The sequence below is a fragment of the Streptomyces sp. NPDC020489 genome (genome assembly GCF_044386545.1).
In the GTDB taxonomy this organism is placed as follows: domain Bacteria; phylum Actinomycetota; class Actinomycetes; order Streptomycetales; family Streptomycetaceae; genus Streptomyces.
Genome location: NZ_JBIRUZ010000003.1, coordinates 377,715 through 491,328, shown reverse-complemented (window position 1 = coordinate 491,328; position 113,614 = coordinate 377,715). Strand labels below are relative to the sequence as shown.

Here is a 113,614-nt window from a genome sequence, read left to right as displayed (position 1 = left end):
ATGCCGGCGGCCGAGGCGGCGGACTACCGCTTCAACCCCTTCGACCTCACCAAGGTGTGGCCGCACGCCGACTACCCGCTGCGGCGTGTGGGCCGGTTGGTCCTCGACCGCAACCCGGACAACGTGTTCGCCGAGGTCGAGCAGGCCGCGTTCTCCCCGAACAACTTCGTGCCGGGCATCGGTCCGTCGCCGGACAAGATGCTCCAGGGCCGCCTCTTCGCCTACGCGGACGCGCACCGCTACCGCCTGGGCGTCAACCACACCCAGCTCGCGGTGAACGCCCCGAGGGCGACGGTCGCGCACAACTACGGCCGGGACGGCCTGATGGCGTCCAACTCCCAGGGCCGGGCGGCGAAGAACTACGAGCCGAACTCCTACGACGGCCCGGTCGAGACCGGCCGCCCGCTGTCGGCGCCGCTCGCGATCCACGGCTGGACCGGCACGCACGTGGCACCGCTGCACACCAAGGACGACGACTTCTTCCAGGCCGGTGAGCTGTACCGGCTGATGTCCGAGGACGAGAAGTCCCGTCTGGTCGCGAACATCGCCGGCGGCCTCTCGCAGGTCACCCTCGACGACGTGATCGAGAAGAACCTGGCCCACTTCCACGCCGCCGACCCCGAGTACGGCAAGCGTGTCGAGGAGGCGGTCCGCGCCCTGCGCGAGGACTGAGCCTCCCCGGCGAAAGACTCCCTGCTCGCGCCCGCAACGCCGAGCGACCCGGATGAGGGGTGGTCCCCGGTACGGGGCACGGGCAGGGTGATGGACCGCGGCGGTGTGCGAGCCAGTGCGGTGGTGAAGGACCGGACCCCCTTCTCGACCTGAGGGAAGGGCGTCACGGCTCCGTCGTCGCCGCCGCGGTCCCGGTACGGACGAAGAGCGCCTGACACGGACGGTCCCGTGTCGGGCGCTCTTCGCCGTCTTCGGGGTGCGCACCCGGCGTCCGCGCAGGACGCTGGAGGCATGGCACATCCCGCGCACCCTCCGCACGTCGTGGTGCATTCGCCGGCGCTGGACGGCTCCCGGCGGGTCACCGCGGACGACCACGACCTCGGCGTCGCCTCCCATCTCGGCGACGTCGTGGAGCTGCTGCGCCTCGCCGATCTCGACGTGGTCGAGGTCGAGGTGAGCGACATCGTCGAATGGCAGGGCGGCGGCCCGGACGACTGGCCGGGCCTGTCCGAACACCCCCAGCGCTGAGCCCGCGTACGCACGGTGGCGTACACGGGCTACGGAACCCTCAAATCAAGCTCTGAACACACGTCCAGGGGCTTCAACTGCCCCCCGGTGGGGGCACATCCTGCTCTGCACGGGGCCCGCCGGCACGGGGGCGGCGGGCCCCGACGGGGGACGGGGACGCGGGCCCCGACGGGGGACGGGACGCGCGCGGTGGGCTCCGAGGGGGACGGGGCATGCCGAAGGGGCGGCCCGTCCCCCTCGGTCGGACCACCCCTTCGGTGGAGCGGTGTGGCGGTGCGGCCGGTCAGGCCGTGATCGGGATGATCGCGGTGGGCGCGTGGCCCGGCTCGGTCGCGATCTCCTCGAACTCCTTGACCGCGCTGATGTCGGCGGTCGGGCTCATCGAGATGTTGGTCACCCGCTCCAGGATCGCCTCGACGACGACCGGGACCCGGTACTGCGCGGCCAGCTTCTTGGCCTCCTCGAAGGCCGGCAGGAGCTGGTCGGGCTCGGTGACGCGGATGGCCTTGCAGCCCAGCCCCTCGGCGACCTTGACGTGGTCGACGCCGTACACGCCCAGCTCGGGCGAGTTCTGGTTCTCGAACTCCAGGTTCACCTGGAAGTTGATGTCCAGTCCGATCTGCGCCTGCCGGATCAGGCCCAGGTAGGCGTTGTTGACCAGGACGTGCACGTACGGGATGCGGTGCTGCGCGCCGACCGCCAGCTCCTCGATCATGAACTGGAAGTCGTAGTCGCCGGAGAGCGCGACGACCGGGGTCTCCGGGTCGGCGGTGGCGACGCCGAGGGCCGCGGGGATGGTCCAGCCGAGCGGGCCGGCCTGGCCGCAGTTGATCCAGTGGCGCGGCTTGTAGACGTGCAGCATCTGCGCGCCGGCGATCTGGGAGAGGCCGATGGTGGTGACGTAGCGGGTGTCGGGCCCGAACGCCTTGTTCATCTCCTCGTAGACGCGCTGCGGTTTCATCGGCACGTTGTCGAAGTGCGTACGGCGGTGCATGGAGCCCTTGCGTTCCAGGTGCGAGGCGACCCAGGCGGAGCGGTCGGGCAGCCTGCCGGCCGCCTTGAGCTCGCGCGCGACCTCGACGAACAGCTCCAGGGCGGCCTTGGCGTCGGAGGCGATACCGTAGTCCGGGGCGAAGATCTTGCCGATCTGGGTCGGCTCGATGTCGACGTGGACGAACGTGCGGCCCTCGCGGTACACGTCCAGCTTGTAGCCGGTGTGACGGTTGGCCCAGCGGTTGCCGATGCCGAGGACGAAGTCCGACTCCAGGAACGTGGCGTTGCCGTAGCGGTGACCGGTCTGCTGGCCGACCATGCCGGCGTTCAGCTCGTGGTCGTCCGGGATGGTGCCCCAGCCCATCAGGGTGGGCACGACCGGGGTGTTGGTGATCTCCGCGAACTCGACCAGCAGGTCGGAGGCGTCGGCGTTGATGATGCCGCCGCCGGCGACGATCAGCGGACGCTCGGACTCCAGGAGGAAGGACAGCGCCTTCTCGATCTGGGCGCGGGTCGCGGCCGGCTTGTAGACGGGGAGCGGCTCGTACGTCTCCGGGTCGAAGTCGATCTCGGTCTGCTGGACGTCGATCGGCAGGTCGATCAGGACCGGCCCGGGACGGCCGGAGCGCATGAGGTGGAAGGCCTGCTGGAAGACCCCGGGCACCTGCGCGGCCTCCAGTACGGTGACGGCCATCTTCGTGACCGGCCGCGCGATGGAGGCGATGTCGACGGCCTGGAAGTCCTCTTTGTGGAGCAGGGCGGTCGGGGCCTGGCCCGTGATGCACAGGATCGGGATGGAGTCGCCGATCGCGGAGTACAGGCCGGTGATCATGTCGGTGCCGGCCGGACCGGAGGTGCCGATGCAGACACCGATGTTGCCCGGGTGCGTACGGGTGTAGCCCTCGGCCATGTGCGAGGCGCCCTCGACGTGGCGGGCCAGGGTGTGGTGGATGCCGCCGGAGGCCTTGAGCGCCGCGTAGAAGGGGTTGATCGCCGCGCCGGGGACACCGAACGCGTTGCTGACGCCCTCGCGCTTGAGGATCTCGACTGCCGCGCGGGCAGCGGTCATACGAGCCATGGAGTACTCCTGCTTCGGCTGTCGGACGTGTGCTCCCGTCGCGCCCCGCGGTGTGAACACTTCCGTATTGCGGAAAGTCTTTTCTACTATCTGGAAGCAATGTAAGTGGGGAGCCGGAGGTCGTCAAGAGACGGACAGGCGGGGGCTCGCTGGAGGACGATGGGGTCCATGTCCGAGTGCGTGGCGGTGCGCTGCCCGGTCTGCCGGCGCGAACACCTCTATACGGCGCCGGAGTACCCGTGCGTCTGCGGAGCGCCCGTCCTCCCGCGGCTGGACCCGGGGGCGCCGGCCACGGCGGTCTCGCACCGCTCCTGGGAGGACGACTGGGTCACCGTGCGGTGCGCCTCCTGCGGGCGCGAGGGCGAGTGGCCGCGTCCGGAGCTGGGCTGCCCGTGCGGCACGGTGCTGCGCGTCCCGGTCGCGGCGGACACCCCGTCCCGGTGCGTCGAACCGACCCCGCGGCGCGCCTTCCAGCCGGTGACGATCCGCACGGCACGCGACGCGGTGACGGCCGCCGCGCTGTACCTGCGCTGGCTCGGCTACCGCGACATCCGCCGCGCGGACCAGCGCCCGCCGAACGGCGTCGGCATCGCCGCCCGGGGCCTGCTCGCCCAGGTCGACCCCACCGTCCGCCCGGCCTCCGCACGCGACGTGGAGTGCCTGTGGCTCACCGCCATGACCGAATCCGCGACCTGCGTCTACTTCTCCCTCGCCGGCTACGCCACGGAGGCCCGAGCGGTGGCCGACTCGCTACGGGTCCCCCTGTTCGTCCTCGACCTGACGGGAACCCCGCAGCCGGTGAACACCTTGGCGGACGAACTGGACGCGACGGAGCCGTAGGCCTCCGGCAGCGGGGCGAGGGTGGACGGGCGAGCGGGCGGGCGCCTCCACAGCAACCCGGGGCTCCATGGCCCCAGGGCTCCATGGCCCCGCGAGGAGTCCCGCCCCCTCCGCCATACTCGCGGCATGCGTATCCGCCCCGCGGCCGCCGACGAGCTGCCCGCCCTCCAGGACATCGAGCGTGCCGCCGGAACCCCGTTCCGTGCCCTCGGCATGGAGGCGATCGCCGATGACGATCCGCCGACCCTCGCCGATCTGGAGCGGTACCGGCGGGCGGGCCGGGCCTGGGTCGCCGCCGGTGAGGGGGCTCGGCCGGTGGGCTATCTGATCGCCGAGCCCGTCGACGGCGCCCTGCACGTCGAGCAGGTCTCCGTCCACCCCGACCTCGCGCGCCGCGGCATCGGCCGGACCCTCCTCTCGTACGCCGACGAGCGCGCCCGCGAGGACGGGCTGAGCGGTCTCACGCTGACCACCTTCACCGGGGTCCCGTGGAACGCCCCGTACTACGAGCGCCTCGGCTTCCGCGTCCTGGGCGAGGCCGAACTCACCCCCGGGCTGCGGAGGATCCGCGCCCGCGAGGCTGAACTCGGCCTCGACCGGTGGCCCAGGGTGTGCATGCGTCGCGGCTAGTCGGCCGCGTACGTCTCGCGCAGCTCGATCTTGCGCACCTTCCCGGACACCGTCATCGGGAACGACTCCAGCACCCGCAACCGGCTCGGCACCTTGTAGTGCGCCAGCCGTCCCTCGCAGAACGCCCGGACCTCCTCCAGGGTCGGGGGGTCGGCCGGGTCGCGCGGGATGACGCAGGCGAGCACCTCCTCGCCGTAGCGCTCGTGCGGGACCCCGACCACCTGGACGTCCGCGATCTTCGGATGGGCGTAGAGGAACTCCTCGATCTCGCGGGGGTAGATGTTCTCGCCACCCCGGATGATCATGTCCTTGATGCGGCCGACGATCTCGACGTACCCGTCCTCCCGCATCACCGCGAGGTCCCCGGTGTGCATCCAGCGGCCGGCGTCGACGGCCTCGGCGGTCTTCTCGGGCTCGTTCCAGTAGCCGAGCATCACGCTGTAGCCGCGGGTGCACAACTCCCCCGCCACGCCCCGGGGTTGGGTCACCCCGGCGGGGTCGACGACCTTCACCTCCACATGCGGCAGGACGCGGCCGACCGTGCCGGTGCGGTGCTCCAGGTCGTCCTCGCGCCGGGTCTGCGTGGAGACGGGCGAGGTCTCGGTCATGCCGTAGCAGATCGACACCTCGGCCATGTTCATCTCGCCGACCACCCGCTTCATCACCTCCACCGGGCAGGGCGAGCCCGCCATGATCCCGGTGCGCAGTGAGGAGAGGTCGTAGGTCGCGAAGTCGGGCAGGTTCAACTCCGCGATGAACATGGTCGGTACGCCGTACAGGGAGGTGCAGCGCTCTCGTTGGACCGCCTCCAGCGTGGCCCCGGGGTCGAAGGACGGGGCCGGGATCACGATGCAGGCGCCGTGCGAGGTGGCCGCGAGATTGCCCATGACCATGCCGAAGCAGTGGTAGAAGGGCACCGGCACGCAGATCCGGTCCCGCTCGCTGTAGGAGATCATCTCCCCGACGAAGTAACCGTTGTTGAGGATGTTGTGGTGGGAGAGGGTCGCCCCCTTGGGGAACCCGGTCGTGCCCGAGGTGTACTGGATGTTGATGGGGTCGTCGCAGGACAGCTCGGGGAACTCCGCGGGCACCCCGCGGGCGAGCAACGCGTCCCAGCTCGGGTCCCCGATGAACACGGTCTCCCGCAACTGCGGGCAACGGCCGCGCACTTCCTCCACCATCGCGCGGTAGTCGCTGCTCTTGTGGCTCAGGGACGCGAACAGCAGGGAGATCCCGGCCTGGTTGAGGACGTACTCGACCTCGTGGGTGCGGTAGGCCGGGTTGATGTTGACCATGATCGCGCCGATGCGGGCGGTGGCGTACTGGACCAGCACCCACTCGGGGCAGTTGATCGCCCAGATGCCCACCCGGTCGCCCTTGAGGACCCCGCTCGCGAGCAGCGCGTACGCCAACTCGTCCACGTCGGAGGCGAATTGGGCGTAGGTCCAGCGCCGACCGGACGGCATGTCGACCAGTGCCTCGCGGTCCGGCCAGGCCGCCACGGCCCGGTCCAGGTTCGCGCCGATGGTGCCGCCGAGCAGCGCCGTCGTGCTCGTTCCGTGGCTGTACGACCAAGTGGTCACCGGAAGTCCTCCTCGCGGTACTCGGCGTCCGAGCCCGCGGCCGTGGCCTCGCGCAGCTCGATGCGGCGGATCTTGCCCGAGACGGTCTTGGGCAGCGGCGCGAACTCCAGCCGGCGGATGCGCTTGTAGGGGGCGAGGACCTGCCGGGAGTGCTCGAAGAGCACCTTCGCGGTGTCTGGGCCCGGCTCCCAGCCCCGCGCCAGCACCACGTACGCCTTCGGCACCGCAAGCCGCAATTCGTCCGGCGCCGGCACCACCGCCGCCTCCGCCACCGCCTCGTGCTCCAGCAGCGCGCTCTCCAGCTCGAACGGGGAGATCTTGTAGTCGGACGCCTTGAACACGTCGTCCGCCCGCCCGACATACGTGAGGTAGCCGTCCGCGTCCCGCGAGGCGATGTCCCCGGTGCGGTAATAACCCCCGGCCATCGCCTCCGCCGTACGGTCGGCATCGCCGTGATATCCGGTCATCAGACCCACCGGCCGGGCCGACAGGTCCAGCGCGATCTCGCCCTCGGTGGCGCCCGGCGCCCCGGAGACCGGGTCGAGGAGTTCCACCGTGTAGCCGGGGCTGGGGCGGCCCATGGAGCCCGTCTTCAGCGGTTGGCCGGGGGTGTTGGCGACCTGGACGGCCGTCTCGGTCTGGCCGAAGCCGTCCCGGATCGTCACCCCCCACGCCTGCCGCACCTGCTCGATCACCTCCGGGTTCAACGGCTCCCCGGCCGCCACCACCTCACGCGGCGGAGTCCGCAGCTGGCCGAGGTCGGCCTGGATGAGCATGCGCCACACCGTCGGCGGGGCACAGAACGTCGTCACCCCCGCCCGGTCCATCTCCGCCATCAGCCGACCCGCGTCGAACCGCGTGTAGTTGTGGATGAAGACCGTCGCCTCCGCGTTCCACGGCGCGAAGAGGTTGGACCAGGCGTGCTTGGCCCAGCCCGGCGAGGAGATGTTCAGATGCACGTCACCGGGCCGCAGACCGATCCAGTACATCGTCGCCAAGTGCCCGATCGGGTACGAGGTGTGGGTGTGCTCCACCAGTTTGGGGCGGGCGGTGGTGCCGGAGGTGAAGTAGAGCATCAGCGGGTCGTCGGCGCGTGTCTCGCCGTCGGGCGCGAAGTCCGGGGAGGCGGCACAGGCGTCCTCGTAGCGCAGCCACCCCTCGGGGGCGCCGCCGACCGCGATCCGGGTGTAGCCGCCGGGCACGTCGTCGAACTTGGCCGTGTCCTCGGCCCGGACCAGGACGTGCCGGACGCGGCCGCGCTCGACCCGGTCGCGCAGGTCGGCGGGGCCGAGCAGCGGGGTGGCCGGGATGACGACGGCCCGGAGCTTCATCGCCGCGAGGGCGGTCTCCCACAGCTCGGTCTGGTTGCCGAGCATGACGAGGACGCGGTCCTCCGCGCCCACGCCCTGCGCGCGCAGCCAGTTCGCGGCGCGGTCCGAGCGCTCTGACAGCTCGGCGAAGGACAGCCGTACCTCCTCGCCGTCCTCCTCCACGATGTGCAGGGCGGTGCGGTCGTTCCCTTCGGCGATGACGTCGAACCAGTCGAGCGCCCAGTTGAAGCGGTCGGGGCGGGGCCAGGCGAAGCCCTCACAGGCCGCGGTGTAGTCCTCGCGGTGCTCCAGCAGGAAGTCCCGCGCGCTGCGGAAGTCGGCCGTCGTCATCTCTTCTGCTCTCCTCCATGCCGGACCATTGCCGGGCGGCTCTCTGCCATCGTGTAATCCGTGATGCAGGTCTCACTACCCCCGAACGGGGGTGTGCGCCGCATGGAAGGGGCGGAACAGGTGGCGGCAGACGCGGCGGACATCCGTACCGCACTCGTACGGCTGAGGCGGACGACCGGGCTGCCGGTGGCGTTCGGCGGGCTGGTGGAGGCCGGGCGGCCGCAGATGCGCATCAGCGAACTCAGCGGCACGGCCACCCCCGCGCTCCGCGCGCTCGCGGTCACCTCCGGCAACGGGCTGGGCGGCAAGGCGGTCGCCCTGGCCCGCCCGTGCGCGGTGACGGACTACTCCGCCTCCCGGCAGATCAGCCATGAGTACGACCTGCCGGTCGCGGCCGAGGGGCTGCGGTCGGTCGTGGCGGTGCCCGTGGTCGTACGGCGCCGGGTGCGCGGGGTCCTGTACGGCGCCCTGCGCACCGTCCAGCCGCTCGGCGACCGCACGCTGAGCGCGGCGGTGGCCGCGGCCCGGGACGTGGAGCAGGCGCTGGTCGTGCGGGACGAGGCGCGCGGGCTGGTGGAGGCGTCCCGTGCGGCCCGGGCCGCCGCGACCCGGACCGCGGTGGCCGATCCCGTGGCCCGGGAGCAGGTGCGGGAGGCCCACGCGGCCCTGCGCGCCCTGGCGCCGAGGATCACCGACCCGGCGCTGCGGGCCGAGCTGCTGGCCGCCTGCGGACTGCTGGCACCCCGGGCCCCCGTAGAGGAGGTCGGGCTCGCGCCTCGTGAGCTGGACGTCCTGGCGTGTGTGGCCGCGGGGGCGACGAACGCGGCGGCCGCCGAACGGCTGGGCCTGCGGCCGGAGACGGTCAAGGGCTATCTGCGCTCGGCGATGCGGAAGCTGGGGGCGCACACCCGTGGGGAGGCGGTGGTGGCGGCGCGCCGGACGGGGCTGTTGCCGTAACACACTGTTGACATTTCATTCATGCGTCGGTGCTTTGTATTTCTCCATGCCGCAAGGTTGTTATTTCCCTCACGACGCCGTCCGTCCGAATTTCAAAGAGATCTTGCCTAGAATTTGGCCCGGACACGACACAAGAGGGGAGCGGTGACGGTGCGACGCGACTTCAAGGAGCCTGCCAGATGCCGCCCCGACCTGGTCATCGGCCGGGAGGAGGTGTTCGGGCAGGCCCGGGAGCAGCTCGCCCGGGGCGGCAGCGTGCTCCTGCACGGCCCCGCCGGAATAGGAAAGTCGACCGTCCTGCGGGCTTTGGCCGCGGAAAACGGCGGCGCGGCCCGCACCGTGTTGCGCTGCTCGGCCACCGAGTCCGAATCCCACCTCCCCTTCCTCGCCCTCGCCGACCTGCTCGGCCTGGTCCTCGACGAGGTGTCCGGCAAGCTTCCCGCGGCCCAGCTCACCGCCCTGGAGTCGGCCCTCACCGGCCGCGGCGAGTCCACCCTCCAGCGCGACGGCCTCGCCCTGCGGCTCGCCGTGCTGTCGGCGCTGCGCGCGCTGGCCGCCGAGGGACCCGTGCTGATCGTCGCCGACGACGTGCAGTGGCTGGACTCGGCCAGCTCCGAGCTGCTCGGCTTCGCCGCCCGCCGGCTCGGCGACACCCCGGTGCGGATGCTGTGCGCGGTACGGACCGAGGGCCAGGAGTACGACCGTCATCTACGCGCGTCCCCGCCGGACACCCTCGCCCTGCGCGTCAACCCGCTGACCCGCCCCCAGGTCTCCGAGCTGCTCGGCCACCGCGGCTACACCGGCCTGCCCCGCTCCACCGTCCGGGACATCCACCGCACCAGCGGCGGCAACCCGCTCTTCGCCCTGGAACTCGGCCGCGCCCTGGACGAGAACCCCACCCCGCCCCGCCCGGGCGAACCGCTGCCGGTACCCACCTCGCTGCGCACCCTGGTGCTCAACCGCCTGGAGATGCTCTCGGACGAGGCCCGCCGCACCCTCCTGGTGGCCAGCGCCGGCGCCCGCCCGACCCCGGCCCTGCTGCGCGCGGCCGGCCGGGAGAACGCCGAGGCGGAGACCGCCCAGGCCGCCGCGCTGGGCCTGCTGGCCACCGACCCCGAGGGTCCCGCCGTACGGTTCGCGCATCCCCTGATCTCGGCCGCGCTGTACGCCGAGGCGCCCGCGCACGAACGGCGGGCCGCGCACGCCGCGCTGTCCAAGGCCGCCTCCGACCCGATCGAACGGGCCCGGCACCTCGCCCTGGCCACCACCGGCACCGACCAGGACACCGCCGACAGCCTCGCCGAGGCCGCCTCCCTCGCCCGGGACCGCGGCGCCCCCTCGGTCGCCGCCTCCCTCGGGCTGCTCGCCGCCCGGCACACCCCGGCCGACGGCGGTCCGGCTGCGGACACGCGCCGGCTCCAGGCCGCCGAGGACGCGATCACCGCCGGGGAGCTGGACCTCGCCCGGGACATCGCGCGGGACGTGCTGACCCGGGCGACCGTGCCGGCGGACCGGGTGCGGGCCTGGATCATCGTGATCGACACGGCCGGCCACGCCATGACGGAGGTCGACTCGGTCTTCCCGCAGGCCCTCGCCGACGCCGGGGACGACCCGCGGCTGCTGGCCCTGATCCACTACCAGCTGACCTGGCGGGCCCTGCTCGTCGACGGCGACTTCGACCGGGCCCGCGAGGAGGCCGCGCACTCGGCGGCGCTCGCCGAACGGGCCGGCGACCGCTACAACGAGCTGATGGCGCTCGCCTTCCAGGCCCAGATCGAGACCCTGATGGGCCACCCGGACGCGCCCGCCACCATCAAGCGCGCCCTGAAGGAACCCCAGGACCCGAGGGTGGCCTGCCATCACAACGGGGCCGGCTACTCCCGGTTCCGCTGGCTGATCATGAGCGACCAGCTGTCCGAGGCCCGCGCCACGGTCACGGCGCTGCTGCGCGAGGTGCAGCGGCGCGGCTCGGTCGAGAGCGAGGTGCACTTCCTGCGCGGGGTCGCCGAGACAGAACTGCGCTCCGGGCACTGCGGGCGCGCCCTCGACCTCGCCCGGGAGAGCCTGCTGCTGGCCCGGGACACCGGCATCGGGGAGGTCGCGTCCTGCGTGCTGACCTCCCTCGGCGAGGCGTCCGGCGGCGATGTCGGGCGGGCCCTGGAGCTGGCCCACGAGGCGGTCGAGCACGCCGAGCGCGACGGCGACCAGATGTACGTCTCCCGCGCCCTGGCCGCCCTCGGCTACGCCCAGCTGGTCGCCGGGGACGCCGAGGGGACGGTTCGCTCGCTGCGCCGGGTGCGCGAGCTGGAGGACGGGCTCGGCATCACCGATCCCGCGCGTGGCCGCTGGCAGGGTGACCTCGCCGAGGCCCTGGTCCGCACAGGTGAACTGCGCGAGGCACAGGACGTCGTCGACGTCACCCGCGAACAGGCGCTGCGGCTCGGCCGCGAGAGCGTCCTGGCCGTGCTGGACCGCGCGGAGGCGCTGCTGCGGGCCGCGCGCGGCGAGCGCGAGGCCGCGCTCGCCCAGCTGACCTCGGTGCAGGACCGGCTCGCCAAGCTCGGCTACGGCCTGGAGGAGGCCCGCACCGCCTTCGCGCTGGCCCGGCTGCGCCCGCAACGGCCCGGTTCGACGTCGTACGACGAGGCGGCCCGGCTCTTCCGCCGCTGCCGGGCGCTGCCCTGGCTGCGCCAGGTGGAGGCGGCGACCGCCCAGCCGGCCGTCGCGCCGGAACCGCCCGCGCCCGTGCCCCCGGCGGACGCGCTGGAGGGGCTGGAGGGGCTGGCCTCGATGGAGCGTCAGGTCGCGGCCCTCGTCATGGAGGGCGCGACCAACCGGGAGATAGCCGCCCGGCTGTTCATCAGCGTCAAGACGGTGGAGGCGACCCTGACCCGGGTCTACCGCAAGCTGGGCATCCGCTCGCGGGTGGACATCGTCCGCCTGGCGGCGGGGCGCCGCACGAAGTGAGGGGGCGCGGGTTTTACTGCCCGCGCGGGTTTGCCGCCGCCCCACCGAGGGTTATCCCTGTCCAACTCCCCTAGGGGGTTCCCTCATTGGGACGGGGAACTTCCGGGTTCTAGCTTATGAACGTGCCGCTCGCCCGGGCATACGGGGGTCGGTCCCGCGACCCCCGTGCTCCACCCCCCACACCCGCGCGACCCCCCACCGGCAACCCCCCACTGAGGAGACTCATGTTGTTCGGGCTCAACCGCGCCAGGAAGACCGCCGCGCTCGTCGCGGCGACCGCTGCCGCCGCCGCGACAGCGCTGCTCGGCGCCCCCACCGCCGTGGCCGCTCCCCAGCCCATCGTCGGCGGTACGACCACCACGACGACCGCGTACCCCTTCGTCATGCAGATCACGGACGCCTCGCAGAACCAGTTCTGCGGCGGCACCCTGGTCTCCGCCACCAAGGTCGTGACGGCGGCCCACTGCATGGTCGGCGAGACCACCAGCAGTGTGCGGGTCGTCGGCGGCCGCACCTACCTCAACGGCACGAACGGCACGGTCAGCCGGGTCAGCAAGATCTGGATCCACCCGTCCTACACGGACGCCACCAACGGTGACGACGTGGCCGTGCTGACCCTGTCGACGGCGATGTCGTACACCCCGGCGTCGTACGTCTCCTCCTCGCAGACGAGCGTGTACGCGGCCGGCACCACGGCCCGCATCCTCGGCTGGGGCACCACGTCGGCGGGCGGCAGCTCCTCCAACCAGCTGCGCACGGCGACCGTGCCGATCGTCTCCAACTCCAGCTGCGCGAGCAGCTACGGCTCGGACTTCATCTCGTCCGACATGGTTTGCGCCGGATACACCTCCGGCGGCACAGACACCTGCCAGGGCGACAGCGGCGGTCCCCTGCTCATCGGGGGCGTCCTGGCAGGGATCACTTCTTGGGGCGAGGGTTGCGCACAGGCCGGTTACCCGGGTGTCTACACCCGGCTGACCACCTTCTCCAGCCTGGTGACCACCCAGGTCAACTCATGACCCCGAAGATCTCCTGAGCACCCCTCAGGTGACAGACCAGGGGGCGTTGCGGGCCTCCACGAGCGGCCCGCAACGCCCCCTGTCCACGCCCCGGCCTCAGGGCTGTCCGACGACGGTCCCGAACCGGATGTCGTACGAGGTCCCCGGGTGCAGCACGGCCAGCATCCGGGCGCCCTCCTCGGCGACCTCGGTCCGCTGGGCCCGGGTGAGTGCGCCGAAGGGTTCGACGACGAGTTCCGTGTCCGTCAGCTTCCAGACGCCGGCGAGGAAGCCGTCGACCAGCAGGGTGCTGTAGGCCATGTTCCCCGCCCAGCTGCGGCCCCAGTACGCGGGCGGGATGACGCGGGTGCGGTCGGCGTGGGACAGCAGGAGGTTGTCGAACTCGGGCAGGAAGCGCGGCGGGGCCGGGGTGTCGGCGGCGGGGCGGGGGGCGTCGGGGAGGTCGAAGAGTTCGACGCCGTGCTCGTCGCGGAAGGTCAGCAGCCGGGGGCGCAGGCGCTCGAAGGCGTCCTTCAGGCGGGTGAGTCCGGCCCAGGTCTGCATGTCCTTGACCGAGGCGGGCCCGAAGGCGGCGAGGTAGCGCAGGACGGTGGCGTCCGGGGCCGGCGCGGGCTCGGCCGAGCGGCCCAGCCAGTGCTCGACGGTGGTGAGGGCGACCTGGCCGCTGCGCCCCCACAGTCCGCGCGGGGTGACCTGGACGAGGGGGAGGCGACAGCGGGCGGCGATCGCGAGGGCCTGCGGGTCGGCGTCCGGCCACTCGGTGAGGAGCTCCTCGCGCAGCTGCTTCATGGTCCGCGGCTCGGCCTCGACGAGGTCCCGGGCGAGCGCGGCGAGGCGGTCGAGGTCGACGCCCTGAAGTCCCTTGCGGAACTGGGTGAGTTCGCGCTCGCGGGCCCCCTGCACCAGCGGGCGCAGGGTGAGGGCGTCGTCGGCGGTGTGGGTGTGGATGGTCGAGCGCAGGGTGACGATGCGGACGACCTCGCGATCGGCCATCAGCGTCGACAACTCCTCGGGCGCGAAGCCCTGGAGACGAGCGGCGAGCGCGTAGTACGGCGGCTTGACGTTCTGCGCCTGGAGGCCGAGCAGCCGCTCGACGGCCGCCTTCGCGGGGAGCTCGGCCCGGCGCAGAAGGAACTGCCGGTCGAGGGTCGCGCGGTTGAGGGCGCGGGTGTCGAGCACGGGGGCCGTCGTCTTCGTCATGGGACCCACGCTACGGACACTTGCGGACACCTTCTGTCCGCAAGCCTCGCCGCCCCGCCTGTTTCCTTGACCGCGCGGGCACCCGGAGGCGGTATGCGCGGTATGTCCTGCCTGCGATCACCCAGTCGGCGGCCCGCACCGTTGCCGCAGATTCGTTGCAACAACCGCGTTCTCGGCACCCCCGTCGGGTGCGTGGGCGGCGTCACATTCAGCGCGAGGGAAACGTCACAGCCGATCCTCTGCTACGGCTGGAGCCCGCTGCCCTAGCATCCGACGCATGACGGTCCTGCCTGACGACGGGCTTGAGCTGGCCGGTGAGTTCCCTGACGTTCCCCACGAGCAGTGGCAGCGCCTCGTGGCGGGTGTCCTGCGCAAGGCGGGCAAGGACGTCGAGGGCCCCGCGGCCGAGGAAGCCCTGTCCACCGCGCTGGAGGACGGGTTGCGCACCCGGCCTCTGTACACCGCGCTCGACGCCGCGCCCGAGCCCGGCCTGCCCGGCTTCGCCCCCTTCGTACGGGCGGGCCGTGCCGAAGGGAACACGGTCGGCGGCTGGGACGTACGGCAGCGCCATGTCACGGCCGACAACCCCGCGGTCCTGGCCGACCTGGAGAACGGCGTCACCTCCCTGTGGCTGGCGGTCGGCGAGAGCGGCATCCCCGTGTCGTCGCTGGCCCGCGTCCTCGACGGCGTGTACCTGGACCTGGCGCCCCTCGTCCTCGACGCGGGGCCGGAGGTCGAGGCCGCCGCACAGGAGGTGCTCCGGCTGTACGAGGAGCGCGGGGTCGCGCGGGACGCGGTGCGCGGCAACCTGGGCGCCGACCCGCTGGGGCACCAGGCGCGGACCGGGCAGGATCACGACTTCGCCCCCATCGCCCACCTCGCCCGGCGCTGCGCCGAGGAGTACCCGGGGCTGCGGGCGCTGACCGTGGACGCGTTGCCGTACCACGAGGCCGGTGGCTCGGCCGCCGAGGAGCTGGGCAGCTCGCTTGCGACCGGTGTGGCGTACCTGCGTCGGCTGACCGAGGCGGGACTGAGCGTCCAACAGGCCTGCGCGCAGCTGGAGTTCCGGTACGCGGCGACCGCCGACCAGTTCCTGACGATCGCCAAGCTGCGCGCCGCGCGCCGGCTGTGGGCCCGCGTCGCCGAGGTGTGCGGGGCACCGGAGGCGGGAGCACAGCTCCAGCACGCGGTGACCTCGCCGGTGATGATGACGCGCCGCGACCCGTGGGTGAACATGCTGCGCGCGACCATCGCCACGCTGGCCGCCGGCGCGGGCGGCGCCGAGTCCGTCACCGTGCTGCCCTTCGACCACGCGCTCGGCCTGCCGGACGCGTTCGCCCGGCGCATCGCCCGCAACACCTCGACGATCCTCATCGAGGAGTCCCACCTGGCCCGCGTCATCGACCCGGCGGGCGGCTCCTGGTACGTGGAGCGGCTCACCGACGAACTCGCCCACGCGGGCTGGGAGTTCTTCCAGGAGATCGAGGGGGCGGGCGGTCAGGCGGCCGCTCTCGGCTCCGGGATGCTGCGCGACCGGCTCGCCGCCACCTGGGCCGCCCGCAGCGCGAAGCTCGCCGGACGCCGCGAACCGATCACCGGCGTCAGCGAGTTCCCGCACCTGGGCGAGAAGCCGGTGGTGCGCGAGCCGGCGCCCGAGCCGCCGACCGGGGGTCTGCCCCGGGTCCGGCGCGACGAGGCGTTCGAGGCGCTGCGGGCCCGCTCCGACGCCCACCTGGCGGCGACCGGCGCCCGGCCCCGGATCTTCCTGGCCGCCCTCGGCCCGGCCGCAGCCCACACCGCGCGGCTCACCTTCGCGGCCAACCTCTTCCAGGCGGGCGGCATCGAACCCGTCACCGAGGGCGACTTCGAGGACAGCGGGGCCGCCGAGGCCTGCCTGTGCTCCAGCGACGCCCTGTACGAGGAGCGGGCGGAGAGCGTGGCGGCCGAACTGACCGCCGCCGGCGCCTCGCATGTGTTCCTCGCCGGGCGGCCCGCGGGGTACGCCGGCGTCGACGGTTACGTCTTCGCGGGCTGCGACGCCGTCGCCGTCCTGTCCGACACCCTCGACCGCATGGGAGTGTCCCGATGACGACCCCCTCCATCCCCGACTTCTCCGGGATCGACCTGGGGACCCCGGCCCTCGCCGGCGGCACCGACGAGTGGCAGGCGGCGCTGAAGAAGGCGGCCGGCGGCGACGACCTGCTGTGGGAGACCCCCGAGGGCATCCCGGTCAAGCCGCTCTACACCGGCCAGGACCTCGAGGGTCTGGACTTCCTGGACACGCGGCCCGGCGCGGCGCCGTATCTGCGCGGCCCGTACCCGACGATGTACGTCAACCAGCCCTGGACGATCCGCCAGTACGCGGGGTTCTCCACCGCCGAGGAGTCCAACGCCTTCTACCGGCGCAATCTCGCGGCCGGCCAGAAGGGCCTGTCGGTCGCGTTCGACCTGCCCACGCACCGCGGTTACGACAGCGACCACCCGCGTGTGACGGGTGACGTCGGCATGGCGGGCGTGGCCATCGACTCGATTCTCGACATGCGGCAGCTCTTCGACGGCATCCCCCTCGACAAGATGTCCGTGTCGATGACGATGAACGGCGCCGTGCTGCCGGTGCTGGCGCTGTACATCGTGGCGGCGGAGGAACAGGGCGTACCGCCGGAGAAGTTGGCCGGGACCATCCAGAACGACATCCTCAAGGAGTTCATGGTCCGCAACACCTACATCTATCCGCCGAAGCCGTCGATGCGGATCATCTCCGACATCTTCGCGTTCACCTCGCAGCGGATGCCGCGCTACAACTCGATCTCCATCTCCGGCTACCACATCCAGGAGGCCGGCGCGACGGCCGATCTGGAGCTGGCGTACACCCTCGCGGACGGGGTCGAGTACATCCGTGCGGGACGCGAAGTCGGCCTGGACGTGGACGCGTTCGCGCCCAGGCTGTCGTTCTTCTGGGCGATCGGCATGAACTTCTTCATGGAGATCGCCAAGCTCCGCGCGGCCCGCCTGCTGTGGGCGAAGCTGGTGAGGCAGTTCGACCCGCAGAACCCCAAGTCGCTGTCCCTGCGCACCCATTCGCAGACCTCCGGCTGGTCGCTGACCGCGCAGGACGTGTTCAACAACGTCACGCGCACCTGCGTCGAGGCGATGGCGGCGACCCAGGGCCACACCCAGTCGCTGCACACCAACGCCCTCGACGAGGCACTCGCGTTGCCCACCGACTTCTCGGCGCGCATCGCCCGCAACACCCAGCTGCTGCTCCAGCAGGAGTCCGGCACGACCCGGGTCATCGACCCGTGGGGCGGCAGCGCGTACGTGGAGAAGCTGACGTACGACCTCGCGCGTCGGGCCTGGCAGCACATCCAGGAGGTCGAGCAGGCCGGCGGCATGGCCAAGGCCATCGACGCGGGCATCCCGAAGCTGCGCATCGAGGAGGCCGCGGCGCGCACCCAGGCGCGTATCGACTCCGGGCGCCAGCCGGTGATCGGCGTCAACAAGTACCGCGTCGAGACCGACGAGCAGATCGACGTCCTCAAGGTCGACAACTCCTCGGTGCGCACCCAGCAGATCGCCAAGCTGCGGCGGCTGCGCGCGGAGCGCGACGAGCAGGCCTGCCAGGACTCGCTGGACGCGCTCACCCGGGCCGCCGGCGGCGAGGGCAACCTGCTGGAGCTGGCCGTGAACGCGGCCCGCGCCAAGGCCACCGTCGGGGAGATCTCCGACGCCCTGGAGAAGGTGTACGGGCGGCACGCGAGCCAGATCCGTACGATCTCCGGCGTGTACCGCAACGAAGCCGGCGAGTCCCCGTCCGTGGACCGCACCCGCGCCCTGGTCTCCGACTTCGCCGAGGAGGAGGGCCGCCGCCCCCGCATCCTGGTCGCCAAGATGGGCCAGGACGGCCATGACCGCGGCCAGAAGGTCATCGCCACCGCCTTCGCCGACCTCGGCTTCGACGTCGACGTCGGCCCCCTGTTCCAGACGCCGGCCGAGGTCGCCCGCCAGGCGGTCGAGGCGGACGTGCACATCGTCGGCGTCTCCTCGCTGGCCGCCGGCCATCTCACCCTCGTACCGGCGCTCAAGGAGCAGCTGGCCGAGGAGGGGCGCGAGGACATCATGATCGTGGTCGGCGGGGTGATCCCGCCGCAGGACGTGCCCACGCTCCTGGAGATGGGCGCGGCGGCCGTCTTCCCCCCGGGGACGGTGATCCCGGACGCGGCGTACGACCTGGTCAAGCGGTTGTCGCACGACCTCGGGCACGACCTGTGATCGATGTCGACGCGTATGTGAAGGGTGTGCTCGACGGCAAGCGTGCGCTCGTCGCCCGCGCCATCACGCTCGTCGAGTCGACCCGGCCCCGGCACCGGGCGCTGGCGCAGGAGCTGCTCACCGAGCTGCTCCCGCACAGCGGCCGGGCCCGGCGGATCGGCGTCAGCGGGGTGCCGGGGGTCGGCAAGTCGACGTTCATCGACGCGTTCGGCACCATGCTGACCTCGCGCGGGCATCGGGTCGCCGTGCTCGCCGTCGACCCGTCGTCGAGCCGGACCGGCGGCTCCATCCTGGGCGACAAGACCCGGATGGAACGCCTCGCCGTGGACCCGGCGGCGTTCGTGCGGCCCTCCCCCAGCGCGGGCACGCTCGGCGGCGTCGCCAAGGCCACCCGCGAGTCCATGGTGGTGATGGAGGCGGCCGGTTACGACGTGATCCTCGTCGAGACGGTCGGGGTCGGCCAGTCCGAGACCGCCGTGGCCAACATGGTCGACTCCTTCCTGCTCCTCTCCCTCGCCCGCACCGGCGACCAGCTCCAGGGCATCAAGAAGGGCGTCCTGGAGCTGGCCGACGTGATCGCCGTCAACAAGGCGGACGGCCCGCACCAGCGGGACGCGCAGGCGGCGGCACGGGAGTTGGCCGGCGCACTGCGGCTGATGCACGGCAAGGACGCGTTCTGGACGCCGCCGGTGCTCAGTTGCAGCGCCCGGGAGTCGACCGGCCTGGACGCCGTGTGGGAGCGCCTGGAACAGCACCGCACACTGCTGGACTCCACCGGGCGGCTCGCCGCCAAGCGCCGGGACCAGCAGGTCGACTGGACGTGGAACATGGTCCGCGACGAACTCCTCGGCCGACTCCACGCCGACCCCGGCGTACGCGCCCTGGCGCCCCGCCTCGAACAGCAGGTCAGAGACGGCGAATTGACGGCGACACTGGCGGCGGAACGGATCCTTGAGGCGTTCGGGGAGAACTGACCCTGGTTCCTCGGGCAGGGGTGGCGCCTACTCGCCGCGGCTCAGGCGACGGCTACCGCGCGACGGGGTTCACGGCCTGATCAGCTGGAGCGGCCGGAGCAGGCGCTTGAGCCTCACTGGCTGGAACACCCCTGCCCAGCCCCGCAGTTGGCGACGTGTACCGTCGTGGCATGGCGCGCATCCTGGTGATCGGCGGCGGAACGGGCGGTACGGCGACGGCACTCGCCCTGCACAAGGCGGGGTTCGCGGTCGAGGTGCACGAGGCGCACCCCGACTCGGCCGAGGATCTCGGCGCGTTCCTCACGCTGGCGAGCAACGGCATGCGGGCGCTGGCGCAGATCGACGCCGGAGAGGCGGTGAGCGCGCTCGGCTTCCCGCTGCGCACCCTGCGCGTGCTCGACGCGACGGGCACCGAGGTCGGGGGCGGCCCGATGGGCGAGGCCGACGACCCGCTCCTGAGGTTCCGGTGCCTGCGCCGCGGCGACCTCAACTCCGCAATCCAGAAGGAGGCTTCGCGCCGGGGCATCACCGTACGGCACGGGGCGCGGCTCGCGTCCGTCGAGGAGGGCCCGCGCGGCGTGACCGCCCGCTTCACCGACGGCAGCCAGGCGACGGGCGACCTCCTCGTCGGCGCCGACGGCCTCCACTCCACCGTCCGGCAGACGATCGCACCCGGCGTACGGCCCGTTCACGCCGCCCAGCGCGTCTTCTACGGCTACACCCGCCAGGCCCGACCGCCCGCCGAGGAAGGGCAGTTCACCATGGTCCGGGGCAGCACGGCCGCCTTCGGCTACGCGGTCTCCCCCGGCGGTGAGACGTACTGGTTCGCCCGGGTGACCGACGATCCGCTGACCGCCGAGGAGCTGGCGCGGGGCGGCTGGCGCGAGCCGCTGGTGTCCCGGCTGCGTGCGGACTCGGGCCCCGCCGCGGACATCGTCGCGGCCACCGGCGACGACGTCCTGGCCACGAACGCCAGCGAGATCCCTCCCGGCGCCCCCTGGCGCACCGCCCGGACCGTGCTCGTGGGCGACGCGGCCCACGCGGCCTCCCCCGCCACCGGACAGGGCGCCTCGATGGCGCTGGAGGACGCCGTGGTGCTCGCCAAGTCCCTGCGCGACAGCCCGGACACCGGGTCCGGACTCGCCCTGTACGAGGCGCTGCGCCGCCCGCGCGTGGAGCACAACACGGTCGCGAGCGGGAACCTCTCGCGCGGCGGCCGGGGCACCACCGTCCCCCGGCCGCGGGAGGAGGACCTGCCGCGGCTGCTGGACTGGGACACCAAGGTCTGCGCCTGAGGTGTCAGATCCAGCCGTCGAGGGACTTCATGAACCGCTCGAAGTCGTCGCGGTACAGGGTGTGCCCCGCCCCCGGCACCGTCACGACCTCGAACCCGCTCGCTCGCAGCCGCACCACGTCGTCGGGGCCCACCAGATGGCTGGGGTCGGCGAGTTGGACCAGCGAGGGCACGACCGGGCGGTCCGGGAGGAAGCCCGTGAGCGGACGGCCGCCCAGGAAGGACGAGGTGTCGGCGTCCCAGTCCGCCAGGGTGGCCACCTCGATGTCGACGTCCTCGGCGTCCCAGCGCGGGTTGGACCGCGCGATGTGCTCGCGCGTGCGGTTCTTGGCGGACGCGAACACCCTTGGATCCAGGGCCTGTTCGGGGTCGGCGGAGGTCCAGACCGGTTCCGCGTACACGGCGCGCAGCGGCCGCAGCCGGTCGACCGCCAGGGAGAGGACGAGCCCGCCGAGGGAGTGCCCGAGGGCCAGGTCGGCTCCGCCGGGCAGCGTGTCGACGAGGTCGTCGGCGAAGTGGCGCGGGCTGTACTCGCCGCGCGGTGAGCGGCCGTGGCCGCGCAGGTCGACCGCGATCACCCGATACCCGTGGCCGGCGAGCGCCGGACCGACCCGGCGCCAGGTGCGGGAGTCGGTCATGATGCCGTGCACCAGCAGGGCCGTCCGGTCGCCGGAGCCCCATTCACGGGTGTGGAGTCGCACGCGGCACTGTCCTCTCGGTGGATGGGTCGGCGGTCAGTCCGCGGGCTTCTCCCATACGGAGACATGGGCGGCGCTCTCACTCGTGAACGGCTCCCGCGTCCACCCCTGCCGGCGCTCCCGCAGCCGCAGTCCGGCGAGCTGTGCCATGAGGTCGAGTTCGGCGGGCCAGACGTAGCGGAAAGGGATCTCGTGGTACTCGCCCCGCCCGTCGGCGATCGTCACGTGGTGCGAGCTCATCGACTGGGTGGCTACGTCGTAGGTGTCGAACCCCAGCCGGGAGGCGCCCACATGGAAGGGCACGACGTGCTGTCCCGGCGGTAGTCTGCGCAGCTCGGGGACCATGACCTCGACCACGAAGGTGCCCCCGGGCGCCAGATGGGCGGCGGCGTTGCGGAAGCAGGCGACCTGCGCCTCCTGTGTCGTCAAGTTCATGATCGTGTTGAAGACCAGGCAGACGACGGAGAACCGGCCGTCCACCCGGGTCGTCGCGAAGTCCCCGATGGACACGCCGATCGCCTCGCCGCCGGGCTTGGCGCGCAGCCGTCGGACCATCGCCCGGGACTGGTCGATGCCGTGCACCGGCACGCCCCGGGCGGCCAGCGGCAGGGCGATCCGGCCCGTGCCGATGCCGAGTTCGAGGACGCTGCCGTCGCCGGCGAGCTCCGCCAGGAAGGCGACCGCCGGATCGATGGCGTCCGCCTGGAACATCTCCGACCCGGGGTCGTCGTAGGCCGCCGCGATGTGCTCCGGGAAGTAACCGTCCGCGTGATCCATCCGAGGGACCGTACTCCGCCGACGCCCCCGAGCGCGCGCCAATTTCCGCCTGTGGAGGGTTGGTTGAGGCGCCCGCCGGACAGGCACCCCACCTCGGCCGGAGCCGCTCGGGCCGACGGGAGCCGCCGACTGGGCCATCCGGCCTGGACCGCCGCACGGTCCGGACTCTCCGCGCACATGAGCGGCCGTGATCCTCGCCCCCCGTCACCCCGTCTCACCCGGACGGCTCTCCCCGCGAGCGCCCGGACCGCCGGCCTTCTAGCGTGGCCGTAGGTCCCCGTCTACCCGTCCGAGGTGACCCATGGACGCGTCCGCCGCTCGCCCGCGCTGCCAGGGCCGTTTCTCCGGCCCCGAGGAAGGGCGGGCCTGCGCCACGCCGGCCCGCTTCGAGATCGGCCGGTACGTGGACTTCCCGCTGCCGGTCTGCCCGCACCACCTCGGGCCCTCCCTGCTGTTGGCCCGCAACGTGCTCTGGCCGCCGGAAATCAAGCTGATCGGCTGAGCACCGGCCCTGGACCGGGCCGCCGACCTCGGACCCACCCGACCACCCGCCCGAACCACCGGACCTCCGGCCCCGATGCCCCCCACCCCGGTCAGCGGCGCGCTCGCCGGACCTCCGGGCGGGGCGGCCGTATGAACTGCAGGGTCAGGGTGGCCGGGGGCTGTGCGAGGCCCGGGCCGCCCGCCGCGGCCCAGGTGAGGACGTCGTCGGTGCAGTCGTCGTCGCCGGACCAGCCGATCCAGACGGCACGGCCACCGCGGCGGCGGCCCTCGCCGGACGGCTGGACGACGAGGACGTTCGCCTGGTCGCAGGGGCCGAGGCAGTCGGTCGTGCGGACCGCGAGCCGGCCCCCGGACCCCGCGGCGGCGGCCCGCAACCGGTCGAGCTGCCACTGGTGGTCGACGTCGGGATGCTTGCCCGCGTCGCCGCAGCAGCAGCCGCGGCACACCACGAGCGTGCAGGGACGCGAGGCCGCGGCCCCGAACACGACCGGACTCAACTCTGTCCCTCCCCATCGGCCGTCGGCGCCCTCGCGGCGCCGTCGGCGATCAAGAGGAACACACCGCCCGTCCACCCGCAACTCCCGCCTCCGACCGGCACGGTCCGCAGATCCCGCTCAACTCGAGGGTGTGGTCCAGCTGCGCGTACCCGGTGCTCTCGGCGAGCGCGGCCGCCCAGCGCTCCACGGCCTCCGCGTCGACGGCCCGACTGCGCCCGCAGCGGCGGCAGATGAGGTAGTGCCGGTGCTCGTCGCTGGGCCGCCGCAGGTACAACCGTTCACCGCCCTCGTCGCGTACGACGTCGACGAGCCCGGCGCGGTCGAGTTCGCGCAGCGTGCGGTAGACGGTGGTGAGTCCGACGGTGCCTCCGGCCTCGGTGAGCCGGGTGTGCAGTTCCTGCGCGGAGACGAACTCGGGGCAGCGGCCCAGGACTTCGAGCACGGCCCGGCGCTGGCGCGTGTTGCGCAGGCCGGCGGCGCGCACATGTTCCTCTTCTTCCGTCTCCGCCACACCCATCATAGTAAATGAACACGGTTTTCATGTGGTCGAATTCGGTCAGGTGAAGCCCGCATGACGAAACCGTTGACGAGAAGATGACCCACTCCTATCTTCTGACCGACATCACGAACTGTGTTCGACATGACGAACAGGGACGGTCCCGTATGCCTCGGACCCACCTCGGGAAACGCCGCAGACCGCTGCTCCTCTGCGTGCTGACCCTCCTGCTCACCCTGGTGGCGGCGACCCAGCCGGCGTCGGCGGCGGAGGGTCGCCCGTACACCAACCCGCTCAAGTCCTTCAAGGGCGCCGATCCCTGGCTGGAGTACTACGACGGCAGCTACTACCTGGTGACCACGACGTTCACCGGCGTCCTCGGCATCCGCAAGTCGCCGACGCTCGCGGGCCTGGCCACCGCGCCCAATGTGCAGGTGTGGTCGGACACCACCTCGACCCGCAACACCAACATCTGGGCACCGGAGCTGCACTTCCTCGACGGCCACTGGTACCTCTACTACTCCGCCGGCCAGAGCGGCGTGGCCTGCTGCGACTCCCAGCGCACCCATGTGCTGGAGAGCGCCGGCACCGACCCGATGGGGACGTACACCTACAAGGGGTCGCTGACCGGCTCCAATCTCACGCCGGGCGGCTGGCTGATCGACGCGAGCGTGCTGAAGGCGAACGACAGGCTGTACCTGGTCGGCAGCGGCTTCGTCAACGGCAGCGCGCAGAGCCTCGTCATCGCGCCGATGAGCAACCCGTACACCCTCGCCGGCAGCACGTTCACGGTCATCTCCAGCCCGACGCTGGACTGGGAGCGCTCCGGCAGCCCCGTCAACGAGGGCCCCGAGCCGCTCTACCGGGGCGGCCGCACCTTCCTGACGTACTCGGCGAGTTCCTGCCAGACCGCCGACTACAAGCTCGGGCAACTGGAGTTGACCGGCTCCGACCCGCTGGACCCCGCCTCCTGGACCAAGAAGCAGACGCCGGTCTTCCAGCGCAGTGACGCGGCCGGGGTGTACGGGCCCGGCCACAACGGCTTCTTCACCTCGCCCGACGGCAGCGAGAACTGGATCGTCTACCACGCCAACTCCGCCTCGAACGGCGGCTGCGGCAACGGACGGACCACCCGCGCCCAGAAGTTCACCTGGAACGCCGACGGCACCCCGAACCTCGGTACCCCGGTCGCGCTCGGCGCCACACTCCCCGGCCCGTCCGGCGAGACCGCGGCGACCCCGACGGCGTACACCCTCGTCAACCGCAACAGCGGCAAGTGCCTGGACGTGAGCGGCGGCGGCACCGCCGACGGGACGAACATCTTCCAGTGGACCTGCACCGGCGGGGCCAACCAGAAGTGGAAGGTCGAGGACCTCGGCGACGACACCAACCGGCTGGTCAACGTGGCCACCGGCAAGGTGATGGACGTCGCCGGCTGTTCCGCCGCCGACGGCACCGACATCCGGCAGTGGTCGTGGCTGAACAACAAGTGCCAGCGCTACCGCCTGGTGTTCACGGCGAGCGGCGACCACGTCCGGATCGTCAACGAGGCCACCGGAAAGGTCGCCGACGTCGCCGACTGCGGCACCGCGAACGGCACCGACGTACGCCAGTGGACCTGGCTGAACAACACCTGCCAGCAGTGGCGCCTGGTTCCCGCCACCTGACCCGCCCCTTCAGGAGAACTCCCTTGAGACGCAACGCCGTACGCCTGCTGCTGGCTCTGCTGGTGGCCCTCACCGCCTGCCTGGGCACCGCCCCGGCCCAGGCCGCCGTCCCCAGCTCGCCCGCCGTCACCTACACCAACCCGATCGCGGAGAAGCGGGCCGACCCGCACATCTTCAAACACACCGACGGCTACTACTACTTCACCGCCACGGTCCCCGAGTACGACCGCATCGTGCTGCGCCGGGCGACCACCATCCAGGGCCTCTCGACGGCCCCCGAGGTCACCATCTGGACCAAGCACAGCAGCGGGGTCATGGGCGCGCACATCTGGGCGCCGGAGATCCACTTCATCGACGGCAAGTGGTACGTGTACTTCGCCGCCGGGTCCACCAGTGACGTGTGGGCGATCCGGATGTACGTCCTGGAGGGCACCGGAGCCAATCCGCTGACCGCGACCTGGGCGGAGAAGGGCCAGATCAAGACCACCTGGGAGAGCTTCTCGCTGGACGCGACGACGTTCGTCGTGAACGGTGTGCGCTATCTGGCGTGGGCGCAGCGCAATCCGTCGGAGAACAACAACACCAGCCTCTTCCTCGCGAAGATGGCCAACCCCTGGACGATCAGCGGGACTCCGGCGGAACTGTCGCAGCCCACGCTGTCGTGGGAGACGGTCGGGTACAAGGTCAACGAGGGCCCGGCGCTGATCCAGCACGGCGGCAAGGTCTTCATGACGTACTCGGCGAGCGCCACGGACGCCAACTACTGCCTGGGGATGCTGACCGCGTCGGCGACCGCCGACCTGACCAACCCGGCGTCCTGGACGAAGAGTTCGACGCCGGTGTTCCAGACGAGCGCGGCGACCTCGCAGTACGGTCCGGGCCACAACTCCTTCACCGTCTCCGAGGACGGCACGTCGGACATCCTCGTGTACCACGACCGCAGCTACAAGGACATCAGCGGCGACCCGCTCAACGACCCCAACCGCCGCACCCGCGTGCAGAAGGTGTACTGGAAGGCCGACGGCACCCCCGACTTCGGCATCCCGGTGGCCGACGGGGTCACGCCGAAGCGCTTCTCCTCGTACAACTTCGCGGACCGTTTCATCCGGCACTGGGAGTACCGGGCGAAGATCGAGGCGAACGTGACCCCGCTCGCGGACTCCCAGTTCCGGGTCGTCACAGGTCTCGCGGGCACCGGCACGGTCTCCCTGGAGTCGACGAACTTCCCCGGCTACTACCTGCGGCACAAGAACTTCGAGGTGTGGGTGGAGAAGAACGACGGGACGACGGCCTTCGCGTCGTCCGCCAGCTTCTACCAGCGGGCCGGGCTGGCCGACTCGGCGGGCGTCTCGTACGAGTCCTACAACTACGCCGGCCGTTACGTCCGGCACTACAACTACCTGCTTCAGGTGCAGGCCCTGAGCACCGCGACGGACCGGGCGGACGCCACCTTCTACGCCCAGTAGGCGGGGCGGAGGCATGACCGAGATGGCTATACACCGCGTGTATAATCGCTGTGTATAGTCATCGCATGCCTTCAGTGACCAGGAAGATGAACAAAACGGGGAACAGGTTCCGGGCCGCGCTGATGTCGGCGGCGGCAGCGTCCCTGGCGCTGTCGCTGTCCGGCTGCGGATCGCTGGAGACGACCGCGCCCGCCGCCGCCCGGGCCCAGGCCGCACCGGCCTCCACCGCCCAGGCCCGGTTCGGGACCGTGGACTGCCGCCAGGTCAAGTGCGTCGCGCTCACCTTCGACGCGGGCCCCAGCGAGCACTCCACCGAACTCCTCGACATCCTCAAGGACAAGCAGGTCCCGGCGACCTTCTTCCTCCTCGGCAAGCGGCACGTCGAGAAGTACCCCGAGCTCGTGAAGCGGATGGCCGACGAGGGCCACGAGGTCGCCAGCCACACCTGGGACCACAAGATCCTGACGAAGCTGACACGCGAGGAGATACGCGAGGAGCTGGAACGTCCCAACCGGGAGATAGAGCGGCTCACCGGGCGGCGGCCGACGCTCATGCGGCCGCCGCAGGGCCGGACCGACGACACCGTGCACGAGGTGTGCCGGGAGCTCGGCATGGCGGAGGTGCTGTGGAGCGTGACCGCCAAGGACTACACGACGAACGACTCCGCGCTGATCCGCAAGCGTGTGCTGAACCAGGTGTCCCGGGACGGGATCATCCTGCTCCACGACATCTACGACGGCACCGTGCCGGCCGTGCCCGGGATCATCGACGCGCTCAAGGCGCGCGGGTACGTGTTCGTGACCGTGCCGCAGCTGCTGGCCCCCGGCAAGGCCGAGCCCGGCCAGGTGTACCGCTGAGGCCCGCCCGACGGCGTGCGGGTGGGCGGCCCTGGGAACGGCGCCGACCCGCCCGGACTCCCTAAGATCGTCGCGTGGTCACCTTCCTGCTCGAACGCACGGCACCGCTCCCCCTCGACGAGACCTGGCGACGGCTCACCGAGTGGCCCCGGCACGGCAGGGTGGTCCCGCTGACCCGCGTCACGGTGGTGACGGACGGCCCCACCCGCCAGGGCACGGTCTTCGTCGCCCGCACCGGCCTCGGCCCCCTCGCCTTCGACGACCGCATGGAGGTCACCCGGTGGGACCCGCCGGAGTCCGGCGCCGAGGGGCGCTGCCGACTGGAGAAGCGGGGCGGGGTGGTCACCGGATGGGCCGAGATCGAAGTGGGTCCGGGACCGGGCGGGCGCACCCGGGTGGTGTGGCGGGAGGAGCTGGGCTTCAGGTTCCTGCCCCGGCTGCTGGACCCGGTGGTGCGGCGCACGGCCCGCCATGTGTTCGGGCGTGCGGTGAACCGGCTGCTCAGGATGGGGTGAGGGGGCGCGGCGGGGCGTGCGGGTTGGGAGGAGTGCTCCGTGGCGAGCCGGGGTCACGGCCGCCGCCCGCACCGCGCCTTCCCAGCACCCACCGTTGCGGTACGCGCCGAAGCGGGGCCGACGGCCCTCCCGTCCGCTCAGGCCACCGACCCGATCCGGCCCGTCGGCGTGGTCGAGGTGACGTCGTGGTGGATCGGGGTGTGCGCGCCGGTCAGGGCGACGCCGCTCCCGCCGCGCCGGTTGGCGACGATCTCCGCCGCGATGGACAGGGCCGTCTCCTCCGGCGTGCGGGCGCCGAGGTCGAGACCGATCGGGGAGCGCAGGCGGGCGAGTTCGAGATCGGTCACGCCGACCTCGCGCAGGCGCGCGTTGCGGTCCAGGTGGGTGCGGCGGGAGCCCATCGCGCCCACGTACGCCACCGGCAGCCGCAGCGCCAGCCGGAGCAGCGGGATGTCGAACTTCGCGTCGTGGGTCAGCACGCACAGGACCGTGCGGGAGTCGACCTGGGTGCGCTCCAGGTACTCGTGGGGCCAGCCGACGACGATCTCGTCCGCCTCCGGAAAGCGGGCCTCGGTCGCGAAGACGGGCCGGGCGTCGCACACCGTGACGTGGTAGCCGAGGAACTTGCCGACCCGTACCAGGGCCGCCGCGAAGTCGATCGCGCCGAAGACGATCATCCGGGGGGCCGGCACCGAGGACTCGACCAGGACGGTGAGCGGGGCCCCGCAGCGGGAGCCCTGCTCGCCGATCTCCAGCGTGCCGGTGCGTCCGGCGTCGAGGTAGGCGCCGGCCTCCGCCGCCACCGTGCGGTCCAGCTCCGGGTGGCCGCCGAAGCCGCCGTCCCAGGAGCCGTCCGGGCGGACCAGCAGGGCGCGGCCCAGCAGGTCCGGGGGGCCCGCGACGATCCGTGCCACGGCCGCCGGCGCGCCGGAGGAGGCCGCCGCGAGGGCCGCCGTCACCGCCGGCCGGACGGGGTCGCCCGCCCGCACCGGGGTGATCAGGATGTCGATGACGCCGCCGCAGGTCAGTCCGACCGCGAAGGCGTCGTCGTCGCTGTAGCCGAAGCGCTCCAGGACGCATACGCCGTCCTCCAGCGCCTGTCGGCACAGCTCGTACACCGCGCCCTCCACACAGCCGCCGGAGACCGAGCCGATCGCCGTGCCGTCGGCGTCGACCGCGAGGGCGGCGCCGGGCTGGCGAGGGGCGCTGCCGCCGACGGCCACCACGGTGGCCACGGCGAAGTCACGTCCCTGCTCGACCCACCGGTGCAGCTCTTCGGCGATGTCCAGCATCTCTCGGTCTCCTCACGGGTGTCGGGGTGAGGGGCGGCTAGTGCACGCCCATCCAGGTCTCGATGGGATTGAGGGCGAAGAAGACGAAGAAGATCACTGTCAGGGCCCACATGAAGGCCCCGATCTCCCGCGCCTTGCCCTGGGCGGTCTTGATCGCGACGTAGGAGATGACGCCCGCGGCGACACCCGCCGTGATCGAGTAGGTGAACGGCATGATGACGACGGTCAGGAACACCGGGATCGCCGTCGCGCGGTCGGCCCAGTCGACGTGCCGGGCGTTCATCATCATCATCGCGCCGATGACCACCAGGGCCGCTGCCGCGACCTCGCCGGGCACGATCGCGGTGAGCGGGGTGAAGAAGAGACAGGCCGCGAAGAACAGGCCCGTGACGACCGAGGACAGGCCCGTGCGGGCGCCCTCGCCGACACCGGTCGCGGACTCGACGAACACCGTCTGGCCCGAGGCGCCGGAGACGCCGCCGATCGCGCCGCCCGCGCCGTCGATGAACAGGGCCTTGGACAGGCCCGGCATCCGGCCCTGCTCGTCGGCGAGCTTGGCCTCGGTGCCGACGCCGATGATCGTCGCCATCGCGTCGAAGAAGCCGGCCAGCACCAGGGTGAAGACGATCATGCCGACCGTCATCGCGCCGACCTCGCCCCAGCCGCCGAACTCGACGTCGCCGAAGACCGAGAAGTCGGGCATCGAGATCGCGCTGCCGTGGAGTTCGGGAGCGCCGCTCGCCCACTGCTTGGGGTCGATGACGTCCAGCGCGTTGAGCACGACGGCCAGGACGGTGCCGCCGACGATGCCGATCAGGATCGCGCCGGGGACGCCGCGGGCCTGGAGCATGAAGATGGCGAGCAGGGTCGCGGCGAACAGCAGCACCGGCCAGCCGGCGAGTTCGCCCGCCGGGCCCAGGGACACCGGGGTGGCCTGGCCCTGGTGGACGAAGCCGGCCTTGTAGAAGCCGATCAGGGCGACGAACAGGCCGATGCCCATGGTGATCGCGTGCTTGAGGGCCAGCGGGATGGCGTTCATGATCATCTCGCGGAGGCCGGTGACGACCAGCAGCATGATGACCACGCCGTACATCACGCACATGCCCATGGCCTGCGGCCAGGTCATCTGCGGGGCGACCTGCGAGGACAGGACACCGGAGACGGAGAGTCCGGCGGCGAGCGCGAGGGGCACCTTGCCGAAGAAGCCCATCAGCAGCGTGGTGAAGGCCGCCGCGAACGCGGTCGCGGTGATGAGGGCCTTCTGCCCGAGCGTGTCCCCCGCCACGTCCTTGCCGGACAGGATCAGGGGGTTGAGCAGGAGGATGTACGCCATCGCCATGAAGGTCGTGACGCCGCCGCGCACCTCGCGCGCGACGGTGGATCCTCTTCTGGATATGTGGAAGTACCGGTCGAGCCAGGACCGTCCGGCCGGGACGCGGGTGCCTTCTCCCGCGTCTTCGGCGACGGTCTTCGGCTCCATCGACTGCTGGGTCATGTGGGCCTGCTCCCAAGGTTCAAAGGGACACCCGCATCGATCAACCGACTGGGCGGCTGCGGGATTTGGGAAGGTGCTTCGGCCGCACGACCCGGGGGACGGCCCGAGGCGAACGCTCTGCATCTGACTACTGGGGACATGTCAGGAACCGCGAGCGGTGCGGCGCCTGGTACTCCGGGCGGCGCGGCGAAGTGTGACGTTCCCGGCGCCGCCCGGAGAGACATGACGGACGCCCTACGCCGTACCCGTGAGGTGTTCGGGCCGGACCGGGGTCCTGTCGAGCTGGAGCCCGGTCGCGTTCCGGATCGCCGCGAGGACGGCCGGGGTGGACGACAGGGTGGGGGCCTCGCCGATGCCGCGCAGCCCGTAGGGGGCGTGGTCGTCGGCGAGTTCGAGCACGTCGACGGGGATGGTCGGCGTGTCGAGGATGGTGGGGAGCAGGTAGTCCGTGAAGGACGGGTTGCGGACCTTCGCGGTGACGGGATCGACGACGATCTCCTCCATCACGGCGATGCCCATGCCCTGCAGCGTGCCGCCCTGGATCTGGCCGACCACGGAGAGCGGGTTGAGCGCCTTGCCGACGTCCTGGGCGCAGGCCAGTTCGATGACCTTGACCAGGCCCAGCTCGGTGTCCACCTCGACGACGGCGCGGTGCGCGGCGAAGGAGTACTGGACATGGCCGTTGCCCTGTCCGGTGCGCAGGTCGAAGGGGACGGTGGGCCGGTGGCGCCACTCCTCCTCGACCTCGACGCTCTCGTCCTCCAGCACGTCGACGAGGTCGGCGAGCACCTCCCCGCCGTCGGTGACGACCTTGCCGCCCTCCAGCAGGAGTTCGGCCGTGGCCCACGCCGGGTGGTAGGTGCCGAGCTTCCGGCGCCCGATCTCCAGGACCTTCTCGCGCACCAGCTCGCAGGCGTTCTTCACGGCACCGCCGGTGACGTACGTCTGGCGGGAGGCGGACGTGGAGCCGGCCGAGCCGACCTGGGTGTCGGCGGGGTGGATGGTCACCTGGGTGACGCCGAGCTCGGTGCGGGCGATCTGCGCGTGGACGGTGATGCCGCCCTGGCCGACCTCCGCCATGGCGGTGTGGACGGTGACGACGGGCTCGCCGCCCACGACCTCCATGCGCACCCTGGCGGTGGAGTAGTCGTCGAAGCCCTCGGAGAAGCCGACGTTCTTGATGCCGACCGCGTAGCCGACACCGCGGACGACGCCCTCGCCGTGCGTGGTGTTGGACAGACCGCCGGGCAGCTGTCGTACGTCGGAGCCCTCGCTGGACTCCCACTGCCGCTCGGGCGGCAACGGCATGTCCTTGACGCGGCGCAGGAGTTCGGCGACCGGGGCCGGGGAGTCGACCGGCTGCCCGGTCGGCATGAGCGTGCCCTGCTCCATCGCGTTGAGCTGGCGGAAGGCGACCCGGTCCATGCCCACCTTGTCGGCGAGCTTGTCCATCTGGGCCTCATAGGCGAAGCACGCCTGGACCGCGCCGAAGCCGCGCATGGCGCCGCAGGGCGGGTTGTTGGTGTAGAGCGCGATCGCCTCGATGTCGACGTCGTCGACCACGTACGGGCCGACCGACAGGGAGGAGGCGTTGCCGACGACCGCGGGGGACGCCGACGCGTAGGCGCCGCCGTCGAGCACGATCCGGCACTTCATGTGGGTGAGCTTGCCGTCCTTGGTCGCCCCGTGCTCGTAGTAGAGCTTGGCGGGGTGGCGGTGGACGTGCCCGAAGAACGACTCGAAGCGGTTGTAGACGATCTTGACGGGCTTGCCGGTGCGCAGCGCGAGCAGACAGGCGTGGATCTGCATCGACAGGTCCTCGCGGCCGCCGAACGCGCCGCCGACGCCGGCCAGCGTCATGCGCACCTTGTCCTCGGGCAGGCCGAGCACCGGGGCGATCTGCTTGAGGTCGCTGTGCAGCCACTGGGTGGCGATGTACAGGTCGACCCCGCCGTCCTCGGACGGTACGGCGAGACCCGACTCGGGGCCGAGGAACGCCTGGTCCTGCATGCCGAAGGTGTACTCGCCCCGGACGATGAAGTCGGCCTTCTTCGCGGCCTCCTCGGCGTTGCCGCGGATGATCGGCTGGCGGTGCACGATGTTGGGGTGCGGGACGTGGCCGATGTGGTGGTCGTCGCGGTTCTCGTGGACGAGGATCGCGTCCGGCGCGGTCGCGGAGGCCTCGTCGGTGATGACCGGCAGTTCGCGGTACTCGACCTTGATCTTGGCGGCGGCGCGGCGCGCGGTCTCCGGGTGGTCGGCGGCGACCAGCGCCACGGGCTCGCCGTGGTGGCGGACCTTGCCGTGTGCGAGGACCGGGGTGTCCTGGATCTCCAGGCCGTAGTTCTTCACGTCGGTCGGCAGGTCGTCGTAGGTGAGGACCGCGTAGACGCCGGGGGTGGCGAGCGCCTCGCCGGTGTCGATGGAGACGATCTCGGCGTGCGCGACCGGGGAGCGCAGGATCTGGCCCCAGAGCATGTCCTCGTGCCACATGTCGGAGGAGTACGCGAACTCGCCGGTGACCTTCAGGGTGCCGTCCGGGCGGAGCGTGGACTCGCCGATGCCGCCCTTGGTCTTCGAGCCCTGGGTGACGTTGGCGGGGATACCGGTGGTGCGGGTGTCGGCCATGGCGTCAGACCCCTTCAGGCTCGGACTGGCGGGCCGCGGCGAGCCGTACCGCGTCCATGATCTTCTCGTAGCCGGTGCAGCGGCACAGGTTGCCCGAGAGCGCCTCGCGGATGTCCGCGTCGGACGGGTTCGGGTTGCGCTCCAGCATCTCGTCGGCGGCGACCAGCAGACCCGGGGTGCAGAAGCCGCACTGGACGGCACCGGCGTCGATGAACGCCTGCTGGATCGGGGAGAGTTCGGTGCCCTCACCGGTGTGCGAGTCGTGGCCCTTGGCGGCCCACTGCTGCGCCTCGTTCAAGGAGGTGCCGCAGGCGCCGCTCGCGCAACCACCGTGCTCGGCGCGCTGCTTGGCGTAGTCCGCGAGGCCTTCGACGGTGACGACCTCGCGGCCCTCGACCTGACCGGCGGCGACGAGACACGCGCACACCGGCACGCCGTCGAGGCGGACCGTGCAGGAGCCGCACTCGCCCTGCTCGCAGGCGTTCTTGGAGCCGGGCAGGCCCATCCGCTCACGCAGCACGTAGAGCAGGGACTCGCCCTCCCAGACGTCGTCGGCTTCCTGCGGACGTCCGTTGACCGTGAAATTGACGCGCATCAGGCGACTCCCTCCGAGCGGGCGGCGGTGCCGCGGTAGGACTCCCAGGTCCAGGTGAGCGTGCGGCGGGCCATGATGCCGACCGCGTGGCGGCGGTAGCTCGCCGTGCCCCGGACGTCGTCGATCGGGTTGCAGGCGGCGGAGCACAGGTCCGCGAACTGCTTGGCGACCGACGGGGTGATGATCTTTCCGTTGTCCCAGAAGCCGCCCTCTTCGAGCGCGGCGTTCAGGAACTCCTCCGCGACCTTCGCCCGGACGGGTGTCGGGGCGGCGGAGCCGATGCCGGTGCGGACCGTGCGGGTCTCGGGGTGCAGGGCCAGGCCGAAGGCGCACACGGCGATGACCATGGCGTTGCGGGTGCCGACCTTGGAGTACTGCTGCGGGCCGTCGGCCTTCTTGATGTGCACGGCCCGGATCAGCTCGTCGGCGGCGAGCGCGTTGCGCTTGACGCCGGTGTAGAACTCGTCGATCGGGATGCGGCGGCTGCCGCGCACCGACTCGACCTCGACCTCGGCGCCCGCCGCGAGCAGGGCGGGGTGGGCGTCGCCGGCCGGGGAGGCGGTGCCGAGGTTGCCGCCGACGCCGCCGCGGTTGCGGATCTGCGGGGAGGCCACCGTGTGCGAGGCCAGGGCCAGGCCCGGCAGCTCGGCGCGGAGGTGCTCCATGATCTTGGTGTACGGGACGGAGGCCCCGAGCCGCACGCTGTCCTCGCCGACCTCCCAGTCGGTGAGGTCGGTGACGCGGTTCAGGTCGAGCAGGTACTCGGGCCGCCGGTGGTCGAAGTTGATCTCGACCATCACATCGGTGCCGCCCGCAATGGGCACAGCGGTGGGGTGCTCAGCCTTGGCGGCGAGCGCCTCCTCCCAGCTGGCGGGGCGAAGGAAGTCCATGACCGGCTCTCTTCTTCGTCTCGTGGGTCGTTCAGATCGAGCCAGATCGTGTGCGGCGGGCCCGGCTCGTTCATGTGCTGTTTACGCGAAGTGGGCTCAGTACACAGCGCCGTCCTCCGACGGGGTCAGTCACGGAAACTCTGAAGGAGTTGGCTGGTCGGGCCAGGCATCTTGTAGATTCGTCTGAACGGAGGTCCTCAGTCACCTCCCTGTTTTCCTGTGGAAACGCGCGACACACTGGGCGTGACCTGGGACACAGCCCGGACGGCCGGACACGGTCCCGCCCACCCGCCCGACGGGGCTCCTGACCCCACCCGACCCTCATGAGTTCATCGTAGATTTCGAGACAAAGATCGGCGGCGACGAGAATGCGGCTGCGCGCACTGCTGGACACCGACGCGCTGGGCCTGCGGCTGCTCGGCGGCGAGGACGAGCTGGACCGCACCGTGCGGGGTGTGATGACCACCGACCTGCGGGACCCGAGCCGCTATCTGTCGGGCGGGGAACTGGTCCTGACGGGGCTGGCCTGGCGGCGGGACGCCGAGGACTCCGACGCGTTCGTCCGCATCCTGGTGCAGGCCGGGGTGGCGGCGCTGGCCGCGGGCGAGGCGGAGCTCGGCGACGTCCCGGACGACCTGGTGCTGGCCTGCGCCCGCAACCGGCTGCCGCTGTTCGCGGTGCACGAGTCGGTCGCGTTCGCGACGATCACCGAGCACGTCGTGCGCCAGGTGTCCGGCGAGCGCGCCGGGGACCTCGCGGCCGTCGTGGACCGGCACCGGCGGATGATGACCTCGGGCCCGGCGGGCGGCGGCCCCGACGTGGTCCTGGACCTGCTCGGCTCGGACCTGGACCTGCGGGCCTGGGTGCTGTCGCCGACCGGCCGGCTGATCGCGGGCTCGAAGACCGCGGGTCCGGCGCTGCCGGCCGACGTCTGCGCGAAGCTCGCGGCGGAGCACCTGGCCGCCACCCGCACCGGCCGCCGCGGACCGCACCGGCTGACGCTGGGGGCCACGACGTACTCGCTCTTCCCGGTCCGCACCGGCGGCCGCGCCCCGCAGGCCTCCCGGGACGTCCGCGAGACGGTGCTGTCGGACTGGTTGCTCGCCGTCGAGGCGGACGCCAGGGACTGGCCCGAGGAGCGGCTGGACCTCCTCCAGGGCGTCACCCAGCTGATCTCGGTGGAACGGGACCGCAGGGACGCGGCGCGCTCGGTCCGCCGCCGCCTCGCGCAGGAGGTGCTGGAACTGGTCCAGACGGGCGCCGCGCCCGCCGAGATCGCCGCACGCCTGCGCGTCGCCGCCCCCGTGCTGCTGCCCGGGCTCGGCGCCGCCCCGCACTGGCAGGTCGTCGTCGCCCGCGTGGAGTGGGACGGCGGGGACGTCGAGGGGGGCGCGGTCGCCCAGTCGCTGCTGGAGGAGATCCTCGTCGACCCGCTGGCCGCCGGCCCCGAGCAGTCCGACCGGATCGCGGTGGCCCACACCGGGGACGAGGCCATCGCGCTCGTCCCGCTGCCGGCCGTCTCGACCGAGCACGACGGCTCCGAGGCGGGGATCCTCGCCGACGCGCTCCTGGAGTCCGTACGGGACCCCCTCGCCGCCGGTCTGGACGACGACGGCCGGGTCACCCTGGGCGTCAGCGCGGCGGTGCACTCGGCGGAGGGGCTGCGGGGCGCCCTGGAGGAGGCCCGGCACGCCCGCCGGGTGGCCGCGGCGCGACCGGGCCGGGTGTGCGCGGCGGGCCATCAGGAACTGGCCTCGCACGTCCTGCTGCTCCCCTTCGTGCCGGACGACGTCCGCCGGGCCTTCACGGCCCGCCTCCTGGACCCGCTGCGCGACTACGACCGCCGCCACCGCGCGGAGCTGATCCCGACGCTGGAGGCGTTCCTCGACTGCGACGGTTCGTGGACCCGGTGCGCGACCCGGCTCCACCTGCATGTCAACACGTTGCGCTACCGGGTGGGGCGAATCGAGCAGTTGACGAGTCGTGACCTTTCCCGGCTGGAGGACAAGCTGGATTTCTTCCTGGCGCTGCGGATGAGCTGAGACCGGGCGGCCCCGGGGATCCCACGACTTTGTGAAATCCTTCACCCACCCTCTTGGCCGAGCGCGCCCATTCGTGCTGAGATGCGGCCACCACTCAACAGCTCAATGGCGTGCCGGGGAGGGCGAGGTGGCGTATACCGCCATGTCTGGTAACGGAACGACCCCTGACGATCCACTCCAGACCGCGGTATGGCGGCTGCGCTCGCGTGCCTGCTGGGCCGACGCGGCTGCCCTGCTCGAGCCGGTCGACGCGGACGCGGCGCTCCAGCGCACGTCACTGCTGGTGGAACGGTGTCTCTACACCGAACAGGGCTGGCAGGAGGCCGAGGACGCGCTGCGCACGGCCGAGGCGCTCGCGCACACCGACGACGAGCGCGGGGCCGCCGCTTGTGAACGCGGGCACCTTGCCTACGCCGCCACCCTGCACGGGGTGCGGGACCGGGCCGACGAGGCGCGGGCCGCGCTCGGCCGGGCGGCGGCGCTGATCGCCCCCGGGGCACCGGGGCGGGCGCTGCTGGACTTCCGCCGCGGGCTGCTGGCGGAGAACCTGTCACGGTCGCCGCAGTCGGCGCGTGCCGCCTACCGCCGGGCGCATGCGGGCGCGGTGGCGCACGCCGATCCGCTGCTGCTCTCCTTCACCTGGCGCCATCTGGCCGGACTCGCCCTGCGGGACGGGGAGTTGGCTGAGGCGCGGCACGGCTTCGCCGAATCACTGCGCATCCGGGAGGAGTTGGGCTACCTCGTCGGGACGGCGCCGGCGCTGGCGTCCCTGGCCGATACGGCGGTCGAGCCCGAGGCCTCACGGCTGCGCGAGGAGGCCCGGCGGCTGTACCGGCTGCTGGGCGGGGTCCCGACGTGGCTGTCGCGCCAGTTGGCACCCCCACCGGCGGCGACGGCCTGAGCGGTCAGCCCTTGCGGATCCGCGACACGAACGTCTGGATCTCGTCGAGCACCGTCTGGCGCAGTCCGGGGTCCCGGACGAGGACGACGGCCACGACGATCACCACGAGGAGGGGCAGCACTCCCCCGCCGCGACCGCCCCGGTGCGCGACCGGGGGGTGCGTCGAGGGGCGGTGGGCGTGCCGGGAGCCGTGGCGCACGGCCTGCTGGTGATCGATCAGGGCCTGGCGCTCGGCCCGCTGGGCTGCCTGCTGGGCCTGTTGCGCCGCCTGTTGTGCCGCCTGCTGGGCGAAGAAGGACGGGTCCATCGGTGTCACCTCCGCTGTCGGCACGGGCCGTGCCGGGTACGGGGTGCCACGCGCATCGGGGCGGGCGGGTTCCCGGTGACGCGGACCGTTGCGCGGAGGCGACGGTTCTGTGACTGCCGTCACAAGCTCAGGACGGGCTCACGAAGTGCTCCTCCACCAGGACCCGGACCGTCTCCACGTCCCCGGCGATCAACGCGTCCAGCAGCGCGGTGTGTTCGGCCGCGTCCGCGACGAGTTCCGCGCGGCCCCGGAAGGCCGGGGCACCGACGAGGGGCCACTGGGCGCGGCGGTGGAGGTCCTCGGCGATCTGGACGAGCTGGTCGTTGCCGGCGAGGGCCAGGACCGCGCGGTGGAAGGCGCGGTCGGACTCGGCGTAGGTGACCCGGCAGCCGCTGGAGGCGGCGCGCACCGTCGTCTCGGCGAGCGGCCGCAGCTCCGCCCACCGCTCGGCGGGCACGGCACGGGCCAGCCGCAGCATCACCGGCACCTCGATCAGCGCCCGGACCTCGGCCAGCTCGGCCAGCTCCCGCGCCCCGCGCTCCACGACCCGGAAGCCCCGGTTGGGCACGACCTCGACGGCCCCCTCCAGGGCGAGTTGCTGCATGGCCTCACGGACCGGGGTGGCGGAGACCCCGAAGCGGTCGCCGAGCGCGGGCGCCGAGTAGACCTCGCCGGGCGTCAGCTCCCCCGAGACCAGTGCGGTGCGCAGCGCGTCGAGGATCTGCCCGCGGACGGAGGCCCGCCGCACCACGGGTCGCACGACCGGCGGCTCGGCGGGCGGCCGCTCGGCACGGGCCCGCTGCCCGGTGGCGTCGGCGGGGTGGGTGTGCTCGCCCCGCGCCGCGCCGGCGACCGGGCGGGTCGCGGAACCGGTCCGCGCCTGGCGTTCCCGGTCCACGTCCGCCGCCCGCACCTGGGCGGGCACCCGTACCGGCCGGGGGACCTCCGTCCCGGCGGAGCCCTGCGTGCCCTGCTCCACAGGTCCTCCTCCGGACGTGTCGGTACTTGGGGTCATTACGGCGGGTTGTTACTCGTCCGTCAAGAACCATAGGCGCAGAAGCCCGGGGTTCAAACAGCGGCGACTTCGGGTAAGGCTAGGCTCACCTTCGAAACAGTCGTTCGCCTGTCGTGGATCGGTGGTCCGGCATGACCGTGTGCACCTCGGCCCTCACGGACGCCTACAGCCGCCTGACGGGCGTCTACCCGGGGCTGACCGTCACGGAGCTGGACGGTGCGGAGCGGGCCCCTCGGAGCGGCGGCTGGGTCTCCGCCGCCGCACTCGCCGAGGGCGGGGCCGGCCTGGATGCCTTCCTGGCGTGGGACGACGCGCAGGTGCTGCGGGACCACGGACGCGCCGGACGCCCGGACGTCATCGCCGGCTTCGGACTGCACCGGTACGCCTGGCCCGCCTGTCTGCTGATCACCGCTCCGTGGTTCCTGCACCGCCGGGTGCCGCGCTTTCCCGTGACCCACGTCCACTACGACCGGACGGCGGGCCCGATGGCCTTCGCCGTGCGCACCGGAGCCTTCGCCTGCCTGCCCGGTGATCCGGCCGCCGCGCTGCCCGGCGCCCGGGTCGTCGCCGACGAGGAGGCGCTGCGGGCCGAGGTGCGCGAGGCGGTCGCCGAGCACATGGAGCCGGTGCTGCACGGGTTCGGGCCACGGATGCGGCGGCGCGAGCGGGCGCTGTGGGGCATGGTGACGGACGAGATCGTCGAAGGGCTCTGGTACGTCGCCCAGCTGCTCGGCGAGAGCGAGCAGGAGCGGGCCCGGCGGGAGCTGGAGCTGCTGCTGCCGGGCTCGACCCGGCCGTACGTGGGCGCGGCGGCCTTCCGGCAGCTGACGGGGCCGCGTGGTGAGGCACTGCCCACCCGGGACCGGGCCAGCTGCTGCATGTACTACACGCTGGAGCCGCAGGACACCTGTGTCACCTGCCCGCGCACCTGCGACGCCGACCGGGTCGTCAAGCTGCTGGCGGACGCCGCCAGTTGAGGCGCCCCGTGGCGAGGGTGGGACCGAACGTCCGTTAAGATCATCCGCGAACAGGACTCCCACCCGGTTACAGGCGATTCACAGTTTCCTCACCTGCCGCAGGAACTTTCCGTGGAACCACCCGTACGGGTAGTCTTATTCGAACTCAACTCCCGCCCCTCACGCGGCAGTTCGAGCAGAACGCCGCCGTGGGCATCCCCTTGCACCTCCTTGGCGGCCTCTTGCCCCGAAACCCCCTGAGGGCCAGCGGGATTGGGCCACTATGGCGGGCGATACGCCCTATCCCAATGCAAGGGACCCCAGATGAGACTGACCGACATATCGCTGAACTGGCTCCTACCGGGTGCCGTGCTGCTCCTGGGCATGCTGGCGGCGATGGCGGTGCTGGCGCGCGGCAAGCGGTCCGGCGGGGAGCACGCGAAGACCGAGGACTCTTGGGAACGCAGCGAGGAACGTCGTAGGCGCAAGGAAGCCATATACGGCACCGCCTCCTATGTCCTGCTCTTCTGCTGCGCCGCCGTCGCGGCCGCGCTCTCTTTCAAGGGCCTGGTCGGCTTCGGTGAGCAGAACCTGGGCCTCGACAACGGCTGGCAGTACCTGGTGCCGTTCGGCCTGGACGGCGCGGCGATGTTCTGCTCCGTGCTCGCGGTGCGCGAGGCCAGCCACGGCGACGCGGCCCTCGGCTCACGGATACTCGTGTGGACGTTCGCGGGTGCGGCGGCCTGGTTCAACTGGGTGCACGCGCCCCGGGGTCTGGGCCACGACGGTGCCCCGCACTTCTTCGCCGGCATGTCCCTCTCGGCGGCCGTCCTCTTCGACCGCGCGCTGAAGCAGACCCGCCGGGCCGCCCTGCGCGAGCAGGGTCTGGTGCCGCGTCCGCTGCCGCAGATCCGCATCGTCCGGTGGCTGCGGGCGCCTCGCGAGACCTACAGGGCCTGGTCGCTGATGCTGCTGGAGAACGTGCGCAGCCTGGACGAGGCGGTCGACGAGGTCCGCGAGGACAAGCGGCAGAAGGAGACCGCCCGACTGCGCCGCCGCGAGCAGGAGCGCATGGAGCGTGCCCAGCTCAAGGCCATCAGCCGCGGTCACCGCGGGTTCATCGGCCGCGGCGGCAGCCGGACGGGCGAGGCCCAGGCTCTGGAGCGGGGCTCGGACATGGCCTCCGCGGAGCCTGCCATATCGACGCCGGAGCAGCTGCCCGTACGCTCACGGCCGTCTCTTCAGCCCGTCCGCCAAGGTACTGACCCCATCACCGTCGACCTCACCGCGGAGGACGACACCATGGCCCTGCCGCGCCTCGACTCCCTGGAGCGCAAGCTCAAGGACCTCGAGCAGCAGTTCGGCTAGAGCCTTCGGGCACCACGGGAGGGGGGTACGGCCCTGAGGGCCGTACCCCCCTCCCGTTAGGCTGCCCTACGCGGCGCCCGCGTCGAGTTCGAACCAGACCGCCTTGCCCACCCCGTGCGCCCTGACGCCCCAGGCGTCCGCGAGGGACTGCACGAGGACCAGGCCCCGGCCGTGCGTCCCGTCGTCGGCCTTCGGTACCCGCAGACTGGGCCGCCGGCCCACGAAGTCCCGTACCTCCACCCGCAGTCCACCGGGTCCGACGGTGGCCGTCAGCACCGCGTCGTGGTCGGTGTGGACGAGCGCGTTGGTGACGAGCTCACTGGTGAGCAGCTCCGCTATCTCCGATCGCCCGGGCTTCCCCCACTGCCGTAGCAACTCTCGCAGGGCCCGGCGTACTTCGGGCACCGCCCGGAGATCCGCCCGTCCGAGTCTGCGCCTGAGCTGAGGCGCCTGCCCCTGGTCCCCGGCGCCCGCGGTCACGTCCTCCACCGTCTGTGCCGAGAAGGCCCCGATCGCCATGGGACCGCCTCCTCGCGCCTGCCTCTTCATGACCCCCGCCCGCGTGCCGATGTCGGTTCCCCTCCTGTTCGAACACGTTCACGGGGATCCATGCCCCATGGGACACGCGGCAGTCATGTCGAATCCTCAACGACCAGGTGTTCGGCCATGGCGGGGCGGAGTCCGAGCAGAGGCCGGTCCGGCCCGTGCCAGGGTCGCGCGGGGGGCGTGCGGGACCGGCCCGGACGGGTGGCGGTGGGACGGGCGCGCACGAGTGGGGCGGTGCGGGCGGTGTGGTCGGCGCGGGGTGGGCGTGCCGGTGGTTCCGGCGGGCGGCGCGTGCCTCCGCGCGGGCGGCTGCCCCACCGTGTGCCCGGCAGCGGGAAACCCCTGGTCGCTGCACGCATCCGGGTGGGCGAGCGGGAAAGCGGCCACGTCAGCCCGTGCCCCGGACCGTCCCGCGTACGGCACCGCGGACGCCGGTGGCGACGGCGTACGCCCGCGGAACCCCGGTGCCCCGGGCGCGGGGACGGACCGGTGCGTCCGCCCTCACGGACGCCCTCCGAGCGGGTGCCCCCGCATGCTTTCGGCCTACGCGCCGGGGCGACGCGATGACCGCGGGCACCGGTCGCTCCCGTCTACCCGGGCATGCCGAACCGGCCGTACCCGACGAGGCGGTGGCACGGCCGGTGCTGGACACCGAGGGACAGGAAGGGCTTTCGCGCGGCCGTCGATCTGGCCTGAAATCGAGCGCGGCCCGTTGCGGACACACAGCGCGAGCCGCCCTCCCGTACCCCCGTCACAGGAGGGCGGCTCCGCCTTCTCGGTTGGCGGTCGGGTCAGTAGAGCTTGTTGACCGCCGTGGTGGTCGTCTTCTTGAAGGCCTTCACGGGTGCGTCCTCGAAGTCGCCCATCTGCCCCCACTGCACGATGGTCACGGTCCGCCCGTCCCGGCCGACCGACACCAGGTGGATGTCGGTGGCGCCCCAGGAGGCGGAGGTGTGCAGGCCGTGGACGCGGGCCCCCTCCTCGACCGGCAGCGAGCCGTAGCTCTTGTACGTGGCGTCGATCTCCGGCTCGGCCTGCTCGATGTGGGTGGCGCAGGAGCGCATGTCCTTGTCCAGGCGGGTGGCGAGCGCCTTGGCCTTGGCGACGCTGCCGACGACGATCGTCAACTGCTGCGCCTCGGTCTCCAGTTCGGTGGAGAACGAGCGGTACCGGGAGTCGTAGCCGGGCATCGTCTCCGTCAGGCAGCTCAGGAGCCCGTCCGGGACGCCGTCGGTGACCCGGCCGGCCTTCCAGTCGGACGAGGGGTGCGGCGGCAGTTCGGCGGCCGACAGGAACTTCGGCTTGGGCGGGGTCGCGGCGTCCGCCGGTGCGGCGAGCGTCGCGCCGAGGGTGAGGCCGGTGACGGCGACCGCGAACAGAGCGCCGAGTCGGTTGCGCATGGGCATGGGTGTCCCCCGTGTACGAGTGAGTGCTTGGATGTGGAATGCCGTCGACGGCGGATGGTCGGTCCGGCCCGGTCGGTGCGACACCAAGAGCATCAGTCGTCACAGGCGGTCGGCGCAACAGCCGGCGCCCGATCCACCGCGCTGGAACCATCCCAGGCCGTCTGACGTGCAGGTATATGGGGTGCCTGGGATGGGCGCCGACCGGGAAGACGCAGGGGGAACGTTGTCAGGACAGGACGTCGAGAACGCGGTGGCCGAGTTCGCGGCACTGCTCACCCGGCTGAAGGAGCGCACCGACCGCAGCTACGGCCAGCTGGCCCGCCGACTGCACATGAACACCTCGACGCTGCACCGCTACTGCGCCGGCGACACGGTCCCCCTCGACTTCGCCCCCGTGGAACGCTTCGCCGCGCTGTGCGGGGCGGCACCGGAGGAGCGGCTGGAACTGCACCGGCTCTGGCTGCTGGCGGTGGCGGCACGGCAGCGACCACGGACACCGGAGAGCGCGGGGGGTGCTGCGGAGGGGGCGAGCGGGACAGGGTCCGGCGGCGCGGCTGGGCTGGCGGCCACGGGTGGGGCGCCGGGTGGGTCGCCGGGTGGGGGCGAGGGGCAGGCGGATGCCGGGCCGGAGGCGAACCCCGAGCCGGAAGCGGACGCCGGGCCAGAGACGGCCTCCGAGCCGGAAGCGGACCCCGAGCCGGAGCCCCGGCCGACGTCCGGGCCGCTGCCCCGCCCGCTGTCCACGCCGGACGCCCGCGTCGCCGAGGCCGAGCCCGAGCCCGACGCTGAGTCCGAGTCCGTCGCGGATGCCGGGACCGTCACGAACCTGGGTGTTCCGCCGCGCCCCCTCCCCTGGCACCGTCGGCGTCGGGTGCTGTTGACGACGGCGGTGGCCGTCGCGTCGGCCGCCGCGCTCGCCGGGCTCTCCGCGCTGTCGCACGACCGCTCCCCGTCCGCCGACGCCGTACGCCCCACCGACCCGGCCGTGACGACGTCGGCGGCGCCCACCTCACCCGCCCCCTCCGCGTCGAAGACGTCGAAGAGCCCCTCGCCCTCCCCGGACCGCAGCTCGCCGTCCGCGTCCCCCGGCAAGGAGGGGAAGACCACCGGCCCGTCCGCCAAGGGGCCCGACAGTCCCACCGGCGGCGCGGCTCCGGGCGCCGCCGTGCCGTTGACCTGGAGCGTCAACTCCCATGTCTGGAACGCGGGCTGCGGTCACCACTACGTCATCGACAAGTCGGCGGCCCAGGTCGCGCCGCCCCCGACCGCGCAGGACGCCGCGGTCTGGGCGGCGGCGCAGGGCGCGCTGCACGGCGGCGAGACCATGGTGCGGATCTCGGTGCAGGGGCGGAGCTCCACGGCCGTGGTGCTGGAGGGCTTGCGCGTGCGGGTCGTCGGGCGTGCGGCGCCGGCCGGGGGCAACTCGTACGCGATGGACAACGGTTGCGGCGGCGCCCTCACCCCCCGCATGTTCTCCGTCGACCTGGACAAGGACCGGCCCGTGGCCCGTGCGGAGGCCGGTCACGACGGCGAGAACCCGATCCCGGCGATCCAGATGCCCTACCGGGTCTCCGCCGAGGACCCGGAGATCCTCCTGGTGACCGCGCGCACCGTGACCTGCGACTGCAGCTGGTACCTCGAACTGGACTGGTCCTCGCAGGGCCGCACGGGCACGGCGCGGATCACCGACCACGGCAAGCCGTTCCGCACGACCGGCGACAAGGCGCTGCCGCAGTACTCGTACGACTACGTCAACCGCCGATGGAACTCCGCGGAGTAGGCCGGCAGGGCTCAGGGTCGCGGCACGTTGCGCAGGTTGGAGCGGGCCATCTGGAGCATCCGGCCGACCCCGCCGTCGAGGACGATCTTCGAGGCGGACAGGGCGAAGCCGGTCACCATCTCGGTGCTGATCTTCGGCGGGATGGACAGGGCGTTGGGGTCGGTGACGATGTCCACGAGGGCCGGGCCCTTGTGCTTGAACGCCGACTTCAGCGCCCCCGCGAGGTCCTTGGGCTTCTCCACGCGCACGCCGTACGCCCCGCAGGCGCGGGCCACGGCCGCGAAGTCGGGGTTCTTGTTCGTGGTGCCGTGCGAGGGCAGCCCGGCGACCAGCATCTCCAACTCGACCATGCCGAGCGAGGAGTTGTTGAAGAGGACGACCTTCACGGGGAGGTCGTACTGCACGAGGGTGAGGAAGTCGCCCATCAGCATGGAGAACCCGCCGTCACCGGACATCGACACGACCTGGCGCCCACGGTCGGTGAACTGCGCGCCGATGGCCATGGGCAGCGCGTTGGCCATCGACCCGTGCGAGAAGGAACCGATCACGCGGCGGCGGCCGTTGGGCGAGATGTACCGCGCCGCCCACACGTTGCACATACCGGTGTCGACGGTGAACACGGCGTCGTCGTCGGCCAGTTCGTCCAGGACCGAAGCCACGTACTCGGGATGGATCGGGACGTGCTTGTCGACCTTGCGGGTGTAGGCCTTCACCACCCCCTCCAGCGCGTCGGCGTGCTTCTTCAGCATCTTGTCGAGGAAGCGCCGGTTCTTCTTCTCCTTCACCCGGGGCGTGAGGCAGCGCAGGGTCTCCTTCACGTCCCCCCAGACGGCGAGGTCCAACTTGGAGCGCCGGCCGAGGTGTTCGGGCCGCACGTCGACCTGCGCGATCTGGACGTCGTCGGGGAGGAAGGCGTTGTACGGGAAGTCGGTGCCGAGCAGGATCAGCAGGTCGCACTCGTGGGTGGCCTCGTACGCGGCGCCGTAGCCGAGCAGTCCGCTCATCCCGACGTCGAAGGGGTTGTCGTACTGGATCCACTCCTTGCCCCTGAGGGCGTGCCCCACCGGTGACTTGACCTTCTGTGCGAACTCCATGACCTCGGCGTGCGCGCCCGCGGTGCCGCTGCCGCAGAAGAGGGTGACCTTGCCGGCCTTGTCGATCATCTCGACGAGCTTGTCGATCTCGGCGTCGCCGGGGCGGACGCTGGGCCGGGAGGTGACGAGGGCGGTCTCGGCGGCCTTGTCGGGGGCGGGCTGGTCGGCGATGTCGCCGGGCAGGGTGACGACGCTGACGCCGGATCGGCCGACGGCGTTCTGGATGGCGGTCTGGAGCAGCCTCGGCATCTGCTGAGGGCTGGAGATCATCTCGCTGTAGTGGCTGCACTCGCGGAACAGCTGGTCGGGGTGGGTCTCCTGGAAGTAGCCGAGGCCGATCTCGCTGGAGGGGATGTGCGAGGCGAGGGCGAGCACCGGGGCCATGGAACGGTGGGCGTCGTAGAGGCCGTTGATGAGATGCAGGTTGCCGGGCCCGCAGGAGCCGGCGCAGGCCGTGAGTCTGCCGGTGACCTGGGCCTCGGCACCCGCGGCGAAGGCGGCGGTCTCCTCGTGCCGTACGTGCACCCAGTCGATGGCCGCGTTGCGGCGCACGGCGTCCACGACGGGGTTGAGGCTGTCGCCGACGACGCCGTACAGGCGTTTCACTCCGGCCTTGACGAGGATGTCCACGAACTGCTCGGCGACGTTCTGCTTGGCCATGGATCCATGCACCCCTTCGGTCTCTTGGGTCCATCAATCCACAAGGGCCGCGATCACGCCTCCCAAACGGCGGCGGCTGTACGGTCATCGGCATAACCCTTGACCCGCACTTGGCTGTCGGCGAGGAACTCGGCTAGGCCGGGCGGGGGGCCTGACCACCGTCTCGTGAGGTATCCGCTGAGTTCCGGCTCGCCGCGCAGGGGTTCGGCGAGGCCGCCGGTGCACAGCAGGAGGGTGTCACCCGGGCGGGCGACGGAGGCGCGGAAGCGGAAGGGTTCGCGGGGCGGCTCCGGGGCGGGTTCGTAGGGGCTGGGGGGTGTCGGGATGCCCAGGTCCATGGTGAGGCGGTCGCCCTCGGGCGTCTCGGCGGGCAGTGAGCCGAAGCCGACCACCGGTTCGCCGGTGATCTCGGAGACCCGTGGCTCGATGTCCTGCCACTCACCGTCCCTGAGGCGGAACAGTCCGCCCGCGCCGACGCCGAAGAAGACGCGGGTCCGGCACTCCGTGTCGGCCGGCAGGAGCAGACAGCGCAGGCCGGCGGCGTACTCCTCCGGGGCGATGCCCTGCTCGGCGGCGCTGGCCCGGAGCTTGCCGAGGCTGCGGTCGGTCAGGCGGTGCAGGCCGGACTTCAGCTCGCCGCGGCGGCCGGCGCGGAGGTCCTCGGCGAGCCGGGCGTGGCTGCGGCCGACGGCCCGGCCGATCCAGTGGCAGGCCTCGGCGGCGGCTCGGTGCGCGCCCGGGGTCGCGCGGGCGCCGGTGGCCATCGCGACGAGGACGAGGGCGTGCTCGCCGGTGCCGAAGCGGGCGGTGAGGAGGCTGTCCCGCCGGGGTTCGCCGCGGAAGCGGGCGGAGTCCCCTCGCACGGACGCGGCGCGCAGGGTGCAGCTGCCGTAGCGGGCGCCGTCGAGGACGGTGTCGGCGACCAGGTCGTCCAGGTCGTCGGGGTCGGCGGGCGGGAGGGCGGTGGGTTCGGCGTCGTAGGTGGGAGGGCCCGAGCCCACGTAGTCGAGGGGTTTGGGAGGGAGGGTGGGCAGGTCCGGGCGGGTGGGGGTGCGGGGCGTTGGTGGGGGCGGGGCCTCCTGGTCGCCCGGGGTCCCCGCCTGTGCGGTCTCGACCGTGCGGGCCGGTGAGGTGCCGCTCTGCTGGGGGCCGGGTGCCGTCCCGGCGGCCGGAGGGCCCGCGGGCCGCGGTGGCGCCGCGGCGGACGGCCCCGGCGCCTCCGTCGGCGTCCGCGTGTCCAGGTCGGGCCTCCGCTGGGCCGGGACGCCGTCGTTCACCGCCCCCGATGCCGACGCGAACCGGTCGTCCAACGAGTCGGGTGCGGCCGTGGGGCCCGCGTCCCCAGGCGTGTCGTCGTACAGCTGCCCCCACCAGTCGTCCTCGTGACCGGTGGGCCTTCCCCCCTGCTGGCTCATGCCCCTAATTGTCCACCGCGCGGGCCGGATGAAAACGGGGCATCCGGAAAATCCCGCCGCGCGTAACCCCTCGAACGGGGTTACGAAACAGGCCGGATCCGCGCGCCCTGCCGCTCACCTGGCTGACCTGCGGGTTCTCCCGCTCTCCGGCACCCTGGACTGATGGGAGTGGTGGACCTCCTGCTGGTCGGCCTGGTCCTGTTGCTCGGCCTGTGCGGAGTGCTGGTGCCCGGGGTGCCGGGGTCGTGGCTCGTGTGGGCCGCGATCTCGTGGTGGGCGCTGAAGGATCCCCGGCCGGTCGCGTGGTGGGTGCTGGTGGGGGCGACCGTGGTGCTGTTCCTGTCCCAGGCGGTGCGCTGGGCGCTGCCGCCGCGCCGACTGCGTGCCGGCGGCGCCACTCCCCGGATGGGCGTGTACGCCGGGGCCGGTGCGTTCCTCGGCTTCTTCCTGCTCCCCGTGCTGGGCGCGATCCCGGGCTTCATGGCCGGTGTCTACCTGCACGAACGCCTCCGCCTCGGCGGTCACGGGGAGGCCAGGGCGGCCCTGCGCACGGTGATGCGCTCGGGCGGCTCCAGTGTGCTGGCGGAGCTGTTCACCTGTCTGCTGATCGCGGGGGCCTGGCTGGGGGTGGTGCTGTGGGGATGACGGAGAACCTAGAGGACGCCTTCGAGGGTCAGCAGCGCCGTCTTGCGGTCCAGTCCGCCCGCGTACCCCGTCAGGGAGCCGTTCGCGCCGATCACGCGGTGGCACGGCCGCACGAGCAGCAGCGGGTTGGCGCCGATCGCCCCTCCCACCGCACGCACCGCGGCCCTGGGGGCGCCGATCCGTGCGGCGATCTCGCCGTAGGTCGTCGTGGCGCCGTAGGGCACGTCGTCGAGGGCGGCCCAGACCCGCTCACGGAACGCCGTGCCCTCGGTGCGCAGCCGGAGCCGGAACTCCTTGAGCTCACCGGCGAAGTACGCCGCGAGCTGCTCCTCGGCCTCCCGGAAGAGGGCGGGCCGGTGCGACCACCCGTCCTGGACGGTACGACCGCCCTTCTGCCCGGGCACGGACAGGGAGGTCAGGGCCCCGGTCGGGTCGGCAGTGAGCAGGAGCGGGCCGACGGGGCTGTCGACGGTCGTCCAGTGGATGGTCGGCGGGGTGAGCGAGGCGCTGGTCGGTGAAGTGGTCATCGAGGTGGTCATCAAGGTGGTCGTCGGGCTGGTCATCGGGGCTCCAACTCTCCTGCGGAGCGCAGGTGTTGTACGGCGTACGAGCGCCAGGGGCGCCAGCTGTCGGGGACGTCCAGGCCCGGCGGGGCCACGTCGGGGTCGCCCAGGGCGCGGGTGCGGATGACGGCGGCCGTACCGGCGTCCAGGCCGGGCAGGGCGAGCAGCGCCGCGTGGGCGTCGTCGCGGTCGGCGCCGGGGTCCAGGCGCAGGACGCCGTCGGCGAGGGCGGCGGTGAGGGCGCCAAGAGGGCCGGCGGGCTCGGCCTCCGCCAGGACCGCCGGTTCGGGGAACAGGTGGGTGAGGCCGCCGCAGGGCGCGTCGAGGGCCTTGCCGTACCGGCGTACGAGGTGTTCGGCCGCCGCCGGTCCGACCAGTGCCCGCACCGCCAGCTCCTCCGGGTCCGCCGCTCCGGGCGAGCGCAGTCCCGGGCGGGCCGCGACCAGCGGGGCGAGCCGCGGGTCGGAGCCGAGGCGTTCGTCGACCGCGTACGGATCGGCGTCCAGGTCGAACAGGCGCCGCAGCCGCTGCACCGCGGTGGTCAGGTCGCGCAGGTCGGTGAGGTGGAGCCGGGCGTCCAGCCACCCGCGGGGCCGCTCGTCGACGGCGGCGATCCCGGTGCCGTACGGCAGCCGCAGGGTGCGCCGGTAGGTGCGCCGGCCGCGCGGCCCGCTGACCTCCTCCACGCCGGGGACGGCCTCGGCGGCGAGCACGTCGAAGACGGCGCCGGACTGGTAGGCGCCCCGGTAGGCGAGCCGCAGCGGGACACCGGCCGCCGGGGTGGCGGTGCGGCGGGACGCGGGGGCGGCGGCGCGCAGCTCGCTCGGGGTCGACGCGTACACCGTGCGGATCGTGTCGTTGAACTGCCGCACGCTGGCGAACCCGGAGGCGAAGGCGATGTGAGTGACCGGCAGCTCGGTGGTCTGGAGCAGGACGCGCGCGGTGTGCGAACGCTGGGCGCGGGCAAGGGCGACCGGTCCGGCGCCGAGCTCCGCGGTGAGCTGGCGCTGGACCTGCCGGGCGCTGTAGCCCAGCCGGGCGGCGAGGCCCGCGACGCCCTCCCGGTCGACGATGCCGTCCCCGATCAGCCGCATCGCCCGCCCCACCACGTCGGCCCGTACGTTCCACTCCGCCGATCCCGGCACGGCGTCCGGCCGGCACCGCCGGCAGGCCCGGAACCCCGAGCCCTGCGCGGCGGCGGCCGTGGCGAAGAACCGCACGTTGCGCCGCTTGGGAGTGACGGCCGGGCAGCTGGGACGACAGTAGATCCCGGTGGTCTCGACGGCGAAGAAGAACTCCCCGTCGAACCGCCCGTCCCGGCTGCGCACCGCCTCGTACCTGCTGTCCTCGTCCATCACACCGTCCAGTGTGCGACCTGGACGGGATCGTGACTGGCGGGATTCGGACACGGCGCTCCCCGCACCCCGCCAGGGGCGCGGGGAACTGCGCGACCAGCCACAGCCCACCCGCACCCGCCGGACGGCGCAGGGAGGCACCCCCATGGGCGCCCTACCGCACCCGCCCCCGCTTCACCTCCATCGCGGCCTTCCCCTCGGCCCCCCGGCGCTTCCAGTCCTTGCGCAGCTCCGCACGGACCCGCGCGTCGGTCTTGGCCACGATCCGCTGGTTCTCCCGGATCAGCTTGCGGTAGCTCTCCAGCCGTCGTTGCGGCAGCTCACCGGAGTCGATCGCGGCGAGCACCGCGCATCCCGGCTCCGCCTCGTGGGCGCAGTCGTGGAAGCGGCACCGCGCGGCCAGCTCCTCGATCTCGGAGAACACCTGTCCGACCCCGCTCCCGGCGTCGAAGAGGCCCACCCCTCGCAGGCCCGGGGTGTCGATCAGCACGCCTCCGCCGGGCAGGGCGAGGAGGTTGCGGGTGGTGGTGGTGTGCCGTCCCTTGCCGTCGACGTCCCGGGCGGCCTGGACGCCCATGATCTCCTCGCCGACCAGGGCGTTGGCGAGGGTCGACTTCCCGGCGCCGGACTGCCCGAGCAGCACCGACGTACCACCGGAGACGACCGCGGCGAGCACGTCGAGGCCGTCGCCGTCCCGCGCGCTGACCGTCAGCACCGGTACACCCGGCGCCGCGGTCTCCACGTCCTGGACGAGATGCGCGAGCGTCACGGCGTCCGGCACGAGGTCGGCCTTGGTGAGCACGACCACGGGCTGCGCGCCGCTCTCCCAGGCGAGGGCGAGGAACCGCTCGACGCGGCCGAGGTCGAGTTCGACGGCCAGCGACACGGCGATGACCGCGTGGTCGACGTTGGCGGCGAGGATCTGCCCCTCGGACCGCTTGGAGGAGGTGGAGCGGACGAAGGCGGTGCGGCGGGGCAGATACGCGCGCACGTAACGGGGATGGCCGGCGGGCTCGACGGCGACCCAGTCACCGGTGCACACCACCCGCAGCGGGTCGTGCGGGGTGACGAAGGCGGTGTCCGCGCGCAGCGTCCCGTCGGCGGTGACGACGTCGCACTGTCCGCGGTCGACGCGGACGACCCGCCCGACCAGCAGTCCTTCGGTGTCGTAGGGAGCGAACTCGGCCGCCCACGCGTCGTTCCAGCCGTACGGGGCCAGCGGGTGCGACGGAGCAGAGGAAGCCGAGGGAGAGGTGAGACTCAAGGGAAACCCTTCACAGGGCGGCCCCGGCCGCGCGCGCTCGTGAGCGCGCGGGGAAGTGGGAAGGATCAGCCGGTGACCGCGGAGGTGGAATGGATGAACTTCTGGTGGCGGGCAGCGCCCATCTCAGAGACAGCCATCGGTCACACCTCCCGGTTTCGCACTCGGCGGACGGCAGCGGCCGAGCAGCCACTGCGTGAAGCGGACCCGAGCCTAGAGGCACCCGGATCGCGATGCCACCGAATTTTCGACTGAGCCATCTGTGCTACGATGGGGGAGTTGCAGTTGTGGTACCCATGAACCTATGTGCGCCTGACGGGAATGTTTCTCCTGCAGGCGCATTGTTTGTTTTCCGGCATCTCCGGATGGGGCCTCTGCCTACAGAAGGAGAAATGTCATGGCACAGGGAACCGTGAAGTGGTTCAACGCCGAAAAGGGCTTCGGTTTCATCGAGCAGGACGGCGGCGGCCCCGACGTCTTCGCCCACTACTCGAACATCGCCGCCCAGGGCTTCCGTGAGCTCCAGGAGGGCCAGCGGGTCTCCTTCGACGTCACGCAGGGCCAGAAGGGCCCGCAGGCGGAGAACATCGTCCCCGCCTGATCCCCGGGCGCGTTTCCACTCACCGGGGTCCGCACCGTAGCGGTGCGGACCCCGGTTTGTGCTGTTACCAGGAAGGCAGAAACCGCATGTCCCGCAGGCCCCAGAAGTCGAACCGGCGTGCCTCGTCGCCCCGACCCTCCACGTCGTCCCCCGCCGAGTTCCGGCTGCCGGAGAACACGACACCCGCGCTGCCCCCCGTCGAGGACTTCGCCGGCCTGGACATGCCCGCGGGACTGCTCAAGACGCTCGCCGCCCAGGGCGTCGACACCCCCTTCCCCATCCAGGCCGCCACGCTGCCCAACTCGCTGGCCGGCCGGGACGTGCTGGGCCGGGGGCGCACCGGTTCCGGGAAGACCCTCGCGTTCGGGCTCGCGCTCCTGGCGCGTACCGCCGGGCTGCGCGCGGAGCCGAGGGCGCCGCTGGCGCTGGTGCTGGTGCCGACCCGGGAACTCGCCCAGCAGGTGACGGACGCGCTGACCCCGTACGCGACGGCCGTGAACCTTCGGCTCGCCACCGTGGTCGGCGGACTGTCGATCACCAAGCAGGCCGCGACGCTGCGGCGCGGGGCCGAGGTGCTCGTGGCGACGCCGGGCCGCCTCAACGACCTCGTGGCCCAGGGGCACTGTGCGCTCGGCGACGTCCGCGTCACGGTGCTGGACGAGGCCGACCAGATGACCGACATGGGGTTCCTGCCGCAGATCACCAAGCTGATCGAGCAGGTACGCCCCGGCGGCCAGCGCATGCTCTTCTCGGCCACCCTGGACCGCAACATCGACCGGCTGGTGCAGCGGTACCTGACCGACCCGGTGGTGCACTCCGTGGACCCGTCCGCGGGCGCGGTCACCACCATGGAGCACCACGTGCTGCACGTGGCGGACGAGACCGACAAGAAGGCCGTCACCACGCGCATCGCGGCCCGTGACGGCCGGGTCATCCTCTTCCTCGACACCAAGAGGTCCGCCGACCGGCTCACCAAGCGGCTGCTGACGGCCGGTGTGCGCGCGGCGGCCCTGCACGGCGGCCGATCCCAGCCGCAGCGCAACCGCACCCTGGAGCAGTTCAAGAACGGCCAGGTCACCGCGCTCGTGGCGACGAACGTCGCGGCCCGGGGCATCCACGTCGACGACCTGGACCTCGTCGTGAACGTCGATCCCCCCGGCGACCACAAGGACTACCTCCACCGGGGCGGGCGCACCGCCCGCGCGGGTGGCTCCGGCAGCGTGGTCACGCTGGTCCTGCCCGACCAGAAGCGGGACGTCACCCAGCTGATGTCGGACGCGGGCATCCGTCCCCGGACCGCCCGCATCACGTCGAGCGACGCGGAACTGGCCACCCTCACCGGCGCCCGGGAGCCCTCCGGCGTGCCCGTCACCATCGAGGTGCCCGCGCCGACCGCGCCCGCGGCGTCGCGCGGGGAGCGCAAGCCCGGCAGCAAGCCCGCCGGGCGGTCCGGCCGCAGGCGCCGCGGTGACGGCGGACCGGCAGCTGCGGCACCGTCCGCCGCGGGGCGGGGTCGGAGCGCGGGCGGCCGGGGCACGGCCAAGGCGCCGACCACCGGCACCGCGACGGGTGGGCGCGCTGCCGCCTCCCGCGCGGGGGCGCAGGGGGGCAAGGAGGCGTCCGCCGGCACGGGTGGCGGCAGGACCGGCCGTCGGACCACCGCGACCGCTGCGAACGGAGCCGGGGCCGGACGGCGCGCGGCGAACGGCTCGGCCGCGCGCGGTACGGCCGGCACCCGCGGCCGGGGCTCGGAGTCTCGCGGCGGCCGCCGGGGCGCCGACTCCTAGCCCGCCGGCACCCACACCCTCCGCCCCCGTCAGAAGCTCATGCTCCTGACGGGGGCGGGTCGCGTTCAGGCCTTCGTGCAGCGGTGCCCGTTCAGCGAGAAGTCGTGGCCCGGGGAGTTCGTGCCGCGCCAGGAGGCGAGGAAGCCGAAGGCGAGGTCGCCGCCCGCGGCCACGGTCCTGTTGTAGTCGGCGGCGGTGGCGGTGACCCGGGAGCCGTTCTGGGTGAAGTCGCCGTCCCACATCTGGTTGACCTTCTGGCCGTCCTTGAAGGACCAGGTGACGCGCCAGTCGTCGAGGGCCTCCTCGGTGGTGACGGTGACCGTGGCCTGGAAGCCGTCGGGCCACTGGTTGACCAGGTCGTAGCGGACCTCGCAGGTGGCGGGTTCGCTCGTCCTGGTGGCCGTTGGCGCGGCGCTGTCGTCGTCGCGGGCGGCGGAGGACGTGGTGCCCTGGGGTCCGGGTCCGGCCTTCTTGCTCCCCGGGGTGGAACGGCTCGCGGACGGGGAGGGGGACGCCGACGGGCGGGGGGTCGTGGACGGTGACGGGGCCGCGGCGCCGGGGTCCGCCACCGGCTGGCGGTCGGTGGGCGAGGAGGCACCGTCGTCCATGGAGCCGTCCCTCGGCATCATCGAGACGGCGAGGGCCAGCAGCGACACCAGTACGGCGGTGACGAGCAGCCCGCCCCGCACGACCCGCGCCTTGTGCGCGCCCGGGTTCGGCGGGCCGGCGTCGGCCGGTTCCGGGCGTCCGGCGCCCAGCCGTACCTCCGCGGCCCGGCGCCTGCGCTCCAGGTAGGCGAGCCCGCCCCAGCCGATCACCCCGCCGGCGAGCGCCCCGGGCAGTCCCCCGCCGTGCAGCCGCAGACAGGCGGCGGCCTCGGCGCACTGCACACAGGTGGCGAGGTGGCGGGAGAGGTCGCCCGGGGTGTCGGAGGCGGCGGACCGGGTGACCGCGTCCAGCAGACGGGCGTAGCTGCGGCACTGCGGGGCCATGGGGGTGTCGAGGTGGTTGCGGTGGCTGCGGTCCCGGAACAGGCCGCGTACCTGCGTCAGTTCCTCGGACACGTGGGCCGGGTCCAGACCCAGGCGGCGTGCCACCACGGACAGCGGCAGCGCCTCCACCTCGGCCAGCCACAGCAGGTCCGCGTCGGGTTCCTGCATGTCGCGCAGCCCGCGCAGGGCGAGTGGGCGTTGCAGGGGCGGGCCGGTGTAGCGTGCGGCCTTCTCGGAGTTGAGCCACAGGCGCAGGTCGGGGTCGAGCCGGTGCCCCTGTCCGCCGGCCTCCCAGGCGGCCGCCGTGGTGCGAACCGCCGTCAGCAGCAAGGGGATCACGGGCAGCCGGGGCGCTCGACGGCCCACGTTTCTGGCGGCGCCCGCGCTGTCGGTGCGGGCCTCGCGCATACCGAGGGCGAACGCCTCCGTGGCCAGTTGGGTGGCCGCGGTGGAGCCGGCCGTGCACAGGTCGGCGTAGGAGAGGACGGCGTCCCAGCACTCGGTGAACAGCACGGCCTCGGTGGCGTCCTGGGGGGTCGGCAGGTCGGGCATCGGACTCCTGCATCGAGAGCGAGGTCAACTCACCTTATGGGCAACGGAGTTGTGGGGAGCCTCGCGACAGTGCACGAGCTTTTCACGGGTCCCGCACAACTGACAAGCTCACTATTCATATCCGGTTACCGGCAGTTCGGACCCACCCGCATCCCGTTGCCCTTGAGGCGGGTGTGGCGCGCGACGGCACGAGTGTCGCCCAGGGAGACATACGCGAAAAGAGCCCGGACGTCTCGATCCGGGCTCTTCGTGTTCGGCTCGTTCTTCGGCTAGTGCCGCGGCACTAGCGCGTCTCGGCCGGCTCCTGCGCGGGGAGGCTGTCCATGAAGGAGCTCACCGAGAAGACGGCGCGGCCGGGGCCGGGTTCGCCGTAGCCGGGGGGCGAGGAGAGGCCGAAGTCCTCCATGGTCTGCCGGTAGGCCTGGAGCAGCCGGATGTGGTACTCCAGCGGCGCGCCCTGCGGGTTGGCCTTGCCGAGCGGGGTCGTCGGCTCGGGGCACCAGGTGGTGAAGCGGGGCGTGATGCCGTGCGACATGAAGAAGCGCAGGCCCTCGGTGGTGGAGGCGATGGCCTCGTCGACCGTCTTGAACCCGAACGGCTCGGCCATCTCCACGCCCGCCACGAAGTTGGGGATGACGTTGCGCGCGCCGAAGACCTCGGCGGAGTCCAGGATCCGCCGGTGCCACTCGTCGCGGCCGACGTAACGCTCCTTGCCGGGGCAGTACATCTTGAACAGGTACTCGTCCCACACCTCGTAGTTGGGGTGGTAGATCTGCACGCCGTAGTCCTTGAAGCGCTGCACGTCGTCCTTGGGCAGCGCCTGGGCGACGACCTTGCCGATCCAGCGGCCGGGGAAGCGCTCCTCGATGGCCTTGGCGTAGTGCCCGTAGAAGTCGGCCTCGTCACGGCCCGAGACGGTCTTGGTGATGGCGCCGCCGGTGAGCGTGTAGGCGGTGGAGGCCTTCTGGGTGTCGTAGCGGTCGATGATCTCGAGCGCCTCCAGGACCTCGTCGGCGTCCTTGACCCCCGTGTACGGCCGGCCGGCGGCCTTGTGCTGGCGCCAGTTGTGGTTGATGTCGCAGTACTGGCACTCCTCCTTGGCGCCGAAGTACTGGCAGACCCGGAAGACGGTCAGGTAGATCAGGTAGCCCCACTGGATGGTGGGCGCGACCTCCATGACGGACTTGCCGTTGGAGAGCTTGTGCTTGTAGTACTCCGGCATCGGGGGCACCCCGACGTCGGCGATGCGCTTGCCGTCCAGGTAGAGCCCGAGCACGCCCGAGTCGTCGGCGGCGACCCGGTACGGCGACGACGGGTTCACGCGGACCGAGACGACGGTGCGGCGCAGGTCGTACGGCCCGCCCGTGAGGATGATCTCCTCCGGCGGGCGGCGCAGCGCGGCCTCGCCGAGCTCGGGGAGGGTGCCGTGGTCGAAGGAGAAGATGAAGTACGACTTCGGCTTGACCTCGCCCCCCTCGTTGTCGCTGAGGGCGGACGGGTCGAAGGCCACCCCACCACGCAGCAGGTCCTCCTTGAAGACGGCCTCCCGTGGTACATGCGGGAACCGCTCCATCAGATCCTCGACCAGCGCCGTGCGGCTGCCCATCCGTAATCTCCTCCCGGCTCAGGCGTTCGACTCCTCACGGTATGCCCCCGGCCGGCGGTCAGGCGTACCGGGTCCCCTCCCGGCGCGCGATGTGTCGCGGTACGGGCGTGTTGTCCGGCAGTGCGGGGTCGGCGGCGGGCGGTCCCCAGACCGAGGTCAGCGGCAGGGTCCCGGCCCACAGGCCCAGGTCCGCGTCGGGTCCGTCGCCGTCGTCCGGCGGGCCGCTGCGGATCTTGACCGAGGCCTCCTGGAGGGAGAGGGCGAGGAGGGTGGTGGCGGCGAGCTCCTTGCGGTTCGGGCCGCGGGCGTACGACCACTGTCCCGGGGCCGCGTGCTCGGTGAGCCGGCGCAGGCCCGCCAGCTTCTCGTCGGGGTCGGTCACCTTGCGGGCCTCGCCGTGGATCATCGCGCTGCGATAGTTCACGCCGTGCTCGAAGACGGACCGGGCGACGACCAACCCGTCGACGTGCGTGACCGTGACACAGACGGGGGTGCCGCCGGCGAGGCTGCGGCTCGCGACCGAGCCGTGCAGGTAGAGCCGCTCCTCGTCGCGCCCGTAGACGGTCGGGACGACCAGCGGGCGGCCCTCGACGACCACGCCCAGGTGGCAGACGAAGCCCGCGTCCAGGACGGCGTTCAGCTCGGCCCGGTCGAGGCTGCCCTGGTCGCGCAGGCGACGGTGCCGGGTGAGGTCGGTCTCGGGGAGCAGCGGGTCGAGGCTCATGGCGAGGAAGATTACTGATATCGCGGCGAGGTCGCTACCTCACTGCGTATATCGTCGCCCGCACCCCCCTATGGCTACGAAATCCGCTTCAGGCTCCGTGTTCCAGGGCTGCCAGGTCCACCGGGTACGCCGGTGCCCCGCCCGCCGCCAGCCGTTCCGCCTCCTCGGCCACCGTCGCGCCGAGGCGGGCCAGCTCGTTGCCCTGGGAGCCGGCGAGGTGCGGGGTGACGAACGCGTTGGGCAGGTCGTGGAGGGGCGAGTCGGCGGGGAGCGGTTCGGGGTCGGTGACGTCGAGGATCGCGCTGAGGCGGCCGGTGCGGAGTTCCTCGACGAGGGCGTTGTGGTCCACCAGACCGCCGCGCGCGGTGTTGACCAGCACGGCCCCGTCGGGCATCAGGGCCAGCTCGCGGCGGCCGAGGAGGTGACGGGTCTCGGGGGTCTCGGGCGCGTGGAGGGTGACGATGTCCGAACCGCGCAGCAGGTCGTCCAGCGCCACGAGCGGCACGCCGAGCTCGGCGGCTCGCCGCTCGTCGACGTACGGGTCGGCGAGGACGGGCACCAGGTCGAAGGGGCGCAGCAGTTCCAGGACCCGGCGGCCGATGCGGGACGCCCCGATGACGCCGACCCGGCGGCCGTGGTTGCCGATGCCGGGGACGATTCCCCAGCCGGGGTGGGTCCGCGAGGTGCGCAGCCGCTCACGGGCGACGAACACGTCCTTGCCGGCGAGCAGGATCATGGCGAGGGTGTACTCGGCGACGGGCAGCGCGTTGACGTCGGCGGCCGAGGACACCGCGATGCCGCGCTGCCAGATCCCGGGCGTGGCGAAGCCCTTGACCGAGCCGGCGGAGTGCAGGACCGCGCGCAGTCGCGGCGCCGCGTCGAGGACGGCCGTGTCGATGCGGGGGCACCCCCAGCCGGTGACGAGGATCTCCGTGCGGGCGAGCACCTCGCGGACGCGCGGGTCGGCGAAGTCCTCGGCGACCAGTTCCGGGTCGATGTCCACCGCTTCGCGCAGCCGCGCCAGCACGTCGGACGGGAAGACGTGCGGCAGGTTCGCGGCGGTCATGGCGAACAGCGCCTGGGGACGCTCGTGCACAGTGGTGACCCCCGGTCGAGGAAAGGGATAGAAAACGCTCTCTACGTTAGGTGTCCGCAGATGAGAGGGTCAACGGACGACATGCCAGGGAAGGGACGACAGGAATGACGCAGACGGTCACCAACTGGGCGGGCAACATCACCTACGCCGCCAAGGAGCTGCACCGCCCGGGTTCGCTCGACGCGCTCCGGGCTCTCGTGGCCGACAGCGCGAAGGTGCGGGTGCTGGGCAGCGGCCACTCGTTCAACACGATCGCCGAGCCGGGCGCCGACGGGACGCTGGTCTCGATCGCCGGTCTGCCGCCGGTGCTCGACGTGGACACCGCGGCCCGTACGGTACGGGTCTCCGGCGGTGTCCGGTACGCCGAACTGGCCCGCGCCGTCGACGCGCACGGCCTCGCCCTGCCCAACATGGCCTCGCTGCCGCACATCTCGGTGGCCGGCTCGGTGGCGACCGGCACCCACGGCTCGGGCGTCGGCAACGGGGCGCTGGCCTCGGCCGTGCGCGAGGTGGAGCTGGTGGTCGCCGACGGTTCGACGGTGACGATCGGGCGCGGTGACGGCCGCTTCGGCGGCGCCGTGACCTCGCTGGGCGCCCTCGGCGTGGTCACCGCGCTCACCCTGGACCTGGAGCCGGCGTTCGAGGTCGAGCAGCGCGTGTACACCGAACTGCCGCTGGCCGGGCTGGACTTCGCGGCCTTCTCCGAGGTCATGTCGGCGGCGTACAGCGTCAGCCTCTTCACCGACTGGCGGGAGCCCGGCTTCCGGCAGGTGTGGCTGAAGCGGCGCGTGGACCAGCCGCTCGCCGACTTCCCCTGGGCCGCGCCCGCCACCGAGAAGCTGCACCCGGTGCCGGGGATGCCGGCGGTCAACTGCACCGAGCAGTTCGGGGTGCCGGGGCCCTGGCACGAGCGACTGCCGCACTTCCGGGCGGAGTTCACGCCGAGCAGTGGCGCGGAGTTGCAGTCGGAGTACCTGCTGCCGCGCGAGCACGCCGTCGAGGCGCTCCAGGCGGTCGACGGCGTCCGCCAGACCGTCGCCGGGGTGCTCCAGACCTGCGAGGTGCGCACGGTCGCCGCCGACGAGCAGTGGCTGAGCCCGTCCTACGGACGGGACACGGTGGCCCTGCACTTCACCTGGATCGCGGACACCGCGGCGGTGCTGCCGGTGGTACGGCGGCTGGAGGCGGCGCTCGACCCGTTCGACCCGCGGCCGCACTGGGGGAAGGTCTTCACCACCGCGGGCGAGACGCTGCGGGGCCGCTACCCCAGGCTGGGCGACTTCCGGGCACTGGCCAATGGTCTGGACCCTGAGGCAAAATTCGCCAACGCCTTCGTCGGGGACGTGCTCGCCGACTGACTTTGTACAGCCCCTTTCCTAACCCCTTGTCGAAAGGTCCGGCGGGCCATAGCCTGGCGCCGCGCCGGTGCCGTCGTCGTTCCGGCAGGAGCCGAAGGGAGGGGGGCACGCCCCGATGAAGCGCACCTCACGTGACATCCGCACCGCGAACCGCTACGAGGTACTGCGCCAGATCATCGCCCGCTCGCCCACCTCCCGGCAGGAGCTGGCGGCCGCCACCGGGCTGAGCCTGGCCACGGTCGCCACCCTCGTCGGCGAACTGCTCGACCTGCGGATGATCACGGAGGTCGGCTTCGAGGACTCGGCGGGAGGCCGCCCTCGCGGACTCGTCGCCGTCAACGCGTCGGGGGGCGCGTTGATCGGCGTCGACATCGCCGAGACGTACGTGCATGTCGAGCTCTTCGACCTCGGGTTGAACGTGCTGGCCCGCGCCGAGGAGGACGTCCGTCCCGGTGAGAGCCGCCCCGAGCAGGTCGTCGGCCATGTCGCCGCCGCGGTCGGCTCGGTGGTCGCGCAGGCCGGCGTCGAGGGCGCGCGGGTCCTCGGGGTCGGGGTGAGTGTGCCGGGGCAGGTGGACCGGGACACCGGGTTCTCCGAGTACGCGCCCAACTGGGACTGGCACGACGTGCCGTTGCTCGACCTGCTCACCGAGCACATCGCCTACCCGCTGTACTTGGACAACCCGCTGCGTGCCTCGGCGGTGGCCGAGTTGTGGTTCGGGGCCGCCCGCGGGCGCGGGGACGCCGTGGTGGTCAACCTCGGGACCGGTGTGGGTTCCGGACTGATCCTCGGCGGCGGGCTGCACCGCGGCGTGAGCAACAGCGCCGGCGAGTGGGGGCACACCACGATCGTGCTGGACGGCCGACTGTGCCGCTGCGGCAGGAACGGCTGCGTGGAGGCGTACGTCGGCGCGTCCGGGATCATGCTGAATCTCCAGGAGTTGGCCCCCGACAGCCCGCTGCTGCACCCGGACGACCAGACGGCCACCATCGCGGCGCTGGCCGAGGGACTGCGGCGCGGGGACCCCGTGGCGGTCGACGCGGTGCGGGCCACCGTGCGCTATCTCGGCGCCGGTGTCGCCAACCTGGTCAACATGTTCAACCCCGAGGTGGTCGTGCTCAGCAGTTGGGTCGCGGCCGCCCTCGGCGAGCCCCTGGTCACCCAGGTGCGCGAGGCCGTCGCCCGGCACGCGCTCCCCCGGCCGACGGCCGCCACCGAGATCGTGCTGTCCCCCATCCCGACGGACCCGGTGTGCCTGGGCGCGGCGACGTTCGCGCTGGAAGGGGCGTTGCAGTCGGTCGGACAGAGGACGGCTGGGCGCACGGCCGTGGGGCGGGGGCGTCGCTGAGGTCGGGGTGCGCTGCGGGGGCGGGGTGTGCTGCGGGTGGCGGGGTGCGTCTTCGGTGGCGGGGCGCGCTGCGCGGGTGGTAGGGCGCGCCGCGGGGAGTGGGGCGTGCCGCCGAGTCGCGCCGCCGGTCGCGGGGCGTGGCGCCGGTGGCGGGGCGTGCCGCTGAAGTCGGGGCGCGCTGCGGGTGGCGGGGTGCGTCTTAGGTGGTGGGGCGCGCCGCGCGGGTGGTAGGGCGCGCCACGGGTGCCGGGACTCGCCGCCGGTGGCGGGGCGCGCTGCGGGTGGCGGGGCGCGTCTTAGGTGGCAGGGCGCCCCGCGCGGGTGAGGGCGGGCCGCCGGTGGCGGGGCGCGCCGCGGAGGCGGGCCGTGCCGCTGCTGCGCGCGCCCGTGAGGAACAGGGCGAGAAGGCCCTGAAAAGGGGCGCCTCCGCTGAGAACAGGGCATGTCGCCCCACCCGAGTCACAGACCCCAGAACCGACAACTCATAGGCCCCGCACGTGAGTTGCGGGCCGCTGCCGCGGTGGTCCGCGGTCTGTGATGTCCGGCATCCCGAACGCTCCGCAACGCTTCGGACAGGCTTCGTCCAACCCCTTGCCGAAGCCTTAGCCGAAGGTTAACGTCCCGCACCGCAAGTCCATGTGAGCCACCTGGCGCTGAGCCGCTCCAGCGATGGGCGCAGAGCCGCAGCCGCACTCGAGACAAGGACGTCAGCATGTCGGCAATGAGGAACGTCAACTGGGACCGCCGGACCGTTCTGCGGGCCGCGATGGGCATGGCCGCCGCCGGTGGACTGGCCGCGTGCGGCGGCAACACCGGTCGCAGCAGCTCCGGTGACAGCCTGGTGCAGTACTTCCACGCGTACGGCGAGGCGGGCACCGAGCAGGCCATCAAGCGATATGCGAAGGCCTACAAGGAAGCCAACGTCACCACGCAGTGGATCACCGGCAGCAACTTCGAGAACAAGCTGTTCCCGGCCCTGTTGACCAAGAACGCGCCCGACGTCTTCGAGTTCCACCCGCAGCTGCAGCTGGTGACGAGCGGACAGGTCGCGGACCTCTCCGACATCGTCAACCCCGTCAAGGACGACTTCAACCAGGCCGACATCGCCTCGCACACGGTCGACGGCAAGATCTACGGCGTCCGCATGATCGACGACCCGCAGTTCTTCTACTACCGCCCATCGCTCTTCGAGAAGGCCAAGGTCGAGGTCCCCCAGACCCTGGAGGAGCTGCTCGAGGCGGTCGACAAGCTCACCACCGACAAGGTCAAGGGCGCCTTTCTCGGCAACGACATCACCCCCGTCCAGAACCCGCTGATCTGGTCGGCCGGCGCGAACACCCTGAACGAGAAGAACGAGATCGCCTACCACACGGACGCGGTCGCCGACGGCCTCAAGCAGCTGCGCCGGCTGTTCACCAGCGGCAACCTGCTGCTCGACGCCCCCGCCGACTGGTGGGACCCCTCCGCCTTCACCCAGGGGCTGACCGCGATCCAGTGGTGCGGCATGTGGGCGATGCCGGTGATCCAGAAGGCGCTCGGCGACGACGTCGGCATCTTCCCCTTCCCGAAGGTCGGAGACGCGGGCAAGTTCTCGGTGACCAACGGCGGTTGGTCGATGTTCGTCAACGCCAAGGGCAAGAACGTCGACGCGGCCAAGGAGTACGTCAAGTGGCTGTGGATCGACCAGAAGGAGTACCAGGAGGACTGGGCGCTGTCCTACGGCTTCCACATCCCGCCGCGCACCTCCATAGCGGAGAGCGCCACCAAGCTGAAGTCCGGTCTGCCGGCGGAGGGCGTCAAGCTCTTCGGCGAGTACGGGCACTTCGACAACATCGCCTGGACGCAGGCGATGATCGCCTCGGTGAACGACGTGATCGCCAACTCCGTGCGCAAGGGCGGCAGTCCGGAGGCCGCGCTCGACGCCTGTGACAAGAAGGTCAACGCCGAGCTCAAGAAGCTGTTCGGATAGGCCGGCGGGCGGACCACACCATGTCGACCACCACGAAGATCGACCTCGCGACCTCCGCCCCGGCCAAGTCCCCCAAGGACCGGCCGCGGCGGAGTCTGCGGGCCAGCGCCACGCTCAACTTCTGGCTGTTCACCAGTCCCTTCCTCATCGGCCTGATCATCTTCGTGTTCGTGCCGATGGGCTGGAGCATCTACCTCAGCTTCTTCGAGGCCCGGTTCACCGTCTCGCCGAGCGAGTTCATCGGCTTCGACAACTACCGGGCGATCCTGGACAACCCCGACTTCACCGGGGCCCTCGTCACGTTCACCGTCTTCGCCGCGTTCATCGTCCCCACCACCTGGGCGCTCTCGCTGGGCCTGGCGCTGCTGGTGCACCGGCTGACCTTCATGAAGACGTTCTTCCGGTCGGTGTTCTTCCTGCCGACCGCCGTCTCCTATGTCGCCGCGGCGCTGATCTGGAAGATGTCCATCTTCAACGGCGTCCGCTTCGGCATGGCGAACACCGTCATCGGCTGGTTCGGCTTCGAGAACGTCGCCTGGCTCGCCAACCCCGAACCCCCCTGGTACTGGCTGGTCATCGTGACGCTCCGGCTGTGGCTCCAGGCCGGGTTCTACATGATCCTGTTCCTGGCGGCCCTCCAGAACATCCCTGGCGAGCTGTACGAGGCGGCCGCCATCGACGGCGCCAAGCCGGGCTGGCAGACCTTCCGCTACATCACGCTGCCGCAGCTGCGGGCCACCTCCACCGCGGTGATCCTGCTCCTGCTGATCGCCGCCTACCAGGCCTTCGACGAGTTCTGGAACCTGCTCAGCAAGGCGACCTGGGGCCAGCCGCCGCTCGTCGAGCTGTACAAGACGGCTCTCGGCGAGAACCAGGACTACGGCCAGGGCAGCGCCGGCGCCGTCATCCTGACCCTGCTCATCCTGGTCATCACCCTGTTCCAGGGCCGGATCATGGGCTTCGGAAGGGGTGAGGAGTCCAAGTGACCACCACCGCACCTGACATCGACAAGACCCCGCGCACGAAGCGCGGCGGCCGGGTCATCGGCAACACCGGCCTCTACCTCGCCACCGGCGTCGCCGCCCTGCTGTTCCTGATCCCCTTCTACCTGATCGTCCGCAACGCCCTGATGACGGACCCGGAGATCACGGGCGAGAACTGGAAGTGGTTCCCCACCGACATCCAGTGGGGCAACATCACCGAACCGTTCGACGACGAGACCGTCGACTTCAGCCGGGCCCTGTGGAACTCCTGGGTCGTCGCCATCCTGCACACCAGCGGCATCCTGCTGATCTGCTCGCTGGCCGGCTACGGCCTCGCCCGCATCCCGTACCGGCACGCCAACAAGATCTTCTACGCCGTGCTGGTGACCCTGATGATCCCGACGGCCGTGACCTTCGTGCCGAGCTTCGTGCTGGTGTCCTCGCTGGGCTGGGTGGACACCTACCGGGGTCTGATCATCCCGGGCCTGTTCAGCGGTTTCACCTGCTTCCTGTTCCGGCAGTACTTCCTGGGGTTCCCCAAGGAGCTGGAGGAGGCGGCGCGGGTGGACGGGCTGTCGTACTGGGGGGCGTACTGGCGGGTCGTCGTGCCCAACTCGCTGAACTTCTTCGCGGCCATGGCCACGATCACGTTCATCAGCGGCTGGAACTCCTTCCTGTGGCCCCTGGTCATCGGCCAGGACCCCAGTGCCTGGACCATCCAGGTCGCGCTGTCCGCGTACATGACGAACCAGACGGTCAACTACCACCTGATCTTCATGTCCACGGCGATCTCCATCCTGCCCCTGGTACTGGTGTTCCTCTTCCTCCAGCGCTGGCTGGTGCAGGGCATCGCGCAGACCGGCATCAAGGGGTGACCGGGGGACCCCGGGGGGATTTCCGTCCCGTGCCCGGTAGGTGAGACAGCCAGGTGAGAAAGCTGTTAATCGATTGACCAATTGATCGACATTCCGACACTGTCGAGACGTCGTCCGCGGTCGGTCGGCAGCCATGCCGACCGGCCGCGATTCGTTTGTCCGGCACGGGAGTTGACGTCTTTTGGTTGCCAGCATCGAGGTTCGCGGGCTGTCCCGCACCTTCCACTCCACGGTCCGCCGACCCGGCTTCACCGGGGCGGTCCGGTCCCTGGTCAACCCGGAGCGGGTCGCCAAGCACGCCGTCACCGACATCACCTTCGACGTGGACCCGGGTGAACTCCTTGCCCTGCTGGGCCCGAACGGTGCCGGCAAGTCCACCACCATCAAGATGCTCACCGGGATCCTCACCCCCACCGCCGGGCACGCCAGGGTCGCGGGCGTGGTGCCGTACGAGGACCGCGAGCGCAACGCCCGCAACATCGGCGCCGTGTTCGGGCAGCGCACCCAGCTGTGGTGGGACCTGCCGGTGCGCGAGTCGTTCGCGATCCTGCGGGACATCTACCAGGTGCCGAAGGCCGAACACGCCGCCCGGCTCGCGGAGTTCGACGGACTGCTCGACCTGTCGTCCTTCTGGGACACCCGGGTTCGCCATCTCTCGCTCGGCCAGCGGGTGCGCAGCGACCTGGCCGCCGCCCTGCTGCACGACCCGCCGGTCGTCTTCCTCGACGAGCCGACCATCGGCATGGACGTGGTGGTCAAGGAGCAGGTGCGGGAGTTCCTGCGGCACCAGGTCGAGGAGCGTGGCCGGACCGTCCTGCTCACCACCCATGACATGACCGAGGTGGAGCGGCTGGCCGAACGGGTCGTCCTGGTGAACCACGGACGCCTCGTCCTCGACGGCACCCTCGACGAGATCCGCCGCAAGTTCGGCTCGACCTGGCAGATCCGCACCACCCTCGCCGACCCGCACACCGACCTCGTCCCGCTGCGGGGGATCGCCCTGCAGCAACGCAGCGGCTCCCGGCTGGTGTTCGGGCCGGACGGCCCCGACGCCCCGACCGTGCACCAGGCCCTCAAAGCCGTGATCGAGGCCTACGAGGTGACGGACATCGCCCTCGACGATGCGGACCTCGAGGACGTGATGCGGGCCGCCTACGTCCATGCGGAGGAGGTCTGACATGGCGGCGATGCACGCCTGGCGCGCCGCCCGCGTCACCCCGCTCGGTGAACTGCTCACCCCGCCCCGGATGACGGCCGCGCTGCTGCGGCTGACCGTGCAGGTGGTCCTGGTGGCCTCCCTGTGGCACGGCCTGTACGCGAGCACCGGCACGACCGCCGGACTCGACCGCGATCAGGCGGTGACCTACGCGGTGCTCGCCGTACTCGCCTCCCGGCTGCGGGAGTTGGACCAGTACGCGGGCCGGGACACGATCTTGCAGCCATGCACTTCGGCACGATCGTGTACTGGTACCTGCGCCCGCTGAAGCCGCAGCGGTACTACGCCCTGCGGGCCCTCGGCGAGCAGCTGTACGGCCTGGCCTGGGCGCTCGGCGGTTATGCGGTCTGTCTGGCCGCCGGGGTCGTCGAGCCGCCCGGGTCGGCCGCGGTCGCGGGGGTGTTCGCGCTCAGCCTGCTTTTGGGCCAGCTGGTCCTCTACTACGTCATGCTCGTCATCGACCAGCTGTGCTTCTGGACCCTGCGCAACGGCGCCGCGATGCTCATCCTGATCTTCGCGCAGAACCTGCTGGCGGGCGTGTACGCGCCGCTGTGGTTCTTCCCCGACTGGTTCATCACGCTGAGCGCCTTCCTGCCCTTCCAGGCGACGTTGAGCGTGCCGCTGTCCCTCTACATCGGCCGTATCGAACTGACCGACGCGGGGCCGCAGTTGGCGATCCAGGCGGCCTGGGTCGTCGTACTCGCCCTGTTCACCCGTCTGTTGTGGCGCCGAGCCGCCCGCCGTGTCGTCTCCCAGGGAGGGTGAGGCCCGTGAACGCCGTCCGGATCGCCTGGCGCATCACGCGCCTGAACTTCCGTGCCCAGCTGGAGTACCGCTCCGAGTTCCTGATGATGATCGCGATCGGCGCGGTCTGGCAGGTGTCGGTGATCGTGTTCGCGACGGTGCTGCTGACGCGGTTCACCGGGATGGGCGGCTGGGACAGCTCGGACGTGCTGCTGATCCCGGCGACCCGGATGCTGGCGCACGGTCTGTTCGTGCTGTTCCTGGGCCGGGTGCACGGTCTGGGCCGGCACATCCAGGAGGGTGTCATCGACACCTACCTGGTCCGTCCGATGCCCGTCCACCGCCAGCTCCAGCTGTCGTACTTCCCCACCAACGCCATCGGCGACCTGACGGTCGCGGTGGGCCTGATGGCGGGCGCGCTCAGCCGCAGCGACCTCGACTGGACGGCCGGCCGGATCTCGTACCTGGTGGTGGCCGTGCTCGGCGGCCTGCTTCTGGAGGCGGCCCTGTTCACGGTCGTGGCCTGCGCGTCCCTGCGGTTCCCGGCCGCCGACTACTGGGGGCGCTGGCTGGAGGAGCTGCTCGGCACCTTCGGCAGCTACCCGCTCAACGTGCTGCCCAGGGTGGTGGGCGGCTTCCTGACGTACGGCCTCCCGCTCGCGTTCGTCGCCTACTTCCCGGCCGCCGTGCTGACCGGCCACGGTCATGACACCGGGGTCTCGTACTGGCTGGCGGCGGCCTCGCCGCTGGTCGGGGCGCTGGCGTATCTGGGGGCGCGGTGGCTGTGGCGGTACAGCCTGCGGCACTACACGGGGGTGAACGGCTGAGGTCCGCCGGGGCCGCGAGGTCCCGGCGGCTACGCTCGGCCGCGATGAACGACCGACAGGAACAGGTGACGGCGTACGCCGCCGAGGGCCGGATCTGGACCCGGCTCGCCGGACTGCTGCCGTCGGCCGAGGACGCGGAGCTGGTCCAGGACTGCTGGGACATCGGGGAGCAGGAGGGCGGGCTCTGGCAGCTCGTCGAGAAACTGCACGAACGCCGCGTGGCCGTCGACGAGTTCACGCGGGCCGAGATCGCCGCGATGGCCGTGCAGTGGGATGTGTGGGACCAGCTCCAGGACGACATCCTGGCACTCCCGGCACTGGCCCTCCCGCCTCCGGCGCCCCCGGCCGGACGCGCCCGCCGGGGGCCGCTGCGGGTGTACGCCGACATGGAGCCTGTCGAGGAGGACGGGCGGATGGTGGTGCCGTGGATGCGCTGCGCGGGGTGCGAGCGCATCCTGTCGCGCGGTCATCTGCGCACGTCCTGGGGGATGTCGTCCTACCCGTCGGCGTATCTGGTCACCGGGCGCGGTGAGGCACCGGTGGAGTTCGAGACCGAGGAGCCCGGGGCGGTGTGGGCGGCGCTGTCCGCGCTCTCGGCGGGCTGCCGTGCGCAGGGCGACGAACTGCGGGGCGAGGGAGGGGCGTAGCGCCGCCGCTCCGGCTATCACCTCCCGGGGTTTCCGGACGGCGCTGTCCCACGCCCGGCTCTACCGGGGTGCCAGTACGCAGAACTCGTTGCCGTCGGGGTCGAGCATCGCGACCCGGCCCGTGGCGTCGTCGGCGCCATCGACGCGCTTGGCGCCCAGGGCGAGCAGACGGTCGACCTCCGCCCGCTGGCCGCCGGCGGGTGGTGCGAGGTCGAAGTGCAGTCGGCCGGGGCCGGTCTTGGGCGCCACCGGCGGGCCGCCCCAGGTGATCTTCGTTCCGCCGTGCGGTGCCTGGATCGCGGTCTCCTGGTCCTGGTCCCAGACCAGCGGCCACTCCAGCGCGGCACTCCAGAAGTACCCGACCTCCTGCGAGCCGTCGCAGGCGAGGGCGCCGATGAACCCGGTGTCGGCGAGGAAGGCGTTGCCCGCCTCGATGACGCAGAACTCGTTGCCCTCGGGGTCGGCGAGCACCACGTGGCCCTCCTCCGGGAGCTGGCCGACGTCGATGTGCCGGGCGCCGAGCCCGAGCGCCCTGTCCACCGTCCGCCGCTGGTCCTCCGGAACGGCGCTCGTCAGGTCGAAGTGCATCCGGTTCGGGCCGGTCTTCTCGTCCCGGGTGGGCAGGAAGCGCAGCCGGAAGCCGCGCTCGTCGGCGGGCAGCAGCGTCAAGCCGCCATGCGCGTCACCGACCGACTCCCACCCGAGGACTCCGGACCAGAACCCCGCGAGCCGCCGGGGCTCGCTCGCACCGAAACACAACGCGAACAACTGACACGTCATAACCGCGCCCCACTCCGATCCGCCGCCAGACCCTCGGGCCCGCAGCCTAGGGGCGCGGTGCCGTCAGCCGCAGCCCAATATCCGGGCCTGCGCCTGGGCTCCGCCTTCATGTACTAGCATGCAACCTAGGTACCCTAGGTTTCTTTCGTCGCCCCCGGAGACCCTCATGGCCCGCGCCGGAATCACCCGCGACCGCCTCACCGCGGCCGCCGCCGACCTCGCCGACGAGGTCGGCTTCGAGAACGTCACCCTCTCCGCGCTGGCCCGCCACTTCGGCGTCAAGGACGCCAGCCTGTACTCCCACGTGCGCAACCTCCAGGAGCTGCGCACCCGTGTCGCCCTGCTCGCGGGCGGCGAGCTGATCGACCGGATCGCGGTCGCCGTCGCGGGACGGGCCGGCAAGGACGCGCTGGCCGCCTTCGCCGGCGCCTACCGGGAGTTCGCACGCGAACGTCCCGGCCGGTACGCCGCCACCCAGATCCGTGTCGACCAGTCCCTCGTCGCGGACTCCCCCGCCCTCCGCCGCACCGCGGAGATCACCTACGGCATGCTCCGCGCCTACGGCCTGGAGGAACCCGATCTCACCGACGCCGTACGGCTGTTGCGCAGCACCTTCCACGGCTACTGCGCCCTGGAGGCCGGCGGCGGCTTCGGCGCCCCGCGTGACACGCAGAAGTCGTGGAACCGTGCCATCGACGCCCTGCACGTCCTGTTGCAGAACTGGCCCCGCGAGGAGGGCGACACCCGTGACTGACCCCTACTACGACGTCCAGGGCAGCGGTCCCGTCCTCCTGGTCCACCCGGGCGGGGCGGGGCACCCCATGGGTCTCGAACCGCTGGCGCAGGCGCTGGCCGACCGGTTCACCGTCGTCACCTGCGACCCGCTCGGTCTCGCCCACGGCCGGCTCGGCTCCCCCGTCGACGACCAGCGCGTCGAGGAGTGGAGCGACAACGCCCGCCGCGTGCTCGACCGGGTCCTGCCGGACGGGGAGAGCGCGTTCGTTCTCGGCACGAGCGCCGGTGCGGTCGTCGCCCTCGACCTGCTGGCCCGGCACCCGGAGCGGGTGCGGCACGTCGTGGCGCACGAGCCGCCGTGCGTGGGCCTGCTGCCGGACGGGCCCCGACGGCGGGCCATGTTCCGCGAGGTGTACGACACCTATCGCGCGGCGGGCCCGAGAGCCGCCGCCGTCCGTATGACCGCCGGGCTCACGGACCAGCCCGTCCCGGCGCTGCCCCCGGGCCAACCTCTCACCCGCGAGGAGGAGTTGGGCACCCCGGCGGCCCTCTTCCTGGCCCACGTCCTCCTCCCCTTCACCTCCTACGATCCCGACCTCACCGCCCTGGCGTCCGCGCCCCTGACCCTGGCGGCCGGAACGGACTCGCACCGTCAACTCCTGTACCGCACGGCCGAGTTCGTCGCCGAGAAGACCGGCGTGCCGTTCACCGAGTTCCCCGGTGGACATCTGGGCGCCCTCCAGCACCCGCGCGCCTTCGCCGACCGGCTCACCGAAACGCTGCTCGGCTCCACGTCCTGACGATGGGGCCCCCGCTACTTGGCTCGCTCTCGCGCGCTGCGCTCGACACAGAACTCGTTGCCCTCCGGGTCGGCCATGGTCGCCCAGCCGGTCCCGTCCGGATTGCGCCGGTCGTCGAGAAGGGCGGCACCGAGGCCGATCAGGCGCTCCACCTCCTCGTCCCGGGTGCGGTCCTGCGGCTGGAGGTCCAGGTGGACCCGGTTCTTGACGGTCTTGGCCTCCGGCACGGTGACGAAGAGCAGCCTCGCCTCCTCGATCAACGCCTCCTCGTCACCGGGCCGGTCGTCCTCGTGCAGGGGCAGACCGAGGACCTGGGACCAGAAGGTGGCGAGGCCGTGGGCGTCGGCGCAGTCGATGGTGGTGTGACGGATGGCGGAAGTCATGTCTGGGATTGTCGTGGACGCACCCGGAAGAGATCAACGGGAACAGATCACCGCGACCGGCACCCCTCTGCGCACCCGCGGCGAGCGGAGGGCCTGACTTCAGCGCGACGCACCACTTCTCACCGGGGCGTCGCCGACGACGAAGACGCTGAGAATCAGCCGCCTCACTCCCCGAGCGGGCCGGTCTCGCTCCCACCGCCGTCCGGCGTCTCGTTCCCGAGCAGCTCGACCATCCGGTGCATCACCTCGACGGGCAGCCCCGGATTGCGGGCGGCCGCCTCCGCGTTGCCGGTGCTGGACGTCAGCAGGCGCACCAGGAGCCGGGCCGGGAGGCGGGGGTGGAGTGCGGCGGCGAGCCGGATGTGCTCGTGGGGGTCTTCCAGGAGCCGTGCGGCCGCCGTCGCCGAGAGCCGGGGATCGGCCGCGGCGCGGTAGCGGACCTCTTCGCTCGCGTCCCGGCTGAGGCGTTCCACCAGCTCGGGGGTGGACTCCGGGTCGTCCAGGGCGAGTCGGCGCATACGCGGGCGGGGGTCGTCGGCGTAGCGCAGGAGGTCGTGGCGGGGGAAGTTGGGGTGGCCGCGCGGACGGTCGGGGGTGGTCAGGCCGCCGTCCCACCACTGCCACACCTCCAGGAGCATGTCGGCGGGCGCGTCGTCGCAGGACTCCGCGAGGAAGAGCTGGACGACGCGGTCCTCGTCGCGGGCGAGGCGGGCGACGACGTCCGGCGGCAGATGCCGGGCGCGGGCGACGCTCCTGCGGACCAGGGGGTGGGCGGAGGCGGCCAGACGCCGCATCGCGTCCTCGTCCTCGTGCAGGGCGACGATCCAGTCGAGGGCCCAGGAGTGCTGTGCGGGGTCGAAGTCGAAGTCGATGCGAGCGCGTTGCTCCTCGGTGAGGTCGGCTCGCTGCGCCACCGTGTTGCGGACCCACACGTCGGCGTCCTGGCCGAGGAGGGCGACGAGATCGGGGTCCACGGCCGGGTTGCGGGCGAGGGAGCGGCGCTCGTCCGCGTCACCGTGCCGTGCCAGGTGTTCGGCGAGGTCACGGCTCAGCAGGCAGGTCTCCAGGGCCTCCCGCTGGAGGTCCCGCTCCTCCAGCGCCTCGAACACCGGCCGGGGCATGGGGTGTTCGCGGTGGTGCAGAAGCCGGGACCGCGAACGTGCGTAGCCGGGCGGCCCGTCGACGAGCGACGCGCGTGCGGCGGCGTCGAGGTGCGGCCAGGCCGTTTGGCAGGCCACGGCCCGGACGCGGTCGTCGGGGTCCGCGACCAGCGCGCGGGCCAGGGCGACGGGCAGACATCCGAGGCGGGCGGTCTCACCGCGCACCCGCGAGGACGGGTCGGCGGCGAGCCGGCGGCAGGTGTCCTCGTCGAGTTCGGCCGCGCGGTCCGCCGCGATCATGGTGAGCAGCCACCGCTGCCGCTCGTCCCGCTCACCGAGGATCACCCGGGCCCACTGGTCGGCGGTGATGTGCGGCTGGTCCTGCACGGCCCTCGACCGCACTTTCCAGTCCGGGTCGGCCAGCGCCGCGTCCACGGCTTCCGCCGGCAGCGCGCCGTACATCGCGTACGACGATCTGCGCGTCAACCGGGGCCGGAGGTCCTCCGGGACCGCCGGGTTGAGGGAGAGACCGTTCGCCCAGGCGTCGAGCAGCTTCTCCACCGGCCTCGGTCGTCGGAACAACGACTCCCAGGCGGCGGCCCGCTCCTCGGCCGTCTCCCGGCCCGCGGCCCGCGCGACCTCCTCGCGCCGCTCCCTGATCCGGTCGACGGCGACCAGCCAGACCTCGTACTCCTCGGTGGTGACGCCCAGCAGGGTGTCGCCGTCCGGCGACAGGGTGAGGAACTCCGGCTGTCCGGGCCGCTCCCCGAGCACGCCCGCGAGGTCCCAGTCGGCGGTGAGCCGGACCCGCCGCCACTGCCGGGACGGGCCCCCGGCGTCGACGAGGAAGGTCCCGTCCGTGTCGAGGATCCCCGTCTCGCGGGCCAGCCGGTGCCACTGGGCGTTGATCTCGGCGACCAGGTCGGTTCGGTCCGCGGCGACCTTCGCGGTCGGCCGCACCTCCCACCCGACGACATGGCTCCACGCGAACGGCGGCGGCAGCACCTCCTCGACCCGTCGCTCCCCCACCGCCTCAAGTCCGGCCCGCTCCAGCAGTTCCACGCGTGCGTCGCCCCCACTCATGGCCCCCATCCTGCCGGAACGCCGTCCACCCCGTTCAGCCCGTCACCCCCGACAGACGACCTCCACCCCGGAGTCCCCCACGCCACCGCCCCATCCAGCCCGTCACCCCCCGCGGACGACCTCCACCCCGGAGTCCCCCACCCGCACGAGCACCTCGCCCCCCTCCCGCCACCGAACCGTCAACTCGCCCGCGTCGTCGGCCCGTACCGTCACCGTCTCCTCCAGCGGCACGGGATCCGGGTCCCCGGTGAGGCGGATCACGGCGACGAAGAGCGTGCCGCCCTCGCCGGTGGCGCCGGTCAGCGTCTCGTCGAGGCCGACGGCGGGCAGCGCCTCCGCCCGGGCACCCTCACGGGCGGCCCACCCGGTGATCCGCACCGGCGTCCCCGGCTCGGCCCCGGACACCAGATGGGCCCGCACCTCCACCGCCCCGCGGGCCAGCACCACGCTGGTCACCCGCGCTCCCCCGCCGGCCGCATGCCGCGACGCCGCCCAGCCGTCGCCCACCCCGAGCGGTTCGATACCGCTGCGGCTCGGATCATCGCCGACGATCACACTGTTGTCGTACGACGGTGCGGGCGCCGTCACCGTCGAGTAGGCGAGGCGGGTGTAGTACGGGTCGTAGCGGACGTCCTCGCTGCCGTGGTTGTGCAGGCGCACCACACCGTCCGAACGGGTCGACTGGAGCAGCCAGTTGGGGGCGGTGACGGGCCGTACCTCGTCCGCGCGCTCGACCGGCGAGGGCTCCTCCTCGGCCGTCCACACCTCGTGGTCCGGCGGCAGGAGCAGACCGACGAACGCCTTGCTCGCCCAGTACGGCGAGGCCGGGCCCGAGTAGCCCTGGAGGAGGGCGTCGTCGGGGCCGTGCCAGCCGAGGGTGAGCAGGCCCTCGGCGTTCACCGCGCCCCGGTCCAGGAAGTACTTCAGCGCCCCGGACGCCAACCGCCGGGTCTGGCCCGTGGTGAGCGGGGTGCGGCCGGTGAGGGCGCCGAGCCACAGGGGTGCCGTGGTGGCGAAGCGGTAGGTCAAGGAACGGCCCTGGTGCAGGGGGGCGCCGTCGCCGCCGAACAGGCGGGCGTAGTCGGCGAGGTGGGCCTGGAGGCGCTCGCCGTACAGGGCTGACAGTCGGCTGTCGCCGGAGAACCAGGCGTGCAGCACCGGGTAGAGGTGCATGGCCCAGCCGTTGTAGTAGTCGAACTTCCGGCCGTCGCCGTCCGTGTACCAACCGCCGCCGACGTACCACTCCTCGATCCGCCCGAGTCCGCGCTCGATCGCCTTGCGGGACGCCTCGGGCTCGTGGCCGATCTCCTCCAGGAAGCCGCCGACGGTGACGGGGAACAACTCCCAGTTGCAGGGCCAGGCCTCGGCGGTCAGCGCGTCGCCGAGCCAGGCCGCGGCCCGTTGCCGTACCCCTTCGTCCAGCCGGTCCCACAGCAGCGGGCGGGTCACGCGCAGGGCCACTGCGATCGACGCCGCCTCCACCAGCGGCTGGCTGCGGTCCTCGATACGGGGCCAGACGCCCGCGACCCCGGCCGCGAGGCCCTCGGCGTAGCGCTGGAGGGCGGTCTCGTCCTGGCGGAAGGCGGCGAGCAGGAACGTACGGGCGTAGCCCTCCAGCCCGTCGGAGAGCCGGCCGGACCAACTCGTGCGGTCGCCGGGGAAGTGGTAGAGGGCGCCTCCCTCGGCGGCGTACGGCTCCGTGGCGGCGAGCAAGCCGTCGGCCGCGGCCTCCCAGTGGGCGCGGGTGTAACCGGTGTACGGGCTACGGATGCGGTCGTCGGCAGGGAGGTGCATGCGTCTCTTCTTTCGGTTCTTCACGACGTCCGGTGCGGTAACGCGCCCTCAGGGGCGCGGGGAACTGCGCGATCAGCTCCCGCCGGCCCGCAGACAGGTCACCGCCATTGCAGCGGAGCGCCCGGGGGGCGTACAGGCCTGGGGCGCCTCGGTTCCGGTCGAGGCGCCCCAGGGGCTCATTCCGCCCGCACCCGGCCTGCCGGCAGCAGGTGCTGGGCGACGAGTTCGTCGCGGACGAGACCGGCGTACACCGTGGCCCCGTGGACGGAGGTGTGTGTGTTGTCCCGCTTCTCGTTGTAGAGGTAGAGCGCCTTGGAACCCTCGACTCCCAAGGACTCCACGACCGACTTGGTCCTCGCCGTCAAGTCGATCAACGGGACGTCCTTGTCGGCCGCGACCGAGCGGATGACGGCGGGGTGGTCGACGCCGAGGCCGTTGACCAGGAGTGCGGTGTTGTTGTTCAGCGTGCCGTCGGAGTTGAACCAGCGTCGCACGATCGGCGTCACGAGGACAGGCTCACCGCCCTTTTCGCGGATACCGGCGACCAGTGTCTCCAGGTTCGTCCGGTAGGTCACCTCGTCGGTGGTCTTGTCGTTGTGGGCGAGCTGGACCAGGACGAGGTCACCGCGGCGGATCAACGGCTGGACGGTGGCGAACAGTTGCGGGTTGGACAGATACGTCACCGTGCTCTCGCCGGAGTCGGCGTAGTTGGCCACGGAGACACTCTTGCGCAGGTACTGGGGCAGTTGCTGGCCCCAGCCGGAGTAGGGGTCGCCGGGCTGGTCGCAGACAGTGGAGTCGCCGACGAGGAAGATCTGGCGGGCGTGCCGGGCCGGGGTGACCCTGATGTCGGCGAGTGCGGGGGCCGAGCCGCCGAGCACGAGGTCCAGGCCGGCCGTGCCCTCGGCCCCGGTGGGCTCGCCCTCCGGGGTGCGGACGTTCACGGTGAAGCTGCGGGCCACCCGCTCACCGGCCGGGACGGCCGTCTCGGGGAGCAGGGAGCGGCGGGTCTCGCCGCTGACGCCGGTGCTCGACGCGGCCTCTCCGCCGAGGAGGACCCGCACGTCGTAGGTGCCCGCGGGGACGTCGAAGTGGCAGGCGCCGGCGGTGCAGTTCTCGAGGCCGAGCGGGCGGTGCCGGTGGGGGGCGGCATGCGCCGGTGCGGCGGTCAGGGCGGTGCTCAGTGCGACCGTCGCCAGAAGGGCGAGGTTGAAACGTCTCATTCGAGGCTCCTACGACACGTGACAAGGCCTGGCGGCTGGACCGTACCCGCATTGGCAAGCGCTTTCTAGTCCTCGCACAGTTTTCACAAGATTGCCAACCTCCAGCGAGTGAAAGCCCTTTCGCGAAATCGATTCAACTGTCACTCTCGCTCTCACCCGCACCGCCCCCACATGTCCTCGAAGGAGGCACCCCCCATGTCCGGATCCGCCGCGAACAGACCGGTCCGCCGCCGCACCTTCGTCCTCGGCACCGCCGCCACCGCCGGCACGGCCGCCCTGGCAGGCCCCCTCGCCCGGACCGCCTCCGCCGCGACCTTCGGCTGGTCCGACGACGGCTCCAACTACGTCGTCGACACCGGCGCGAGCCTCGTCTTCAAGGTCAGCAAGACCAACGGCGACCTGACCTCGCTGGTCTACAAGGGCACCCAGTACCAGGGCTACGGCGGCAAGAACTCGCACATCGAGTCCGGCCTCGGCACCTCCACCGTGAGCATCAAGCAGTCCGGTACGACGATCCTGATCTCGGTCGCGTACGGCACGCTGAAGCACTACTACGCGGCCCGCAGCGGCGAGAACAACATCTATCTGTGGACCAACAAGGCCGACGCCTCGGTCAGCGCGACCCGCTACATCCTGCGCGTGAACGCGGGCAAGTTCCTCAACGACGAGTCCGACTCCTACACCTACGCGCCCACCACCATCGAGGCCCAGGACGTCTTCGCGAAGTCCGACGGCCAGACCCGCTCGAAGCACTACACGAAGTCCCGGGTCATCGACTACAACTACGTCGGCTGGACCACCGGCAGCGTCGGCCTGTACATCGTGCGCTCCAACCACGAGAAGGCCTCCGGCGGCCCCTTCTACCGCTCCCTGCTGCGCCACCAGAGCGCGGACGGCGGCGGCCTGTACGAGATCCTGTACTACGGGGAGAACCAGACGGAGGCCCAGCGCTTCGGCCTCCAGGGCCCCTACGTCATCGCCTTCACGGACGGCGGCGCCCCCTCCTCCGCGCTGTACCCGGGCACCCTCACCACGTCGTGGGCCGACTCGCTCGGCATCTCCGGCCACGTCCCCGCGAGCGGCCGGGGCAAGGTCGCGGGGGTCGGCATCACCGGCCGGAACACGGCGTACGCCTACACGGTCGGGCTCGCCAACTCCGCCGCCCAGTACTGGGGTTCGGCACGGTCCTCGGACGGTTACTTCTCCATCGGGGGTGTCCTTCCGGGGACGTACACGCTGACCGTCTTCAAGGGCGAACTCGCCGTCCTCACCACCTCGGTGAGCGTGAGCGCGGGCGCCACGACCACCCTCAACTCCCTCGCGATACCGTCCTCGAACGACCCGAGCAACGCGAGCGCGATCTGGCGCATCAACGACTGGAACGGCACGCCGAGCGGCTTCAAGAACGCCGATCTGATGACGTACGCCCATCCGTCCGACGTCCGCGCCGCCTCCTGGACCGGGAACGTCGTCGTCGGCAGCGGCACCGAGACCTCGTCCTTCCCCTGCTATCTGTGGAAGGACGTCAACAGCGGGATCATCGTCTACTTCAAGCTGACGGCCGCCCAGGCCGCCGCCGCGCACACCCTGCGCATCGGGGTGACGACGGCGTACGCCAACGGCCGTCCGCAGGTCGTCGTCAACGACACCTGGACGTCCGCCGTCCCCTCCCCGCCCACCCAGCCGAGCACCCGGTCGCTGACCGTGGGCTCGTACCGGGGCAACAACCACACGTTCACCTACAGCGTGCCGGCGTCCGCCTGGCTGACGGACACCAGCGCCTACAACACGCTGAAGATCCACGTGGCGAGCGGTTCGGGGTCGACGTCCTTCCTCAGTGCCGGTACCTCGATCGACGCGATCGACCTGCTGGCCTGACGTCAGGTCCCGCGCGTCCACTGCTGGTTGGTCGCTCCACTGCACGTGTACGTGATGATCGCGGCGGAGTTGGCGGTGGACGCGCCGTTCACGTCCAGGCATTCGCCGGAGGCGCGGGCCTTGAGGGTGACGTACGAGCCCGAGGTGACCACCGACCACTGCTGGGTGGTCGCGCTGCCGCAGTTCTCCTGGGTGACGGTGGACGCGTTCTCCTGGAGGCACAGCGAGCTGCCCCGGCCGACGAGCTGGTAGTAGCCGGTGCCGAGGTCCTTGAACCAGAACTTCTGGTTGGCACCGCCGTTGCAGGTGTACTGGGCGAGGGCGACGCCCTGCCACAGCGACTGGCTCGGCACGTCCACGCACTTGGCGCTGTTGCGGGCGATCAGGGTGTTGTACGTGGCACTGGTCCCGCTGATCGTCCCGGCGGCGGTGTCGACGGTGATCTCCGGGGCCCAGGACATCGACATCGTGGTGGAGCTGGGGAAGGTCAACGGCAGCCACACGTAACGCGAGTCGTTGACGGTGCCGCCGAAGGAGTTGCCCCAGCGGTCGCCCAGGTACAGGTACGAGGTGCCCGAAGTGCCCTGCACGGGAAGGACGTACGCGGTCTGCGAGCCGTACGTCGTGGAGTCGCCGACGTTCGCCATCGCGCTCCACGGGCCGGCGAGGGAGGTGGCGGTGGCGTACTGCTGCTGGTTGGGGTTCCAGCCGGTGGCGCCCGACGTCAGCATGAAGTAGACGCCGCCCCGCTTGAACAGGGCCGGGGCCTCGCGGTGGCCGCCCGGCCAGGGGTTGGCGACCAGGCTCGCGATGCCGGTGTAGTCGGCGGTGAGCCGGTAGATGTGCAGGTCGTAGTTCTCCCTGGCGGCGGACGCCATGTAGCCGGTGCCGTCGCTGTCGACGAAGACCGTGATGTCCCGGGACATGTGCTGGCCGAGCGGGCGGAAGCTGCCCTGCCAGGTGTAGGTGCCGTCGACAGTGTCGGAGACGGCGACGGCAGCGCGGGCCTCGCTGTAGTCGGTGCCGTTCTCCTTGTGCATCCACATCACGAACTTGCCGGTGGCGGCGTTGTACATGACCTTGGGGCGCTCGATGTTGGCGGAGGCCAGCTCGGCGGCGCTCGACTGGGTCAGGACGTGGTTGCGGAACTCCCAGTTCTTCAGGTCGGTCGAGCGGTAGGCGTCGACGTACCGGAAGGTGTTGTCGCTGTTGCGGTGCTCACCGAACCAGTAGTAGTACGAGCCGACCTTGAGGACCCCGCCGCCGTGGGCGTGCACGGGGTTGCCCGAACCGTCGGTGAACTGGGTGCCGTTGATGATCTTCTGGGGTGCCGCCTGGGCGGGGCCCGCGGTGGCGAGTGCGCCGGCCAGCGCCAGACAGAGGGCGAGCAGTACCGCGTACACACGTCTCATGACGTGACCTCCGTGTTCCTGGCGGTGTCCGCCACCGGTATGCCGAAGTCGGGGGTGCCGTCCGCGTGCCAGCCGAGCTTCTGGACGCGGGTGTGCCGGTTGGGGTCGTTCAGCGGGTCGCCGACGATCTCCTTGTACTGGCGGGCGTGGTAGACGAGGACGTCGGTGCGGCCGTCCTCGGCGACGGTGAAGCTGTTGTGGCCGGGGCCGTACTGCCGGGTGGTGTCGTTGCTGGTGAAGACGGGCGTCGGTGACTTCGCCCAGTTCGCGGGGTCCATGAGGTCGGCGTCCGCGTCGACGGTCAGCAGGCCCAGGCAGTAGTTGAAGTCGGTCGCGCTGGCCGAGTACGACATGAACAGCCGGCCGTTGCGGGCGATGACCGAGGGGCCCTCGTTGACCTTGTAGCCGACGCACTCCCAGTCGTACTCGGGTGTGGAGAGCCGCACTTGAGGACCCGTCAGGGTCCACGGGTTCGCCATCCTCGACAGCCACAGGGCGGTGTTGTTGCCCATGCCGGGCTCGTGCTGGGCCCAGGCGAGGTAACGGGTACCGCGGTGGGTGAAGGTGGTGGCGTCGAGGGAGAAGGTCTCCCACGCCGTCTTCAGCTGGCCGCGTTCGACCCACGTCCCCTTGAACGGGTTGGGACTGGCGTTCTCCAGGACCCAGATCCGGATGTCCCAGACGCTCTCGGCGGGTGCGGAGGCGAAGTAGACGTACCACTTGCCGCCGATGCGGTGGATCTCCGGCGCCCAGATGTGGGCGCCCATGGGACCGGTCGCGTGCTTGGTCCAGATGACCGACTCGGGGGCGGTCGCCAGTCCGTTCAGGGTGCGGGAGCGGCGCAGGATGATCCGGTCGTACTCGGGGGCGGTGGCGGTGAAGTAGTAGTGGCCGTCGGAGTGGCGGTGGATGTGGGGGTCGGCGCGGTTGCGGACGAGCGGGTTCACGAACGGGGGCGTCTTCTGGGGGCTCGGTGCGGCTGCGGCGGCGGTGGGGGTCACGGCCAGGGCGCCCGCGGCCAGGGCGCCTTTCAGCAGCAGTCGCCTGTCGGGGACCTCGGGAGTGCGGCTCATACGGACTGCCTCTCGGAGGGGGGTGTCCTGAGAGTGATGTTCGATATTGAGAACATCTGTTGTTATTGCGAACAGCCGAAAGGTAAGGCTGGGGAACGAGGAGGTCAACGGGTCGGACGCGACGGGAAGAAGGCGCTTTCTGCCGGGCGGTTCTTCGCGGGCACTTTTCTGTTATCGAGGGCCGGTCCGTCCCGTCTCCGTGACCGTGCGCAGCCATACCCACAAGACAGCAGCCGCAGCAGGCGCCCTCGCGACGGTCGCCTTCCTGATCACCGCTCCCCCGGCGCGAGCGGCCGACACCCGCGACATCACCGCCGACGTGCTCGCGGGCCGGGACGTCACCCTCACCGGCGACACGGTCGTCACCGTCCCCTCCGGGACCACGACGTACGACGGCGTTCTCCGCGGCGAGGGCACACTCACCGTGCGCGGCACCGGAACCCTGGTCCTGACCAGGAGCAGCGACGTCCAGCTGCCGGAGTCCCGACGGCGGCAGAAGGTGTCGGTCCAGGGCGGCGACCACCCCTACGTCACCACGACCGACCCCGACCCGCCCGCGATCACGGTCGCCCGCGGCGCGACGCTCCAGTACGGCAACGGCGGCGCCACCGGTCTGATCGGCCACTTCCCCTACGGCACCCCGCAGTTCGCGCTCAACCAGGACAACATCCGGGTCGACGGCACGCTACGACTGTCCCTGAAATCCGCCTACAACCTGGGCACCATCAGCGGCTCCGGGCTGATCACCCAGCCGCGCTTCCTCTGGGGTACGTGGGACCTGTCGGGCACCCATCCCTTCTCCGGGGTGATCGACAACGGCACACAGGTCAACGCCGGGCGACCGGAGTTCGCAACCTCGCTGCCGAACGTCCGCAAGGTCCTCAACCAGGGCACCTGGACCGTGGACACCCCGCTGGGGCAGACCGTCACCCAGGGCATGGACTTCTACCAGCGCGAGTACGGCAGCGACATCAACGTCCAGTCCCGGCCGGGCGGCGAGGTGATCCTGACGGGCCAGTACAGCTGGTCGGACCGCGGCGGCGACACCGACCCCTCGCTCAGCGACCCGTCCCTGAACTGGACGCCCGCACACAGGAACGTCAACAAGCGCGGCACCAACATCAAGGGCGCGAGCGTCCGTTGGGGCGACGGCACGACCCACCGGATCTTCATGCCGGGCACGGCCGAGACGGTCTACATCAACCTCCTCGCGGCGCGCTCCCGTTCACGGCTGACCTTCGACTACAACGGCCCGGTCACGCTCGGCGCCCCCATCGGCGGCGGCAGGTTCCACGACACCCTGTCGGCGCCCGGCGCCGGGGACGTCGTCATCGCCGGTACGCGCGGCAACGAGGTCACCTTCGCCGCCGTGCAGTACTACGACGGCTCGACGACCGTCGAGAAGGGCGCGGTGCTGCGGCTCGGCAGCGGCCGGAAGGGCGGCGACGGCGGGCTGTACACCGCGGGCAGCCTGTACAGGGTCGTCGACCACGGCTCGCTGGTGCTGGACAACGCCCGCAAGGCCCTGACCCTGTCCCGGATCAGCGGCAGTGGATCGGTCACCCAGACTGGCACCGCCACGACGACCCTGACGGGGAGCGGGGTGACGTACACGGGGACGACCACGGTGAGGAAGGGCACGCTCGCCCTGCGCGAGGGGGCGAACCTCCGGCACAGCAGAGCGATCCGGCTGACCTCTCCGCAGGCTCGTCTCGACGCCGGGACGGCGGGGCTGCGGGTGACGACCTCGCTGAGCGGCACCGGCACGGTGAAGGGTTCGGTCACCAACGACGGGGTCGTCGCCGGCGGGGTCACCATCTCCGGGAACTACACCCAGAGCGCACGGGGCGAACTCGTGCTGCGGGACAAGCCGTTGAAGGTGTCCGGCACGGTCCGGCTGGCCGGGGGCCTCGACCTCGCGGCCGCCGGGAGCGCACCCGCGCGCGAGATCACCGTGCTGAACCACACGGGTGCGGCGAGGACCAGCGGCGCCTTCACCGGGTGGAAGGAGGGAGCAGAGGTGAGGCTCGCCGCGACCACCTACCGGATCAGCTACCGGGGCGGCGACGGCAACGACGTGGTGCTCACCGCCGCCACCTCGCACCCGTCCCCGGCCCCGCGATCGACGTCGGCCTCCGCCCCCGTGACGACCAGCGCCGTGGGCGCCGCGAGCGACGACCGCCTCGGCTGGTGGCCGTACGCCCTGGGGCTCGGACTCCTCGGCGGCCTCGCGATCCCGGCGGCGAGGCGCCGACGCGGGAACCGGCGGGGCGGGCGGCACGCGGCGTAGGCATGGCCGACGGGCACGGCTCCGGGCCGGCACGGGTCGTAGGCACGGCCGACGGGCACGGCTCCGGGCCGGCACGGGTCGTAGGCACGGCCGACGGACACGGCTCCGGGCCGGCACGGGTCGTAGGCACGGCCGACGGACACGGCTCCGGGCCGGCACGGGTCGTAGGCATGGCCGACGGGCACGGCTCCGGGCCGGTACACGGTGTAGGCACAGCCGACTGGCGCAACTCCCGGCCGCCACCCGGTGTAGGCACAGCCGACTGGCGCAACTCCCGGCCGCCACCCGGTGTAGGCACAGCCGACGGACGCGGCTCCGGGCCGGCGCGGGTCCGGGCGCCCGCGGCAGGACCGATGCGCGCGCCCGCCTGTTCGCGGGGTGGACATGCCCGCTGCGACGGCAGCCCCCGGAGTACCGTCGACGGCATGACCAGCAACTCCTCTCTCGCCGAGGCCCTCGCCGCCGGGACCGTCGTGCTCGACGGCGGCATGTCCAACCAGCTCGAGTCCGCCGGGCACGACCTCACCGACGAGCTGTGGTCGGCGCGGCTGCTCGCGGAGCGGCCCGAGGCGATCACCGAGGCGCATCTCGCCTACTTCGAGGCGGGCGCGGACGTGGCGATCACCTCCAGCTACCAGGCCACCTTCGAGGGCTTCGCCAAGCGGGGCGAGACGCGCGATCGGGCCGCCGAACTGCTCGCCGTGAGCGTCGAGTTGGCCCGCGAGGCGGCTACCCGGGCGCACGCGAAGGGCGTCACGCGGCCCCTGTGGGTGGCGGCGTCCGTAGGCCCGTACGGGGCGATGCTGGCGGACGGCTCCGAGTACCGGGGGCGCTACGGCCTGAGCGTCGAGGAGCTGGAGCGTTTCCACCGGCCCCGGCTGGAGGTGCTCGACGCGGCCGGACCCGACGTGCTGGCTCTGGAGACGGTGCCGGACGCCGACGAGGCGGCGGCGCTGCTGCGGGCGGTGCGGGGGCTGCGGACCCCCGCCTGGCTGTCGTACTCGGTCGAGGGGCGGCGGACGCGTGCCGGGCAGCCCCTGGAGGAGGCCTTCGCCCTGGCCGCCGACGTGGACGAGGTGATCGCGGTCGGGGTGAACTGCTGCGCGCCCGAGGACGTGGACGCGGCGGTCGAGATCGCCGCCCGTGTCACCGGCAAGCCGGTCGTCGTCTACCCCAACAGCGGGGAGGCCTGGGACGCCGAGGCCCGCGCCTGGAACGGCCGTTCCACCTTCTCCCCCGGCCAGGTGCGCGCGTGGCGGGAGGCCGGGGCGCGGCTGATCGGCGGGTGCTGCCGGGTGGGTCCGGGGGCGATCGCCTCGATCGCCGGGACGCTGACCTCGGCGTGAGCCCGGACGGGCGGCGAACGACGATGGCAAGGAGCGGACCACTCCTTGCCACTGTCAACCTATAGCTCACCGGGGGCCTTGCGCCAAGACCCCCGGGGTGCCGGAGAATCACCGGTCCGAAGCCAGGACCTGCGGAAACAAGGCGTCCACGGCGTGCGCGCGACGCGTCGCCCGGTGGGTCTGCCGCGGGGGTGAGAGGGGGATTCCCATGATCGACGTGATCATCGTCGGCGGTGGCCCGACCGGCTCGATGCTGGCCGGTGAGCTGCGGCTGCACGGCGTGGGCGTGCTCGTGCTGGAGAAGGACCCGAAGCCCCCCGCGTACGCCCGGGCGCTCGGCCTTCATGTGCGCAGCATCGAGGTGCTGGACATGCGCGGGTTGCTGGAGCGGTTCCTCGCCCATGGATCGCTGCGTCCCCTCGACCGTGTCTTCTTCGCCGCCATCGACAAGCCAGCCCCCGAGCTGGACACCGCGCACGGCCACGTCCTCGGCATCCCGCAGACCCTCACCGACCGGCTGCTGGCCGAGCACGCCGTCGAGCTGGGTGCCGAGATCCGGCGAGGCTGCGAGGTGGTCGGTCTGAGCCAGGACGAGCACGGGGTGACGACCGAACTCGCCGACGGCACCCGTCTGCGCTCGCGCCATCTGGTCGGCTGCGACGGAGGGCGCAGCACGGTGCGGGGGCTGCTCGGGGTCGGCTTCCCCGGCGAATCCGCCCGGGAGGAGACCCTGCTGGGCGAGATGGAGGCGACCGAGGCCCCGGAGACGATCGCCGCGGTCGTGGCCCGGGTCCGGCGGACCGAGAAGCGGTTCGGGCTCGGGCCCCTCGGGGAGGGCAGGTACCGGGTCGTCGTACCGGCCGCGGGGGTGGCCGAGGACCGTACGGTCCCGCCGACGCTGGAGGAGTTCAGGGAGCGTTTGCGGGCCGTCGCGGGCACCGACTTCGGTGTGCACACGCCGCGTTGGCTCTCCCGCTTCGGCGACGCGACCCGGCTGGCGGAGCGCTACCGGGTGGGCCGGGTGCTGCTGGCCGGCGACGCGGCGCACGTCCACCCGCCGCTCGGCGGTCAGGGGCTCAACCTCGGTGTCCAGGACGCGTTCAACCTAGGCTGGAAGCTGGCCGCCGAGGTCGCGGGCCGGGCGCCTGCCGGGCTGCTCGACAGCTACGAGGCGGAACGGCGTCCGGTGGCCGCCGCCGTGCTGGACAACACCCGCGCGCAGAGCATGCTGATCTCAACCGACCCCGGCGCCCAGGCCGTTCGTCGGCTGATCACCGAGCTGTTGGACTTCGACGCGGTCGCCCGGCACCTCGTCGAGAAGGTCACCGCGCTGGACGTCCGTTACGACGTCGGCGAGGGCCACGAACTGCTCGGCCGGCGCCTGCGGGACGTCCAGCTGAAGCAGGGCCGCCTCTACGGCCTGATGCACGGCGGCCGCGGCCTGCTGCTCGACCGCACCGGTCGGCTCTCGGTGACCGGGTGGGCGGACCGGGTGGACCACGTGGTCGACGCGTGCGAGGAACTGGACGTGCCCGCGGTGCTGTTGAGGCCGGACGGTCACGTGGCGTGGGTCGGCGAGGACCAGCAGGAACTGGTCGAACGGCTGCCTCGGTGGTTCGGCGCCCAGGTGGGCTGAGCAGGCGGCTCCGGGCGCCCGGGCTGATCGGACGGCGCCGAGCGCTCCCGGCCACGGGGGCTCGCTCGATCCCGCGGCCGCCGCCGGGCGCGTGAGAGGCGCCGCGCACGAAGGCCGGGATCCTCCGCCCGGGCACCCCGGTCACTGCCGACGGACCGCTCCGGGGAGCCGCAGGCGCCGCACGACCGACCGCAGTTCCGTGCCGCGCGCGGGCGAACCGGCGGGAAGGGCCGGCGCGGGGGTGGTCTCCCCCGGCGTGACGGCGGCGGGTTCGGCGGGCGCGGACGCCCAGAGCGCCAGTTCCGCATCTCGTGGTCCGTATGCGGTGTACGGGCTGCGCACGGCCGTGCACACGGCATCCGCCGCACCACCCCGGCCGCCGTCGCTGTGGCTGTCGCCGAAGATCCGTACCGGATGCCTGTCGTCCCAGGCCTCCCATCCCGGGTCCCCCTCGACCACGAACCGCACCCAGGCCCCGTGCATCGCCTCGGTCAGTTCACGCGGCGTGCCCTCGCCCGCCAGCTTGGCCGACTCGGGGCGCTCGCCGGTGTCGAAGACGAAGCCGAGTTCCAGGGCGTGGCAGGAGCCGAGACCGGGCAGGCGGGAGGGCCAGGCGAACTCGTAGAGGTGGCAGGCCCCGGGGCGGGCGTCGGCCAGGCGGTGCAGGGGGCGGCGCAGCAGGTGGTCGGTGACCATCTGGCCGACGATCTCGGCGGTGCCGGCCTCCGGGTGCAGCAGGCGGTAACCGCGCGGCACCTCGTGCCCGGTGTGGCAGCGGGCCATGGCGCCGGCGAGGGCGACCGCGCCGAGGCGGTCGACGCGTTCCAGGAGGCCGCCGGGGACCAACCACAGGCGGTACTCGTCGCGGGTCCAGCCCATCATCAGCTCGACGTCCCGGGCCGCGCCGCCCTCGATCAGCGCCTCGAGAGGGTCGCGCGGGACGAGGTCGCCGTCGACGACGACGCCGAAGGCGGGGCCGCCGAGCACCGGGCTGCTGAGCCGGCCGACCTCGCCCTGGGTGCGCAGCAGCAGTTCGCGGTCGACCTCGGCGAAGGCGGCCGCGGTGGCGGGGATCTTCAGCCGGGTGGCCATCCGGCGCACCATGCGCCGTACCTTGTCGCGGTCGGCGGCCTCGGGCGGCCCGCTCTGAAGGATCGCGCGCCGGACCAGGCCCTGGGTCCGCGGTGCGGCGAGCAGGGCGCCGGTGCTGATGGCTCCGGCGGACTGGCCGCCCAGGGTGATGCGGGCCGGGTCGCCGCCGAACTCCCCGACCGAGCGGTGCACCCACTCCAGCGCGGCGAGCTGGTCGCGCAGGCCCGGGTTGGCGGGGGTGTCCGGGAACAGGCCGTAGCCCTCGACCCCGAGGCGGTAGTTGACGGAGACGAAGACGACCCCGTCGCGGGCGAAGGCGTGCCCGTCGTACACCGGGACGGCCGAGGAACCCCTGGTCAGGGCTCCGCCGTGCAGCCACACCAGGACCGGGAGGCGGGCCCCGCGGCCCGGTTCCGGTGTCCAAACGTTGAGGTTGAGGCAGTCGTCGCCGGGCACGACCGGGTCGGACAGGTACTGGGCGAAGGCTTCGGAGTACGGCGGTTTCGGCGCCGTCGGCCCGAACGCCCCGGCGTCCCGGACCCCGTCCCAGGGGTCGGGCGGCAGGGGCGGCCGGAACCTGCGGGGGCCGAAGGGGGGCGCCGCGTAGGGGATGCCCCGGAACACCGCGATCCCGTGCTCGTACCGGCCGCGGACGGCTCCGTAGGGCGTGTTCACCACGGGCTCTGTCTGGACCGCCGTCATTCGACCACCAGCTTTCTCGCCGCGCTCGTACGCCGTGACAACAGAGCACCACATCACGGCTCGGTATTCCGGCGCTCGGGGCGGGCTGGAGGCTGTTCGGGGGACCTGGCGCACCGCCGGTCACGGACCGTGTGCGGTTCGACTTCGGCTCGGGGCCCTGCAGCACCGGTGCGAGGACGGGCATCCACGCCATGGACTGGTCGACGCCACTCTCACCGCCGATTTCACGGGGTTTCGGCGGAACTGCCGGTGGACATCGACCTCTTTCCGACTCTGCGCGGCGAACCTAGGGTAGGAAGCGCTTACTATCCAGCCTTGGTCGAAAGCTTTCCATGGCCCTCGGGCGGGCCGGAGAGGTGGTTCCCGATGGTCCGTACGGGGAGTGCGAGCGTGGCGGCCGGGCCGACGCTGGCGGTCGTGGCCCGGGAGGCGGGGGTGTCCGTGCCCACCGCCTCCAAGGTCGTCAACGGCCGGGAGGACGTCGCGCCCGAGACCCGCCGCCGGGTCACGGAGGCCCTGGACCGGCTGGGATACGTACGCAGACCCCGCTTCGACGCGGGGAAGCCGCCCGCCCTGGTCGACCTGGTCGTGCACTCGCTCGACAGCTCCTGGACGGGGGCGGTGCTGCACGGGGTGGAGGAGGCCGCGCACGACGCGGGCCTGGAGGTGGTGGTGTCGGCGGGGCTGACGCGGAAGCGGTGCGGGCGACCGGAGCGGGGCTGGCTGGACAAGCTCGTCGCCCGTGGCTCGTCCGGGGTGTTGTTCAACCTGGCCGAGCTGACCGCGTCGCAGTACGCGTGGCTGGAGGCCCATCGCATCCCCTTCGTGATGATCGACCCCGTGGTGGATCCGCCGGCGGGGGTGGTGTCGGTGGGGGCCGCGAACTGGCAGGGCGGGATGTCCGCGGCCGAGCATCTGCTGGCGCTGGGACATGAGCGCATCGCGGTGATCGCCGGGCACCGGCGCAAGATGTGCAGCACCGCGCGGGTGGCCGGTTACCGTTCGGCGCTCGCCGCGGCGGGGGTGTGGCAGCGCCCGGAGTACATCCGCCATGCCGGGTTCGACGAGTCCGTCGCCCGCGAGCGCATGCTGGAACTCCTGGACCTGCCCGAGCCGCCAACGGCCGTCTTCGTGTGCTCGGACCGGATGGCGCTCGGCGTCTACGAGGCCCTGGCCGAACGGGGGTTGAGCGTCCCGGACGACATGAGCGTGGTCGGTTTCGACGACCTGCCGGAGTCCCGCTGGGCGAGCCCCGCCCTCACCACGGTCCGCCAGCCCCTGTCGGAGATGTCGGCGACGGCCATGCGCCTGCTGGTCCGCATGATGGAGGGCAAACGCCCGGAGGGAACGCGGACGGAGTTGTCGACGCGGTTGGTGGAGCGGGCCAGTACGGGGCCGGTGCGGGCGTAGCCCCTGCCTGCCGGGCGACGCCTGGCATGCCCACGCGCGGCCCGCCCGCTCGCGGAATTGCCGAACCGTCCGCGCGACTCCACCGCGCGGCCCGCCCTCAGCGCGAACGCCGGGACGGTGACGCCAGGTCTAGGTGGCCCTCCAGACCGACACGTCCGCCGTCAGGGCGCTCATCCCGGGCGTGTCCCACATCGCGGTGTTCTTCACCTGGACCACCAGCAGGGCGACGTCCCCGGAGGGGTGCTTGACACAGAACTCGGTGCCCGCCGCCGCGGCGGCCAGCGGGAAGTTCCGGTACTCGGGAGCTGTGGCGCCGCTGAGCATGAAGCGACAGTCCTCGTAGGTGCTGCCCGGTCCGCCGAACATCTGGACGATCGCGCTGCTGTCGCTCTCCAGGGCGCAGCCGATGGCCTCACAGCTGAGGCGGATGTCGCCCTTACGGTCGTCGCGCGTCTCCGGCCGCTTGCCGTCGTGGAGGTACAGGGAGTTCTTCTCGTCCAGCGTCTGAAGGGTGAGCGCCGGGATGGCTCGCGGCTGTCCGGGCCCGGTCGGCGTCGCGGAAGAACCCGACGCCGACCGGGTCCCGTCCTCGTCCTGCGCCTCCGCGTCGGCCCCGGCCTTCGCCGACGCCCCCGCCGCGCGCCCGGAAGCCGTCGCAACCGGCGTCGCGGAAGACGCGGTCGTGTCCCGCCCCTCGACACCCCCGTCCGCCCCGCCGCCGACCTTCCACACCAGCCCGGCCGCCACCAGCAACGCACCCACGGTCCCGGCAGCGCCCGCGATCAGCGCCGTACGACGTCGGCGGCCCCGGCGCTGGTCCGGCACCGTCGCCGCGGTCGCCCGAGCCGGGGCGATCAGCGGCATCGTGTGCACCGGAGTCGGATCGGGCACCGGAGCCGGGACGGTCACCGCCGGACCCGCGACCTCCCGCCACACCGTCGGTCCGGCGCCCGCGTCGACGTCGTGGCCCAGCCGCTGCCGGCACCACGCGACGACCTCGCTGAGCGTGGCGCGCTCCCGGGGATCCCTGGCCAGGCACCGCGTGAGCAGCGGTCGGAGCGCCTCGGGCAGGCGGGACAGGTCGGGTTCCTCGTGCACGATCCGGTACAGGACGGTGGCCGCGGGACCGTCGCCGTACAGCGGCTCGCCCAGGGCGGCGAACGCGGCGGTCTGGCCGAGCGCGAAGACGTCGGTGGCCGGGGTGATCTCGCCCGCGACGGCCTGCTCGGGTGCCATGAACTGGGGCGTGCCGACGGCGGCGCCGGTGGCCGTGTAGGCCGTTGTGTCGGCGGCGAGCGAGATGCCGAAGTCGATGACGCGCGGACCGTCGGCGGCCAGCAGGACGTTGGACGGCTTCAGGTCCCGGTGCACGATGCCGGCCTCGTGGATGGCCTCCAGGGCCTCGCTCACGCCCGCCATCAGCCACAGCACCGCCGGCACCGGCAGCGGTCCTCGCCGGTGGACGGCTTCCGCCAGGGAGGGGCCGGGGACGTACAGCGTGGCCAGCCAGGGCGGGATGCCGTCGGGGTCGGCGTCGAGCAGCTCGGCGGTGTAGGCGCCGCGGACCCGTCGGGCGGCGTTGATCTCGCGGCCGAAACGTCGCCGGAAGTCCGGGTCGTCGGCCAGCTCCGGGCGCACCACCTTGATCGCCACGGGCCTGCCGCCCGCGGTGTGGGACAGATAGACCCGTCCCATGCCACCCGCGCCGAGCCGGGCGGCGAGACGGTAGCCGGCCACCACGGGCGGATCGTCCGCCTGGAGTGGCTGGAACACGTCAGCCGCGTTGTTCACCTGTCCCCCTGCTTCCTGGTCCCCTGTCACGCCGATCCGATCATCCGTGCGACAGGAGCAGCCTAAAGGGGTTTCTGTGACCGCCGACCAGGGCCGCTGACCAGGGTCGGGACCTCAACCGTCCAGCCGGGCCGCCCACCTGATCCCGCCCAGCAGGTGCGACCGGAAGTCAGCGTCCTCGTACGCCTCGGCGGCGTGGCCCAGGGCCGTGTAGAAGACCCGGCCCGCGCCCTGCTCGCGGCACCAGACCAGCGGGTGGTCGTCGCCCATGCCGCCCCCGTCGTACGAGGACTCGTCGGCCGTGGCCAACACCCGAACCTTGCCGCGGGGGTTGGTGCGGAAGTCGTACCACTCGTCGGTGAAGTCCCAGACGGCGGGCAGGTGTCGGGTGGCCGGGTGCTCGCGGTCCTCGATCAGCGCCCTGCCGGGCTGGTACTCGGGGTGCCGGTCGAAGCGGGCGCCCAACAGCTCGCCGTAGTACGGCCATGCGTACTCGGTGCAGGCCGCCGCGTGGATGCCGACGAAGCCGCCGCCCGACTCGACGTAGTCCGCCAACCGCTGCCGCCCAGCCGGGGTGAGGATCTCGCCGCTGGTGGAGAGGAAGACCACGGTGGCGTACCGCTCCAGGGGGGCCTCGAGCGCTGCCGGGTCCTCGCTCGCGTCGACCTCGAATCCGCCGAGAGTGCGCAGAGCGGTGACGCCGGCGGGGATGGACTCGTGGCGGTAGTCGGCGGTGCGGGTGTAGACGAGGAGTCGAGGTGCCATGTGCTCGACCCTATGCGCGTGAGGCAGTGTCCCCACCTGCCGGGACGGGCCCCCTCGCCGCACAGGCGTTCCATTCCCGGGGAGGCTCTGCGTAGCCTCGACCACACGATGAACACGATTCCCGCACACTTGGACCACCTCGTCCTCGCGACCCCCGATCTGGCGGCGACGGTCGCCGACTTCACGCGGCGTACCGGTGTGGCGCCCGCGCCCGGCGGGGCGCACGTCGGGTTCGGCACCCGCAACCACCTGGTGTCGCTGGGCGGCACGGGCTATCTGGAGATCGTCGGCCCCGACCCGGAGCAGCCCGAGCCGCAAGGGCCGCGCCCCTTCGACGTCGACACGCTCACCGAGGCCCGCACGGTGACCTGGGCGATCAGTCCGCCCGACCTGGACACCGCGGTCGCGGCCGCGCGCAGCCGGGGCTACGACCCCGGCACGGTACGGCCCATGAGCCGTCGCAGACCGGACGGCACCCTGCTGGAATGGCGGTTGACGGACGGGGAGACCCAGCACCCGTCCGGCCTGGTGCCGTTCCTCATCGACTGGGGCACCGCACGCCACCCGTCCGTCTCCGGCCTGCCCAGCACCCCGCTGCTGGAACTGTCCGCGACCGCTCCCGACCCGGACGAGATCCGCACCCTGCTCGCGGCCCTCGACACCGAACTCGCCCTCACCGAGGGGCCGGTGGGACTCTCCTTCACGGTGGACACCCCGCTGGGACCGGTGCGCTTCGACTGACGGCGGGCACCGTCGCCGACGGCACGTCCGATTCCTTCAAGACCGACCGGTCCGGCCCCGCCTACGGTGGCCGCATGACTCCACGATTCGACGCCATCGGCCTGATCGTCTCCGACATGGCCGCCTCGGTCGCCTTCTACCGCCGCCTGGGCCTCGAGTTCCCCGAGGGCTCCGAGCGGGAGGGCCACGTCGAGGCCCGACTGCCCGGCGGGCTGCGGCTGTTGCTGGACACCGAGGAGGTGGTGCGGTCCTTCCACACGTCCTGGCGGCCCCCCACCGGCGGCGGTCGCGCGGGGCTGGCCCTGCGCTGCGACAGTCCCGCCGAGGTGGACGCGGTGTACGAGGAGCTGGTGGGCGCCGGTCACCACGGCGAGCTGAAGCCCTGGGACGCCGTCTGGGGCCAACGGTACGCGAGCCTCCTCGACCCGGACGGCAATGGCGTCGACCTGTTCGCGCCGCTACCCGCGCCCGAGTAGCTCGCCCAGCGGCAGCCCCGCCAACTCCCTGACGTCCCGCGCCAGATGAGCCTGGTCGGCGAAACCGGCGCGGGCTGCCGTCTCCGCGTACGGCACTCCGCCCCGGGCCAGTCCGAGCGCCCGCTGCCATCGCAGCACCCGGGCCAGGGTCTTGGGGCCGTACCCGAACGCGGCGAGGCATCTGCGGTGCAACTGGCGGGCGCCGAGCCCGAGTTCGTCGGCGGTGGCGGCGACCGGCCGGCCCGCGTCGAGGGCGTCCACGACATGTCGGAGCAGCGGATCGCCGGGTTCGACCTCGGCCGCCCGTCCCAGTGCCACCTCTTCCAGCCCGCTCGCCGGATCCGGGGCGGCGTTCACGCGCGCGGTGAGCCGCCGTACCTCGGCGGCCGGCCAAAGGTCGGCGAGGTCGACGCGCCGGTCCAGGAGCTCACGGGCGGGAACGCCGAGGAGCGTGGGCGCGGTCCCGGGAAAAAAGCGAACCCCCGCCCACGCGGTCGGCGCGCCCTCGGTGACGTACGCGCGCGTGTCGGGCCCGGCGACGAACAGCCGGCCTTCGTGCCACAGCAGATCCATGCACCCGTCGGGCAGAACGCGTCCGGGGCCGGATCCGGACGGCGTGTTGGTCCAGACGACGGCTCCGTCGAGCCGGGACGGCCTCTGCGCGTACATGTGATCCACGCTACGCTCGACGCCGCCCGGGGCGCGGGGCGACCTCGATCCGCGGCTCCGCCGCGTGGGCGCGAGCGACCATCCAGGCCCGCGCTCGTCGGCCCCACCGGCGCCCCTAAGCCACCCTCCCCCGATGCTCCTGCGGACTCACTCCGTACACCCGCTTGAAAGCGCTGGACAGAGCGAACGCACTCCCGTACCCGACCTGCCGGGCAATGGCCTCCAGCGTCGCATCGCTGTCCCGAAGACGGTCCGCCGCCAACGCCAGCCGCCACCCCGTCAGATACGTCATCGGCGGCTCCCCCACCAACTCCGTGAACCGCCGGGCGAGCGCGGCCCTGGACACCCCCGCCTTCGCCGCGAGGGACGCGACCGTCCAGGGGTGCGCCGGATCGTCCTGGACCAGGCGCAGCACGCGCCCCACCACCGGGTCGGCCAACGCCCGGTACCAGGCCGGTGCCGCCGCCTCGGGGCGGGAGAACCAGGCTCGCAGCGCCGCGATGACCAACAGGTCGAGGAGCCGGTCGAGGACCACCTCCTGGCCGGGCTCGTCGCGGACGATCTCCTCCATGAGGTAGGGGGTGAGGGGGCAGTCCCAGACGTCGGAGGTGAGGCTGAGCAGCGGTGGCAGCGCGTCCAGCAGGCGCCCGCTGACCTCGCCCTGCCACAGGTAGGTGCCGATCAGCATCACGGCCGGCCCGTCGAGCCGGTCGCCCCAGGTGCGCACCCCGAGGTCCATGACGCCGTTGAGGGACCGGCCGTCGGGGTAGCTGCACTCGCCGCCGGGCAGGATCACCGCCTGCGGTGCCGTGGCGGGGTCGTCGGCGCAGGTGTACGGCTCCGGGCCACGGGCGATGGCGAGGTCGCCGGCGCGCAGCCTGACCCGCTCCCCCGTGTCCGGCGTGATCCATGCCTCGCCGCGGACCATGAGCATCAGGGTGAGCGGGGCGCGGTCCTCGATCCGTACGGACCACGGGGGTTCGAAACACGCTCGGATCATGAAGGCGCCCCGGGCTCGGGGGCCTTCCAGGAGACCTGCGAGAGCGTCCATCCCGTCAGCGTAGACGCCCGCACATGGGAATGAGCCGTTCAGCGATGGGGACTTGGGGCGCGCGGCCGTTGACTGGGGGCATGACGCAGAACACGGTGAAGAAGACGGTGGTGGTGACCGGTGCCTCGGGTCGTACGGGCAGCCGGGTGGCGCAGGCGGTGCGGGCGGCGGGGTTCACGGTGCGGGCGGCGTCCCGGGCCCGGGGCTTCGACTGGGAGGACCCGACGACGTGGGCGGAGACCCTGCGGGACGCGGACGCGGCGTATCTGATGTACCCCTCCGACGTGGGGTCCCCGGCGGCGGTCGAGGGCGTCGGGGCGCTGGCCAGGGAGGCGGTCGGGCTCGGCGTCCGGCGGCTGGTGCTGCTGTCGGCGCGGGGCGAGACCCAGGCGCTGCCGACCGAGGAGGCACTGACGTCGTCGGGCGCGGACTGGACGGTCGTACGGGCCGCGTGGTTCGCGCAGAACTTCAGCGAGGGGCCCCTGGTGGAGGAGCTGCGGCGCGGGGAGCTGGCGTTCCCGGCGGGCGAGGTGGCGGAGCCGTTCCTGGACGTGCGGGACATCGGGGACGTGGTCGCGGTGGCGTTGGCGTCCGGGGAGCGGTACGTGGGGCGGACGCTGGAGCTCACGGGGCCGCGGCTGCTGTCGTTCCGGGACGCGGTCGCGGAGATCGCGGCGGTGACCGGGCGGGAGCTGACCTACGTCCCGGTACCGGCTCGGGCGTACGGGGAGGCGTTGACGGGGTTCGGGGTGCCGCCCGAGGAGGCCGAGTTCCTGGTGGAGGTGTTCGAGGGGCTGCTCGACGGGCGGAACGCGCGTCTCACGGACGGGGTGCGGGAGGTGCTGGGGCGTCCGCCGCGGGACTTCACGGACGTCGTACGGGAGGCCGCGGCGGCGGGGGTGTGGAAGGGGTAACGGGACCGTCGCCGCTCCGGGCCGGTCAGGGCCCTTCGGTTTCCTTGTGCGGGGGGTGCGTGCTCTTCACATGGGCCCGCAGCCGTGACGTCACGTCCTCCGGCGGCAGGAACCGCGACCAGCGTTCCGGGAACTCCGAGGGCATGTCGATGTCCTCGGGGTCGATGTCGCGGAGGGCGGCGGCCCGGGCCACGTACTCGGCGACCTGCGCCTCGCGCACCCGCTCGTTCGCGGCGCGGGCCGCGGCCGTGGCGGCGGCGGGCCACACCCGGTCGATCGCGGCGTTGACGGCGGCCCCCACGAGGACGGCGAACGCGGACACACCGATCCACAGCATCACCGCGACGGCCGCGGCGAGCGAGCCGTAGATCGACGCGCCCTCGATGGTGTTCGTCAGGTAGATGCGCAGCAGGAAGCTGCCGAACACCCACATGGCGAGGGCGACCAGCGCGCCGGGCACGTCCTCGATCCAGGGGGAGCGCACGGGTACGGACACGTGGTAGAGCGTGGTCAGGAAGGCGATCGACAGCACGATCACCACCGGCCAGTACAGGACCTGGACGACCGTCTCGGACCACGGCACGATCCGCACCACCGCGTCCGGCCCCGCGACCATCAGCGGCAGCGCGATCGAGCCGATGAGCAGGGCCGCGAGGAAGAGCAGGAACGCCACCAGGCGGGTCTTGACGATCCCGCGGACGCCGTCGAGGCCGTACATGACGGTGATCGTGTCGATGAAGACGTTGACCGCGCGGGAGCCGGACCACAGGGCGAAGAGGAACCCTATGGAGATGACGTCGGGGCGCCCGCCGTTCATCACGTCGTCCAGGATCGGCTGGGCGATCTGCCGTACGCCCTTGTCGGACAGGACGGTGCGGGAGGCCTCCAGGAGGTTGGTCTCCAGGCTGCTGATGCTGTCGGTGCCGGTCCAGTCGTCGACGTAGCCGAGCAGGCCGATCATGCTGAGCAGCAGCGGCGGCACGGACATCAGGGTGAAGAACGCGGCCTCGGCGGCCAGGCCGAGGATGCGGTACTCCATGCAGGAGTTGACGGTGTCCTTGAGCAGCAGCCAAGCGGTCCTGCGCTTGGAGACGTTCCGGTAGAGGGCACGCGCCCGGTGAAGACGGCCGGAGGACCGATGGGGGGATTCACTTGCTTGCTGCACGCCCTAAAGGTATCCGCCGTGGGAGGCTCCACTCATCCCCCGGGCCGCGGGGTCCGCCCCGTTCAGGGGGTCAGGCCACGAAACGGGTCAGGCCGTGGAACGGGTCAGGCCGCGAGCAGGTTCCCGCACGGGACCCTCGACCGGGGTCCCGGCGGTCCCGGGCGCCGACGACGTGGCCCGGACCGGACGGCATAACGCCCCCACGGCGGGTAGGTTCCCCCCATGGCAGGCAGCACACACACGGTGACCAACCAGCCCCCACCCCTGATCGGCCACGACGTCTACTCGGGCGACAGAGCCCTGATGGCCGCCGTGGAGCGGCACGTGGACCCGAGTCACCTCGACGAGGTCCGAGGTGAGCTCGCCGCCCTCGGCCGCACCTCCGGGTCCGCCCAGGTCCAGGAGTGGGGCGCGCAGGCCAACGAGAACCCGCCGACCCTGCGCACCCACGACCGCTACGGCCACCGCATCGACGAGGTCGAGTTCCACCCCGCCTGGCACCGCCTGCTCGGCAAGGGCGTCTCCGCCGGTCTCACCGCGGCCTGGAACCGGCCCGCGGGCCACGTCCGGCGGGCCGCCGCGTTCGTCGTCTGGACCCAGGTGGACGCCGGCAACCTCTGCCCGCTGTCGATGACCCACGCCGCGGTGCCCGCACTGCGCACGGACCCCGCGCTCGCCGAGGAGTGGGAGCCGCGACTGACGTCGATGGTCTACGACCGTGAGCTGCGCCCGGCGCACCAGAAGGCCGGCGCCCTGTTCGGGATGGGGATGACGGAGAAGCAGGGCGGCAGCGACGTGCGCGCGGGCACCACCCGGGCCACTCCCCTCGCCGAGGCCGGTACCTACGAGCTGACCGGCCACAAGTGGTTCTGCTCGGCCCCGATGTCCGACGGCTTCCTCGTCCTGGCGCAGGCCCCCGACGGCCTGACCTGTTTCCTCGTCCCGCGCGTCCTGGAGGACGGCACCCGCAACCCGTTCCGCGTCCAGCGGCTCAAGGACAAGCTGGGCAACCGCTCCAACGCCTCCGCCGAGGTCGAGTTCGACGGGACCTGGGCCCGCCGGGTCGGCGAGGAGGACCGCGGGGTGCGGACCATCATCGAGATGGTCGCGGCGACCCGGCTGGACTGCGCCCTGGGCTCGGCCGGCCTGATGCGCCAGGCCGTGGCCCAGGCCGTCCACCACTGCACCTACCGCGAGGCGTTCGGCGGCCGGCTCGTGGACAAGCCGCTGATGCGCAACGTCCTGGCCGATCTCGCCCTGGAGTCCGAGGCGGCGACCACCCTGGCCCTGCGGCTCGCGGCCGCCTACGACGACGGTGGCGAGCGGGAGCGGGCGTTCCTGCGGATCGCGGTGCCGGCCGCCAAGTACTGGATCACCAAACGCTGCACCGCGGTGACGGTCGAGGCCGCCGAGTGCCTGGGCGGCAACGGTTACGTCGAGGAGTCGGGCCTGCCCCGGCTGGTGCGCGAGTCCCCCCTGAACTCCATCTGGGAGGGGGCCGGCAACGTCCAGGCTCTGGACGTCCTGCGGGCGCTGCGCCGCGAGCCCCTGGCGCTCGACGCCTACCTCCAGGAGGTCGGCCTGGCGCGCGGCGCCGACCACCGCCTGGACGCCGCGATCAAGGACCTCCTGACGGAACTGGCCGACCTGGAGGGCGTCGAGGCGAGGGCCCGCCGTGTGACAGAGCGCCTCGCCCTGGTCCTCCAAGGCGCCCTTCTGGTCCGCCACGCCCCACCGGAGGTGGCCGACGCGTTCTGCGCGTCCCGCCTGGGCGGAGACGGAGGCGCGGCCTTCGGAACCCTTCCATCCACCCTGGACCTGGCATCGCTGGTGAACCGCGCAAGCCCACAGGCCTGACCCCCCAGGGGCGCCGCCGAAGAGAGACGCCGGCTCAGCCTTCGACACTCGACCCGCCGCCGACGGCGAACCGGTCAAGGCCGCAGGCCAGACCCCCCAGGGGCGCGGGGAACTGCGCGAGCAACCACGACCGACCCGCACACGCCACCCGCCGTCAATGGTGGACAGGTCAAGGCCGCAGGCCTGACCGCCCCAGGGGCGCGGGGAACTGCGCGAGCAACCACAACCCACCCGCACACGCGACCCACCGTCAATGGTGGACAGGTCAAGGCCGCAGGCCAGACCCCCCAGGGGCGCGGGGAACTGCGCGAGCAACCACGACCCACCCGCACACGCCACCACGCATCAACCCGGCACCCCGTAACGCGAAAACCGCCCAACCGCCGGAGGCAGGGGGTGGTGCTGCGCCGACACGGCACCACCCCCGGCTTGGCCCGTTCAAGGCCGCAGACGCCGCTCGGGACGGCGTCGGCTCAAGTTTCAAACAGTGCCGCGCCCGCCACCAGGGTTGCAGGGGGTTGCAACTTGCTGCTGCCTGTGGCCGGACTGTGTCCGTCCGCGAGGGACGAAAGGCACTATGAGACGGGCAGTCAGGACGGACGTCGCACGGGTGGCCGAAAAACGACGGAAACCGGTGGCCCCTGCCCTCCGACAGCACCCTCATCCAGGAGGACCAGTGGCGCACTCGCCGACGGATGTCACCCAGCTCGCCGCCGTGGACGCGGCACGCGCGGCGCGGGTGCTCAGCGAGGTGCGCTCCGCCACGCTCGCCGGCCGGCGGGCGCCGGTCGCGCCACGCCCGGTGATCGAGCAGTCCTGGGGGCGGATGCTGCGCGGCGGCGTCGACCCCGACCACGACTTCCGGGCCGGACTGCTGTCCCGGGAGGAGGTGCGGCGGCGCCGGGAGACCTCGGAGCTGCGGCATGTCCTGCCGGTGCTGCGGCAGGGGCTGTTGTCGGTGGCGGACATCGCCCGCCACATCATGGTGGTCGCCGACGAGGAGGGCCGCGTGCTGTGGCGGGAGGGCAGTTCGCCCGTACTGCGCAAGGCCGACGGCACCGGCTTCGAGCTGGGCGCGGACTGGCGGGAGGACGTCGTCGGCACCAACGGCATCGGCACCCCCGTGGTGGCCCGCCGACCGGTGCAGGTGTTCGGCTCCGAACACTTCGTGCGGTCGCAGACCTCGTGGACGTGCACGGGGGCGCCGATCACCGATCCGCGCAACGGCCGGCTGCTGGGCGTGGTGGACGTGAGCGGACCGCTGGACACCATGCACCCGGCCACGCTCGCCTGGGTCGACTCGGTGGCCAAGCTCGCCGAGGCCCGGCTGCGGGAGTTGCACCAGGTGTCGCTGGAGCAGCTGCGCGCGGTGGGGGCGCCCGCGCTGGCGCGGCTCGGCGGCCGGGCCCTGGTGGTGGACGGGGACGGCTGGACGGCCGCGGTGACGGGGATGCCGTACCAGAACCGGATCGGGCTGCCCAAGTCGCTGTCCCCGGGCCGTCGGTGGCTGCCGACGCTGGGACTGTGCTCGGTGGAGCCGCTCGCCGGGGGCTGGTTGGTGCGGGCCGCGGCGGAACCGGTGCCCCTGGACGCCACGCGGGTCGTGCTCGATCTGTCACTGCCGCGCCACTGGTCGGTGACAGTGTCCGGGGCCGCCGGGTCCTGGAGTCGTGAACTGAGTCCACGGCATGCCGAGTTGCTGTTTCTGCTGGCCGTGCACCGCGGGGGGCGCAGCGCGGCGGAGCTGGCCGAGGACATGTTCGACGATCCGGGGCGCAGGGTGACGGTGCGAGCGGAGATGTCCCGTATTCGCCGGTATCTGGGGGCACTTCTGGAACATCGGCCGTATCGTTTCTGCGAGGGTGCGGAGGTCGAGGTCCGCCACCCCGCCGACCCCCGTGACCTGCTGCCGCACTCGACGGCGCCCGCGGTGGCCGCCAGACGCCTGTCCACCCAGCCGCCCTGAACCGCCCGGTCGCCCTGAACCGCCCCGCCCGCCCGAACCACCCAACAGACGGCATCTTTCGCATATTTGCAGGGACTTCGCCACTGTCCGGGTCCAACTGCCGTAGCATCCCTCTACGGGCCGCCCCACCTGCTCCTGCCGTCAACGCACGGATCACCAGCCGCAGTTGGCTCGACCTCGGGAGGCAGAGATGAAGCAGCGCGGCAGACACCGCAGGCGCAAGCGGGGCCAGGCGCTGCGCGCCTTCCTGGCCGGGACCGCCCTCGCGCTCACCGCGGCAGCCACGATGATCAGTGCGTCCCAGGCCACCGTCGCCGACGACCCGGGTGCCCTGAAGCCGCTCGCGACGTCCGCCGAGACGGACGTGCTCCGGCTGCGTGAGCACCTGGAGCCGCAGCGCACCCTCGACCGGCTCGCCTCCGGGATGGGCAGACCGGTCGGTGTGGGCGCCGTCCTGGACAGCGCCCGGCACACCCTGCGGTCCGCCGACTGCTCCCCGTCCGAGCGCCGGGCGCTGCCCGTCGAGCCGGCCGCCACGCGCGCGTACTGCTGGGACGCCGCCGACACCCGCTCCTGGCGGGCCGGCGCGGTCACGACCTCGGGTGACGCCGACGACGACGGCCTGTGGGGGCAGAACCGGGTGATCCTCTCCGCATGGTCCCGGGGCGGGCACGATCTGGCCCGGGTGGCGTTCATCGACGCGGGCGACCTGGACCGCCCGCGCTACTCCTGGGTCCTGCTGACCGTCCCCGTCGACGGCGGCCGCGACTACCGCGCCCTGGACTCCCAGGTCTCCGGGATGGTCTGGTACCAGGACAAACTCCTGGTGACGGCCGCCGAGGGCCTCTACGTCTACGACATGGACCGCATCCAGCGCGCCACGGTCGACAGTCCGGCCGTGGGCCGCGTCGACGGCGGCTGGGCGGCCCACGGGAACGAGTGGGTGCTGCCCGCCGTGGGCACCTACCGCGCCACGGGCGCCCGTCCCGCCTACCTGTCCCTGGACCGTGGCACCTCCCCCGACAGCCTGGTCGCCGGCGAGTGGGTCTCCCAGGACGACGACCGGGACGTGCGGCTGTGGCGGTACGACTTCAGCCGCGCCTCCGACCGCACCGGGCTGCTCGCCACGGACACCGCCGGGCGCACCCGCGTGGACGAGGCGTACGAGACGAACGTCCGCGGCGTCGGGGCCGTCCTGTCGTACGGCTCCGAGTGGTATCTGGGCCGTACCTCCGAGGAGCACGACAGTCACGGGACGCTGTGGCGGCAGGACGCGAGCGGCGCGCGGGCCACCCACTGCGGCACCGACGAGTCCAGCCACTGCTGGGCCACCGAGGCGCAGTCCTTCTCCTACTGGGAGGCGACCGGCGAGGTCTGGTCCCAGTCGGGCCGGATGCTGTTCGCCCTGCCCCTGGCCTCGGTCGACAGATCGTCGCGCTAGGTGATTCCCTGACGGGCATGGCCAACATCCCCGTAACCACCTGGTCCCTGGAGCAGACCGCCCCGACCGACGTCCTCCCGGCCGCCGCGCCGGACGGTGACGTACGGATCGAGCGCTCCGCAGTCCCCTCCCCCGAGTTCAGCCGCTTCCTGTACGCGTCCGTCGGCGGCGACATCCGCTGGATCGACCGGCTCGGCTGGTCGTACGCGCGCTGGGAGGAGCACCTGGGCCGGCCCGGCGTGGAGACGTGGGTGGCGTACGACCGGGGGACGCCCGCGGGGTACGTGGAGCTGGAGCCGCAGGACGACGGCGTCGTGGAGATCGTCTACTTCGGGCTGATCCCCGCCTTCCGGGGCCGCCGGATCGGTGGCTGGCTGCTGTCGTACGGCGCCGCCCGGGCCTGGGACCTCGCGGAGCGCTGGCCCGGGCTGGGCCCGACCAAGCGGGTGTGGCTCCACACGTGCAGCCTGGACGGCGAGCACGCCATGGACAACTACCTGCGCCGGGGCTTCCGGCTCTTCGACACCAAGGTCGAGGAGGAGCCGGAGGTGGCCGCGCCCGGCCCCTGGCCCGGCGCATACCCCGTCTGACCTGCGTCGACAAGACCGCGTGCACGGCATGTGATCGACGACACCCTTGTCTCGCTCTACGAGACAAGGGTGTCCGCATGATGGACGAAGCTGGACTGTGTCCAGATCCCCGTGACACGCTTCCGTCATGTCTGGAACTGGAATTGCCTTGGTGAGTCGGCGGCACGTCGACCTCGGCCGCATGTCCAGCGCCATCTGTCCGGTGCGCTGACGAGCCGCAGCCCGCCCGACATCCCGGACTTCTCCCCTTTATGCCGCGCAATGAGGCGCAGCTCTGCCCATGCGTCGGTACGCGCAGGTCAGAGCCGCATTCCCGCCTGTCCCGAAGGACGAATAACCATGGCCGCCACCCCGCAGAACCCTGCCTCCGCAGCGCCCCGCCGCAAGGTGAGCCGTCACCGCGGTGAGGGTCAGTGGGCCGCGGGGCACCACACGCCTCTGAACGGCAACGAGCAGTTCAAGAAGGACGACGACGGTCTCAACGTGCGGACACGCATTGAGACGATCTACTCCAAGCGGGGCTTCGACTCGATCGACCCCAACGACCTGCGCGGCCGGATGCGGTGGTGGGGGCTGTACACCCAGCGCAAGCCCGGGATCGACGGCGGCAAGACCGCGATCCTGGAGCCGGAGGAGCTGGACGACAAGTACTTCATGCTGCGGGTGCGGATCGACGGCGGACGCCTCACCACCCGGCAGCTGCGCGTGATCGGCGAGATCTCGGAGGAGTTCGCGCGGGGCAGCGCGGACGTCACCGACCGGCAGAACATCCAGCTGCACTGGATCCGCATCGAGGACGTCCCGGAGATCTGGAACCGCCTGGAGGCGGTCGGCCTCTCCACCACCGAGGCCTGCGGCGACTGCCCGCGCGTGGTCATCGGCTCCCCGGTCGCGGGCATCGCCGAGGACGAGATCATCGACGGCACCTGGGCCATCGACGAGATCCACGAGCGGTACATCGGCAGCAAGGAGTTCTCCAACCTGCCGCGCAAGTTCAAGACGGCGATCTCAGGATCCCCACTGCTGGACGTGGTCCACGAGATCAACGACATCGCCTTCGTCGGTGTCGAGCACCCCGAGCACGGCCCCGGCTTCGACCTGTGGGTCGGCGGCGGCCTGTCCACCAACCCCAAGCTCGGCGTCCGGCTCGGCGCCTGGGTGCCGCTGGCCGAGGTGCCCGAGGTGTGGGCCGGCGTGGTCGGCATCTTCCGTGACTGGGGCTACCGGCGGCTGCGCACTCGCGCCCGTCTGAAGTTCCTCGTCGCCGACTGGGGCCCGGAGAAGTTCCGCCAGGTCCTGGAGGACGACTACCTGAAGCGCAAGCTGGTCGACGGCCCCGCGCCCGCCGAGCCCTCTGGCCGCTGGCGCGACCACGTCGGCGTGCACCGCCAGAAGGACGGCCTGTTCTACGTCGGCTTCGCCCCGCGCGTCGGCCGTGTCGACGGCACCACGCTGACGAAGATCGCCGAGGTCGCCGAGGCGCACGGCTCGGGCCGGGTCCGGACCACCGTCGAGCAGAAGATGATCATCCTCGATGTCGAGGAGGCGCAGGTCCAGCCGCTGGTCGAGGCCCTGGAGGCGCTGGACCTGACGGCCAGGCCCTCGTCCTTCCGGCGCGGCACCATGGCCTGCACCGGCATCGAGTACTGCAAGCTCGCCATCGTCGAGACCAAGGCGCGCGGCGCCTCGCTGATCGACGAGCTGGAGCGCCGCATCCCGGACTTCGACGAGCCGCTCACCATCAACCTCAACGGCTGCCCGAACGCCTGCGCCCGTATCCAGGTGGCGGACATCGGTCTCAAGGGCCAGCTGGTCCTCGACGACAAGGGCGAGCAGGTCGAGGGCTACCAGGTCCACCTCGGGGGCGCGCTCGGACTGGAGGCCGGGTTCGGCCGCAAGGTGCGCGGCCTGAAGGTCACCGCCGAGGAGCTGCCCGACTACGTCGAGCGGGTCCTGAAGCGGTACCAGGCCGAGCGCGAGGAGGGCGAGCGCTTCGCCGCCTGGGCCTCGCGTGCGTCCGAGGAGGCCCTGTCGTGAGCGAGCGGGCCGCCCCCTTCTACTGCCCCTACTGCGGCGACGAGGACCTGCGTCCGAGCGAGCAGGGCCACGGCGCGTGGGAATGCGCGGCGTGCAACCGCGCATTCCAGTTGAAGTTCCTCGGGCTGCTCGCCCGGGGCCTTCAGCCCACCGACGCAGGGGGAGAGCGGATATGACCGCCGTTCAGGAAGAACGTTCGACCGACGATCTCAAGGCGCTCGCCGAGCAGGCGGGCCGTGACCTGGAGGACGCCTCCGCCCTGGAGATCCTCCAGTGGGCCGTCGACACCTTCGGCAAGCGCTTCTGCGTGACCTCCTCGATGGAGGACGCGGTGGTCGCCCACCTCGCCTCCCGGGTTTTCAAGGGCGTGGACGTCGTCTTCCTCGACACCGGCTACCACTTCGAGGAGACCATCGGCACCCGGGACGCGGTCGAGGCCGTGATGGACGTCAACGTCATCACGCTGTCGCCGACGCGGACGGTCGCCGAGCAGGACGCCGAGTTCGGCCCGAAGCTGCACGACCGCGACCCCGACCTGTGCTGCAGGATGCGCAAGGTCGAGCCGCTGGAGCGGGGTCTGAAGGACTACCTGGCCTGGGCGACCGGCCTGCGCCGCGACGAGTCCCCGACCCGGGCGAACACCCCGGTCGTCGGCTGGGACGACAAGCGCCGGAAGGTCAAGGTCTCCCCGATCGCCCGCTGGACCCAGGACGACGTGGACGCGTACGTCCAGGAGCACGGCGTCCTGACCAACCCGCTGCTGATGGACGGCTACGCGTCCGTCGGCTGCGCCCCCTGCACCCGCCGGGTCCTGGAGGGCGAGGACGCCCGCGCGGGCCGCTGGGCGGGCCGGGCCAAGACCGAGTGCGGGCTGCACTGATGACCACCACTGACAAGGAGTCGCACGTGACGACCGGAGCCACCGTCTGGCTCACGGGTCTGCCGAGTGCCGGCAAGACCACCATCGCGTACGAGCTGGCCGGCCGGCTGCGCGAGGAGGGCCACCTCGTCGAGGTGCTCGACGGCGACGAGATCCGCGAGTTCATCTCCGCGGGCCTCGGCTTCAGCCGCGAGGACCGGCACACCAACGTGCAGCGCGTCGGCTTCCTCGCCGAGCTGCTCGCCCGCAACGGCGTCAAGGCGCTGGTCCCGGTGATCGCGCCGTACGCGGACAGCCGTGAGGCGGTGCGCAAGCGCCACCAGGAGAGCGGGACGGCGTACCTGGAGATCCACGTGGCGACCCCGGTCGAGGTGTGCTCCGTACGCGATGTGAAGGGTCTGTACGCCAAGCAGGCCACGGGCGAACTGACCGGTCTCACGGGCGTGGACGACCCGTACGAGGCGCCCGAGTCGCCCGATCTGCGGATCGAGTCGCAGAACCAGACCGTCCAGGAGTCCGCGGCGGCCGTCCACGCGCTGCTCACCGAGAGGGGACTGGCATGACGACGACCGTTGCCACACTGGGCGGGGGCACCCAGGCCCCGTACGCCCTGTCCCACCTGGACGCGCTGGAGTCCGAGGCGGTGCACATCTTCCGTGAGGTGGCGGGCGAGTTCGAGCGGCCGGTGATCCTGTTCTCCGGCGGCAAGGACTCCATCGTCATGCTGCACCTGGCGCTCAAGGCCTTCGCGCCCGCGCCGGTGCCGTTCTCCCTCCTGCACGTCGACACCGGACACAACTTCCCCGAGGTGCTCGAGTACCGGGACCGCACGGTCGCCCGGCACGGCCTGCGGCTGCATGTCGCCTCCGTGCAGGACTACATCGACCGCGGTGTGCTCAAGGAGCGTCCCGACGGCACCCGCAACCCGCTCCAGACGCTGCCGCTGACCGAGAAGATCCAGTCGGAGAAGTTCGACGCGGTCTTCGGCGGCGGACGGCGTGACGAGGAGAAGGCGCGCGCCAAGGAGCGGGTGTTCTCGCTGCGGGACGAGTTCTCGCAGTGGGACCCGCGCCGCCAGCGGCCCGAGCTGTGGAACCTCTACAACGGCCGCCACGCGCCCGGCGAGCACGTCCGGGTCTTCCCGCTGTCCAACTGGACCGAGCTGGACGTCTGGCAGTACATCGCCCGCGAGGGCATCGAGCTGCCGCAGATCTACTTCGCGCACGAGCGTGAGGTGTTCGCCCGCGGCGGGATGTGGCTGACGGCGGGCGAGTGGGGCGGGCCCAAGGAGGGCGAGAGCGTCGAGAAGCGTCTCGTGCGCTACCGGACCGTCGGGGACATGTCCTGCACGGGTGCCGTCGACTCGGACGCGGTGACGCTGGAGCAGGTCATCACGGAGATCGCCGCCTCCCGGCTCACCGAGCGCGGCGCGACCCGCGCCGACGACAAGATGTCCGAGGCCGCGATGGAAGACCGCAAGCGCGAGGGGTACTTCTAAGCATGAGCACGACCACCACCGAGGTCCTCTCGGAGACGACCCTGCTGCGCTTCGCGACCGCGGGCTCCGTCGACGACGGCAAGTCCACCCTCGTGGGCCGGCTGCTGCACGACTCCAAGTCGGTCCTCACCGACCAGCTGGAGGCCGTGGAGCGCGTCTCCTTGAGCCGGGGTCAGGAAGCGCCCGACCTGGCACTGCTGACGGACGGCCTGCGGGCCGAGCGCGAGCAGGGCATCACGATCGACGTGGCGTACCGCTACTTCGCCACCCCCAGGCGCCGGTTCATCCTCGCCGACACCCCCGGCCATGTGCAGTACACCCGCAACATGGTGACGGGTGCCTCCACGGCCGAGCTGACGGTGATCCTGATCGACGCCCGCAACGGGGTCGTCGAGCAGACCCGTCGGCACGCCGCCCTCGCGGCGCTGCTGCGGGTGCCGCACGTGGTGCTCGCGGTCAACAAGATGGACCTGGTCGACTACGCCGAGCCCGTCTTCGCCGCGATCGCCGAGGAGTTCACGGCGTACGCCACCGAGCTGGGCGTCCCCGACGTCACCGCGATCCCGATCTCGGCGCTGGCCGGTGACAACGTGGTGGAGCCGTCCGCGAACATGGACTGGTACGGCGGCCCGACCGTCCTGGAGCACCTGGAGACGGTCCCGGTCACCCACGACCTGAGCCACTGCCACGCGCGCCTGCCCGTGCAGTACGTGATCCGGCCGCAGACCGCCGAGCACCCCGACTACCGGGGCTACGCCGGTCAGATCGCCGCCGGTTCCTTCCGGGTCGGCGAGCAGATCACCGTGCTGCCCGCGGGCCGGTCCACGAAGATCGCCGGCATCGACCTGCTCGGTGAGCCGGTCGACGTGGCGTGGACGACCCAGTCGGTGACGATCCTCCTGGAGGACGACATCGACATCTCGCGCGGCGACCTCATCGTGCCCAGCAAGGACGCGCCGCCGACCACCCAGGACATCGAGGCGACCGTCTGCCACGTCGCCGACGCCCCGCTGACCGTCGGCCACCGCGTGCTGCTCAAGCACGGCACCCGCACGGTCAAGGCGATCGTCAAGGACATCCCGTCCCGGCTCACCCTCGACGACCTGTCCCTGCACCCGCACCCGGGGCAGCTCGTCGCCAACGACATCGGCCGGGTGAAGATCCGTACCGCCGAGCCGCTGCCCGTCGACTCCTACTCGGACTCGCGGCGCACGGGCTCGTTCATCCTCATCGACCCGAACGACGGCACCACGCTCACCGCGGGCATGGTCGGCGAGTCGTTCGCGTCGCCGGAGCCCGTCAAGGACGAGTCCGACGACGACGGGTGGGACTTCTGACATGAACTCCACCGACTACTGGTCCACGTTCGCGAAGGAGGGCGGCCGCGTAGGCAGCGGCGCGCTCGGCAGCGGGCAGGGCGGAGTCGCGCGATGTGTGCGCTGACGTACGCGCACCGCTTGCGCGCCCCGTCCCCCCACAGCCGTAGACGCAGACCTGCCGACCTCCCGGCCACGACCTGAGAGACCGTGACCGCCGGGCCTCCGAGAGGAACACCTCCCGTGCCTGTCAACCGCTCAACCTTCCTTCGCCGTGGCATCGCCGTGGTGGCCGCGCTGCCGCTTCTCACGCTCGCCGCCTGCGGCTACGGGTCCGAGTCCAAGGACGACGACACCGCGAAGGTCGCCGCCGGGGCGAAGAAGATCGACGGACTCGACTCCGTCAAGATCGGCTACTTCGGCAACCTGACCCACGCCACCGCGCTGGTCGCCAACCAGAAGGGCTACTTCCAGAAGGAGCTCGGCGCCACCGAGGCGAAGTACCAGGTCTTCAACGCCGGCCCGTCCGAGATCGAGGCCCTCAACTCGGGCTCCATCGACATCGGTTGGATCGGTCCCTCCCCGGCGATCAACGGCTACACCAAGTCCAAGGGCACCAACCTGCGCATCATCGGCGGTTCGGCGTCCGGCGGCGTGAAGCTGGTCGTCAACCCGAAGAAGATCAAGACCCTGAAGGACGTCAAGGGCAAGAAGATCGCCACCCCGCAGCTGGGCAACACGCAGGACGTGGCGTTCCTCAACTGGATCGCGGAGCAGGGCTGGAAGGTCGACGCCGAGTCCGGCAAGGGCGACGTGTCGGTGATCCGTACCGACAACAAGGTCACCCCGGACGCCTACAAGTCCGGTTCCATCGACGGCGCCTGGGTGCCGGAGCCGACCGCGTCGAAGCTGGTCGCCGAGGGCGGCAAGGTGCTGCTCGACGAGTCCGACCTGTGGCCGGACAAGAAGTTCGTGATCACGAACATCATCGTGTCGCAGAAGTTCCTCAAGGCGCACCCGAAGGCCGTCGAGGCGGTCCTGAAGGCCTCGGTCGAGACGAACAAGTGGATCAACGCCAACCCGGACGAGGCGAAGGCCGCGGCGAACAAGCAGCTGGAGGCCGACTCCGGCAAGGCGCTGCCGGCCGATGTCCTGGACCCGGCGTGGAAGTCCATCCAGTTCACCAACGACCCGCTGGCCGCCACCCTCAACACCGAGGCGGAGCACGCGGTGAAGGCCGGTCTGCTGGAGGACCCGCTGCTGGACGGCATCTACGACCTCACGCTTCTGAACAAGGTCCTCAAGGCCGCGGGTGAGAGCACGGTCGACGACGCCGGTCTCGGCGTCAAGTAAGTCCTGACCCCCTAAGTCCCCAGGAGGTGACGACCATGGCCACCGCGGTTGCCAAGGCCGAGCAGGCCGAGTCAGTCGAGTACGCCGCCCGGATCGAGCATGTCTCGAAGTCCTTCGCCGGTCCCGCCGGGCAGCAGCTCGTCCTCGACGACATCACCCTCGATGTCGCACCGGGCGAGTTCGTCACCCTCCTGGGGGCCTCGGGTTGCGGCAAGTCCACGCTGCTCAACCTGGTCGCGGGGCTCGACGACCCGAGCGCGGGCAGCATCAAGACGGACGGGCGCCCTGCCCTGATGTTCCAGGAACACGCTCTGCTGCCGTGGCTGACGGCGGGCAAGAACATCGAACTCGCCCTCAAGCTCAGGGGGGTTCCGAAGAACCAGCGGCGCGAGAGGGCCGAGTCGCTGCTCGAACTCGTGCGGCTGCAAGGCGCGTACGACAAGCGGGTGCACGAGCTGTCGGGCGGTATGCGCCAGCGCGCGGCGCTGGCCCGGGCCCTCGGCCAGGAGAGCAGCCTGCTGCTGATGGACGAGCCGTTCTCGGCTCTCGACGCCATCACGCGGGACGTGCTGCACGACGAGCTCACCCGTATCTGGCAGGAGACCGGGGTCTCCGTCCTGTTCGTCACGCACAACGTGCGTGAGGCGGTGCGGCTCGCGCAGCGCGTGATCCTGCTGTCCTCGCGGCCCGGCCGGATCGCGCGCGAGTGGACGGTCGGCATCCCGCAGCCGCGCCGTATCGAGGACGCGCCCGTGGCCGAACTGTCCCTTGAGATCACCGATGTACTGCGTGGGGAGATCCGCCGTCATGGCCAGCACTGACACGACACCGGTCGCGGACGCCGGGAGCGTGGAGGCGGGCCTCGACGCGCTGGACACCCAGGTCACGGGCCGGCCGACGTTCCGGCAGACCTTCCGCGAGAAGATCTTTCCGCCGCTCGTCGCGACCGCCGTGGTCCTGGTGGTCTGGCAGGCGCTGATCTCCCTCGACATCGTCACCGACCCGACCAAGCTGCCCTCTCCCGGCGATGTGGCCGCCGAGTTCAAGGACGCCTGGCTGGAGGGCAAGCTCCTCGACTACATCTGGACCAGCGTCGAGCGCGGTCTGTTCGGCTTCCTGATGGCGCTGGCGATCGGCACCCCGCTGGGTCTGATCGTGGCCCGGGTGAAGTTCGTGCGCGCGGCGATCGGACCGGTTCTGTCGGGCCTCCAGTCGCTGCCGTCGGTGGCCTGGGTGCCGCCCGCGGTCCTGTGGCTGGGCCTGAACAACTCGATGATGTACGCGGTGATCCTGCTCGGCGCGGTCCCGTCCATCGCCAACGGTCTGGTCTCCGGCATCGACCAGGTGCCGCCGTTGTTCCTGCGGGCGGGCCGCACGATGGGCGCGACCGGGTGGAAGGGTGCCTGGCACATCGTCCTGCCGGCCTCGCTGCCGGGGTACCTGGCCGGTCTGAAGCAGGGCTGGGCGTTCTCCTGGCGCTCGCTGATGGCGGCGGAGATCATCGCCTCCTCACCCGATCTGGGCATCGGTCTCGGCGCGCTGCTGGAGAACGGCCGCAACGCCAGCTCCATGCCGATGATCTTCGAGGCCATCTTCCTGATCCTGTTCGTCGGTATCGCCGTCGACCTGCTGATCTTCAGCCCGCTGGAGCGGCGTGTGCTGCGCAGCCGCGGTCTGCTGGTGAAGGGGTAAGTCCCGTGCACAGGAAGCCCGTTCTTCTCGTCATCGCCCACGGCAGCCGGGACCCCCGGCACGCCGCGACGGTGCACGCCCTCGTCCGCCGGGTGCGCGCCACGCGCCCCGGGGTACGGGTGGAGACGGGCTTCCTGGACTTCAACATCCCCTCAGTGCAAGGGGTGTTGGAGTCGCTGGCGGCGGAAGGCGTACGCGAGGTCGTCGCCCTGCCGCTGCTGCTGACCCGCGCGTTCCACGCGAAGGCGGACATCCCCGCGGTGCTGCGGGACGCCCCGCCGCAGCTGCGGATCCGGCAGGCGGAGGTGCTGGGCCCGTCCCCGCTGCTGCTGTCGGCCCTGGAACGGCGTCTGTTCGAGGCGGGGTTGACGCCCGCCGACAAGTCCTCGACCGGGGTCGTGCTGGCCTCGGCGGGGTCCTCCGACCCGGAGGCGATCGCAGTGATCGCAGCAATCGCGCGGGAGTGGCGGCGCACCGGTTGGTGTGCCGTGCGGCCTGCGTTCGCCTCCGCCGCACTGCCCCGCACCGAGGACGCGGTGCGTGAACTGCGCGCCCTGGGCTGCGAGAAGGTCGCCGTCGCCCCGTACGTCCTCGCCCCCGGCTTCCTGCCCGACCGCATCGCGCGCGGCGCGGCGGACGCGGACGTCCTCGCCGACGTCCTCGGCGCGGCACCTGAGGTGGCGCGCGTGCTGCTGGAGCGCTATGACGAGGCGCGCAGGCCGATGCTGGCGGCGGTGGGGGCCTGACGGCACGGCACGATCCGGCACGGCACGGCACTGTCCAGCGCGGCATGAGTCCAGCAGGGCACGCCCGGAACGGTACGGCATGGCCCAGCAGGGCACGGCCCGGCCCGGCAGGGCACGCCCGGCACGACACGGCACGGCACGACACGGCACGGTCCGGCAGGGCACGCCCGGCACGACACGGCACGGCACGACACGGCACGGTCCGGCAGGGCACGCCCGGCACGACACGGCACGGCACGACACGGCAC

Annotated in this window: 96 protein-coding genes and 1 pseudogene (1 of these 97 running past the window's edge); 58 read left to right on the top strand and 39 right to left on the bottom strand. The window is 72.0% G+C overall.

All coding sequences use genetic code 11. The features are described 5' to 3' along the window. Positions 1–672: the 3' end of a catalase gene (locus tag ACH41F_RS09230; protein ID WP_398834057.1), read on the top strand. 786 nt of this gene lie to the left of the window's left edge; the window shows 672 of its 1,458 coding nt (coding positions 787–1,458); its start codon lies beyond the left edge, outside the window; the stop codon is at positions 670–672. 291 nt (positions 673–963) lie between these two features. Beyond that, complete coding sequence (locus ACH41F_RS09225; RefSeq protein ID WP_391244863.1) at positions 964–1,200, top strand: hypothetical protein; 237 nt, start codon at positions 964–966, stop codon at positions 1,198–1,200. A gap of 283 nt (positions 1,201–1,483) precedes the next feature. Here ACH41F_RS09225 and gcl read toward each other — a convergent pair whose 3' ends face one another. After that, a complete protein-coding gene (gene gcl, locus ACH41F_RS09220; protein ID WP_391244861.1) occupies positions 1,484–3,271 on the bottom strand; it encodes a glyoxylate carboligase in 1,788 nt (595 codons plus the stop codon). 159 nt (positions 3,272–3,430) lie between these two features. On the opposite strand from gcl, the gene ACH41F_RS09215 reads away from it, so the two are divergent. After that, positions 3,431–4,111 (top strand): hypothetical protein, encoded by a 681-nt coding sequence (locus ACH41F_RS09215; protein ID WP_391244858.1) that lies wholly within the window; start codon positions 3,431–3,433, stop codon positions 4,109–4,111. Positions 4,112–4,237: 126 nt separating this feature from the next. After that, on the top strand, positions 4,238–4,741 hold the full coding sequence (locus ACH41F_RS09210; RefSeq protein ID WP_391244856.1) for a GNAT family N-acetyltransferase: 504 nt from the start codon (positions 4,238–4,240) through the stop codon (positions 4,739–4,741). Here ACH41F_RS09210 and ACH41F_RS09205 read toward each other — a convergent pair. Both ACH41F_RS09205 and ACH41F_RS09200 read right to left on the bottom strand, forming a co-directional pair. Further along, entirely contained in the window at positions 4,738–6,324 is a 1,587-nt protein-coding gene (locus ACH41F_RS09205) for an AMP-binding protein (protein ID WP_398834054.1), read from the bottom strand. The two genes, ACH41F_RS09210 and ACH41F_RS09205, sit on opposite strands and share 4 nt — an antisense overlap. Next, positions 6,321–7,985 carry an AMP-binding protein gene (locus tag ACH41F_RS09200; protein ID WP_391244851.1) on the bottom strand — a complete coding sequence of 555 codons (1,665 nt, stop codon included), beginning with the start codon at positions 7,983–7,985 and terminating at the stop codon, positions 6,321–6,323. Before ACH41F_RS09200 ends, ACH41F_RS09205 begins: the two co-directional genes overlap by 4 nt. 102 nt (positions 7,986–8,087) lie before the next feature. On the opposite strand from ACH41F_RS09200, the gene ACH41F_RS09195 reads away from it, so the two are divergent. The 3 genes from ACH41F_RS09195 to ACH41F_RS09185 all read left to right on the top strand — a co-directional run bounded on the left by ACH41F_RS09195 (position 8,088) and on the right by ACH41F_RS09185 (position 12,928). Beyond that, positions 8,088–8,942 carry a LuxR C-terminal-related transcriptional regulator gene (locus ACH41F_RS09195; protein ID WP_391244848.1) on the top strand — a complete coding sequence of 285 codons (855 nt, stop codon included), beginning with the start codon at positions 8,088–8,090 and terminating at the stop codon, positions 8,940–8,942. Positions 8,943–9,086: 144 nt separating this feature from the next. After that, a complete protein-coding gene (locus ACH41F_RS09190; protein ID WP_391244845.1) occupies positions 9,087–11,909 on the top strand; it encodes an AAA family ATPase in 2,823 nt (940 codons plus the stop codon). A gap of 227 nt (positions 11,910–12,136) precedes the next feature. Further along, positions 12,137–12,928, top strand: a complete 792-nt coding sequence (locus ACH41F_RS09185; protein ID WP_391244933.1) for a trypsin-like serine protease — start codon at positions 12,137–12,139, stop codon at positions 12,926–12,928. 96 nt (positions 12,929–13,024) lie between these two features. On the opposite strand, the gene ACH41F_RS09180 is transcribed toward ACH41F_RS09185, so the two are convergent. Beyond that, positions 13,025–14,128, bottom strand: coding sequence for a winged helix DNA-binding domain-containing protein (locus ACH41F_RS09180; protein ID WP_398834051.1), 1,104 nt, complete (start codon positions 14,126–14,128; stop codon positions 13,025–13,027). Positions 14,129–14,405: 277 nt separating this feature from the next. Between ACH41F_RS09180 and ACH41F_RS09175 the strand changes: the two genes are divergently transcribed. From ACH41F_RS09175 to ACH41F_RS09160, 4 genes are all read left to right on the top strand, one after another. Further along, on the top strand, positions 14,406–16,217 hold the full coding sequence (locus ACH41F_RS09175; protein ID WP_398834049.1) for a methylmalonyl-CoA mutase family protein: 1,812 nt from the start codon (positions 14,406–14,408) through the stop codon (positions 16,215–16,217). Then, positions 16,214–18,397, top strand: coding sequence for a methylmalonyl-CoA mutase (gene scpA, locus ACH41F_RS09170; RefSeq protein ID WP_391233994.1), 2,184 nt, complete (start codon positions 16,214–16,216; stop codon positions 18,395–18,397). The genes ACH41F_RS09175 and scpA overlap by 4 nt, the downstream gene beginning before the upstream one ends. Beyond that, positions 18,394–19,371, top strand: coding sequence for a methylmalonyl Co-A mutase-associated GTPase MeaB (gene meaB / locus ACH41F_RS09165; RefSeq protein WP_391233993.1), 978 nt, complete (start codon positions 18,394–18,396; stop codon positions 19,369–19,371). Before scpA ends, meaB begins: the two co-directional genes overlap by 4 nt. A gap of 170 nt (positions 19,372–19,541) precedes the next feature. Beyond that, a complete protein-coding gene (locus ACH41F_RS09160; RefSeq protein WP_398834046.1) occupies positions 19,542–20,666 on the top strand; it encodes an FAD-dependent monooxygenase in 1,125 nt (374 codons plus the stop codon). Positions 20,667–20,670: 4 nt separating this feature from the next. Here ACH41F_RS09160 and ACH41F_RS09155 read toward each other — a convergent pair whose 3' ends face one another. Both ACH41F_RS09155 and ACH41F_RS09150 read right to left on the bottom strand, forming a co-directional pair. Further along, positions 20,671–21,366, bottom strand: coding sequence for an alpha/beta fold hydrolase (locus ACH41F_RS09155; RefSeq protein ID WP_391233991.1), 696 nt, complete (start codon positions 21,364–21,366; stop codon positions 20,671–20,673). 33 nt (positions 21,367–21,399) lie between these two features. Further along, positions 21,400–22,140: a class I SAM-dependent DNA methyltransferase gene (locus ACH41F_RS09150; RefSeq protein ID WP_398834043.1), complete on the bottom strand. Its 741-nt coding sequence runs from the start codon at positions 22,138–22,140 to the stop codon at positions 21,400–21,402. A 301-nt stretch (positions 22,141–22,441) separates the two neighbouring features. On the opposite strand from ACH41F_RS09150, the gene ACH41F_RS09145 reads away from it, so the two are divergent. Continuing rightward, positions 22,442–22,642, top strand: coding sequence for a hypothetical protein (locus ACH41F_RS09145; RefSeq protein ID WP_391233989.1), 201 nt, complete (start codon positions 22,442–22,444; stop codon positions 22,640–22,642). A 91-nt stretch (positions 22,643–22,733) separates the two neighbouring features. Here the strand turns inward: ACH41F_RS09145 and ACH41F_RS09140 are convergent, their stop codons facing one another. Next, positions 22,734–23,141, bottom strand: coding sequence for a (2Fe-2S) ferredoxin domain-containing protein (locus tag ACH41F_RS09140; RefSeq protein WP_391233988.1), 408 nt, complete (start codon positions 23,139–23,141; stop codon positions 22,734–22,736). 49 nt (positions 23,142–23,190) lie between these two features. Beyond that, positions 23,191–23,658, bottom strand: a complete 468-nt coding sequence (locus tag ACH41F_RS09135) for a transcriptional repressor (RefSeq protein ID WP_391233987.1) — start codon at positions 23,656–23,658, stop codon at positions 23,191–23,193. Between the two features lie 146 nt (positions 23,659–23,804). On the opposite strand from ACH41F_RS09135, the gene ACH41F_RS09130 reads away from it, so the two are divergent. From ACH41F_RS09130 to ACH41F_RS09115, 4 genes are all read left to right on the top strand, one after another. Further along, positions 23,805–25,304: a family 43 glycosylhydrolase gene (locus ACH41F_RS09130; RefSeq protein WP_398834040.1), complete on the top strand. Its 1,500-nt coding sequence runs from the start codon at positions 23,805–23,807 to the stop codon at positions 25,302–25,304. Positions 25,305–25,327: 23 nt separating this feature from the next. Then, positions 25,328–26,770, top strand: a complete 1,443-nt coding sequence (locus ACH41F_RS09125; protein ID WP_398834038.1) for a family 43 glycosylhydrolase — start codon at positions 25,328–25,330, stop codon at positions 26,768–26,770. 65 nt (positions 26,771–26,835) lie between these two features. Further along, positions 26,836–27,627 (top strand): polysaccharide deacetylase family protein, encoded by a 792-nt coding sequence (locus ACH41F_RS09120; protein WP_398834035.1) that lies wholly within the window; start codon positions 26,836–26,838, stop codon positions 27,625–27,627. A gap of 74 nt (positions 27,628–27,701) precedes the next feature. Continuing rightward, positions 27,702–28,142 (top strand): SRPBCC family protein, encoded by a 441-nt coding sequence (locus ACH41F_RS09115; protein WP_391233983.1) that lies wholly within the window; start codon positions 27,702–27,704, stop codon positions 28,140–28,142. 137 nt (positions 28,143–28,279) lie between these two features. Here the strand turns inward: ACH41F_RS09115 and ACH41F_RS09110 are convergent, their stop codons facing one another. From ACH41F_RS09110 to ACH41F_RS09090, 5 genes are all read right to left on the bottom strand, one after another. Then, the gene (locus ACH41F_RS09110; RefSeq protein WP_398834033.1) at positions 28,280–29,434 is read right to left on the bottom strand and encodes an XdhC family protein; all 1,155 of its coding nucleotides are present in this window, start codon (positions 29,432–29,434) and stop codon (positions 28,280–28,282) included. Positions 29,435–29,471: 37 nt separating this feature from the next. Further along, on the bottom strand, positions 29,472–30,929 hold the full coding sequence (locus tag ACH41F_RS09105) for an NCS2 family permease (protein ID WP_398834031.1): 1,458 nt from the start codon (positions 30,927–30,929) through the stop codon (positions 29,472–29,474). Between the two features lie 234 nt (positions 30,930–31,163). Beyond that, positions 31,164–33,557, bottom strand: a complete 2,394-nt coding sequence (locus ACH41F_RS09100) for a molybdopterin cofactor-binding domain-containing protein (RefSeq protein ID WP_391233980.1) — start codon at positions 33,555–33,557, stop codon at positions 31,164–31,166. 4 nt (positions 33,558–33,561) lie between these two features. Then, entirely contained in the window at positions 33,562–34,152 is a 591-nt protein-coding gene (locus ACH41F_RS09095) for a 2Fe-2S iron-sulfur cluster-binding protein (RefSeq protein ID WP_391233979.1), read from the bottom strand. Then, a complete protein-coding gene (locus ACH41F_RS09090; RefSeq protein ID WP_391233978.1) occupies positions 34,152–35,042 on the bottom strand; it encodes an FAD binding domain-containing protein in 891 nt (296 codons plus the stop codon). Before ACH41F_RS09090 ends, ACH41F_RS09095 begins: the two co-directional genes overlap by 1 nt. 368 nt (positions 35,043–35,410) lie before the next feature. On the opposite strand from ACH41F_RS09090, the gene ACH41F_RS09085 reads away from it, so the two are divergent. Together ACH41F_RS09085 and ACH41F_RS09080 are read left to right on the top strand one after the other, a co-directional pair. Continuing rightward, positions 35,411–37,084, top strand: a complete 1,674-nt coding sequence (locus ACH41F_RS09085) for a PucR family transcriptional regulator (RefSeq protein WP_398834028.1) — start codon at positions 35,411–35,413, stop codon at positions 37,082–37,084. A gap of 127 nt (positions 37,085–37,211) precedes the next feature. Further along, positions 37,212–37,985: a hypothetical protein gene (locus tag ACH41F_RS09080; RefSeq protein ID WP_391233976.1), complete on the top strand. Its 774-nt coding sequence runs from the start codon at positions 37,212–37,214 to the stop codon at positions 37,983–37,985. Positions 37,986–37,989: 4 nt separating this feature from the next. Here ACH41F_RS09080 and ACH41F_RS09075 read toward each other — a convergent pair whose 3' ends face one another. Next, positions 37,990–38,292 (bottom strand): hypothetical protein, encoded by a 303-nt coding sequence (locus ACH41F_RS09075; protein ID WP_398834025.1) that lies wholly within the window; start codon positions 38,290–38,292, stop codon positions 37,990–37,992. Positions 38,293–38,419: 127 nt separating this feature from the next. Next, positions 38,420–39,271, bottom strand: a complete 852-nt coding sequence (locus ACH41F_RS09070) for an FCD domain-containing protein (protein WP_391233974.1) — start codon at positions 39,269–39,271, stop codon at positions 38,420–38,422. A gap of 167 nt (positions 39,272–39,438) precedes the next feature. On the opposite strand from ACH41F_RS09070, the gene ACH41F_RS09065 reads away from it, so the two are divergent. Next, positions 39,439–40,284: a (2Fe-2S)-binding protein gene (locus tag ACH41F_RS09065; protein WP_391233973.1), complete on the top strand. Its 846-nt coding sequence runs from the start codon at positions 39,439–39,441 to the stop codon at positions 40,282–40,284. Positions 40,285–40,587: 303 nt separating this feature from the next. Beyond that, the gene (locus tag ACH41F_RS09060; RefSeq protein ID WP_391233972.1) at positions 40,588–41,631 is read left to right on the top strand and encodes a DUF2637 domain-containing protein; all 1,044 of its coding nucleotides are present in this window, start codon (positions 40,588–40,590) and stop codon (positions 41,629–41,631) included. Between the two features lie 66 nt (positions 41,632–41,697). Here ACH41F_RS09060 and ACH41F_RS09055 read toward each other — a convergent pair whose 3' ends face one another. Together ACH41F_RS09055 and ACH41F_RS09050 are read right to left on the bottom strand one after the other, a co-directional pair. Next, the gene (locus tag ACH41F_RS09055; protein ID WP_391233971.1) at positions 41,698–42,150 is read right to left on the bottom strand and encodes an ATP-binding protein; all 453 of its coding nucleotides are present in this window, start codon (positions 42,148–42,150) and stop codon (positions 41,698–41,700) included. Between the two features lie 818 nt (positions 42,151–42,968). Continuing rightward, positions 42,969–43,583, bottom strand: a complete 615-nt coding sequence (locus tag ACH41F_RS09050) for a hypothetical protein (protein ID WP_391233970.1) — start codon at positions 43,581–43,583, stop codon at positions 42,969–42,971. A 190-nt stretch (positions 43,584–43,773) separates the two neighbouring features. Here ACH41F_RS09050 and ACH41F_RS09045 point away from each other — a divergent pair, with 190 nt between their 5' ends. Next, complete coding sequence (locus ACH41F_RS09045; protein ID WP_398834022.1) at positions 43,774–45,363, top strand: helix-turn-helix domain-containing protein; 1,590 nt, start codon at positions 43,774–43,776, stop codon at positions 45,361–45,363. An 11-nt stretch (positions 45,364–45,374) separates the two neighbouring features. Here ACH41F_RS09045 and ACH41F_RS09040 read toward each other — a convergent pair whose 3' ends face one another. Next, positions 45,375–47,117 carry a pyruvate dehydrogenase gene (locus ACH41F_RS09040; protein ID WP_398834020.1) on the bottom strand — a complete coding sequence of 581 codons (1,743 nt, stop codon included), beginning with the start codon at positions 47,115–47,117 and terminating at the stop codon, positions 45,375–45,377. A 53-nt stretch (positions 47,118–47,170) separates the two neighbouring features. Further along, entirely contained in the window at positions 47,171–48,532 is a 1,362-nt protein-coding gene (locus ACH41F_RS09035) for a protein phosphatase 2C domain-containing protein (protein ID WP_391233967.1), read from the bottom strand. A 162-nt stretch (positions 48,533–48,694) separates the two neighbouring features. On the opposite strand from ACH41F_RS09035, the gene ACH41F_RS09030 reads away from it, so the two are divergent. Next, positions 48,695–49,177, top strand: a complete 483-nt coding sequence (locus ACH41F_RS09030; protein ID WP_391233966.1) for a DUF456 family protein — start codon at positions 48,695–48,697, stop codon at positions 49,175–49,177. 8 nt (positions 49,178–49,185) lie between these two features. Here ACH41F_RS09030 and ACH41F_RS09025 read toward each other — a convergent pair whose 3' ends face one another. From ACH41F_RS09025 to rsgA, 3 genes are all read right to left on the bottom strand, one after another. Beyond that, complete coding sequence (locus tag ACH41F_RS09025; RefSeq protein WP_391234008.1) at positions 49,186–49,704, bottom strand: methylated-DNA--[protein]-cysteine S-methyltransferase; 519 nt, start codon at positions 49,702–49,704, stop codon at positions 49,186–49,188. A 32-nt stretch (positions 49,705–49,736) separates the two neighbouring features. Next, entirely contained in the window at positions 49,737–51,095 is a 1,359-nt protein-coding gene (locus ACH41F_RS09020; protein ID WP_391234007.1) for an AlkA N-terminal domain-containing protein, read from the bottom strand. Positions 51,096–51,249: 154 nt separating this feature from the next. Next, a complete protein-coding gene (gene rsgA, locus ACH41F_RS09015) occupies positions 51,250–52,359 on the bottom strand; it encodes a ribosome small subunit-dependent GTPase A (RefSeq protein ID WP_398834017.1) in 1,110 nt (369 codons plus the stop codon). A 394-nt stretch (positions 52,360–52,753) separates the two neighbouring features. On the opposite strand from rsgA, the gene ACH41F_RS09010 reads away from it, so the two are divergent. Together ACH41F_RS09010 and ACH41F_RS09005 are read left to right on the top strand one after the other, a co-directional pair. Next, positions 52,754–52,957 carry a cold-shock protein gene (locus ACH41F_RS09010; protein ID WP_360475640.1) on the top strand — a complete coding sequence of 68 codons (204 nt, stop codon included), beginning with the start codon at positions 52,754–52,756 and terminating at the stop codon, positions 52,955–52,957. Positions 52,958–53,043: 86 nt separating this feature from the next. Next, entirely contained in the window at positions 53,044–54,744 is a 1,701-nt protein-coding gene (locus ACH41F_RS09005) for a DEAD/DEAH box helicase (protein ID WP_391233964.1), read from the top strand. 65 nt (positions 54,745–54,809) lie between these two features. On the opposite strand, the gene ACH41F_RS09000 is transcribed toward ACH41F_RS09005, so the two are convergent. From ACH41F_RS09000 to ACH41F_RS08985, 4 genes are all read right to left on the bottom strand, one after another. Then, a complete protein-coding gene (locus ACH41F_RS09000) occupies positions 54,810–56,288 on the bottom strand; it encodes a cellulose binding domain-containing protein (RefSeq protein ID WP_398834015.1) in 1,479 nt (492 codons plus the stop codon). A 283-nt stretch (positions 56,289–56,571) separates the two neighbouring features. Further along, positions 56,572–57,894: a radical SAM protein gene (locus ACH41F_RS08995; RefSeq protein ID WP_391233962.1), complete on the bottom strand. Its 1,323-nt coding sequence runs from the start codon at positions 57,892–57,894 to the stop codon at positions 56,572–56,574. Between the two features lie 58 nt (positions 57,895–57,952). After that, a complete protein-coding gene (locus ACH41F_RS08990; RefSeq protein WP_398834013.1) occupies positions 57,953–58,618 on the bottom strand; it encodes a pyridoxamine 5'-phosphate oxidase family protein in 666 nt (221 codons plus the stop codon). A gap of 88 nt (positions 58,619–58,706) precedes the next feature. After that, complete coding sequence (locus ACH41F_RS08985; protein ID WP_398834011.1) at positions 58,707–59,714, bottom strand: hydroxyacid dehydrogenase; 1,008 nt, start codon at positions 59,712–59,714, stop codon at positions 58,707–58,709. A gap of 104 nt (positions 59,715–59,818) precedes the next feature. Here ACH41F_RS08985 and ACH41F_RS08980 point away from each other — a divergent pair, with 104 nt between their 5' ends. From ACH41F_RS08980 to ACH41F_RS08940, 9 genes and pseudogenes are all read left to right on the top strand, one after another. Continuing rightward, the gene (locus ACH41F_RS08980) at positions 59,819–61,072 is read left to right on the top strand and encodes an FAD-binding protein (protein ID WP_398834009.1); all 1,254 of its coding nucleotides are present in this window, start codon (positions 59,819–59,821) and stop codon (positions 61,070–61,072) included. 115 nt (positions 61,073–61,187) lie between these two features. Next, positions 61,188–62,420: an ROK family protein gene (locus tag ACH41F_RS08975; RefSeq protein ID WP_391233958.1), complete on the top strand. Its 1,233-nt coding sequence runs from the start codon at positions 61,188–61,190 to the stop codon at positions 62,418–62,420. Positions 62,421–63,132: 712 nt separating this feature from the next. Next, a complete protein-coding gene (locus ACH41F_RS08970) occupies positions 63,133–64,389 on the top strand; it encodes an extracellular solute-binding protein (protein WP_391233957.1) in 1,257 nt (418 codons plus the stop codon). Positions 64,390–64,409: 20 nt separating this feature from the next. After that, positions 64,410–65,375: an ABC transporter permease subunit gene (locus tag ACH41F_RS08965; RefSeq protein ID WP_391233956.1), complete on the top strand. Its 966-nt coding sequence runs from the start codon at positions 64,410–64,412 to the stop codon at positions 65,373–65,375. Next, positions 65,372–66,247, top strand: coding sequence for an ABC transporter permease subunit (locus ACH41F_RS08960; RefSeq protein WP_391233955.1), 876 nt, complete (start codon positions 65,372–65,374; stop codon positions 66,245–66,247). The genes ACH41F_RS08965 and ACH41F_RS08960 overlap by 4 nt, the downstream gene beginning before the upstream one ends. Positions 66,248–66,428: 181 nt before the next feature. Next, on the top strand, positions 66,429–67,424 hold the full coding sequence (locus ACH41F_RS08955) for an ATP-binding cassette domain-containing protein (protein ID WP_398834006.1): 996 nt from the start codon (positions 66,429–66,431) through the stop codon (positions 67,422–67,424). Position 67,425: 1 nt separating this feature from the next. After that, positions 67,426–68,228 (top strand): annotated as a pseudogene (locus tag ACH41F_RS08950) (ABC-2 family transporter protein). A 5-nt stretch (positions 68,229–68,233) separates the two neighbouring features. Then, positions 68,234–69,034, top strand: a complete 801-nt coding sequence (locus tag ACH41F_RS08945) for an ABC transporter permease (RefSeq protein ID WP_398834004.1) — start codon at positions 68,234–68,236, stop codon at positions 69,032–69,034. 44 nt (positions 69,035–69,078) lie between these two features. Then, entirely contained in the window at positions 69,079–69,681 is a 603-nt protein-coding gene (locus ACH41F_RS08940; protein ID WP_398834002.1) for a hypothetical protein, read from the top strand. Between the two features lie 60 nt (positions 69,682–69,741). On the opposite strand, the gene ACH41F_RS08935 is transcribed toward ACH41F_RS08940, so the two are convergent. Beyond that, positions 69,742–70,461, bottom strand: a complete 720-nt coding sequence (locus ACH41F_RS08935) for a VOC family protein (protein WP_398834000.1) — start codon at positions 70,459–70,461, stop codon at positions 69,742–69,744. A 166-nt stretch (positions 70,462–70,627) separates the two neighbouring features. Here ACH41F_RS08935 and ACH41F_RS08930 point away from each other — a divergent pair, with 166 nt between their 5' ends. Both ACH41F_RS08930 and ACH41F_RS08925 read left to right on the top strand, forming a co-directional pair. Beyond that, positions 70,628–71,215 (top strand): WHG domain-containing protein, encoded by a 588-nt coding sequence (locus ACH41F_RS08930; RefSeq protein WP_391233949.1) that lies wholly within the window; start codon positions 70,628–70,630, stop codon positions 71,213–71,215. Next, the gene (locus tag ACH41F_RS08925) at positions 71,208–71,996 is read left to right on the top strand and encodes an alpha/beta fold hydrolase (protein WP_398833997.1); all 789 of its coding nucleotides are present in this window, start codon (positions 71,208–71,210) and stop codon (positions 71,994–71,996) included. The genes ACH41F_RS08930 and ACH41F_RS08925 overlap by 8 nt, the downstream gene beginning before the upstream one ends. Positions 71,997–72,010: 14 nt before the next feature. On the opposite strand, the gene ACH41F_RS08920 is transcribed toward ACH41F_RS08925, so the two are convergent. The 4 genes from ACH41F_RS08920 to ACH41F_RS08905 all read right to left on the bottom strand — a co-directional run bounded on the left by ACH41F_RS08920 (position 72,011) and on the right by ACH41F_RS08905 (position 77,579). Further along, positions 72,011–72,379 (bottom strand): VOC family protein, encoded by a 369-nt coding sequence (locus ACH41F_RS08920; protein WP_391233947.1) that lies wholly within the window; start codon positions 72,377–72,379, stop codon positions 72,011–72,013. A 164-nt stretch (positions 72,380–72,543) separates the two neighbouring features. After that, positions 72,544–74,562 (bottom strand): PE-PGRS family protein, encoded by a 2,019-nt coding sequence (locus ACH41F_RS08915; protein ID WP_398833995.1) that lies wholly within the window; start codon positions 74,560–74,562, stop codon positions 72,544–72,546. A gap of 102 nt (positions 74,563–74,664) precedes the next feature. Then, positions 74,665–76,356, bottom strand: a complete 1,692-nt coding sequence (locus ACH41F_RS08910; protein ID WP_398833993.1) for a DUF2264 domain-containing protein — start codon at positions 76,354–76,356, stop codon at positions 74,665–74,667. Between the two features lie 176 nt (positions 76,357–76,532). Beyond that, positions 76,533–77,579 carry a rhamnogalacturonan acetylesterase gene (locus tag ACH41F_RS08905; protein WP_398833991.1) on the bottom strand — a complete coding sequence of 349 codons (1,047 nt, stop codon included), beginning with the start codon at positions 77,577–77,579 and terminating at the stop codon, positions 76,533–76,535. Positions 77,580–77,774: 195 nt separating this feature from the next. Here ACH41F_RS08905 and ACH41F_RS08900 point away from each other — a divergent pair, with 195 nt between their 5' ends. After that, on the top strand, positions 77,775–79,457 hold the full coding sequence (locus tag ACH41F_RS08900; protein ID WP_398833989.1) for a rhamnogalacturonan lyase B N-terminal domain-containing protein: 1,683 nt from the start codon (positions 77,775–77,777) through the stop codon (positions 79,455–79,457). Between the two features lie 2 nt (positions 79,458–79,459). Here the strand turns inward: ACH41F_RS08900 and ACH41F_RS08895 are convergent, their stop codons facing one another. Together ACH41F_RS08895 and ACH41F_RS08890 are read right to left on the bottom strand one after the other, a co-directional pair. Then, the gene (locus tag ACH41F_RS08895; RefSeq protein WP_391233942.1) at positions 79,460–80,869 is read right to left on the bottom strand and encodes an RICIN domain-containing protein; all 1,410 of its coding nucleotides are present in this window, start codon (positions 80,867–80,869) and stop codon (positions 79,460–79,462) included. After that, a complete protein-coding gene (locus tag ACH41F_RS08890) occupies positions 80,866–81,942 on the bottom strand; it encodes a family 43 glycosylhydrolase (protein WP_391233941.1) in 1,077 nt (358 codons plus the stop codon). Before ACH41F_RS08890 ends, ACH41F_RS08895 begins: the two co-directional genes overlap by 4 nt. Before the next feature lie 205 nt (positions 81,943–82,147). Between ACH41F_RS08890 and ACH41F_RS08885 the strand changes: the two genes are divergently transcribed. The 3 genes from ACH41F_RS08885 (at position 82,148) to rox (ending at position 87,214) form a co-directional block, all read left to right on the top strand. Continuing rightward, complete coding sequence (locus tag ACH41F_RS08885; RefSeq protein ID WP_398833986.1) at positions 82,148–84,232, top strand: autotransporter; 2,085 nt, start codon at positions 82,148–82,150, stop codon at positions 84,230–84,232. Positions 84,233–84,657: 425 nt separating this feature from the next. Continuing rightward, positions 84,658–85,578 carry a homocysteine S-methyltransferase gene (mmuM, locus tag ACH41F_RS08880; protein ID WP_398833984.1) on the top strand — a complete coding sequence of 307 codons (921 nt, stop codon included), beginning with the start codon at positions 84,658–84,660 and terminating at the stop codon, positions 85,576–85,578. A 208-nt stretch (positions 85,579–85,786) separates the two neighbouring features. After that, on the top strand, positions 85,787–87,214 hold the full coding sequence (gene rox / locus ACH41F_RS08875; RefSeq protein WP_398833982.1) for a rifampin monooxygenase: 1,428 nt from the start codon (positions 85,787–85,789) through the stop codon (positions 87,212–87,214). Between the two features lie 141 nt (positions 87,215–87,355). On the opposite strand, the gene ACH41F_RS08870 is transcribed toward rox, so the two are convergent. Continuing rightward, on the bottom strand, positions 87,356–89,008 hold the full coding sequence (locus ACH41F_RS08870) for a carboxylesterase/lipase family protein (RefSeq protein WP_398833980.1): 1,653 nt from the start codon (positions 89,006–89,008) through the stop codon (positions 87,356–87,358). 366 nt (positions 89,009–89,374) lie between these two features. Here ACH41F_RS08870 and ACH41F_RS08865 point away from each other — a divergent pair, with 366 nt between their 5' ends. Further along, positions 89,375–90,418, top strand: coding sequence for a LacI family DNA-binding transcriptional regulator (locus tag ACH41F_RS08865; RefSeq protein ID WP_398833978.1), 1,044 nt, complete (start codon positions 89,375–89,377; stop codon positions 90,416–90,418). 129 nt (positions 90,419–90,547) lie between these two features. On the opposite strand, the gene ACH41F_RS08860 is transcribed toward ACH41F_RS08865, so the two are convergent. Both ACH41F_RS08860 and ACH41F_RS08855 read right to left on the bottom strand, forming a co-directional pair. Continuing rightward, entirely contained in the window at positions 90,548–92,209 is a 1,662-nt protein-coding gene (locus ACH41F_RS08860; protein ID WP_398833976.1) for a serine/threonine-protein kinase, read from the bottom strand. A 114-nt stretch (positions 92,210–92,323) separates the two neighbouring features. Continuing rightward, on the bottom strand, positions 92,324–92,974 hold the full coding sequence (locus ACH41F_RS08855) for a ThuA domain-containing protein (protein ID WP_391233934.1): 651 nt from the start codon (positions 92,972–92,974) through the stop codon (positions 92,324–92,326). 108 nt (positions 92,975–93,082) lie between these two features. Here ACH41F_RS08855 and ACH41F_RS08850 point away from each other — a divergent pair, with 108 nt between their 5' ends. Both ACH41F_RS08850 and ACH41F_RS08845 read left to right on the top strand, forming a co-directional pair. Further along, a complete protein-coding gene (locus tag ACH41F_RS08850) occupies positions 93,083–93,715 on the top strand; it encodes a VOC family protein (protein ID WP_391233933.1) in 633 nt (210 codons plus the stop codon). Positions 93,716–93,789: 74 nt separating this feature from the next. Further along, complete coding sequence (locus ACH41F_RS08845; RefSeq protein WP_391233932.1) at positions 93,790–94,191, top strand: VOC family protein; 402 nt, start codon at positions 93,790–93,792, stop codon at positions 94,189–94,191. Here ACH41F_RS08845 and ACH41F_RS08840 read toward each other — a convergent pair. Together ACH41F_RS08840 and ACH41F_RS08835 are read right to left on the bottom strand one after the other, a co-directional pair. Continuing rightward, positions 94,174–94,860 carry a helix-turn-helix domain-containing protein gene (locus ACH41F_RS08840; RefSeq protein WP_398833973.1) on the bottom strand — a complete coding sequence of 229 codons (687 nt, stop codon included), beginning with the start codon at positions 94,858–94,860 and terminating at the stop codon, positions 94,174–94,176. The genes ACH41F_RS08845 and ACH41F_RS08840 overlap by 18 nt on opposite strands. Before the next feature lie 115 nt (positions 94,861–94,975). After that, complete coding sequence (locus ACH41F_RS08835) at positions 94,976–95,911, bottom strand: AraC family transcriptional regulator (protein ID WP_398833971.1); 936 nt, start codon at positions 95,909–95,911, stop codon at positions 94,976–94,978. Positions 95,912–95,991: 80 nt separating this feature from the next. Here ACH41F_RS08835 and ACH41F_RS08830 point away from each other — a divergent pair, with 80 nt between their 5' ends. After that, entirely contained in the window at positions 95,992–96,825 is an 834-nt protein-coding gene (locus tag ACH41F_RS08830; RefSeq protein ID WP_398833969.1) for an NmrA family transcriptional regulator, read from the top strand. 25 nt (positions 96,826–96,850) lie between these two features. On the opposite strand, the gene ACH41F_RS08825 is transcribed toward ACH41F_RS08830, so the two are convergent. After that, entirely contained in the window at positions 96,851–97,990 is a 1,140-nt protein-coding gene (locus tag ACH41F_RS08825) for a YhjD/YihY/BrkB family envelope integrity protein (RefSeq protein ID WP_391233929.1), read from the bottom strand. Between the two features lie 222 nt (positions 97,991–98,212). Between ACH41F_RS08825 and ACH41F_RS08820 the strand changes: the two genes are divergently transcribed. From ACH41F_RS08820 to ACH41F_RS08750, 15 genes are all read left to right on the top strand, one after another. Then, positions 98,213–99,847 (top strand): acyl-CoA dehydrogenase family protein, encoded by a 1,635-nt coding sequence (locus ACH41F_RS08820; RefSeq protein WP_398833966.1) that lies wholly within the window; start codon positions 98,213–98,215, stop codon positions 99,845–99,847. 676 nt (positions 99,848–100,523) lie between these two features. After that, a complete protein-coding gene (locus tag ACH41F_RS08815) occupies positions 100,524–101,813 on the top strand; it encodes a GAF domain-containing protein (protein ID WP_391233927.1) in 1,290 nt (429 codons plus the stop codon). 190 nt (positions 101,814–102,003) lie between these two features. Beyond that, positions 102,004–103,254 (top strand): hypothetical protein, encoded by a 1,251-nt coding sequence (locus ACH41F_RS08810; protein WP_398833964.1) that lies wholly within the window; start codon positions 102,004–102,006, stop codon positions 103,252–103,254. Positions 103,255–103,271: 17 nt separating this feature from the next. Next, complete coding sequence (locus ACH41F_RS08805; RefSeq protein ID WP_391233925.1) at positions 103,272–103,844, top strand: GNAT family N-acetyltransferase; 573 nt, start codon at positions 103,272–103,274, stop codon at positions 103,842–103,844. Positions 103,845–103,971: 127 nt separating this feature from the next. Further along, positions 103,972–104,055 carry a putative leader peptide gene (locus ACH41F_RS08800; RefSeq protein ID WP_349817346.1) on the top strand — a complete coding sequence of 28 codons (84 nt, stop codon included), beginning with the start codon at positions 103,972–103,974 and terminating at the stop codon, positions 104,053–104,055. Positions 104,056–104,183: 128 nt separating this feature from the next. Continuing rightward, complete coding sequence (locus ACH41F_RS08795) at positions 104,184–105,881, top strand: nitrite/sulfite reductase (protein ID WP_391233924.1); 1,698 nt, start codon at positions 104,184–104,186, stop codon at positions 105,879–105,881. Next, complete coding sequence (locus ACH41F_RS08790) at positions 105,878–106,057, top strand: hypothetical protein (RefSeq protein WP_391233923.1); 180 nt, start codon at positions 105,878–105,880, stop codon at positions 106,055–106,057. The genes ACH41F_RS08795 and ACH41F_RS08790 overlap by 4 nt, the downstream gene beginning before the upstream one ends. Continuing rightward, on the top strand, positions 106,054–106,761 hold the full coding sequence (locus tag ACH41F_RS08785; protein WP_398833961.1) for a phosphoadenylyl-sulfate reductase: 708 nt from the start codon (positions 106,054–106,056) through the stop codon (positions 106,759–106,761). The genes ACH41F_RS08790 and ACH41F_RS08785 overlap by 4 nt, the downstream gene beginning before the upstream one ends. Then, positions 106,761–107,324: an adenylyl-sulfate kinase gene (gene cysC / locus ACH41F_RS08780; protein ID WP_391233921.1), complete on the top strand. Its 564-nt coding sequence runs from the start codon at positions 106,761–106,763 to the stop codon at positions 107,322–107,324. Before ACH41F_RS08785 ends, cysC begins: the two co-directional genes overlap by 1 nt. After that, positions 107,321–108,259 (top strand): sulfate adenylyltransferase subunit CysD, encoded by a 939-nt coding sequence (gene cysD / locus ACH41F_RS08775; protein WP_391233920.1) that lies wholly within the window; start codon positions 107,321–107,323, stop codon positions 108,257–108,259. Before cysC ends, cysD begins: the two co-directional genes overlap by 4 nt. 2 nt (positions 108,260–108,261) lie before the next feature. Then, positions 108,262–109,596, top strand: a complete 1,335-nt coding sequence (locus ACH41F_RS08770) for a GTP-binding protein (protein ID WP_391233919.1) — start codon at positions 108,262–108,264, stop codon at positions 109,594–109,596. 222 nt (positions 109,597–109,818) lie between these two features. Next, positions 109,819–110,928 carry an aliphatic sulfonate ABC transporter substrate-binding protein gene (locus ACH41F_RS08765; RefSeq protein ID WP_391233918.1) on the top strand — a complete coding sequence of 370 codons (1,110 nt, stop codon included), beginning with the start codon at positions 109,819–109,821 and terminating at the stop codon, positions 110,926–110,928. A 35-nt stretch (positions 110,929–110,963) separates the two neighbouring features. After that, a complete protein-coding gene (locus tag ACH41F_RS08760; RefSeq protein ID WP_391233917.1) occupies positions 110,964–111,749 on the top strand; it encodes an ATP-binding cassette domain-containing protein in 786 nt (261 codons plus the stop codon). Next, positions 111,736–112,620: an ABC transporter permease subunit gene (locus tag ACH41F_RS08755; protein WP_391233916.1), complete on the top strand. Its 885-nt coding sequence runs from the start codon at positions 111,736–111,738 to the stop codon at positions 112,618–112,620. The genes ACH41F_RS08760 and ACH41F_RS08755 overlap by 14 nt, the downstream gene beginning before the upstream one ends. A 5-nt stretch (positions 112,621–112,625) precedes the next feature. After that, positions 112,626–113,366, top strand: a complete 741-nt coding sequence (locus ACH41F_RS08750; protein ID WP_391233915.1) for a CbiX/SirB N-terminal domain-containing protein — start codon at positions 112,626–112,628, stop codon at positions 113,364–113,366. Positions 113,367–113,614 lie beyond the last annotated feature (248 nt).

What these genes read in the sequence shown, in the direction of transcription:
- ACH41F_RS09105 (WP_398834031.1), bottom strand. Translation starts at nt 30,929, where the DNA reads ATGACCCAGCAGTCGATGGAGCCGAAGACCGTCGCCGAAGACGCGGGA.
- ACH41F_RS08970 (WP_391233957.1), top strand. Translation starts at nt 63,133, where the DNA reads ATGTCGGCAATGAGGAACGTCAACTGGGACCGCCGGACCGTTCTGCGG.
- ACH41F_RS08935 (WP_398834000.1), bottom strand. Translation starts at nt 70,461, where the DNA reads ATGACGTGTCAGTTGTTCGCGTTGTGTTTCGGTGCGAGCGAGCCCCGG.
- ACH41F_RS08990 (WP_398834013.1), bottom strand. Translation starts at nt 58,618, where the DNA reads ATGAGCCTCGACCCGCTGCTCCCCGAGACCGACCTCACCCGGCACCGT.
- ACH41F_RS09040 (WP_398834020.1), bottom strand. Translation starts at nt 47,117, where the DNA reads ATGGCCAAGCAGAACGTCGCCGAGCAGTTCGTGGACATCCTCGTCAAG.
- ACH41F_RS09050 (WP_391233970.1), bottom strand. Translation starts at nt 43,583, where the DNA reads ATGCCCATGCGCAACCGACTCGGCGCTCTGTTCGCGGTCGCCGTCACC.
- ACH41F_RS09120 (WP_398834035.1), top strand. Translation starts at nt 26,836, where the DNA reads ATGCCTTCAGTGACCAGGAAGATGAACAAAACGGGGAACAGGTTCCGG.
- ACH41F_RS08975 (WP_391233958.1), top strand. Translation starts at nt 61,188, where the DNA reads ATGAAGCGCACCTCACGTGACATCCGCACCGCGAACCGCTACGAGGTA.
- ACH41F_RS08890 (WP_391233941.1), bottom strand. Translation starts at nt 81,942, where the DNA reads ATGAGCCGCACTCCCGAGGTCCCCGACAGGCGACTGCTGCTGAAAGGC.
- ACH41F_RS08805 (WP_391233925.1), top strand. Translation starts at nt 103,272, where the DNA reads ATGGCCAACATCCCCGTAACCACCTGGTCCCTGGAGCAGACCGCCCCG.
- ACH41F_RS08800 (WP_349817346.1), top strand. Translation starts at nt 103,972, where the DNA reads ATGTCTGGAACTGGAATTGCCTTGGTGAGTCGGCGGCACGTCGACCTC.
- ACH41F_RS09020 (WP_391234007.1), bottom strand. Translation starts at nt 51,095, where the DNA reads ATGGACGAGGACAGCAGGTACGAGGCGGTGCGCAGCCGGGACGGGCGG.
- ACH41F_RS08760 (WP_391233917.1), top strand. Translation starts at nt 110,964, where the DNA reads ATGGCCACCGCGGTTGCCAAGGCCGAGCAGGCCGAGTCAGTCGAGTAC.
- scpA (WP_391233994.1), top strand. Translation starts at nt 16,214, where the DNA reads ATGACGACCCCCTCCATCCCCGACTTCTCCGGGATCGACCTGGGGACC.
- ACH41F_RS08865 (WP_398833978.1), top strand. Translation starts at nt 89,375, where the DNA reads ATGGTCCGTACGGGGAGTGCGAGCGTGGCGGCCGGGCCGACGCTGGCG.
- ACH41F_RS09065 (WP_391233973.1), top strand. Translation starts at nt 39,439, where the DNA reads ATGACCGTGTGCACCTCGGCCCTCACGGACGCCTACAGCCGCCTGACG.
- ACH41F_RS08910 (WP_398833993.1), bottom strand. Translation starts at nt 76,356, where the DNA reads ATGCACCTCCCTGCCGACGACCGCATCCGTAGCCCGTACACCGGTTAC.
- ACH41F_RS08770 (WP_391233919.1), top strand. Translation starts at nt 108,262, where the DNA reads ATGAGCACGACCACCACCGAGGTCCTCTCGGAGACGACCCTGCTGCGC.
- ACH41F_RS08980 (WP_398834009.1), top strand. Translation starts at nt 59,819, where the DNA reads ATGACGCAGACGGTCACCAACTGGGCGGGCAACATCACCTACGCCGCC.
- ACH41F_RS08810 (WP_398833964.1), top strand. Translation starts at nt 102,004, where the DNA reads ATGAAGCAGCGCGGCAGACACCGCAGGCGCAAGCGGGGCCAGGCGCTG.
- ACH41F_RS09160 (WP_398834046.1), top strand. Translation starts at nt 19,542, where the DNA reads ATGGCGCGCATCCTGGTGATCGGCGGCGGAACGGGCGGTACGGCGACG.
- ACH41F_RS09035 (WP_391233967.1), bottom strand. Translation starts at nt 48,532, where the DNA reads ATGAGCCAGCAGGGGGGAAGGCCCACCGGTCACGAGGACGACTGGTGG.
- ACH41F_RS09135 (WP_391233987.1), bottom strand. Translation starts at nt 23,658, where the DNA reads ATGGGTGTGGCGGAGACGGAAGAAGAGGAACATGTGCGCGCCGCCGGC.
- ACH41F_RS08850 (WP_391233933.1), top strand. Translation starts at nt 93,083, where the DNA reads ATGAACACGATTCCCGCACACTTGGACCACCTCGTCCTCGCGACCCCC.
- ACH41F_RS09225 (WP_391244863.1), top strand. Translation starts at nt 964, where the DNA reads ATGGCACATCCCGCGCACCCTCCGCACGTCGTGGTGCATTCGCCGGCG.
- ACH41F_RS08845 (WP_391233932.1), top strand. Translation starts at nt 93,790, where the DNA reads ATGACTCCACGATTCGACGCCATCGGCCTGATCGTCTCCGACATGGCC.
- ACH41F_RS08830 (WP_398833969.1), top strand. Translation starts at nt 95,992, where the DNA reads ATGACGCAGAACACGGTGAAGAAGACGGTGGTGGTGACCGGTGCCTCG.
- ACH41F_RS09100 (WP_391233980.1), bottom strand. Translation starts at nt 33,557, where the DNA reads ATGGCCGACACCCGCACCACCGGTATCCCCGCCAACGTCACCCAGGGC.
- ACH41F_RS09010 (WP_360475640.1), top strand. Translation starts at nt 52,754, where the DNA reads ATGGCACAGGGAACCGTGAAGTGGTTCAACGCCGAAAAGGGCTTCGGT.
- ACH41F_RS09195 (WP_391244848.1), top strand. Translation starts at nt 8,088, where the DNA reads ATGGAAGGGGCGGAACAGGTGGCGGCAGACGCGGCGGACATCCGTACC.
- ACH41F_RS08940 (WP_398834002.1), top strand. Translation starts at nt 69,079, where the DNA reads ATGAACGACCGACAGGAACAGGTGACGGCGTACGCCGCCGAGGGCCGG.
- ACH41F_RS09060 (WP_391233972.1), top strand. Translation starts at nt 40,588, where the DNA reads ATGAGACTGACCGACATATCGCTGAACTGGCTCCTACCGGGTGCCGTG.
- ACH41F_RS09075 (WP_398834025.1), bottom strand. Translation starts at nt 38,292, where the DNA reads ATGGACCCGTCCTTCTTCGCCCAGCAGGCGGCACAACAGGCGGCGCAA.
- ACH41F_RS08895 (WP_391233942.1), bottom strand. Translation starts at nt 80,869, where the DNA reads ATGAGACGTGTGTACGCGGTACTGCTCGCCCTCTGTCTGGCGCTGGCC.
- mmuM (WP_398833984.1), top strand. Translation starts at nt 84,658, where the DNA reads ATGACCAGCAACTCCTCTCTCGCCGAGGCCCTCGCCGCCGGGACCGTC.
- ACH41F_RS09130 (WP_398834040.1), top strand. Translation starts at nt 23,805, where the DNA reads ATGCCTCGGACCCACCTCGGGAAACGCCGCAGACCGCTGCTCCTCTGC.
- ACH41F_RS09090 (WP_391233978.1), bottom strand. Translation starts at nt 35,042, where the DNA reads ATGGACTTCCTTCGCCCCGCCAGCTGGGAGGAGGCGCTCGCCGCCAAG.
- cysD (WP_391233920.1), top strand. Translation starts at nt 107,321, where the DNA reads ATGACGACGACCGTTGCCACACTGGGCGGGGGCACCCAGGCCCCGTAC.
- rox (WP_398833982.1), top strand. Translation starts at nt 85,787, where the DNA reads ATGATCGACGTGATCATCGTCGGCGGTGGCCCGACCGGCTCGATGCTG.
- ACH41F_RS09030 (WP_391233966.1), top strand. Translation starts at nt 48,695, where the DNA reads ATGGGAGTGGTGGACCTCCTGCTGGTCGGCCTGGTCCTGTTGCTCGGC.
- ACH41F_RS09055 (WP_391233971.1), bottom strand. Translation starts at nt 42,150, where the DNA reads ATGGCGATCGGGGCCTTCTCGGCACAGACGGTGGAGGACGTGACCGCG.
- ACH41F_RS09005 (WP_391233964.1), top strand. Translation starts at nt 53,044, where the DNA reads ATGTCCCGCAGGCCCCAGAAGTCGAACCGGCGTGCCTCGTCGCCCCGA.
- ACH41F_RS08835 (WP_398833971.1), bottom strand. Translation starts at nt 95,911, where the DNA reads ATGGACGCTCTCGCAGGTCTCCTGGAAGGCCCCCGAGCCCGGGGCGCC.
- ACH41F_RS08900 (WP_398833989.1), top strand. Translation starts at nt 77,775, where the DNA reads ATGTCCGGATCCGCCGCGAACAGACCGGTCCGCCGCCGCACCTTCGTC.
- ACH41F_RS08930 (WP_391233949.1), top strand. Translation starts at nt 70,628, where the DNA reads ATGGCCCGCGCCGGAATCACCCGCGACCGCCTCACCGCGGCCGCCGCC.
- ACH41F_RS09180 (WP_398834051.1), bottom strand. Translation starts at nt 14,128, where the DNA reads ATGACGAAGACGACGGCCCCCGTGCTCGACACCCGCGCCCTCAACCGC.
- ACH41F_RS08870 (WP_398833980.1), bottom strand. Translation starts at nt 89,008, where the DNA reads ATGACGGCGGTCCAGACAGAGCCCGTGGTGAACACGCCCTACGGAGCC.
- ACH41F_RS08755 (WP_391233916.1), top strand. Translation starts at nt 111,736, where the DNA reads ATGGCCAGCACTGACACGACACCGGTCGCGGACGCCGGGAGCGTGGAG.
- ACH41F_RS08915 (WP_398833995.1), bottom strand. Translation starts at nt 74,562, where the DNA reads ATGAGTGGGGGCGACGCACGCGTGGAACTGCTGGAGCGGGCCGGACTT.
- ACH41F_RS09200 (WP_391244851.1), bottom strand. Translation starts at nt 7,985, where the DNA reads ATGACGACGGCCGACTTCCGCAGCGCGCGGGACTTCCTGCTGGAGCAC.
- ACH41F_RS08855 (WP_391233934.1), bottom strand. Translation starts at nt 92,974, where the DNA reads ATGGCACCTCGACTCCTCGTCTACACCCGCACCGCCGACTACCGCCAC.
- ACH41F_RS08785 (WP_398833961.1), top strand. Translation starts at nt 106,054, where the DNA reads ATGACCGCCGTTCAGGAAGAACGTTCGACCGACGATCTCAAGGCGCTC.
- ACH41F_RS09110 (WP_398834033.1), bottom strand. Translation starts at nt 29,434, where the DNA reads ATGCTGGACATCGCCGAAGAGCTGCACCGGTGGGTCGAGCAGGGACGT.
- ACH41F_RS09175 (WP_398834049.1), top strand. Translation starts at nt 14,406, where the DNA reads ATGACGGTCCTGCCTGACGACGGGCTTGAGCTGGCCGGTGAGTTCCCT.
- ACH41F_RS08795 (WP_391233924.1), top strand. Translation starts at nt 104,184, where the DNA reads ATGGCCGCCACCCCGCAGAACCCTGCCTCCGCAGCGCCCCGCCGCAAG.
- ACH41F_RS09085 (WP_398834028.1), top strand. Translation starts at nt 35,411, where the DNA reads ATGCGGCTGCGCGCACTGCTGGACACCGACGCGCTGGGCCTGCGGCTG.
- gcl (WP_391244861.1), bottom strand. Translation starts at nt 3,271, where the DNA reads ATGGCTCGTATGACCGCTGCCCGCGCGGCAGTCGAGATCCTCAAGCGC.
- ACH41F_RS09095 (WP_391233979.1), bottom strand. Translation starts at nt 34,152, where the DNA reads ATGCGCGTCAATTTCACGGTCAACGGACGTCCGCAGGAAGCCGACGAC.
- ACH41F_RS08920 (WP_391233947.1), bottom strand. Translation starts at nt 72,379, where the DNA reads ATGACTTCCGCCATCCGTCACACCACCATCGACTGCGCCGACGCCCAC.
- ACH41F_RS09145 (WP_391233989.1), top strand. Translation starts at nt 22,442, where the DNA reads ATGGACGCGTCCGCCGCTCGCCCGCGCTGCCAGGGCCGTTTCTCCGGC.
- ACH41F_RS09210 (WP_391244856.1), top strand. Translation starts at nt 4,238, where the DNA reads ATGCGTATCCGCCCCGCGGCCGCCGACGAGCTGCCCGCCCTCCAGGAC.
- ACH41F_RS08905 (WP_398833991.1), bottom strand. Translation starts at nt 77,579, where the DNA reads ATGAGACGTTTCAACCTCGCCCTTCTGGCGACGGTCGCACTGAGCACC.
- ACH41F_RS08820 (WP_398833966.1), top strand. Translation starts at nt 98,213, where the DNA reads ATGGCAGGCAGCACACACACGGTGACCAACCAGCCCCCACCCCTGATC.
- ACH41F_RS08995 (WP_391233962.1), bottom strand. Translation starts at nt 57,894, where the DNA reads ATGGGCAGCCGCACGGCGCTGGTCGAGGATCTGATGGAGCGGTTCCCG.
- ACH41F_RS08965 (WP_391233956.1), top strand. Translation starts at nt 64,410, where the DNA reads ATGTCGACCACCACGAAGATCGACCTCGCGACCTCCGCCCCGGCCAAG.
- ACH41F_RS08840 (WP_398833973.1), bottom strand. Translation starts at nt 94,860, where the DNA reads ATGTACGCGCAGAGGCCGTCCCGGCTCGACGGAGCCGTCGTCTGGACC.
- ACH41F_RS09045 (WP_398834022.1), top strand. Translation starts at nt 43,774, where the DNA reads ATGGGCGCCGACCGGGAAGACGCAGGGGGAACGTTGTCAGGACAGGAC.
- ACH41F_RS09215 (WP_391244858.1), top strand. Translation starts at nt 3,431, where the DNA reads ATGGGGTCCATGTCCGAGTGCGTGGCGGTGCGCTGCCCGGTCTGCCGG.
- ACH41F_RS09025 (WP_391234008.1), bottom strand. Translation starts at nt 49,704, where the DNA reads ATGACCACTTCACCGACCAGCGCCTCGCTCACCCCGCCGACCATCCAC.
- ACH41F_RS09150 (WP_398834043.1), bottom strand. Translation starts at nt 22,140, where the DNA reads ATGGATCACGCGGACGGTTACTTCCCGGAGCACATCGCGGCGGCCTAC.
- cysC (WP_391233921.1), top strand. Translation starts at nt 106,761, where the DNA reads ATGACCACCACTGACAAGGAGTCGCACGTGACGACCGGAGCCACCGTC.
- ACH41F_RS09000 (WP_398834015.1), bottom strand. Translation starts at nt 56,288, where the DNA reads ATGCCCGACCTGCCGACCCCCCAGGACGCCACCGAGGCCGTGCTGTTC.